Genomic DNA, 97,719 nt, shown 5'->3' with positions numbered 1-97,719 from the left:
GTTGCCCGCCCGGCAGCCACTAGATGTCACGATCCGGCACTCGAACATCCCGAGGAACAACCGCTCTCTCGGAACGCCCTTAGCAAGGGATTAGGTGGATCCAGTGCTCGGCCGGGAAGTCGTAGAACGCTAGCAGCTCTTCCCGGTCTTCGGTGATCTTCGCGCCGGCCTTGGGGAACTTGGCTCCGTAGGTCTTCGCGAACGCCTCGATCGCCTTCTCGGCGTAGCCGCGGTCCTCGGCGTTGTAGATCTCGTGCATCGCCTTCGTCGCGCCCGGCTGTGCGGACTTCGGCAGGGCGTTCGTGACATTCCGGGCCTTGTGGACCCAGCACCGCTGATGCCGGGCATCCGGGAACACCTCCGCCAGCGCTTTCCACAGGCCCATCGCGCCGTCGCCGACGACCAGCTCGGGATCGCGCATGCCGCGCCTGCGGGCAGTCGCGCAGCAGGTCGGCCCACGACTCGGTCGACTCACGCAGCCCCTCGGCCAGCGCGATCAGCTCCTTGGTGCCGTCCAGGCGCACACCCATCAGCACCGAGGACGCAGGAGTGCGCCTGCCCGAGCCGGACCTTGGGGTGCACCCCGTCGCCCCGCACGTACACGTAGTCGGACTCGGCGAGGTCGCGCTGCTGGAACGGCGTGGTCGTCCTGCCACTGCTTCGCCAGCCGGGTCACGGTCGCCGGCGACAGCCCGGCCGCCGAGCCGAGGAACTGCTCCAGCGCGGGCACGAAGTCCCCCGACGACAACCCGTGCAGGTACAGCAGCGGCAGCACCTCACTGACCTTGGGCGACTTGCGGCACCAGGGCGGCAGGATCTTCGAGGAGAACCGCATCCGCTCGCCGGTGGCCGCGTCCAGGCGCTTGTCGTTCACGCGCGGGGCCGTGACCTCGACGGGACCTGCGGCGGTGGTCCACGGTGCGGGGCCGGTGGTGACCGTTGCGGACCACCAGGCGGCGCCCGGCCTCGTCCGTCGCAACGGCCAACTCGGCTATGTACTGGTTGACTTCGGCCTCCAACGCGACGGCGAGCATCCGCCGGGCGCCCTCACGGACGATCTCGTCGATCAGGGAGCCGGACTCGGTGGAGCCGTCGGCGTTCACTACGCTGAGCACGGGCGTGCCTTCCCGACCCGCGCTGCGAACGCGGGCCTACTCGGTGACCATCACAGGATCATTCGGGGAAGTACGCTCTCCGCGTCCAACCCGAGGCCGATCCACAGGTCTTGAGCATTGCTCCGGTCTGTGAGCAGGCGCCGACCATTGCCCGACGGCGATTCGCTCTGTCGGCCCAAGTGGGAGCGACGCAGGATCAGCCGCCGGGCACACCACAGTGCCGGGCCGCCTCAGCAGTCAAGGTTCGGAGCGGAGGCCAGCCCGTGCAACCCCTACCGCCGGGCTTGAATCAGAGCGTGGGTACCGCTGGTGCGCCACGCCTGACCGGACCGCTCAAGGGCGCTCAGCGTCTGTTCGTCCAGCCCGACGATGACATCGGACTTCAGGGTGCGGAGTGCGGCGACGGCTCCAGGGAAGTACGACGTGAGGTCTGTGAACGGCGTCGTCGCAACCCATAGCCGGTCACCGACGAGGCGGCGATAGTTGAGGTCACCCTTGAAGATCGTCAACGTGGCAGCCTCGAACTCCTTCCGCAGGTCCTCGGGCATCTCCTCATACGGCAGCGGCGCACAGAAGAACGGGTGAGTGCGTACCTCCAGGCGCCCGGATCCCATGGCTTCCCAGAGGCGCTTTCCGATCTTGCCTGCCTGGCCGGGCGCCTGGACGAGACGGCGGAGACCATCGATGACGTCCGTGGTCGTCGCGTCGGAGACGTAGTACGGGTAGGGCTTTACGTGGAGTACGACGCGGTGCGCATGACCGCGGTCAAGGAGGTGGTCGACGAGGATCAGGTCGGGGATCAATTCCCGCCCGGCATTGTCCGCCACCATCGCGACGGTGGCCGGCGCTCCCACCGGAAGGAGCGACCACAACAGAGCACTGTCATCGGCAACCAGGCTCGAACTCGTATCGACGTGTGCGGGCTCTCCCGCCGTGACGCGGAAGCCGAGGTCGGCGCGGTTCCCCCAGAGCGATGCGTGCAGGAGCGCAGCGGCCCGCTCTTCGATACGCATATCAGCAAGTCCGTCGAGGGCCTGGAGTTCCTCGTCCACTGCCGCGCTGCGTAGCTCCGCATGCTTGAAGGGTGCGAAGGGGTCGACTCCCTGCCACGGGCCGTTCCCGAAGTACTCGATGGCTGCAAGGAGCTTGCGGTAGAAGTAGCTCTCGGCCCACAGAAACGGGACATCGAACCACGATCGTCCCAAGTGTTCGCGCCCCCAAGCCGACCAGAGGTCGTGGTCGTGTTCCGAGGCATCGAGGGGTTCAAGGACCCCGTGGGTGATCTCCTCCTGCAGCGCCTCAAGAGCCTGACGCTGTCGCGGCCCGTAAGGGAAAGCGTCGCGGACCTGTTGGATCAAAGCTGGATGACGCTTGTCCAGAACACCCCAGGCGAATGTGCCTGGCTCATTGCTCAGGATCACCGGAGCCGTGGAATCGGATGTCTGCCTGGGCCTCGGACCCGTCTGGCCGTCTGAGGCGCGGGGGGTATTCGCTGTCATGGCGTCTGAGCCCTTCGCATATCGCCCGTTCATCCCATGATGTCCAGGCCACAACGCCTGCCGCACTGCCGATCGCACGGCAGGTCGCCGCTGTGGTCAGGGCGAGAACGGTTCCGCCTTCGGATCAGTTGCTCTGGACGGTGACAGAGGGTGCTTCTGTCTTCTTGGCGTCGGCGAAGAGGAGGGTGGGTTCTGCCAGGATGTCGCGGTCGGCCTCGCTCTTGTAGATCTCGTCGACGCTACCGAAGCGGGCTTCGGCGTAGTCGAGGTCGAGGAGGGAGGCTGCCTGGCGGACCGATGCCTCGTCGGGTCCTTCGATCTCGACGAACGTGGGGAGGTCGGGCCAGGTGTCGAAGTCGAAGGCGACCTCGCCCAGGCGCCACTCCTCGCGGTAGTTCTCCTGGTAGCGGACCTCGCGCAGACCGAGCCGGCGCAGGATGTCGGCCATGGCGTGCAGGTCGGTGACCTCGGTCTCGATCTCGGTGGTGCCGTCGATCGTGGTGGAGTCGGTGACCTGCTTGAGCGTAAGGGTGGAGCGTGTGCCTTCGTCGCGGAGGCGGACCCACTGGCCGTTGTCGAGGGCGTCGTTCTCGAAGATCTTGCGGGTGAGGAGGGTGCGGGGGAATGCCTGCGTGGCACCGAGGGCGGTCAGCTTGGCCCGGAGGTCGGCCACGTCGACGGACAGGAACTTGGCCTCGTACTCGTGCTTCATGATCCTCTTCTTCGGTTGCTGTTCTCTGCTACTTGACGGTGCGGGCTGCAAGGAGCAGGCCCATGCGGTGGGTGTGGTCCTGGAGCCGGCCGACGTGGGCTCGCTCGGTGAACTCGTTCGTTCGCAGCGTGAGCAGGACCTTCCAGCCGGTGGCGAAGTGGCTGCCGAGCTCCTCGGGCGAGGTGTAGTGCTCGATCAGGTAGTGGCGTCCCTCAACAGGCATCATGAACTCGGCGCCAAGCAGGCCGCCGACGCGTACCAGGGATTGCATGCGGGCGACGAAGTCGGCGAGCGGGCGATGGTGATTGGCACTGTAGTGCCAGGAGCAGCTCGTCCAGACGGCATCGCAGCGCGCCGCCGGGGGTTCGGACTGAAGGAAGTCCTTCTCGACGACCTGGACTCTGTCGTAGAGCCCTTCGAGTTTGAGCCGGTCGATCAGACCCACCGCGTGGGCGTTGGTGTCACCCGGAAGTTGGACTTCGCCACCGTGGAGAGCGAACGGGTCGCGTTCGACGGCGATGACGCGGTAGCCGGCGGCGGCGAGCGGGAGGACGAACTTGCCGTCGCTCGCGCCGATGACGGCGACCGCGGCGTCAGGGGAGACGTGCTCCTTCAGCGCGGCGAGGAACTGAGGGAAGAACGTGAGGGTGTGCTCCCACAGGCTCCGGGTCTCCACGGCCTGCTCCTTTCGTGGCGGTGACGAGGATGGCTTGCACGACCTGGTCCGGGCTGAGGCCCGTGGTATCGACCCGGTGCATCGGGAACTGGGCGTAGGCATCCGTGATCCGGCCCGTGGCCTCCTCGCCGAGCGCGTCCCAGCGGGATACGGGCTTGATCCGTCCCGCGAGGCGGCGCCGACGCTCGTCCTCCGTACAGACCAGCTGGTACGTGACGGGCTGCCGCAGATCGGGCGGCAGCGTGACGCCGAGCCGTGCGCCAAAGGCGCGGTGGGTGGCGAGGCAGCGTGCGAAGTAGCTCTCCACGACCACCGGGATGCCAACGGCGAGGTAGCGGTGGATCTCGTCAGCCGCGGTGAACAGGGCGGAGAGGTAGAAGCACATGCGGGCCTCGACGTTCTCCCGCAGGTCGACCTGACGCCGAAGCGGCTGGTAGAAGAGCGGCACCGTGGGGACCAATACGGCCCCCCGGGCCGCCGCGAGCATCGGCGCGATGGTCGACTTGCCCGTTCCCCGTAAGCCTTCGAGGCTCTCAAAGCGCGGTCGGTCAGGCACGGGCGTACACCACGTCGGGCACCGAGAGGGTGAGCTCGTCCGTGGCAGTCGGCCGGTGGACGATGCGGTCTGCGGCCTTCTCGTACCAAAAGGCGTGCGAGTCCTTGCCAACGGCCTTGCAAGACATGGTGAGCGCGCCTCGCGGGTCCGCCTCGATCCGCTCGACCTCCCGCAGGCCGCTGGTCGGGGCGCAGGTCTCGGGAGCGCCGTCCTCGGACAGGTCCTCGTCAACGATCACCTCGATGGACAGCTCGGCTTCGTGGAGCTGCTCGCGGAGGCGGACGTAGGCGGCAGGGTCGGTGACCAGGAGCTCAGGGTGAGTGGCGGCGTTGCCGACTGGCCGCAGGCAGTGCAGCTTCAGCTGGCATGCGCCGTATTCCTGCAGGGTGCGGGCCAGTGGCAGTACCTGGTCGATGTTCCGCGAGGTGACCGTCATCGTGGCACCCGTCCTGACCCCAATTTCCCGTGCGCGGCTGAGGGCGTTCAGTGCGCTCTGGTAGCTGCCCTGCTTTCGGATGTAATCGTTGGTGGCCCCGGTGCCCTCCAGCGAGATCCTCAGCAGGTCCAGGTACGGGGCGATCTCGGTGAGGCGGCGCTCGATCCGGTAGCCGTTGGTGCAGATCTCGACCTGCAAGCCAAGTTCCTGCTTGGCGTACCGGATGACCTGCGGAAGGTCCTTGTAGACGAACGGCTCGCCGCCGAGCAGGGTGACGGTCTCGGTGCCGTACTGGTCGCGCATGAGCCGGATAAGGTTGACCGCCTCTTCGGCGGTGAAGGCGTCGGCGTACTTGAGCCGTTCGCCGTGGAAGCAGTGCAGGCACTCGAAGTTGCAGCGGTACAGAAGCTGCAGATACAGCATCCGGATCCTGCGGATGCCGGTGGCTTCCCTGATCACAAGGGCCTCCAGGGCCAGTTGTCTGGTTGGAGACCCGATAGTGGCCAAGCGGGCGAGGATCTCATCACCGCGTACGCGGACGGTCCCGGGACGTCCTGGGACGTTCTCAGCGCGCGGAGAACCCCTCCAGGATCCGGAGGAGGTCAGCTGTGTCGGAGAGATCTGGCAGCACGCGAGAGGCGCCGGCAGCAGTCAACTCTTCCCGGCTGTGGATGCCCGAGGCGACCGCGATGATCCCGGTACCCGTCGTGAGTGCCGCCTCAACGTCTCGGGGCGTGTCTCCCACGAGCACGACGGGCACGTCATACCGCAGACCACGCATGCGCTGGGCTCGCTCCCGGGCTACGGCTACCAGCTCGGGCCTCTGCAGAGCGTCGGCCCCGTAGGCGCCAACAGACAGATCAAGGAGCGGGTCGAGGTCGAAGGCCGACAGCTTCACGCGGGCGTTGGCCGCGATGTTGCCGGTGAGAATCGACGACACCCAACCGTCCTGCGCCGAGACTGCCTTAAGGGCATCGCGCACTCCGGGAAGCACCGTTCCCCGCCTGCGGAGGTCCTCGAAGCGCTCCGCGCCACCCCGGGCGAGGGCAGCCTCGATGTCAGGCCAGTCCGGCTCGGGCAAGCCGTGACGCACGAACATGTCGCGCATGATCAGGCGATCCGTACGCCCCTCAGTACGCGCTGGCTCAGTCGGCTGGATCCCGGCCAATGCTGCGAACGCAGCGGCATAGGTCTCCTTGCTCACCCCTGCGTTGTCGATGAGCGTGTGGTCGATATCCCACAGAACGGTGAGCTGCATACCGCCAGCCTAAGCACCCCGCCACACCCGCCAGCCCTCGTCGGGACGTCCCCACAACGTCCTTGCTCGGCCGCGCCCGCCTCAGCTTGTATAGCTCCGTGAACGAGCGACTTCACTCCGTACTCGCCCAGCGCGGCGTCTCGCCCGAAGCGCTCGCCGAAGCCTGCGAGGTAGACCCCAAGACCGTCAGCCGCTGGCTCGGCGGCCGCGTGCCACACCCCCGGCACCGATTCCGCGCAGCCCAGCACCTGCGCGTGGAGGAGACGTTCCTCTGGCCGACCCCGGAAGGTCGAGCGGGTAAGCCCGGCCTGGCGTTAGGCACCGAGCTGGTTGGCACCTACCAGAACCGAGCCAGCGTCCCTCGCGACATGTGGCTCTCCCTGCTGCAAGGCGCACAGGAGCGGATCGACGTACTCGTCTTCTCCGGCACCTTCTTCGCCCAATCCAACCCGCACGTCGCGAAGATGCTTACCGAGCGCGCGGCTGCCGGCGTTCAGGTGCGCCTCTGCTTCGGCGACCCCAACGGTCAGGCCGCGGCCATCCGTGGCCTCGAAGAAGGCATCGGCGACACCCTCGCCGCCAAGATCCGTGCCTCCCTCACCTACTACCGCCTCCTGCTGACCGAGGCAGGCTGCGAGGTGCGGCTCCACGACACCACCCTCTACAACTCCCTCTTCCGCTACGACGACAACATGCTCGTCAACCCCCACGTCTGGGGCCAGCCCGCCAGCGCCAACCCCCTGCTCCACCTGCGGAGAGTGGATACCACCGGCTGGTTCGACAACTACGCTCAAAGCTTCGACGCAGTCTGGGCCGGCGCACGGCCCTGGATGCCCGACCGGGAAGGGACCGCCGCACATGGGCAGGACTGAGTTCTACAACGACCCCAACGCCCCCAAGGCCAACACCCTCATCCCCGCCAGCAACCTGCTCGTCGTCGACGACAACAGCGGCATCCTCCTCCAACGCCGCCGCGACACCGGCCAATGGGCCCTGCCCGGCGGCGCCCAGGACATCGGCGAGACAGCGGCTCAGTGCGCGGTTCGCGAGTGCCTGGAGGAGACCGGCATCGTCGCCGAGATCACCGGCTTCCTGGGCGTCTACACCAACCCGAACCACATCGTCGCCTACACCGACGGCGAGATCCGCCAGCAGTACGAGAACACCTACATCGGCCGCCCGGTTGGCGGCGAGCCCACCATCAACGACGAGGCCGACGGCGTCCGCTTCATCCAGCCAGCGGACCTCGACCAGTACGACATCCACCCCAGCATGCGCCAGCAGATCGGCGACTTCCTCGCTGGCACCTACCCCTACCTCGGCTGACCCCCCAGCGCCGCCTCCACCCGCCTCACGGCGGCGAAGACCTCCGGCGCAGCCCGACGAATGAACCGCCCCACCACGCTGTCGGCCCCGTAGCGGGCGACGATCTCGGCCACCCGCGCTTCGGCTGTCGTCCGGTCCCCGTCGGGCGTGGTGGTCATGTCGCAATACACGAGCGCATCCACCAGCAGCGGCTCCTCCGGCAATGGGAACTCCGTCTCCAGCACCTTCCGAAGCCCACGTTCCTCAGCCTCCAGCAGAGCGAACGAATGGTTTGCCACCAGCCGCGTCAGCCGTCCGTCGGCGCCATGGACATCGCGGAGGAACCTGGCACCGTCCAGCGGATGGAAGCCAGTCACAGCCAGCCGCGGCGCGTACCCGACGTCATGGAGCACGGCCGCGGCGATCAGCAGGTCCGCGTCCCTTCCCAAGACATGTCCAATCTCTGCCGCCTGAGCTGCAACCTCTTGCGAATGGGTCCATCGCCTCGGGAGGGCACCGCTGAGCTCGGCCTCGGCCAAACGCCGCGCCCACTCCACCGTCGAGTCATCCATGGACACGTACATGCCCCATCGCCAGGTCATTGACCCGATTGCAGCTGACAGTCCACTGGTACACGCCTGCCCAAGTCTCTCCGGAAAGCGAGCGGTGCACCCCCTGGACCTCGATTGTCTCCATGACTGTCAGCGCTCTTCAGCGTTGAGCTTGGCGATCTTCTCTGGCAGTTCCGCAAGCGAGTCGATGCGCATCGTCGTGATCGCATCCGTGTCCGGGTCGCGTTGCTGGATCGTGCCCCAGGGTCCACGCCGGATCAGGGCGGTCAGAAGCCCCGCCTGCGCCGCCGGGCGGATGTCGTTGTCGAGGCGGTCGCCGACGTAGAGAATCTCGCCCGGCTTGGCAGGCGTCGCCTCGATGACGCGCTCGAAGAACTTCACGTCCGGCTTCGACACCCCCCAGTCGTCACTGGTGGCGATCATGTCGGAAGGGAGGTCCAGCCCCCGCAGCAGACCGCCGGCCCGCACGGTCTGGTTCCCGGCGATGCCCACCCACAGCCCCGCCTCACGCAGGGAAACCAGCGTGGGGCGGACGTCCGGATACAGGTCCCTCTCACCGAACCACTCCGGCTGCCCGGCAGCCGCGCGCTTCTCTCGCTCCTCGGTCAGGTCGAACCGGGGCCGGAACTCCTGGAACGTCTCGCGGTAGTCGCGTCCCTGCGCGATGACCGCACCGAACATGGCCGAGAAGGTGTGCCGTGGCACCCCGAGCCAGTCGGCCCACGTCCCGTACTCCCGGGTCTCGTCAACAAGGCACTCACCGACATCGAACACCACAGCACGAATCATGCTCGGCAGGTTAGACGGTTCAACGAGACAGCAAAGGACGGATACGGTCAGGCGTCCTCGGCTGGATGCGCGGAACACGAGGGAGGCCGTCTCAGCCCGTGGCCGACCTGGCCCGCAGGCTCCGCATCGTCGTTGGCGGCTACAGTCCATCTCGTGAGCGAGAACGAGCACGAGGCGGAGATGGCCCGCCCGCGCATGGCGGCCGGTGCTCTCTTCTTCGACGACGCCGATCGAGTCCTGCTCGTCGAGCCGTCGTACAAGGACTACCGCGACATCCCTGGTGGATACGTCGAACAGGGCGAGTCGCCCCTGCAAGCCTGTGTGCGCGAAGTCCACGAGGAGCTGGGCATCAAACCACGCATCGGTCGCCTGCTCGTGGTGGACTGGGCGCCGAATCCAGGAGAGGGAGACAAGATCCTCTACCTCTTCGACGGCGGCCACCTCAGCGCGGACCAATGCCCACACATCGCACTGCAAGCGAACGAGCTCCGTAGTTACGCATTCCACGAGGCCGAACAGCTGCCAGAACTCACCATCCCCCGCCTCGTACGCCGAATCACCGCCGGCATCCAGGCCCGCGCCCACGGCGTGACCGCCTACCTGGAACACGGAACGGCGCCGGAAACAGCGCCGTAGTAGCCCGGGAACGCCGCCCGCTCTGTCAAGGGGGCCCGCATGACACACAGCAACACCCATCCGAGCCGGGCGCTTGCCGGCCGCCTCACCGCCCGTACCGTCCGATGAGAGCGCGGGCGGTACGGGTGCGAGCGGATACGGTCAGGCGTCCTCGGCGCCGCCGAAGCGCGTGCGGTAGGACTCCAGGTCCTCCTCCGTGATCTTCGCGAAGAGCACCGGCGGGACGGTGAATGCAGTCCCGGCCGGCACCGTGTCCAGGGCCTTGGCCTGGTCGGGGGTCACCCAGGTCGCGGTGTCGTCCTGGAGCGCGAAGGCGCCGCGCATCGCGGCGGCCGAGGACGGGATGAAGGGTTCGGAGACGACCGCGTACAGGTGGATCAGGTTCATCGCCGTGCGCAGGGTCAGCGCGGCGCCGTCCGGGGCGGTCTTGATCTCCAGCCAGGGGGCCTTCTCCTCGAGGTAGGAGTTGCCTGCGGACCACAGGGCACGCAGAGCGGACGCGGCCTTGCGGAACTGGAGGGCCTCCATCTGCTCTTCGTACTCGGCGAGCAGCCGGGCGATCTCCTCGCCCAGTTTCGCCTCCGCCTCGCCGGCAGCGTGGCCCGCCGGGACCTCGTCGCCGAAGCGCTTCCGGGAGAAGGACAGCACGCGGTTGACGAAGTTGCCGAGGGTGTCGGCCAGGTCCTTGTTGACGGTGGCGGTGAAGTGCTCCCAGGTGAAGGACGAGTCGTCGGACTCGGGAGCGTTGGCGATCAGGAAGTAGCGCCAGTAGTCGCCGGGCAGGATCTCCAGGGCCGCGTCCGTGAAGACGCCGCGCTTCTGGGACGTGGAGAACTTGCCGCCGTAGTACGTCAGCCAGTTGAAGCCCTTGACGAAGTCGACCTTCTTCCACGGCTCGCGCACGCCGAGCTCGGTGGCGGGGAACATCACCGTGTGGAAGGGCACGTTGTCCTTCGCCATGAACTGGGTGTAGCGGACGGTGTCGTCGGCCTCGTACCACCACGACTTCCAGTCGCGCGTCTCGCCGTCCGTGGCTGCGTCCGCCCACTCCTTCGTCGCGCCGATGTACTCGATCGGGGCGTCGAACCAGACGTAGAAGACCTTGCCCTCGGCTGCGAGCTCCGGCCAGGTGTCGGCCGGGACCGGGACGCCCCAGTCCAGGTCGCGGGTGATGGCGCGGTCGTGCAGGCCTTCGGTCAGCCACTTGCGGGCGATGGCCGAGGACAGATGGGGCCACTCCTCGCCGACCGCGTCGATCCACGCTTCGACCTCGTGCTGGAGCTTGGACTGCAGCAGGAAGAGGTGCTTGGTCTCGCGGACCTCCAGCTCCGTGGAGCCGCTGATCGCCGAGCGCGGTTCGATCAGGTCGGTGGGGTCGAGGACGCGGGTGCAGTTCTCGCACTGGTCGCCGCGGGCCTTGTCGTAGCCGCAGTGGGGGCAGGTGCCCTCGACGTACCGGTCCGGCAGGAAGCGGCCGTCGGCGGGCGAGTACACCTGGCGGATCGCGCGCTCCTCGATGAAGCCGTTCTCGTTCAGCTTGCGCGCGAAGTGCTGGGTGATCTCGACGTTCTGCTGCGAGGAGCTGCGTCCGAAGTAGTCGAAGGCCAGCTCGAACCCGTCGTAGACGGCCTTCTGCGCGTCATGGGCCTGGGCGCAGAATTCCGCGACCGACAGCCCTGCCTCCTTGGCGGCGAGCTCGGCCGGCGTCCCGTGCTCGTCGGTGGCGCAGATGTAGAGGACGTCGTGACCGCGCAGGCGGAGGTACCGGGAGTACACATCCGCCGGAAGCATCGACCCGACCATGTTGCCCAGGTGCTTGATCCCGTTGATGTAGGGAAGCGCGCTGGTGACCAGGTGTCGAGCCATCCTGGGATGCTCCATTTCGTGCGTACGGCGCCGGGGACAGTGCCGGTGACGGTGACGGGTGCCGCGGCGGGGCCCATGTCGGGAGGCTGCAGCCGACGCGACCACTCGGATCGCACGCATACGTCACACACGGTAACGGGCCGGGTCGGCAAGCCACCGTTATCGTATCGAACCGGGGGTTTGCCCTTCCCGCGGTTTTTGGGCCCGCCCGGCGGAGCGACCGCAATACCACAGATCGGCACACATCGCCCGCGCCCGACATGCCTCGTTGCGGGCAGTGAGCAGTCGTGACGACCCCGTCCACGGCGCGAAGGCCACGTGCTCCACAGAGAGTTGGCGTTGCCCGGTATGGATCACGGCCTGATGCCGAGCCGACGATTACGTTCATGTATGCGCTGCTTTGTGAAGCTGTTACCTGCGCAGGTGGTGAGTCCCCGGGCGCGGTCGTAGCGTCGATACAGGAGCAACCGGTGGGAGGAGGTCGGCGGCGCCCGTCCGGCACGCGTTCCCGGGTGCGGATTTTGCAGGGCGCAGCGAGGCAAGGTGTACGCGGAGGGCCACGTGGGCTCGGAGAGACGCTGGGGAGCAGACATGCAGAGACACAAGCTGATGACAGCGGTCCTGGTTGCCGCTACGTCGCTCGCGGCAGCACTTGTACCGGCATCCGCGTCCGTTTCCGCAGGGTCACAGCCGAGCGAAAACGTGGTGGTCATCGACTGCTTCTCGAATCCGCAGGTACGTCCCGGCGAGTACCTGATCGCCTGCGGGGACGGCAACAACGGCCTCACCGCACTCAAGTGGTCGGAGTGGGGACGGAGCTCCGCCAAGGGCAGTGGGCTCAACTACGTGAACGACTGCATCCCCTACTGTGCTGCAGGCAAGTTCCACTCCTACCCCGTGGAAGTCACGCTCCAGCGCCCGGAGCCGTGGAAGAAGGATCCTGGGCAACTGAGGTTCACTCAGCTGCACATCAAATTCACCACCGACAGCAAGCCGGCGCACACGCCGCAAGAGGTGACGTACAAGCTCTGGCCCTGAGGCAGGCTGACGGCGAACGAGCAGGCGGGACAGCCCCGAGGCTCGCGTCGCGCCGCCCGGCCGGAGGCCCCCGCGGCTCGTACGATCCGGAGTCATGGTGCGGAAGCGCGTGGTCGTGACCGGTCGGGTCCAGGGCGTGTTCTACAGGGACACGTGCAGGCGTGTGGCCCAGGAGTACGGGGTCTCCGGGTGGGTGCGAAACCTGGAGGACGGGAGTGTGATGGCGGTGTTCGAGGGGGAACCGGACGCCGTCGAGACCCTCGTGCGGTGGGCGCGGCAGGGGCCGCCGGCCGCGGTGGTGGACGGTGTGGAGGTGTCGGAGGAGCAGCCCGAAGGGCTCGAAGGGTTCGAGGTGCGGAGTACGTGGGCGTGAGGACGCCAAGGGCGCTGAGGACGCGTGAGGAAGACGTGGAAGACGTGAGGAAGGGGCCGGGCGTGGACGCCCGGCCCCTGGTGGTGTCGTAGTCGGTCACATGGCGATGTCGGCCGGCCTGTGGGTGTGGCTCTCCACGTCCTGCGCCGCGCGGCCCACGAGCTCGTGGGCCAGTTCGGAGCAGGCGCGGGCGGCGGCGAGTTCCTCGCCGATCTTGGCGTCCGGGGTGTCGCCCGGGCTCCGCCTAGCTATCCCCTTGCCCTCGACGCCGGGGGCATTGGGGCCCTGGAGGGAAGCCGTGCAGGCGGTGCGGGTCCCGTCTTCCTCGAACGACAAATCGATGTTCCAGTGCTGCGTCATGACGGATCACCTTCGCCGTGCGGTTCCGTCAGCCCCGGCGCGCGGGGCCTGGGTGGGGTGGATGGTCACCTGGTGGGGTGTGCCTTTTTTTCCACCAGGTCCTTGAACTGGTGGAGATCCTCCCGGACGGTCCGTTCGATGGCGGACGACTGGGCGAATCCCTTGGGGCCCCCGAAGGCGTCGTGCGCCTCGGCAGGGTCGTACTCCATGCGTACCTGCACCCGCGTGTGGGTCGCGTCGATCGGGAGCAGCGAAACGGAGCCGCTCAGGTGCGGTGCCTCCGTGGTCTTCCAGGTCATGGTCTCGTTGGGTCTGAGGTCCTTGGTGTCGGCGTCGATTCCCTCGGCCGTACCGCGGGTCTCCAGATCCATATGTACGCCCGACGCACCCTCGCGCCGGGCATCTCGGACTCCACCGACGAAGCGTGGATAGTCCTCGACCTGATGCAGGTGGTCCCAGACCACGTCACCAGGCGCCGTGATGTCGATCTGTTCCTCGAGATTGGGCATATTGGACTCCCGTCTCCACCCCTCCAGGGTGCGTTCCGCGGCCCGCCACCGCAACCAGGTCCGGGGCAGGAGAACAGAGGCATTCCCGGTGGTCGTCCGCCGCGGGGGAATTGGGCGGAGCGACCACCGGGAATGGGGGGCTGCGGCGGGCGGGGGAGCTGAATTCCGGCCGCCGCAGGTTCATGGGTGCGGGCGAGGATTCCCGATCAACGGGTGAGGATTTCCTGATCAACGAGCAAGCAGGGATTCCCGATCATCCCGATCGAATGGAGTGGTGAATTCCAGGTGACGTCAGGGTGCCTTTTTGATCAGCTTGCCGTCCGCTCCGATCACGAACCACTCGCCGTCGAGACCCTGCCCGTTGACGTCGCCGGGCGTCGCGTCGCCGACGTAGTAGTAGAGCGGCCAGTCCCCGTACGTGGCCTGCTCGGCGCCCTCGGCCAGCTTGATCTCCTTCAGCAGGGACGCGTCGGTGCCGCTGCCCGCCGTGACGTCCTTGGCGGAGGTGAGGGCCGGCCAGACCGCGATGCAGTCGGTGTCGCAGGCGCTCCCGGCGCCGGGCTTGTCCTTGGCGAATCCGTACAGCGTGCGGCCCGAATCGTCGACCAGGATCCGACCGAAGGGCGAGTCGGCGATCTTGATGGAGGCGGCCGCCGTGGCGGGCTTGGACGGCGAGCCCGCAGGTCCGCCGTCCGCCGGCTCGGAGGAGCCGCCGCAGGCGCTCAGCGTGAGCAGAGCGAGAGCGGCCGCGGGCGCCGTGATGAGCGTCGTTCTCGTGCGTGTCCTGCGCATGTTGATCCCCCGGTGTGATGTAAGTGAGTACACCAGGTAGTACGCCTGCAACTGACCGGCGGTTCAATCGAATTCGAGGAATTCTCCGTTGAACGAGCCCGAGTCCGCATGCGTACTCCCCGGCGAACCCGGCTCCACACGGGCCGGGCCCAACGGGAGGACAAGAACAATGCAGAAGCGAATTCTTGCTGTGGTGGCCACGGCAATTGTGGCCGGTGTTGCGGGTGTTGCTCCGGCGATGGCCCATGACTCCGGCTCGCACGGCAGCCACGGTTCGGGTGGCGGCGGTACGAAGGCGGGCAACGCCACTACGTTCACCAAGCCGGCCACCGGCAAGGCGGTCTCCTTCACGGCCGAGCTCTCCGGGGCCGACGAGGTCCCGGTCCAGGGCGGCCCCGCCGTGAACGACCCGGACGGCAAGGCCGTCGCCCTGGTGAAGGTGAAGGGCGACCGGGTCACGTTCGCGCTCCGGTGGAAGGGCCTCGTACCGAGCCTCGGCCACATCCACGAGGGCGCGGCGGGCAAGAACGGCGCCGTGAAGGTGCCGCTGTTCAGCAGCGCGATGCCCGACACCGTGCACTCCGCGGCCGGGCAGGTCGCGATCACCGACGCCGAGCTCGCCGAGAGCATCGTCACGAACCCGTCCGGTTTCTACGTCAACCTCCACAGCGCGGAGTTCCCGGGCGGGGCGGTCCGCGGCCAGCTCAAGCCGCTGAAGCACAGCGTCAACCCGCTCGGCATCATCAAGGGCGGCAAGCTGCGGGCGCTCTCCAACGGCGACCAGGAGGTGCCGAAGAACGACGCGTCGAAGGTCGGGGACCCGGACGGGCACGCGGTGACGTTCCTGCACCCGAAGGGCACGGCCGTCGACTACTCCTTCGCCTGGGTCAACATCCAGAGCCCGTCGAAGGGGCACCTCCACCAGGGCGGCTTCGGCAAGAACGGTGACGTGGTCTTCGACTTCTTCAACCGGCCTGTGCCCGACGGGATCTTCGCCGTCTCCGGACGGCTCGATGGGCAGAACCCGGACGTCGTGAAGCGGGTCCGCGACAATCCGCGCAACTACTACTCCAACATCCACACCGCGGAGTTCCCCGACGGGGCCGTGCGCGGGCAGCTCTTCCGCTGAGTGCGGCTCCTCCCCTGGCCGACAGTCGGCGAAACCGCTCGTTTAGGCTCGAAACCCCACGCGAAGAGCCGATGAGAACCGATGAGAGCCGACGAAGGGCAGCACACCATGGCCAGGATTCCGGCAGGCGCAGTCGCGGCGAGCGGCCTCATAGGAGGCTACGGAATCGCCCGCTGGACCAGGAAGCGCCCGCTCGGCGGGGTCGCACTGGCCGCCGCGGGTGCAGTCGCGGCCCGTCAGTGGCAGCAGGAGGCCGGCGCGAAGGCCGCGGCCGGGCTGAGCGCGGCGTACGTCGCCGCCTTCGCCGGGTCGCATCCGCTGGCCAAGAAGGTGGGGGCGTGGCCCGCGGTGTTCGCCGTGGCGGGTGGCGTGGCGCTCGCGTCATGGGCCGTCACGCGCGGGGAGCGCTGACCCGCGCGGGGAGCGCTGACCCCCGGGAGCGCGCCCGGGTCGGCGGGCCCACCGAAAGAAACCGGGACCGCGTTGAACGGCCGCGGCACCCCGTACGTACATAAGGGCACTCCCCACGGTGGCTGGGCGCGTGACCGGACGACAGGGTCCGGTTACGCGCCCGGCATGTGTCGGGCGACCGGATCAGCCGTCACGACCCGGCCGTCAGTCCCCGGCCGTCAGGGCCCGGCCGAGAGTCCCCGGCCGTCAGGCGCCCAGCGCATGGGCCACCGTGTAGATGACCAGGCCCGCCAGCGCGCCGACGACCGTGCCGTTGATGCGGATGAACTGCAGGTCACGGCCGATGTGCGCCTCGATCTTGCGGGACGTGTGCTCGGCGTCCCAGCCGGCGACGGTGTCACTGATCAGGGACGTGATCTCCGTGCGGTACGTGGTCACGACGTACGCCGCGGTCTCCTCGACCCAGCCCTCCAGCTTCTGCTGCAGCCGGCCGTCCGTCGCCAGGCGCGAGCCGAAGGACATCAGGGACGCGCGGGCGCGCAGCCGCAGCTCGCTGCGCTCGTCCTCCGCCGCCGAGATGATCATGGCGCGTACGGAGGACCAGGCGGAGGCGATGATGTCCTGCACCTCAGGTCGGGCCAGCAGGTCCGACTTCATGCGCTCCACCCGCGCCCGGGTGTCCGTGTCGGCCTGGAGGTCGGCGGCGAAGTCGGCGAGGAAGCGGTCGAGCGCGCCGCGCGCGGGGTGCGAGGGGGAATCGCGCATCTCGGTGACGAAGCGGAGCAGCTCCTTGTAGACCCGCTCGCCGACCTTGCGGTCCACGAAGCGCGGGGTCCAGCCGGGGGCCCCGCCCTGGACCGCGTCCATGACCGAGTCGCCGTGCTCTATCAGCCAGTGCTGGGCGCGGGCGCAGATCAGGTCGACGGCGCGGTGGTGGGCGCCGTCGGCGACGACCTTGTCGAGGGTCTTACCGATGCCGGGGGCGATCTCGGCGGCCTCGGCGCGGCGCGTTATGGCCTCGCCGACGACCGCCTGGACGTCGGAGTCGCGCAGGACGGCGAGGGCGCCGCGCAGCGCGGTGGACAGCTCGGCGGTGACACGGTCGGCGTGCGCGGGCTCGGCGAGCCAGGCGCCGAGGCGGCCGCCGAGGGAGAGGGCGTGGAGACGGGCCCGTACGACGTCGCCGGACAGGAAGTTCTCGCCGACGAAGGAGCCGAGCGAGGCGCCGAACTGGTCCTTCTTGGTGGGGATGATCGCGGTGTGCGGGATGGGGATGCCGAGGGGGTGTTTGAACAGTGCTGTGACCGCGAACCAGTCGGCCAGCGCACCGACCATGCCGGCCTCGGCGGCGGCGGCGACATAGCCGGGCCAGCCGTCGATGCCGGAGTTCTTCGCCCAGGTCGCGAGCACGAAGATCAGCGCGACGAGGAGGAGCAGGCCGGTGGCCGTGAGCTTCATTCGGCGTACGCCGCGGCGCTTCTCCTCGTCGGCGGCGGTGTACGCGAAGGAGGCGAGGGGGGCGGTGCGGCTGCGGGCCACGGCGGCACCGGCAACGGTGCCACGGTCACGGCCGCCACCTGCGCCAGCACCTGTCCCGGCGCCGGTTCGGGCTGCGGCTTCGGTCCCCGGTCCGGGTTCTGGCGCCGAGTCCGGTTTTGAGAGGTCAGTGCGTTCCATCCGCTCCACCCGTCCCTGTACGTATCGTCCCTTCCTTACCTGAGGTACTCCCGGGACGCACGTCGAGTTCCCCTCACTCCAGCTCGCGCTTGCGGGCCTCCTTCAGTCGCTGCTTGTCGGCCTTGCGGAGCTTGCGCTCGACGCCCACGCCGCCCATCAGGGCGAAGCCGGTGATCGTCACGCGGGGCGAGCCCGGCGCGATACCGGCGGGGTCGACCGACCCCGCCTCGCCGAAGCCGCCCATGAAGCCGAAGCCCTTGACGTCGACGTCCAGGTCCGGGGGGACCGTGATCTGGATCCCGCCCATGATCGTGAAGCAGCGGATCACGATCTCCCGGTCCTCGAAGTTCGCGTCGCGCAGATCGATCTCGCCGCCCGCCTGGAACACGGCGGCGGTGAAGCTGCGGGCGATCGTCCAGGTGCCCTTGCGCCCGAATCCGCCCCAGAAGGCGAACGCCCCCTTCGAGGTCGCCGGCTTTCCGATACGGCTCGACCAGGTCGACAGGCCGCCCGCGGGGGCCGTGGCCGCGAGCCGGGCCGAGCTCCCGCCCGGATCGCCGATCCCGCCCAACCCGTCCGGTACCGGGAGGTCCCGTACGAGCGGCACCAGTTCCCCGTGCGTACGCGCCTTGTACGCCGCGTCCAGCCGTTCCCCGAACTCCTCCATGTCGAGCCTGCCCTCGGCCACCGCTTCGCGCAGGCGCTCGGCAATCCGCTCCCGCTCGGCATCGGAGGCACGCATCTCCGGAAGATCGCTCGTCATACGAGAAGCGTAATCACGGGGGTGGCGCACCGCCCGGGTCTCGCGCCGTCCCGCTTCGACGAATTCGCCGCAGACGTCCGCGCTCACAGCGACGCCGACCGTTCCGCGTACATCTTGGCGATCACCGCCTCGATGTCCGGCTCCCGTACCGACAGGTCCACCAGCGGATACTCCGCCGCGATCGCCGCCACGATCGGCGCCGCCGACTCCGACGCCGGGAACGACAGCCACTGCCGCGGCCCCTCCACCCGTACCGGACGTGCCCCCGCCACCTCGATCGGCGGCAGCTCCCGCTCCAGGTCCACCACCAGCGTCCGCTCGCTCGCTCCCACCTCGTGGAGCCCGGCGAGCGCGCCGTCGTACATCAGCCGGCCGTGGTCGATCACCATCACCCGCTTGCAGAGCTGCTCGATGTCGGTCAGATCGTGCGTCGTGAGCAGCACGGTCGTCGCCCGCTCGGCGTTCAGGTCCCGCAGGAACTCGCGCACCTTGGCCTTCGACACGACATCGAGACCGATCGTCGGCTCGTCGAGATAGAGCACCTCCGGGTCGTGCAGCAGCGCCGCCGCGATGTCGCCGCGCATGCGCTGCCCGAGCGACAGCTGCCGTACGGGCACGTTCAGCAGCTCGCCGAGGTCCAGCAGCTCCACACACCGGTCGAGGTTCTCGCGGTAGCGCGCGTCGGGGATCCGGTACATGCGGTGGACCAGGCGGTACGAGTCGATGAGCGGCAGGTCCCACCAGAGCGTGGTGCGCTGGCCGAAGACGACGCCGATGCGCTGTGCCAGCCGCGTCCGCTCGCGCGACGGGTCGATCCCGGCGACGCGCAGCCGCCCGCCGCTCGGCGTCAGAATGCCCGTCAGCATCTTGATGGTGGTGGACTTTCCAGCGCCGTTCGGGCCGATGTAGCCGACCATCTCGCCACGCGCCACACGGAAGCTGATCCCGTCCACCGCCCGCACCTGTGTCCTCTCGCGGCGCAGCAGACCGGTCCTGCGGCGTACGTCGAAGACCTTCTCGACGCCGTCCAGCTCAATGAAGTCATCAGTGAAGTCGTCAGTGAGGTCATCAGTGAGGTCATCGATGAGGTCCATGACGTCTCAGCTCCCCGTGCTCCGGTACGAACGAAGGCCCACCCGCCACGCCAGCCCGGCGAGCGCACAGCACACCGCCGCGACGAGCGGCGACGCGAAGGCCGCCCACTGCGGCAGGTCCAGCGGATAGGGCCGCCCCAGGACGTACAACGAGGGCAGCCAGTTGACGAAGGCCAGCGGTACGACGAACGTCACGCCCCGCACCAGGTCCTTCGCAAAGATCGTCGGCGGGTACTGGAGGAGCGTGTTCCCGCCGTACGTGAAGGAGTTCTGCACCTCCGCGGCGTCCTGGGCGACGAACTGGAACGCCGCGCCCGCCACGAACAGCGACGCGAAGATCGCCGCCCCGCTCAGCACCATCATCGGGACCATCGCGACCCGCAGCGGCGTCCACGCGATGTCCAGGGCGGACAGCGCGTAGCCGAGGACGAACAGCCCCTGCGTGATCCGGCCGAGGCGGCGCAGCGCGAAACGGTCCGCCGCCACCTGGGCGAGGACCGGGACCGGACGCACCAGCAGGGTGTCCAGGGTGCCGTCGCGCACCCGTCGCCCCAGCTTCTCCATCGACCCCATCAGCAGATCGGTCAGGCCGAAGGCGGTGCCCGACACCCCGTACAGCAGCGCGATCTCGGGCAGGCTGTACCCGCCGAGCGCTTCCGTGTGCGCGAACATCAGCAGGATCACGACGAAGTCGGCCGCCGTCCCGGCGAAGTTCCCGAACGCGGTGATGGCGAAGGACGCCCGGTACGTCATCGTCGAGCGCATCCACATCATGGCGATGAGCCCGTACGCGCGCAGCCCGTCAACCACCCTGCACCACCACCCTCCTGGTCGCGACCGACTGCAGCAACCGCCCGGCGCCCAGCAGTGCCACGGCCCATCCGGCCTGGAAGGCGTATGCCTCGACCAGCCCCCATCCCGTGTGCTTGCCCAGGAAGATGTCCGCCGGCACCTGGAGCAGTGATGACCACGGCAGGACGAGTGCCAGCTCACCGAGCAGGCCGGGGAAGAGGGTGAGCGGAAGCAGCATCCCGGAGAAGAAGAGCCCGGCCAGCATGCTGACCTGCTGGGCGCCCGCCCCGTCCAGCAGCCAGAACGCGGACAGCGCCACCAGATAGCGGATCGCGAAGCTCACGACGGTCCCGAGTGCGACCGCGAGCAGGAAGGCCAGCCACGTCAGCGCGTCGCGCGGCAGCGCGAGGTCGAAGGCGAGCGCGCCGAACAGCATCGGCACGATGCCACGGCCGAGCAGATGGAAAACCGCGCGCCCCAAGTCGGCCGAGAGCCACCACAGTTGGAGGTCGGCGGGGCGGTAGAGATCGATGGCGATGTCGCCCGTACGGATCCGCTCGGCGAGCTCGTCCTCGAACCCGCCGCCCATCATGGCGCACGCCATCAGCAGGGCCTGGCCGAGCCACACATAGGTCAGCGCCTGGGAGAGGTCGTAGCCACCGAGCTGCGGACGTTCATCCCACAGGGCGATATAGGTGTACGCCACGATGAAGCCGAAGACGGTGTTGGTGAACACCCCTGCCGCCGTTGACACCCGGTACGTCGCATAGCGCCGGAACCCACCGGCCAGGACCACCGCGTAGAGCCGCACCCCAGCCTCCTTCCGCGATCGCCACCGTCGGCACCCGTTGACGACCAGCGGCACCCGTCCGCGCCCATCGACACCCGTCAGCACCCGTCAGCACCCGTCAGCACCCGCCAGCACCCGCCAGCACCCGCCAGCACCGAAGCGCACGACCTTAGTCCAGCCGGATCGGCCACGCGACCGTATTCCTCCCGGGGGTCCGGGGGTTAGAAGGGCGAGAAGTGCAGTATGGGCACACCAAGCCAATCGCCCGATATGACAGCGTCTGTGACGACGGGGCCGAGGAGTCTCCACCGACATGAGCGACGAGCAGCCACAGCAGCCACCGCAGCCAGGCTGGGAACCCCGGGACCTGACGATCGCCGGGCCCCCGCCCTACGGCAGGGCCGACGAGGGACACGGGGGCCGCCAGGGCTACAGGGGCGACGAGGGCTACCGGGACCACAAGGGCGGCAACCGTACGGCGGACGGGGACACGGCCGGGGAAGACCGCGGACCCCACGGACCCCACGGATCCCTCCCCCGCCCCCGGCGCCGCGGCCTGAGGCGCCTCGTCCCCACGTGGCGGACGCTGCTCGGTACGTTCCTGATCGTCGCGCTCGTCCTCATGGGCGGCTTCGTCGCGGGCTACATGCTCGTCCATATCCCGCCGGCCAACGCCACCGCCACCGCCCAGTCCAACGTCTACTTCTACAAGGACGGCACCCAGATCGTCAGCGACGGCGAGGTCAACCGCGAGAACGTCGATCTCGCGCAGGTCCCGAGCACCGTCCAGCACGCCGTACTCGCCGCCGAGGACCGGGACTTCTACTCCGAGCGGGCCGTCGACCCCCTGGCGATGGTCCGCGCCGGCTGGAACACCCTCACCGGCAAGGGCAAGCAGTCCGGCTCCACGATCACCCAGCAGTACGTCAAGAACTACTACCTGGTCCAGGAGCAGACCGTCACCCGCAAGGTGAAGGAGTTCTTCATCGCGATCAAGCTCGACCGTGAGGCGAGCAAGAGCGAGATCCTGGAGGGCTACCTCAACACCAGTTACTTCGGGCGCAACGCGTACGGCATCCAGGCTGCGGCGCTCGCCTACTACGGCAAGGACGTCGGAGAGCTCAGCACGGCCGAGGGCGCTTACCTCGCCTCGCTGCTCAACGCCCCCAGCGCGTACGACGTCACCACGCACCCCGAGAACACGGGCGCCGCGCTCGCCCGCTGGAACTACGTACTCGACGGGATGGTCGAGCGGCAGTGGCTCGACGCCACGGAACGCGCCAGGACGGCCTTCCCGATGCCGCAGACCGCACGACCCGCGACCGGCCTCTCCGGCCAGCGCGGCTACATCGTCCAGGCCGTCGAGGACTACCTCACCGGCAACGGCGTCATCGACGACAACACCTTGGCGCGCGGCGGCTACCGCATCACCACCACGCTGGAGAAGCCGAAGCAGGAGGCCTTCGTCGAGGCCGTCGACGACCATGTCATGTCCAAGCGCGACACGAGCCGGCACCAGGACCGCAACGTCCGCGTCGGCGGCGCGGCGATCGACCCGGCCACCGGCAAGGTCGTCGCGATGTACGGCGGCATCGACTACACCAAACAGTTCGTCAACAACGCCACGCGGCGCGACTACCAGGTCGGCTCCACCTTCAAGCCGTTCGTCTTCGCCGCCGCCGTCGAGAACGGCTCGCACACCCAGGACGGCCGCCGCATCACCCCCCGTACCGTCTACGACGGCACCGACCAGCGTGAGGTGTACGGCGCGTACGGACCCACCGGTTACGCCCCCGAGAACGAGGACAACCGCTCGTACGGCCCCATCACCGTCCGCAACGCCACCGACTACTCGGTCAACGCCGTGTACGCGCAGATGGCGCAGGACGTCGGCCCGGGGAAGGTCAAGGAGACCGCCGTCGCCCTCGGCATCCCCGCGAACACCCCCGACCTGAACGCGTCCCCGTCCATCGCGCTCGGTGTGGCCACCGCGAGCGTCCTCGACATGACGAAGGCGTACGCGACCCTCGCCAACCACGGCAGGCGCGGCACGTACACGCTCGTCGAGAGCATCACCAGGGGCAGCGAGGAGATCGACCTGCCCGCCGAGCCGACCCGGCAGGCGGTCAGCCGGGAGGCGGCCGACACGACGACGTCGATGCTGCGGAGCGTGGTCGAGGGGGGTACGGGCACCGCGGCGCAGTCCGCGGGCCGGCCCGCGGCCGGGAAGACGGGCACGGCGGAGGAGGACAAGGCGGCCTGGTTCGCGGGCTACACACCCGAACTGGCGACGGTCGTCGCGGTGATGGGCCAGGACCCGGACACGGCGGAGCAGAAGTCGCTGTACGGGGCGCTCGGGGATGCCCGGATCAACGGGGGCGGTCGGCCGGCGGCGATCTGGGGACAGTTCACGGCGGCGGCGCTGAAGGGGGGCGAAACGAAGGAGTTCGACCTGGAGCTGGAGGAGGGCACGGACGGGCAACTGCCTCCGGCGCGCGACTCGTCGCCGGACGAGTTGGAGGCGCCCGGCGACGAGGACGAGGACGCAGGTCCGGCGGGCGCCGTGGGGCGTACGGACGAGCCGACGCCGAGCCCCTCGGGCTCCGGTCCGGCGGCCGGGCTGCCGACGGGCGGACCGGTCAGGGGTGGACCCGAGAAGGGCGACCCCTGGCGGTTCGGTCCCGACAGGGGAGGACCCGGCGCCACGGACCCGGCCCCCACCCACCCGCGCGGCGCGGACGACGACGACCTGAGCGTGTTCCCGCGGCGCCTGTGACGGGTTTTCGTCCTCGATCGCCGGACGGGCTCGAGGTGCGCCTGGTGGCCGTCGATCAGGCTCGGGCTCGGCCAGCGCTAGTGCCCCGACGTCGCCTTCAGGCCCACCACGGCGACCAGCAGCAGCACCACGAAGAAGATCCGCGCCGCGGTCGCCGGTTCGTTCAGGGCCACCATGCCGACCACCGCCGCACCGGCCGCGCCGATGCCGACCCACACCCCGTACGCGGTGCCGATCGGCAGCGACTTCGCGGCATAGGACAGCAGGAGCATGCTCGCGACGATCCCGGCGCCGGTGAAGACACTGGGCCACAGCCGGGTGAATCCGTCGGTGAACTTCATCCCGATCGACCAGCCGACCTCGAGCAGACCGGCGACGACAAGCAGAACCCAGGCCATGGACAGGCACCTCCGAGACGCGGACTTCGTGCGGGGTGCGTCGTCTTTGCGATGCCCGGTACGGCGCGTCTCGTCGGGTTTCCTCAAACGTAGCAAACAGGATATGAAAAGGCCCGATGACCCCGGTCATCAGGCCTTTCTCACCGTCTCACGCCGCTGCGCACGCCGCGCGCACGGCTACAGATACAGCCCCGTCGTGTCCTCGCCGCCCTCGAACCGGTCGGCGGCCACGGCGTGCAGGTCGCGCTCGCGCATCAGGATGTACGCGACGCCGCGCACCTCGACCTCGGCGCGGTCCTCGGGGTCGTACAGCACCCGGTCCCCCGGCTCCACCGTGCGGACGTTCTGCCCGACGGCGACCACCTCGGCCCAGGCGAGGCGGCGGCCGACCGCCGCGGTGGCCGGAATCAGGATGCCGCCGCCGGAGCGCCGCTCGCCCTCCGGGGCGTCGGACCGGACCAGTACCCGGTCGTGCAGCATCTTGATCGGCAGCTTGTCGTGCGTGTTCTCGCTCACGACCACGAACCTACCTGGCCGGAACCGTCCCGCACCCCTCAGGGGTCACGCCTTCCGCTTCCTGGCCGACAGCGCCAGCAGCCCGACGATCCCGACGACGACGATGGCCACCGGCACCACACGCTCCAGCCGGGGCGCGCCGTCTTCGTGCACGAACCGGACCTTCACGTCCGTCACCACCCTGTTCGCGGCGATGAACGCCCGCCCGGCGGTCTGATCCACGGTCGAGGCGACCTTGGCCTTCGCATCCCCGATGATCGTCTTCGGGTGCATCCGCACCCCGATCTCGTCGAGTGTCTCGGCGAGCCGCTCACGCCGGCGGACGATGTCCGCCTCGATCTGCGCAGGGGTCCTGGAATCCGACACTGCGCCGCCTCCGTGGTCGTATCCGGTACTTCGTCAACTGCTACGTCATCGACAGTCTGTCAGCTCGACGCCCGCCACACCCCACGGCACCCCTATTACGCTCGGTGCCGTACGCCCGTACCCCATGAGGAGAACCGAGAATGAGCGAGCGACTCCAGCCCGGCGACACGGCCCCGGCCTTCACCCTGCCCGACGCGGACGGCAACGAGATCTCGCTCGCCGACCACAAGGGCCGCAAGGTCATCGTCTACTTCTACCCCGCGGCCATGACGCCCGGCTGCACCAAGCAGGCGTGCGACTTCACCGACAACCTGGACGTCCTGGCGGAGGCCGGCTTCGACGTCATCGGCGTCTCGCCGGACAAGCCGGAGAAGCTCGCGAAGTTCCGCGACAAGGAGAACCTCAAGGTCACGCTGGTCGGCGACCCGTCGAAGTCCGTCCTGGAGGCGTACGGCGCCTTCGGCGAGAAGAAGCTCTACGGAAAGACGGTGACGGGCGTGATCCGCTCGACGGTCGTCGTCGACGAGGACGGCAAGGTCGAGCGTGCGCTGTACAACGTGAAGGCCACGGGCCACGTCGCGAAGATCATCAAGGACCTGGGCGTCTGAGCCCGCACGCCCGGCCAGTAGCATGGCCGGGCACACGCGGCCGTGGTGGAATTGGCAGTCACGCTGGGTTTAGGTCCCAGTGGGGTAACACCCGTGAGGGTTCGAGTCCCTCCGGCCGCACCACTTCACTTCAGCACCGTTCTTCTCCCCGTCACTTCAGCACCGCTTTTTTCCGCGTCACTTCAGCAGTTCGCGGACCACGGGGACCAGTGCCCGGAACGCCTTGCCCCGGTGGCTGATCGCGTTCTTCTGCTCCGGGGTCAGCTGCGCGCACGTCACGTCGTAGCCCTCCGGCTGGAGGATCGGGTCGTAGCCGAAGCCGTTGGTGCCGACCGGGGCGTGGCGCAGGACGCCCGTCAGCCGGCCCTCGACGACGCGCTCCGTGCCGTCCGGCAGGGCGAGCGCGGCCGCGCAGGCGAAGTGGGCTCCCCTGTGTGCGTCGTCGATGTCGGCGAGCTGGGCGAGGAGCAGATCGAGGTTGGCGCGGTCGTCGCCGTGGGCGCCGGACCAGCGGGCGGAGAAGATGCCGGGAGCGCCGCCGAGGACCTCGACACAGAGGCCGGAGTCGTCGGCGACGGCCGGGAGGCCGGTGGCCCTGGCCAGGGCGTGGGCCTTGAGCAGGGCGTTCTCGGCGAAGGTGACGCCGGTTTCCTTGACGTCGGGGATGTCGGGGTAGGCGTCCGCGCCGACGAGTTCGTGGCCGAGGCCTGCGTCGGCGAGGATCGCACGGAGTTCGGTGATCTTCCCGGCGTTGCGGGTGGCGAGGATCAGGCGGGTCATGTGCCCAGTATCTACGGGGGACCCACCGGGGTTACGAGGTGCAGACCTTGCCGATCTCGGCGGCCGCGTCGGTGACCGGCGTGATGTCCGGGGTGGTGTCGCCGCTCTCGACGGCCGCGCGGACGTTCTCGACGCCCTTGCCGAGGTCGTCGACGGCCTTGGACAGATCGGCGTTGTCGGTCGTGTCCTTGAGGTTGCCGAGTTCCCTGTCGATGTCGTTCAGGGCGTCGTTCAGCTGAGTGGGGTCGTCGGTCGCGGTGCTGACGGCCTGGGAGAGCTTGTCGACGCTGGTGGCTATGGCGTCGGCGGTCTTGACGCAGTCCAGGGCCTTGTCGACGGCACTGCAGCCGACGGCCCCGGTGAGCGCGACGGCGGTGACGACGGCGAGTGCGATACGGCGACTGCGCATGGAAGGGTCCCTCCCCAGGGTTCATGGACGGGCGTACGGTTCGGCCCGTACGCCCGTGCCATCGGAGACGCCGACAGTAGCGTCCTTGGTTGCTTCTTTACTTTCCGAGCTGCTTCTGGAGCTTCTTCTCGAGCTGCTTCTGGAGCCCCTTCTCGAGCTACTTCTCGAGGGTGCGGGCGAGTGCCTCGGTCTGGAGCGCGGCGAGGTCGGCGCAGCCGCCGGTGGCCAGGTCGAGGAGGGCGTTGAGCTCCTTGCGGTCGAAGGGCTCGGCCTCGGCGGTGCCCTGGACCTCGACGAAGCGGCCGTCGCCGGTGCAGACGACGTTCATGTCGGTCTCGGCGCGCACGTCCTCCTCGTAACAGAGGTCGAGGAGCGGCGTGCCGTCGACGATGCCGACGGAGACGGCGGCGACAGTGCCGGTCAGGGGCTTGCGGCCGGCCTTGACGAGCTTCTTGGCCTGCGCCCAGGAGACGGCGTCGGCGAGGGCGACGTACGCGCCGGTGATGGCGGCGGTGCGGGTGCCGCCGTCGGCCTGGAGAACGTCGCAGTCGAGGACGATCGTGTTCTCGCCGAGGGCCTTGTAGTCGATGACGGCGCGCAGGGAACGGCCGATGAGGCGGGAGATCTCGTGCGTACGGCCGCCGATCTTGCCGCGTACGGATTCACGGTCGCCGCGGGTGTTGGTCGAGCGCGGCAGCATCGAGTACTCGGCGGTGACCCAGCCTTCGCCGCTGCCCTTGCGCCAGCGCGGGACGCCTTCGGTGACGGAGGCGGTGCAGAAGACTCGGGTGTCGCCGAAGGAGATGAGGACGGAGCCCTCGGCGTGCTTGCTCCATCCGCGTTCGATGGTGACCGGGCGGAGCTGTTCGGGGGTACGGCCGTCGATGCGAGACATGTGATGAGCCTATCCGGCCATGCGCGAGGGGCCCGTTCCGGTGTTGGAACGGGCCCCTCACGGGTGAGCAGGGAGAGGGCTCACATCATGTCTTCGATGTCGGCGGCGATGGGGTCGGCGTCGGTGCCGATGACGACCTGGATCGCGGTGCCCATCTTCACGACGCCGTGGGCGCCGGCGGCCTTCAGCGCGGCTTCGTCGACCTTGCTCGGGTCCACGACCTCGGTGCGGAGGCGGGTGATGCAGCCCTCGACCTCTTCGATGTTGTCGATACCGCCGAGCCCGGCGACGATCTTCTCAGCCTTGCTGGCCATGTGCTTCTCCCTAAGTGCAGTCGGCCGGGGCCGTGGGCCGCTAATCCGTTTTGTCACGTTAACTCACGGTTGGCCCAACGTCGCGAGCGAGTTGCGGTCCCGTACCGAATGATGATGATCACCCGCGCCCTGCCCGCGGTCCACGGCCGGGCACTGGCGAGCGTACCGCAACTGGTCTACACCAGTGTGCACCGAGGGAGGATGCCGATGAGCGCGGAGAGCGCGGCCGCACCACCGCAGCGGAGGTGGTGGAACGGACTCCTCCAGGGACTCCAGAAGATCGGCCGGAGCCTCCAGCTCCCCGTCGCGGTCCTCCCGGCGGCCGGCCTGCTGGTCAGCCTCGGCAACCTCTTCGGCGCCTATCTGCACGGCCCGTTCTGGGAGAAGGTGTCCGAGGTCCTGGTCAAGGGCGGCGGTGGCATCCTCGAAGGCAGCCTCGGGCTGCCACTGCTCTTCTGCATCGGGGTGGCGATCGGCTTCGCGAAGAAGGCCGACGGCTCGACCGCGCTCGCCGCCGTCGCCGGCTTCCTGGTCTACTACAACGTCCTCAGGGCGTTTCCGGTCCCGGGCTCGGTGACCAAGGCCATGCCGGACGGCGTCCCACAGAACCCGGGAGTGCTGGGCGGCATCCTGATCGGCCTGCTGACGGCCACCGTCTGGCAGCGGTACCACCGCACCAGACTCGTCGACTGGCTCGGCTTCTTCAACGGCCGCCGCCTCGTCCCGATCATCATGGCGTTCATCTGCTGTGCCCTCGGGGTGGTGTTCGGGCTGCTCTGGGAGCCGGTGGGCGCGGCCATCGAGTGGTTCAGCAAGCAGCTGATCGACCTCGGCGCCTGGGGCGCGGGCATCTTCGGCGTGGCCAACCGGCTGCTGATCCCCATCGGGATGCACCAGTTCCTGAACGTCTTCTTCTGGTTCCAGGCGGGCGACTACACCACACCGGACGGCAAGGTGATCCACGGCGATCTCACCCGCTTCTTCGCCGAGGACCCGTCCGCCGGCCAGTTCATGTCGGGCTTCTTCCCGATCATGATGTTCGGCCTGCCCGCCGCAGCCCTCGCGATCACGCACTGCGCCCGCCCCGAGCATCGCAAGCGGGTGGGGGGCCTGATGTTCTCGGTCGCTCTGACGTCCTTCGTCACGGGCGTGACCGAGCCGATCGAGTTCTCCTTCATGTTCGCGGCGCCGCTGCTGTACGGGCTGCACGCCCTGCTCACCGGCGCCTCGATGGCGATCACCTGGGGGCTCGGCGTCCACGCGGGCTTCGCCTTCTCGGCCGGGCTCATCGACTACGTCGTCAACTGGCACCTGGACACCAAGCCCTGGCTGATCATCCCGATCGGCGCATGCTTCGCGGTGGTCTACTACGTGCTCTTCCGGGTGCTCATCACAGCCTTCGACATCCCGACACCGGGGCGGGAACCGGAGGAGATCGAGCAGGAGCTGGAGAAGGACGCGACCAAGGCGTAGGCGGGGCGGCGCCCATGACTTTGTCGGCTATTGCGAGGTATGGGCCAGGCCACAAAAATCGAAGGTTCCTCATCCCGGCCTCACCGTGCTACAACAGGTCTACACCTCTGACTGGTGTAGACCACGCGGTCCAGTCCACCGCGTTCCCCCCTGAGACGCCGCCGTCCCCCTCTTCCCCTGGTTCCGGGCGGCGCCTTGCCCACTGGAGGAAGTTGTGACCACGGCTAGCGCCGCCCCCGCGGCCGACAAGAAGAAGGGCGCCGGCGCGATGGCTGTCATGCAGCGCATCGGCCGCAGCCTGATGCTGCCGGTCGCGGTGCTGCCCGCTGCCGCACTGCTGGTGCGCTTCGGGCAGCCCGACATGCTCGGCAGGGAGTCGTTCCCGACCTTCGTCACCAAGCTCGCCGGCTACATGTCGGCCGGCGGCGACGCGATCCTCGCCAACATGGCGCTGCTCTTCGCCGTCGGCATCGCGATCGGTTTCGCCAAGAAGTCGGACGGCTCGACCGCCCTGGCGGCAGTGACCGGCTACCTGGTCTTCCAGAAGGTCCTGGCCACCTTCACCGACCCCAACCTGCCGCAGGTCGAGGTCGTCAAGGACCACAAGGTCGTCCTGGTCGACGCCCCGGTGGACGCCAAGGTCCTCGGCGGCGTGGTCATGGGCATAGTCGTCGCCCTGCTGTACCAGAAGTTCTACCGGACCAAGCTGCCGGACTGGGCGGGCTTCTTCGGCGGCCGCCGTCTCGTCCCGATCGTCTCCGCCTTCGCGGGCCTGGTCATCGGCATCGTCTTCGGCCTGATCTGGCCGGTCCTCGGCACGGGTCTGCACAACTTCGGAGAGTGGCTGGTCGGCTCCGGCGCGGCCGGCGCAGGCATCTTCGGTGTCGCCAACCGTGCGCTGATCCCGATCGGCATGCACCACCTGCTGAACTCCTTCCCGTGGTTCCAGGCCGGTACGTACGAGGGCAAGAGCGGCGACATCGCCCGCTTCCTCGCCGGTGACCCGTCCGCCGGACAGTTCATGACCGGCTTCTTCCCGATCATGATGTTCGCCCTCCCTGCGGCCTGCCTCGCGATCGTCCACTGCGCCCGCCCGGAGCGCCGCAAGGTCGTCGGCGGCATGATGTTCTCCCTCGCGCTCACCTCCTTCGTCACCGGTGTGACCGAGCCGATCGAGTTCACGTTCATGTTCATCGCCCCGGTGCTGTACGCACTCCACGCGGTGCTGACCGGTGTCTCCATGGCGCTGACCTGGGCGCTCGGTATGCGGGACGGCTTCGGCTTCTCGGCCGGCGCGGTGGACTTCGCCCTGAACCTGGGCATCGCGTCCAACCCGTGGGGCCTGGCCCTGGTCGGCCTCTGCTTCGCGGCGGTCTACTACGTGGTCTTCCGCTTCGCGATCACCAAGTTCAACCTCCCCACGCCGGGCCGCGAGTCCGACGAGGAGCTGGCCGAGCTGGAGAAGGCCGAGGCCAAGTAGCACGGCTCGTAAGCGCGCCCGAGCCCCCGTCCTCCCCGTGGAGGCCGGGGGCTCCGGTCACCCCGCGGCCGGTACGCACAGCACCGGCACCGTCGACAGATGCAGCAGCTTGTGCGTGGTCGAGCCCAGCAGGGCGCCGCGCATCGGGCTCTCGCCGTAGCTGCCGACGATGATCACCCGCGCGTCGTGGCGGGCGGCCGCGTCCAGCAGCGCCTGCGCCGGGCGCTCGTCCAGCACCTCGACGGCCGTCGGTACACCCGCCTCGTCGGCCGCCTCGACCGCGCGGGCCAGCGCGGAGCTGCCCGCCTGGCGGATGGCCTCTTGGTGGGCCCGGTACTCCTCGCCCGCCGCTCCCGGGGCCGCGGCGCCGAAGACCAGGACGAGCGGTTCGCCGAAGGCCGCCGACACCTCGATGGCGACGTCCAGCGCCCTTGCCGCGCCCGGAGACTCGTCGTATCCGAGGACCACGGACATCCCAGGCCTCCTTCAGATCCTCAGAGCGGTTCCGGTTTCCTGCCGTGCACCAGGTCGGGGTCGGCCACACCGGGACGCTCGCGCCAGAACGCGCCGGTCGCCAGGCGCCGCGCGGCCATGATGACCAGCCCCACGATCACGATGACGATGCCGATGACGAGCGGCGGGCCGACACCGAACCACGAGGCGCCGCTGTAGGAGTTCGCGGGATCGGACATGTCGATGACCGACTCGACGAGCAGCCAGGTGAGCAGCGCGGCGCCGATCAGCGGGCCGACGCCGATGAGCAGGAAGTTGCGGACGCTCTCGGTCAGATGGCGGCGGTAGTAGACGGCGCAGGCGACGCCGGTGAGCGCGTAGTAGAACGCGATGAGCAGCGACAGTGCCGTGAGGGAGTCGAAGAGGGCGTTCTCGCTGATCCGGCTGACGGCCAGGTACCAGGCGGTGGCGACGACGGCGACGCCCCACGTACTCACATGGGGAGTGCGGAACCGCGGGTGGATACGGGCGAACACCGACGGCAGCGCGTGGCGCCGGGCCATCGACAGGGCCGTGCGCGACGACGGGATGATCGTCGTCTGCGTCGAGGCCAGCGCGGACGTCGAGACCGCGAACAGCACGACCCAGTCCCAGCCGCCCATCACCTCACCGGCGAGGAGGGCGAAGACGAACTCCTCCTCGCCCGCGTTCTCGGCCAGGTACGTCGGTCCCGCGTAGGCCACGACCGCGATCGTGACCGACAGGTACGTCACGAGCAGCACGATCGTCGACCAGATGCCGGCCCGGCCGGGGGCGCTCTCGGAGTGCTTGACCTCCTCGGTCAGATTGACCGCGGACTCCCAGCCCCAGTACATGAACACGCCCAGCAGCAGGCCCCCGGTCAGCGCCGCGCCGCCGGCCCCGAGCGGGTCGAGCCAGGTGATCTCGGGTCTGATCGGGTCCAGCGTGCCCGTGCCGGAGTAGACGCGGTAGATCGCCACGACGGCGAAGGCGAGCAGACAGGCGACCTGGGCCAGGATGAGGACGTTCTGGACGTGGGCCGAGGCCTCGGTGCCGATGACGCAGATGGCCGTCATCACGAGGATGACGGCCACCGTGAGCGACTGACGGATGAGAGCGCTGTCGGCCCAGCTGTCGAGGCCGACGGCGAGCAGTCCGAAGCCGACGGCGACGTCGGCGAGCGATCCGACCACCAGCACGCCGGTCATCATGATCGCCCAGCCGCCGAGCCAGCCGGCCCAGGGCCCCATGGCCCGGGTGACCCACGAGAAGGTCGTGCCGCAGTCCTGGTCGACCCTGTTGAGGTAGAAGAACGCCGACGCGATCAGCAGCATCGGCACGAAGGACATGAGGACCACGCCGGGGGCGTAGATGCTCACGAGGGCCACGACCGGGCCGATGACCGCGGCCAGGGAGTAGGCGGGGGAGGTGGAGTTGATGCCGATGACGAGCGCGTCGACGAAGCCGATCGCGTTGTGCTTCAGCTCCCCGGGCCCCTCCTCGTGGCTGTGCGCGCTGGGTGGGGGCGGGCGAGTGTCCGCGACGTCATCGGCCATGTCTCCTCGCAGATCAGGACGATGTGTCGGCCTTATATGCCTATGCGAGTTTACCGGCGGAGGCCACGGACGGCCTGGGGAGTGGATCTCGTGCCGCGAGCCGGATCTCGTGGGCCCTGGGCCTCGTAGGCCCTGGATCTCGTGGGCCCTGTGCCGCGTGGGCCCTGGACCTCGTAGGCCCTGGATCCCTGGATCGCGTGGACCCTAGATCTCGTAGACCGCGCCCGGGACCGCCAGCTCCGCCGGGCCCCCGTACACCGCGCGCGCGTCCGCCAGGTTCCGCTCGGCGTCCGTCCACGGCGGGATGTGCGTGAGGAGGAGACGGCGTACCCCGGCGCGGGCGGCGTGGGCGCCGGCCTCGCGGCCGTTGAGGTGGAGGCCCGGGATGTCCTCCTTGCCGTGGGTGAAGGCGGCCTCGCAGAGGAAGAGGTCGGTTCCTTCGGCGAGTTCGACGAGGGGGTCGCAGACGCCGGTGTCGCCGGAGTACGTGAGCGAGGTGCCGCCGTGCTCGACGCGGATGGCGAAGGTGTCCACGGGGTGCGCGACCTTCTCCGTGCGGATGGAGAAGGGGCCGATGTCGAAGGAGCCCGCCTTGAGGGTGTGGAAGTCGAAGACCTCGCTCATCGACTTGTCGGAGGGGGTGTCCGCGTAGGCGGTGGTGAGGCGCTGCTCGGCGCCCTCCGGCGCGTAGACCGGGATCGCGTCGCAGCGGCCGCCGTCGTGGCGGTAGTAGCGGGCGACGAAGTACCCGCACATGTCGATGCAGTGGTCCGCGTGCAGATGACTGAGAAAGATGGCGTCGAGGTCGTAGAGACCGATGTGGCGCTGCAGCTCGCCGAGGGCACCGTTGCCCATGTCGAGGAGCAGCCGGAAGCCGTCGGCCTCTACGAGGTAGCTCGAGCAGGCCGATTCCGCGGACGGGAACGACCCCGAGCAGCCGACGACGGTGAGCTTCATGGAGCTTGGACCTCCGTGGACGGTCGTCCGTGGACGGGGAACGGGGAGGGCTGGGAGCTGCGCGGGGGGAGCTCGTGCGGTTTGTTGAGCGTAAGGCGCGAAAGGGTCGCCCGCTCCTTCGCGGCTGCCCGTTGTGGGGGAACTCACCTGCCCTGTCACCGGATAGGGCGAGGTGCGCGGAGCTTGTGCGGGGCGCGTGCGGGGCGTGTGCGCGGGGCGGGCGGCCGGCGGTACGCGCCGGGTACCGTCTGGGTATGGACACGTCCTGGTGGCTCGCGCTCGGCGCGGTGGTGGTGATCGCGCTGGTGGCCGCGGTGGGGCGGGTACGGCCGCCGGGCAGGCCGCGTCCGCGTGTGGAGCGGGCCCCTGGTCGGGCCCCGGGCCGGGCCGCGGCCGGGCCGACGCGGCGGCCGCAGCCGGGCGAGATCTGGTGGGCGGACGTCCCCTACGAGGACGGGCCCGGCTCCAAGGACCGGCCCTGCCTCGTCCTCCACGTCCATGGTGGGGCGGCCCGCGTCGCCAAGATCACCAGCAAGTACCACGACGAACGTCCTGCTGTGATCGCGCTGCCGCCGGGGGCGGTGGGGGACACGCACGGGCGCCCGAGCTTTCTGGAGACGGACGAGCTGCGGGAGGTCCGGGTGCGGGACTTCCGTCGCCGGGTGGGTGTGGTGGACCCGCTCCTGTGGGACCAGGTGCGACACCTGTCCCACTGAGGGCCCTCGGCCGTGTCCTCGATCGCCGGACGGGCTCCTTCAGAGCCCGTCCGGCGGTTGAGGACGAACACCCGGGCCAACCGCGGCACCCGCAAGCTCCCGGCACGGAAGCGGGCGGGCGTCAGGCCCAGAGCTGGCCGTGGAGGGTTTCGATCGCGGCTTCGGTCGTCGGGGCCGTGTAGACGCCCGTCGAGAGGTACTTCCAGCCGCCGTCGGCGACGATGAAGACGATGTCGGCCGATTCGCCGGCCTTGAGGGCCTTCTTGCCGACGCCGATCGCGGCGTGGAGGGCCGCGCCCGTGGAGACGCCGGCGAAGATGCCCTCCTGCTGCAGGAGCTCGCGGGTGCGGGTGACCGCGTCGGCCGAGCCGACCGAGAAGCGGGCGGTGAGGACGGAGGCGTCGTACAGCTCGGGTACGAAGCCCTCGTCGAGGTTGCGCAGGCCGTAGACCAGGTCGTCGTACCGCGGCTCCGCGGCGACGATCTTCACGTCCGGCTTGTGCTCACGCAGGAAGCGGCCCACGCCCATCAGCGTGCCCGTCGTGCCGAGGCCCGCCACGAAGTGCGTGATGGACGGCAGGTCGGCGAGGATCTCCGGGCCCGTGGTGGCGTAGTGCGCGCCCGCGTTGTCCGGGTTCCCGTACTGGTAGAGCATCACCCAGGACGGGTTCTGCTCGGCGAGCTCCTTGGCGACGCGCACCGCCGTGTTGGAGCCGCCCGCCGCGGGGCTGGAGATGATCTCGGCGCCCCACATCGCAAGGAGCTGGCGGCGCTCCTCGCTCGTGTTCTCGGGCATCACGCACACGATGCGGTAGCCCTTCAGCTTGGCCGCCATCGCGAGCGAGATCCCGGTGTTGCCGCTGGTCGGCTCCAGGATCGTGCAGCCGGGCGTGAGCCGGCCGTCCTTCTCCGCCTGCTCGACCATGTGGAGCGCGGGGCGGTCCTTGACCGAGCCGGTCGGATTGCGGTCCTCCAGCTTGGCCCAGATCCGGACCTCCTCCGACAGGGAGAGCCGGGGCAGCCGGACGAGCGGCGTGTTGCCGACCGCGGCGAGCGGGGAGTCGTAGCGCATCAGGGATCAGACCATGCCGCCGGCGACGGCCGGCAGGATCGTGACGCTGTCTCCGTCGCTCAGCTTGGTGGTGATGCCGTCCAGGAAGCGGACGTCCTCGTCGTTCAGGTAGACGTTCACGAAGCGGCGCAGCTGGTCGCCGTCGACGATGCGCGCCTGGATGCCGGCGTGCCGGGTCTCGAGGTCGGCGAAGAGGTCGGCGAGGGTGTCCCCGCTGCCCTCGACGGTCTTGGCGCCGTCGGTGTAGGTGCGGAGGATGGTCGGGATGCGGACCTCGATGGCCATGGCGTGGGCTCCTGTCGGGAGAACGTAAGTGCGTTACGTGAGTGACGTAAGGGGCGCGCGGATCGGCCCCCGCGCGGGGGTCGGTGCAGGGGATGGTGCGCTCGGGGCCGTGGCTCAGGCCGGACGGCAGTCCGCGCAGCGCGTACACATGGCGCTGGCGAGGCGGCACAGGTCGACGTGCAGCCGCGCCACGAGCAGCAGCATGCCCGGCGTCTTCTCGCTCACGTCGTTCGGAACCATGCGGTCATCGTAACGATTCCCGGTCCGGCTCCCGGCATGTGATCTCGCATCGCGGACGCGATCTGTTCGCCAGGCGGGACGCCCTGCCCTCAGCAGGCCCCTCGGTACGCCCCTCAGTACGCCTCGACGATCTTGACGTCCTCCTCGGTGACCTCGCCCTCGACGATCCGGAACGACCGGAACTGGAACGGGCCCGCGTCGTCCGTGTCCGCCGTGGACACCAGGACGTAGTGCGCACCGGGCTCGTTGGCGTACGAGATGTCGGTGCGCGACGGGTACGCCTCGGTCGCCGTGTGGGAGTGGTAGATGATCACCGGCTCCTCGTCGCGGTCGTCCATCTCGCGGTAGAGCTTGAGCAGATCCGCCGAGTCGAACTCGTAGAACGTGGGCGAGCGCGCGGCGTTGAGCATCGGGATGAAGCGCTCGGGGCGTCCCTCACCCACGGGTCCCGCGACCACGCCGCAGGCCTCGTCGGGGTGGTCCTGGCGGGCGTGGGCGACGATCTGGTCGTGCAGGGCCTGGGTGATGGTCAGCATGGTGACGAGAATAGGCGGACGGCTCCCGGATCTGAGATCCGGGGACCAATGAGTGAGATCACGTCCGCGGCTCGGGGTCGCGGGGCTCGGCGTCGGGGCTGGCCTCCGGCCGGTCGTCCGTCCGCTCGTCCGGCTCGCAGTCCGGCCCGGCGTCCGGGCGGTCGGTCACGGCGAGCAGCGCGTGCACCGTCGTCTCCATCGCGCGGCGGGCCGCCTCCGGGTCCAGGCCGCTGCTGCGCCAGTGGTACCAGGCGCCCCATGTGGTCACCGCGTCCAACCCGTTGAGCAGGTCGGCCCTGCGCTCCTCCGGGAGCCGGCCGAGCTCCACGGCGAAGATCTCGGTCAGCCTCTGCCGGGCGAAGTGCATGACCTGCCGGGTGGCCTCGTCGACGCGCTCGGAGAGCTGGTCCATGCGCATCATCGTCAGCCGCGCCGGCGTGATCCACTCCAGGATCCGGGCGCGCTGCTCGGTGAGCGCCGCCACCCGCGCCTCCCGCGGTCCGTCCGTCGGCAGTGGCTTGATCTGTGCGGCGAGCTGGTCCAGGCGCCGGGCGATGGCGGTGTCCGCGAGCTGCGCCATGTCCGCGAAGTGGTGGAACACCAGGCGCCGGGACACCCCGGCGCGCTCGGCGACGCGGTCCGCCGGGAACTGCGTCTCGCCCTCGTCGAGCAGGGAGAGCATCGCGTCGGCGATCTTCTCGCGGCTCTGCCGCCCGCGTTCGGTGCGGCCGTCCGGCGCACCGCCCCGCGCCCGTTCACGAGCACCGTCCGGCGCCTTCGGGTGCGCATGCTTCACGTCGACTCCTCCCGTCCCTGCGTTGACATTGTTGCACTCTCGATGCAACCGTGCCGATTGCACGCCGAGTGCAATAACTTCCGCTGGAGGGGGACGGCTTCCCGATGCTCTTGTCCGTAGGGCGCTGGTGCGCCCGCAGACCGAGGCGGACCGTGGCCGCCTGGCTGCTGCTGCTCACCGCCCTGGCCGCCGCCGTGGGGACGTATGGGACGGTCACCACCGAGGCCGTGACCATCCCCGGCAGCGACAGTCAGGCGGCACACGACGCGGCCGACGCCTTCTCCGACTCGGCCTCCGGAAGGCAGCCCGTCGTCCTGTACGCGCCGCCGGGCGCCGCACCCCTCACCGCGGCCGGGCAACGGGAGGCCGTCGAGGAGGCCGCGCGGGCCATCGAGGACGTGGAACACGTCGTGGCCGTCACCACGCCCTACGGGCCCGCGGACCGCGGCGCCCTGAGTGCCGACGGCCGGACTGGTCGGCTCGCGGTCGAACTCGACGTCAGCGGCCGGGACATCACCCCTGGAACCACCCGGAGCATCACGGATGCGGCCGCCCCGGCCACCCGCGCCGGAATCGAAGTGACCCCCGGCGGCGATCTCGCCGCCGCCGCGGACAAGGGGTCCACCGGACACAGCGAGATCATCGGGCTCGCGGCCGCCTTCGTCGTCCTCGCCGTGGGCTTCGGCAGCCTGGTGGCGGCCGGGGTTCCGCTGCTCATGGGGACGATCGGCCTGGCCGTCTCGCTGTGCGTGATCGGCCTCGCGGGCCACCTGATGGACATGCCGTCGTCGGGCACGACCATCGCGGCGATGATCGGCCTCGGCGTGGGCATCGACTACACGCTCTTCTGTCTGACCAGGTTCCGTGAGCTGCGGGCGGCCGGCCTCGGCGTCGAGGACGCGGCCGCGCGCACCACGGCCGGCTCCGGCAGGGCGGTCCTGTTTGCGGGCAGCGCGGTCATCGTCGCGCTGGCCGGGCTCGCGCTCGGCGGCCTGCCCCTGCTGCACGCGCTGGCGCTCGCGCCGGGCATCGCCGTCCTGGTGTCCGTGGCGGCCACGCTCACGCTGCTGCCCGCCCTGTTCTCGCTCCTCGGGCGGTGGCTCACACCCAAGGCGCGCGCGACGGAAGCATCGGACGAAGACGGCGCGGCGCTCCCCGAGACCGGCCGGGAGCACCCCGGTGGCTGGGGCCGCATCGCCGCGTTCGTCGCCTCGCGCCCGTGGCGCTGTCTGCTGGCCGCGCTCGTCCTGACCGGTGTGCTCGCCGCTCCCGCCGCACAGTTGACCTTCGGTCAGCTCGACGCGGGCGACAAGGCCGCCGGGACGGTGAGCCGCACGGCGTACGACCGGCTGGCCGATGCCTTCGGCCCCGGCGCCAACGGTCCCCTGCAGGTCGTGTCCACGCTGCCCACCCCGGCGGCGGGACCGGGCGACACCCGGATCACGGACATCACCGCCGCCCTCCACGCGACGAGCGGAGTCGCGGCCGTCGGGCCCGCGCAGACTGCCGCCGACGGCACTCATGTGCGCTGGCAGGTCACCCCCACCACCGCGCCCGGTGACCCGGCCACCGCCGAACTCGTACGCCTGCTCAGGAACGAGACCCTGCCCGAGGCCACCGCGGGCACCGGCCAAGTGACCCATGTGGGCGGGGCCACGGCCGCACAGGCCGATCTGAACGAACGCCTGACCCGGCGGATGCCGCTGGTCGTCGGCTTCGTCCTCGCCGTCGCCGCGCTGCTCCTGCTGGCGGCCTTCCGTTCCCCGGTCGTCGCGGTGAAGGCCGCGCTGATGAACCTGGTCTCGGTCGCCGCCTCGTACGGTGTGATCACCGCGGTCTTCCAGTGGGGCTGGGGCGCGCCCCTGATCGGGCTCGAAGGACCCGTACCGATCCCGGGATACGTCCCGCTGCTGATGTTCGCCGTGCTGTTCGGACTCTCCATGGACTACGAGGTCTTCCTGCTCAGCGCGGTCCGCGCGGCCTATCTGCGCGACGGGGACAACCGGCGGGCCGTGATCAAGGGGCTCGCCGGGACCGGGCGGATCATCACGTCCGCCGCGCTGATCATGGTCAGCGTCTTCCTCGGCTATCTGCTGTCCGACGACCCCGTGGTGAAGATGTTCGGCATCGGCCTGGCCACGGCGGTCGCGCTGGACGCCACCGTCGTCCGCGGCGTTCTCGTACCGTCCACGATGGTCCTGCTCGGCCGCACCAACTGGTGGCTGCCCAGCCGGCTGGACCGGCTGCTGCCGCACATGGCCGTCGAGGACGACGGCCACGAACCGGTCCCGGCCGCTCCCCCGGCCGGCAGCACCCCTCCGACGAGCAGCACCCCTGTGACCAGCAGCCCCGGAGGCACGTCATGATCCGGGTCCTGGCCCACGGCCGCAGGCGGCTGCTGTGGACGTCGCTCGCGCTGAGCGCCGTGCTCGCCGCGCTGCCCGTCTCCGACCGCCTCGCCGCCGCGGCCGCAGAGAAGAGGCTCGCCGAGCGGATCGCGGGGCGGCAGAGCGCCGTGGTCGGCACCCCTCGGGTCAGCATCGACGCCTTCCCCTTCCTGCTGAGTGCCGCGGAGGGGACCTTCTCCCGGGTGACGGTACGGGCCGACGCCGTGACCGGGGAGGGGCAGCCCGTGCAGGCGTCGGTGGAGCTGCGCGGAGTCGCCGAGAAGGCCGGTGCCTACACGGCCGCCACCGCCGACGCCCGGTTCACCGTGCCCTTCGGTTCCTTCGGTTCCTTCGGTGGCGGCCTCGGCGAGGGTGCTTCGCTCTCCGCGGACGCGGACGGACGCCTGCGCATCCGGCGTGAGGTCCTCGGTCTGCCGCTGACCGTCGTCGCCGAGCTGCGGCTCGCCGGGCGCACCGTCACCGCGGTGCCCGTCGCCGCGTCGTTCGCGGGCCGTCCGGTCGACCCGGCGGGCCCTCGTATCGCCGGGGCCTTCGCCGGCCGGGAGCGCGCCGTGCCGGAGCTGCCCGCCGGCCTCGTCCCGACCGGTGTCTCGGCAGGCGACGCCGGCGTGACGCTGCACGCCCGCGCGGAGGGCGTCCGGCTCGCGTGAATCCGGGCGCATGGCCGGGGCCGGACACGGGCATCGGGCCATGCCGGGCGAGCGGGGCCCGGCATGGCCCGATGTGTGGTGCGAAGGAGCGTGCGAGCGTGCGCTACTTGGCGAACGCCGCTCCCTGCGGGTTCCGCGCCTTCAGCACCAGGTACGAGACCGCCATGATCAGGCCCCACACCGGGGCGCCCGGCCACAGCGCGACGCGCGAGTCCTCGTCGATGCCCATCATCACGATGACCATGCCGATGAAGGCGAGCGCGAAGATGCTGGCCCAGATCCCACCGGGGGCCTTGAAGGTCGACTGCTGCAGCTCACCGCGGTCGGCCTTGAGGCGGTAGCGGATCTGGCAGATCAGGATGACGATCCAGGCCCACATGCCGGAGATGGTCGCGAAGGAGACGACGTAGTTGAACGCGTCGCCCGGCCACTGGTAGTTGACCCAGACGCCCACCGTCATCAGCGCGGCGGAGACCGTCGTGCCGACCAGCGGGGTGCCGTTCTTCGTCAGCTTGGTGAAGAACTTCGGGCCCTGACCGTTGAGCGCCAGGTCGCGCAGCATGCGGCCGGTGGAGTACATGCCGGAGTTGCAGGAGGACAGCGCCGCGGTCAGCACCACGAAGTTGACGATGGCGGCGCCGACGCCGAGACCCATCTTCTCGAAGGCGGCGACGAACGGCGAGACGCCCGGCTGGAACTCGGTCCACGGCACGACCGACAGGATCATGATCAGCGCGCCGACGTAGAAGACGGCGATGCGCCACGGCACGGTGTTGATCGCCTTGGGCAGGACGGTCTTCGGGTCCTTGGACTCGCCCGCGGTGACGCCGACCAGTTCGACGGCGAGGAAGGCGAACATGACCATCTGCAGGGTCATCAGGGTGCTGCCGATGCCGTGCGGGAAGAACCCGCCGTCGCTCCACAGGTGGGTGACGGAGGCGGTGTCGCCCGCGTCGGAGAAGCCGAGCGTGAGGATGCCGGCGCAGATCAGGATCATGCCGACGATGGCGGTGACCTTGACCATCGAGAACCAGAACTCGAGCTCACCGAAGAGCTTCACGGAGATCAGGTTCGCGCCGTACAGGATGATCGTGAAGACGAGGGCCGAGAGCCACTGGGGGATGTCCCACCAGTACGTCATGTAGGTGGCCGCCGCGGTCACCTCGGTGATGCCGGTGACGACCCAGAAGAGCCAGTACGTCCAGCCGGTGACGAAGCCCGCGAAGGGGCCGATGAACTCCCGCGCGTACTCCGAGAAGGAGCCCGACACGGGGCGGTACATGAGGAGCTCGCCGAGCGCCCGCATGATGAAGAAGATCACGAGGCCGGCGATCGCGTACGCCAGGATCAGGCTGGGCCCCGCCTTGGAGATGCCCTTGCCCGCGCCGAGGAAGAGTCCGGTGCCGATGGCGCCGCCGATCGCGATCATCTGGATCTGACGTGCGCCGAGAGCGCGGTGGTAACCCTCGCCCGATGCGGATTCCGCGGCCTCAATGCCGTCGTGCTGCTTGTCGACCTGCAGTGAGGTCATGGTGATGCGCCTTTCTCCATGCTGACCCGCGCCGACTGCCTACGGCTGCGGACCAGGTCCTGATCCCCCCGGATGTGGATGGAGTTGCTACCGGCGATCAGCCGGCCCAAGCGCCCCCGGGAACATGGGTGGCGTCCCCGGGCGGTCGTGAAGATTTATCACGGTCGCAACATTGATCCACGGGGCCGGATGTGGCGTACCGCACATGAAGAAGCGGACAAATGCCCTAGGCGACAGCAAGGCGGAGCGGTCGGGTGACGCGATCGTTATCCGGATTTGAGCGTCCGTTGAGCGAACACCGGTAGGGCAAACGCATGCCTGTGCCGTGCCTGTACTACGGCATCAGCGTCTCGACGAGCGTCTCCTGGAGCGCACCGAGCCACAGGTACGCCATCACCATCGGCTTGCGCGGATCGGAGTCCGGCAGCCGGTACAGATCGCCGCCCTCGTCCTCGTCGGTGACCTCCAGGCGGGTGCCGATGGTCAGCCGCAGGTCGTTGAGGGCGCCCAGCCAGTGCACGGCGTCGTCGGCGGTCAGCTTGAGGACCGCGCCGCCCTCGCCCGTCGCGGTGAGCGCGTCGAGGTTGCGGACGACCCTGAGGGCGTCGTCGCGCTTGCGGGTGCGCAGGTCGTTCTCCGTGTAGCGCCTGAACTCCGCGGAGAACTCGCGCAGTTCATCGTTCTCCTCGCCCTCGGGGCCGCCGTACGCGTCCGGGAAGAGGCGCGCGAGCGCCGGGTCGGACGGCGGCTCGCTCGGGCCCTGCGCGAAGAGCGCGGCGAGCGGGTCCTCGCCCTTGGCGGGCTCGTCGCCCGGGCCGATGAGCTCGAGGAGCTGGACGGCCAGCGAGCGCAGGATGGAGATCTCGACCTCGTCGAGCGCGACAGCGGCGCCGCCACCGGGCAGCGCCTCGAAGTGGCCGGCCATCACATGCGGTCCTGGGAGAGCGTCGCCCACAGTCCGTAACCGTGCATCGCCTGCACGTCCCGCTCCATCTCCTCGCGACTGCCGCTGGAGACGACAGCGCGGCCCTTGTGGTGGACGTCGAGCATCAGCTTGTGGGCCTTGTCCTTGGGGTAGCCGAAGTAGGCCTGGAAGACGTACGTCACGTAGCTCATCAGATTGACCGGATCGTTGTGGACGATCGTCACCCACGGAACATCGGGCTCGGGTACGGCGAAGGCCTCCTCCGCCGACTGGGGGCGTTCGATCTCTACGGGCGCAGTCACCCCACCCATGCTGCCACCCGAGGGGCCTCGTCGCACAAACGGCCCCGGCCGAATCGCCGACATCTCGTCACTCTGACGAAATGTGCGCTAGCATCGCTCATATGAACACTGCGGATCTGGGTCTGCCGGTGGACGTGCCGTCGACCGCGCTCTTCACCGACCAGTACGAGTTCACGATGCTCCAGGCGGCGCTGAAGGCCGGCACGGCCGACCGCCGCTCGGTCTTCGAGGTCTTCACCCGCCGGCTGCCCGAAGGCCGCCGCTACGGCGTGGTGGCGGGCATCGGGCGCGTCCTGGACGCCGTGGAGAACTTCCGCTTCGACCCGGGCGTCCTCGGCTTCCTCCGGGACCGGAGCATCATCGACGGGCCCACGCTCGAGTGGCTGTCCGGCTACCGCTTCAGCGGCGACATCTGGGGCTACCCGGAGGGCGAGGTGTACTTCCCCGGCTCGCCGATCGTCCGCGTCGAGGGCTCCTTCGCCGAGTGCGTCCTGCTGGAGACCGTGATCCTGTCGATCCTCAACCACGACTCGGCGATCGCGGCCGCCGCCTCCCGGATGTCGTCCGCCGCGGGCGGGCGCCGGCTCATCGAGATGGGCGCCCGGCGCACGCACGAGCTCGCCGCCGTCGCCTCCGCGCGCGCCGCGTACGTCGGGGGCTTCCACTCCACCTCGGACCTCGCCGCGGGCTTCCGCTACGGCATCCCGACCGTCGGCACCAGCGCCCACGCCTTCACCCTGCTGCACGACACCGAGCGGGACGCGTTCCGGGCGCAGGTGGACTCACTCGGACGAGGGACGACCCTGCTCGTCGACACGTACGACGTCGCCGAGGCCGTCCGTACCGCCGTGGAGGTCGCGGGGACGGAGCTCGGGGCCGTACGGATCGACTCCGGGGACCTGCTGCTGGTCGCCCACCGGGTACGCCAGCAGCTGGACGAGCTGGGGGCGCGCGACACGAAGATCGTCGTCACGTCGGACCTGGACGAGTACGCGATCGCTTCGCTCGCCGCGGCGCCCGTGGACGCGTACGGCGTCGGAACGCAGCTGGTCACGGGCAGCGGGCACCCGACCTGCTCCATGGTCTACAAGCTGGTCGCCCGCGCCGAGTCGGCCGATCCGGGGGCGCCGCTGACTCCGGTGGCGAAGAAGTCGCTGGGCGGGAAACTGTCCGTGGGAGGCCGCAAGTGGGCCGCCCGCCGGGTCGACGAGCAGGGCGTCGCCGAGGCCGAGGTGCTCGGCACCGGCCCGGTGCCGGAGGAGCTCGAGGACCGGCAGCTGCTGGTGGAACTGGTCAAGGGCGGCGAGATCGTCGCCCGCGAGCCGCTGGACGCGGCGCGGGAGCGGCATATCGCGGCGCTTGCGGGGCTGCCGATGTCGGCGATACAGCTGTCGCGTGGTGAGCCCGTGATCCCGACGGACTACTTGTGAGACGTATGAGCAGCAGTACGAGTGAGACGTATGAACAGCAGATGGCCTGAGAGGCAACGGCAGCGCCGTTAGCAGGCAAATGCCCCCTCCCGCAAGGCGGTTGGAGTCTCTACCCTCAGAACATTGCCTCCCGACCGTCGCCGCTCCGCCCCTTCCCCCACCGCCCTCCACCGAAGGACACCCGCCATGCACCGCGCATTGATCGTCGTGGACGTTCAGAACGACTTCTGCGAGGGGGGCAGCCTCGCGGTGGCGGGGGGCGCGGATGTCGCCGCCGCCATCACCGACCTCATCGGTGAGGCCCAGCCCGGCTACCGCCATGTGGTGGCCACCCGTGACCACCACATCGATCCGGGCGACCACTTCTCGGAGCACCCCGACTACGTCGGCACATGGCCGCCGCACTGTGTCGCGGGGACGGAGGGGGTGGGCTTCCACCCGAACTTCGCCCCGGCGGTCGCCAGCGGGGCGGTCGACGCGGTCTTCGACAAGGGCGCGCACGCGGCGGCGTACAGCGGTTTCGAGGGCACCGACGAGAACGGCTCCACGCTGGCCGAGTGGCTGCGGGCCCGCGATGTCACCGAGGTCGACGTCGTCGGCATCGCCACGGACCACTGCGTGCGCGCGACGGCCCTGGACGCGGTCCGCGAGGGCTTCCGCACGCACGTGCTGCTCGACCTCACGGCGGGCGTCGCCGAGGACACGACGGACCGGGCGCTGGAGGAGCTGCGGGGGGCGGGGGTGGAGCTGTCGGGTAAGCCGGTGGTGTGACGCTGCGCAACACCCCCGCCCCCGAGCCCCCGAGCCCCCGAGCCCCCGGAGGGCCTACGCCCCGCCCGCGGGGTGGAGCAGCGCCCGTATCGGGTGCCAGAGCTCCTGGGTCGAGAGGCCCTCGTGGGTGCGCCACACCAGGCCGTCAGGGTGGTGCAGCACCGCCGTGATCTCGTCCGGCGTCGGCGGCTCCGCGTTGCCGCGCAGGTACACCGCCCGCAACCCCAGATTCCGCAGCCGCGTCAGCGCCCGCGCACGGTTCGCCGCGTGCACCAGGACGCGCACCGTACTGCCGTCGCCGACCGGACTCGGCAGGCCTATCGCGACCACGACACTGCCGCCTGGCAGCTTGCAGAAACCTCCGCCGGGCATGCCGCATCACTCCCCCGTGAGCTCGCTGTCAATAAGAACTTCGTCAGACGCACCTAAACACGATCGGCCGCCGCCCGCTAGAGGGCGACGGCCGATCACGCTCTGACCTGCGACGATGTCGACTACTTCGTCGAGGGACCAACCTTCACGGTGATCGTCTGCCCGTTCTTCGGCTCGTTGACGATCGCTATCCGAGTGTTGGTGTCAGTTACCTTGACACCGGCGGTCGGGTTCTCCTCGTACCAGTAGACGCCCTTGCGGTCGTCGAAGACCGGGATGCCCTTGTGCGCACCGATCCGCAGCGGCTCGTCCGCCTTGTGGAGGGTGAAGGCGTCCGTCGTGTAGCGGCTGAAGGCCGAGTCGTAGGCCTGGATCCGGTTGCGGAGCAGCGTGCCGTCCGCCCACTTCATCGGCTTGGCGTTGGCGTCGACCGGCAGGATCAGGCCCTGGCCCGGGTGCTTGCTGGTGTTGTTGTCCTTCTGGGAGGTGTCCCAGAGCCAGACCAGCAGGCCGTTCTGGTACGGGTAGTGCTCGACCCAGCCGTCCTTCGGCGCCTTGAAGCCGAAGTTGTACGGGCCGACCTTCAGCGTCGCGTCGTACGAGACGTACTGCCGGTTCTCGGCGAGGTAGTACTGCTCGTACTCCTTGGTGAAGGACTCGCCGATGCGGGAGAAGCCCTTGGCGGTCCAGCCGTTGTCGTCGCCCTCGGCGTTGTCCGAGAACAGCGGGGCGCCGTCGGCGGTGACGGTGATCGCGTCGGCCGCGAAGCCCTTGCCGCCCGCGCCGCCGTCCGTCTGGTAGCGGAAGCGGACGTCGACCTTCTTGCCGGCGTACGCGTCCAGGGCGTACGCGAGCTTCTTGTACGCGCCCGACTCACCGGTCAGCGCCGGGGCGCCGCTCGCGTCGCGGGTGATGGCCGCGCCGTCGGCGGTGCCGTCGACGGCGGTCCAGTTGGCGCCGCCGTCGGTCGACACCTCGGCGTACAGGTAGTCGTAGTCGGCCTCGATGTCCCACCAGCCCGAAAGCTCCAGGGACGCCTTGGACTTGCCGGTGAGATCGACCGTGCGGGTGAGGGTGTTCTTGAGGTCGTCACCCATGTCGCTCCACCACTGCTTGGAGCCCTCGGCGGGCTTCACGACGGTGGTGGTGACGGCCTTCTTCGGCAGCTCGACAACGAGGGCCTGCGGGTTCTTGGTGTTGTACTCCGCCACACCCAGCTTGTGGGTGGACTTCGTCGCCGCCTTGGCCTTGCTGTAGTTGAGCCAGCCGAGCTGCAGCTTGTCCCAGGCGGTCATGTCGCCGGGGAGGTCGCCGATGGACTCCTTGCCGGTGCCCAGCCAGGAGCCGGACGACATCAGGGACCAGTAGCCGGTGGAGTTCTCGCCCTTGCCCGAGGTGTCGTACAGGTCGGGCAGGCCCAGGTCGTGACCGTACTCGTGGGCGAAGACGCCGAGTCCGCCGTTCTCGGGCTGCATGGTGTAGTCGCCGACCCAGATGCCGGTGTTGCCGATCTGGGTGCCGCCGGACTTGTTGCCCGCCGGGCCGGTCTTGCCGGCGTCGGTGCCGTACGCGTACCAGCGGTGGGCCCACAGGGCGTCGCCGCCCTGGACGCCGCCGCCCGCCGACTCGTCCTCGCCCGCGTGGACGATCTGGAAGTGGTCGATGTAGCCGTCGGCCTCGTTGAAGTTGCCGTCGGCGTCGAAGTCGTAGCGGTCCCACTGGTCGTACTGGGCCAGGTCCGCCTTGATCTGGGCGTCGGTCCTGCCCTTGGCCTTCTGGTCGGCGGCCCAGGCGTTGACGCCGTCCTTCACCGCGTCCCAGACGTTGGCGCAGTTCTTGTCACCGCAGTAGTTGGAGCCGTAGCGGGCCTCGTTGTACTCGACCTTGACCCAGTCGGAGACCGTGCCGTCGACCGAGTAGCGGCCGGACGAGGTGCGCTCGTAGTAGGTCTTCAGCGAGTGCTTGGGGCTGCCGTCCTTGTTCTTGCCCTTGCCGAAGTACAGGTCCTGGAAGTGCGCCTGGTTGAAGTCCTTCTGCCAGGCGGTCGAGTTGTCGACCTTGCGGTCGGGCTCGGCGATCACGTTGTGGAGCGGGCCGGGCGTGCCGCCGTACTTCTTGACGGGCGGCTGCGGGCCGTCGCCGTCCGGGTCGACCATGGTGGTGTCGTCGACCTTGTTGCCGAACTCCACGAGGATCGTGAAGATCTTGTCGGTCTTCTCGCGGCCGAGCTCGACGTACTTCTTGTCGTCGAGCTTCACGACGGTGGACGCGCCGCGCTTCTGCACGGTCGCGTCCCCGGATATGACCTGCTCCAGCGCCGCCTGGCGCTGCTGCTCCTGCTGCTTGCTGAACGGGCCCTCGAGATCGTGGTCGACATGGCCCTGGTCGTGGGCCTTGTCGTTGCCCGCACCCGGCGCCGGGTCATGGCGCTCGATGCCGGCCGTCGTGCTGTGGTTGTCCGCCTGGGCCATGGTGTAGGCCGAGGCCGTCGCACCGGTGGCGGCGAGCACCACGAACACCGCGGACGTTCTGATCGCCCGTCGTCTGCTGGTCACTTGAAAGTGTCCTCCCCCGCGCCCGCGTCACCGCGGAACCAAGGATGTGGGGTGGATCCGCGCGCGGCTGCGCGTCACAAGTGACGACATTCGACCGGAGTTAAGGAAGAAAAGACAGACCTTGACTTGCGCAGGCCAACTGCACTATGCGGGAGCGCAGTTCTGGAATCCGGACGGGGGGACGCGCACACGCAAGGGAAAACCCTATTGCCCCACGCACACCGCAGCAGGCGCATCGAACCGTCCAGTCCGCGGAACGGGTGACTCCATGCGCCCCCCATGCACCGGTACCGTGGGTTAGGTCACGCTTACTACCGGTTCCTCTCGGGCATCCACCGTCGTAGAGTCGCTGACAGTGCGACCCGTTGCGACACCACCGAAATGATGCTTCGAGGGACGGATACCGTCATGCCGCGTCCTACTGCCGCACAGCTCGCCTACGGTTCGGCCACTGTCGTCGTCTCGACCGTCGCCATGCTTCTGCTCTCCCGCACCACCACGGGCATCGGCGTCGCCGTGATCGGGATCGCCGCGCTCGCGCTGGGACTGCTGGTCGCCGTGACCGTGCCGCTGCCGGCCAGGGCAAAGGCGAAGGCGGCGCACACGGTCCCTGCGAACCATGCCGCCGCCGTCCGCGAGGAGGCTCCGGCCGCCGCGGCAACCACGGTCGCCGTGGATCCCGCCACCCGGGTGCACGTCGCCCACGCGCGCACGGGGGCCGAGTCGCGGGTGGGCTAGGCCCTGTCCGGCCGATCTTGCCGGGCTCGCGTGCCCTGGCACTCACTGCACCGTTGACACCACCACCGTCTTGGCGGCCTTGTCGTGCAGCCCCTGCTTGTAGGGCTTGTCCACCAGGATCATGATCGCCAGGATCAGCGGCCAGACGCAGGGGCAGCAGATCAGCTGCGGCAGCCAGAGCACCACGGCCCGCACGAGCGACGAGCTCGTGTCGGGAGTGCTCCCGTCGTTGAGCATCGCGACACGCATCTTCATCAGCTTCATGCCGAGGGTCTGGCCGCTCTGCCGGACCATCAGGGTGTCGTAGCCGACGAACGCCACGATCGAGATGAGCTGGAACACCCACTGCCCGCCGGTGTTCGAACTGGCGACGAAGTCGTCGAAGTCCTCCGCCGACTCCCCGATACCGCGGTAGATCCCGAACGGGATGCCGATGAGCGCGAGCGGAATGGTGACGATCAGCCAGTCGACGAAGCGCTGGAAGTAGCGCTTGGCCGGGTCGGCGAGCGGGGGCATTCCGTGGAGCGGATCGGTGCCGCCGTAGGGGTCGCCCCCATAGGCGCCGGGGTCGTACGGCGGCGGGGGTGCGCCGCCGTCCCCGCCGTAGGGAGGGCCGTACGGGGATCCGCCGCCCGGAGGCGGAGGCGCGCCGTACGGAGAGCCCGCGCCCGGCGGAGGCCCACCGGGGGGCGGGGTGGGCTCCTGCGGTTGCTGCGGCTCCTGCGGCTTCTTGCGGAACGGGTCTTCCTCGGGCGGCTGGCCGGGCGGCTGGTCGTTGCTCATGGGGGCAGTGCACCCCGCCCGGCCAGGCCCCGCAACGGCTCACGTGCCGTTCGGGGGACTCTCGGGGCCAGAGGGCTGACAGGGCGTCAGCAGGTCCGGACGGTCCGGCCGGTCAGCCGGCCACGAACGTGTGCGCCACCTTGTCGTGCCAGCACTGCCGCCACGGGCGGTCGAACAGACACCACAGCACATTGACCACGCCGATGAGCAGCACACCCAGCACGCCGTGCACCAGCCAGCGACGCACCGCGGCCCCGAACGCCGGGGGCTCGTGCGACTCGATGTCGCGCACCTCGAGACCCAGCAGCTTCTTGCCGAGCGTGCGGCCCCACTTGGCGGTCGGCAGCGCCTCGTACAGCACGCCGAGCAGGAGCAGCACGGCGAGCGCGATGCCGAACTGGATGGTCGTCGTCCCGTCAAGCAGCCAGACGGTGACCGTCTCGCCCGACATCTTCGCCGCCTCGATCTTACCGTCGATGTGTGTCAGTGCCTTGGAGACGAACGGGAAGGAGACGGCCCCGGCGACCGCACCCAGCACGACGGTGTCGATCAGCCGGGCCACGAGCCGCTTGCCGAGCGCGGCGGGCCTGGACGCGGCCTGGGCCTGGGCGGCCTGCAGGAACGGATCGTTGACCGGCGGCTTCCACGGCACGACCGGCTGCTGCTCGGGGGCCTGCGCCTGTGCGAGCTGATGCACCTGCTGCGCCCACGACGCGGCGCCGCCCCCGGCCCCGGCGCTCACCGGCGCCTGCTGCTGGGCGGCGGCCTGCTGCTGAGCGGGCACCTGGGGCTGCGCCTGCGCAGCCGGCTGCTGGGGCTGCTGCTGGGGCTGCTGCGGCTGAGGTTGCTGCGGCTGCTGCCAGGACTGCGGCTGAGGCTGCGGCTGAGGCTGAGGCGCGAGCGAACGCATCGTCATCGTGCCCTCGGCGGGCGCGCTGTCGGCCTTCGGGCGCTGAGCACGGATGGTGACGGTGCCGTCGGTGACCGGCTTCGGCTCGTCGGCGCCCACACTCCGCACCCCGGGCAGCGCACCGCCGGTGGGGTCCGCCGGGGTGGTCCCGCCGGAAGCGGACCGTGGGTCGTCGGCCGACGGGCCGGCCGCACGGTCGAACCGGACGCCGGAGGAGCCGCCCGAACGCGGGTCCGCGCCGGAGGCGGCGCGGGGGTCCGGGCGCCCGAGCGCGTCACCGGTACGCGGGTCCCGGGACGTCGCGCCCCACGAGACACGGTTGTCGCGGTCGCCGCCGAAGCCCGACTGGTGAGAGGTGTCCGCGTGCCATGCCGAGGCGGGCTCGGGGCGGGCGGCGTCCGAGGGCTCCGGCTCCTCGTCCAGGAAGACGGGGCCGGTCTCCTCCACCGAGGGCACGGACGGAGCCGCGGGCGTCACCGGCGCGGCCGACGCCGTGGACGCTGCCGACGCGGCGGCCGGCGGCGTCGGCAGCGACTCGCCGTCCCTGGGCGCAGGCCTGCTCGTACCCGGCACCCACGCCGTGCCGTTCCAGTACCGGACATATCCGGGGATGGACGGATCTGGATAGAAGCCGGCCGCGGGGCTGCCGTCGCCGGTCGCCGGGGTTGGGGCGCTCATCACCGTGGTCCCGTATCTCCTGGAGGGCCTGGGGGGCATCGATTCAAGGGTCCACATCTATCAGACCGCCGCTCCGCCCTGGGCCGGTCCGGCCGTAAGCACCACTTTCCGGTATCGCTGTGCCCCACCACTGCAACCGTTTCCGAAGTCACTGAGAAGTTGTTGGCGGAAGTCGCGTAATAGTCGGCGGGGAAGGCGCTCTCTCCCTGCGTGGCCCGCTCCCGGGCCTCGTACCAGGAAAGGAAGTCGCACTCTCATGCACACCGTGGTGGAACGCGAGCTGGAACTCAAGCTGGTGCTGTCGCCGGAGAGCAGCATCACCGTACCGGCCCGTCTGACCTACCGCACGGCCGATCCGTACGCCGTGCACATCACCTTTCACATCGGCTCCGAGCACCCCGTGAACTGGACCTTCGCCCGTGAGCTGCTGGTCGAGGGGATCTTCCGGCCGTGCGGGCACGGGGACGTCCGCATCTGGCCGACCAAGGTCGAGGGGTGCAGCGTCATCCTCGTCGCACTGACCTCGCCGGACGGGGACGCCCTGCTGGAGGCGTCGGCGGCGCAGGTCTCCGCGTGGCTGGAGCGGACGCTGCGCGCGGTGCCCCCGGGGACCGAGTCGGAGCAGCTCAGGATCGACGAGGCGCTGGCCGAGCTGCTGGCGCCCACCCCGGCGGACGATCTGTATCTGCGGGACCCATGGCCGTCGGACGAGTCGAAGGACGGTGAGGCGTAGGCCGCCCGGCCCCGGGGGTCAGACGTAGGTATGGGTGATGAACTCGATGGAATGGCCGTCGGGGTCGTCGACGTACACCCCGCGGCCACCGAAGTGGTGATTGATCTGCTGCGGCTCGGCGTGCATCGGGTCGGCCCAGTAGGGCAGCTCACGCTCCTTGATCCGGCCGAGGATCTCGTCGAACTCCTCGTCGGAGACGAGGAACGCCAGATGCTGCGAGACGATCTCGGACTCCACCCGCTCGTCGAGGTAGTCGAGGGTGACTCCGTTGGCGAGCGGGACGCTGGCGAAGGGCCCGAACGGTTTCGGCTCCGGGGCGTCGATCAGCTCGGTGAGGAAGCGGGCGGCGGCGAACCGGTCGCGGCAGTGGACGATGGTGTGGTCAAGACGTGCGGGCACGGCTCCTCCTTCGTCACCGGATGTCGGTACCTCCGCGCTGGGCGTCGGCACCTCCACGCTGGGCGTCTGTACCTCCACGCTGGGCGTCTGTACCTCTGCACTGGGCGTGGGTGCCTGCTGGGCGTCGGCACTTCCACGCTAGGCGGGAGCCGTGCAGCGGGCCATCGGGCATGGGGCCTAGGGCTGTGGCCCCATGGACGCCGATGTGGTCTCCCGGAGGGCTCAGAAGATCTTGCCGGGATTGAGGATGCCGAGCGGGTCGAAGGTCTGCTTGATCCCGCGCTGCAGCTCGACGCCGACCGGACCGAGTTCGCGGGCGAGCCACTCTTTCTTCAGTACGCCCACGCCGTGTTCACCGGTGATCGTGCCGCCGAGTTCCAGGCCGAGGGCCATGATCTCGTCGAACGACTCACGCGCGCGCCGTGACTCGTCGGGGTCGGTGTGGTCGAAGCACACGACGGGGTGGGTGTTGCCGTCGCCCGCGTGGGCGCAGACGCCGATGGTGAGGTCGTACTTCTCCGCGATCGCCGCCGTGCCGTCGAGCATCGCGGCGAGCTGGGAACGGGGCACGCACACATCGTCGATCATCGTCGCGGACTTGACGGTCTCCAGCGCGGTGAGCGACATCCTGCGGGCCTGGAGCAGCAACTCGGACTCGGCGGCGTCCTCGGCGGGGACGACCTGGGTGGCTCCGGCGGCGGTGCACAGCTCACCGACGGCGGCCAGATCGGGGGCCGGGTCGGGGGTGTCGAAGGCGGCGAGCAGCAGCGCCTCGGTGGTGTCGGGGAGGCCCATCTGCGCCATCCTGTTGACGGCGTGGATGGTCGTACGGTCCATGAGTTCGAGGAGCGACGGAGTGTGGCCGCGCTCCATGATCGCGCAGACGGCGTCGCAGGCGGCGGCCGCCGAGGGGAACTCGGCGGCGAGGACGAGCTGCTGGGGCGGCTGGGGCTTGAGTGCGAGGACCGCTTTGACAACGATGCCGAGGCTGCCCTCGGAGCCCACGAAGAGCCGCGTGAGGTCGTACCCGGCGACGCCCTTGGCGGTGCGCCTGCCGGTGCTGAGGAGGCGGCCGTCGGCGAGGACGACGTCGAGGCCCAGGACGTACTCGGCGGTGACTCCGTACTTGACGCAGCACAGTCCGCCGGACGCGGTGCCGATGTTGCCGCCGATGGTGCACATCTCCCAGCTGGAGGGGTCCGGCGGGTAGTAGAGCCCGTGCTCGCCGACCGCGCGGCTGAGGGTGGCGTTGATGACGCCGGGCTCGACGACGGCGATCCGGTCGACGGGACTGATCTCCAGGATGCGGTCCATCTTGACGAGCGAGAGGACGATGCAGCCGTCGGAGGCGTTGGCGGCGCCTGACAGTCCGGTGCGGGCGCCCTGCGGGACGACCGGGACGCGCAGCGCGGTCGCGGTGCGCATGACGTGCTGGACCTGCTCGACGGTGCGGGGCAGTACGACGACGGCGGGAGTGCCCGCGTCGCAGAAGCTCGCCATGTCGTTCGCGTACGAGGCCGTGATGTCCGGGTCGATGATCAGGGCTTCGTCCGGAAGGCCTGTACGCAGCTCCGGAACGAGCCGGGAGAGGAGATCGTCCATGATCCCAGCCTGGCACCGGGGGCCATCGGTGTGAACCCGTCTGCGATCCCGTTCGCTGCACCGGGTGTGCTCTTCGTATCAGGTGGCCGGTACCGCACAGTGTTCGCCATGAAGACGCGATACGCACCGAACATCAGGAATGCCGCGATCGGCACGCTGGTCGCCGGTGGCCTGGTCGCCGGCTTTCTGGTCTTCGGCCCCGGGAAGGGCGGGCCGCCGCCCGCGTCGGGACCAGCGGCCCGGGCGATGCTCGCCGTGGGCGCCGGGGCTCCGGCGTCACTGAACGACCTGTCGGCGCTGATCGTGGACCGGGAGAGGTGGCTGCGGTCGCGCCCGGGCGACGAGGCGTCGTGGGCGGTGCTCGGCTCGGCGTACGTGGAGCTGGGGTCGCTGGTCGGCGAGTGGTCGTACTACCCGAGGGCGGAGTCGGCGCTGAAACGTTCGCTCTCGGTGCTGCCGGCCGCAAAGGGCAACACGGACGCGCAGCTCGGGATGGCGGCGCTGGCGAACGCGCGCCGGGACTACGTGGCGGCGAAGCGGTGGGGCGAGAGGGTGCGGGCGCGGGCACCGAAGCGGTGGACCGCGTACCCGGTGCTGATCGACGCGTACAACGGTCTCGGCGACTACAAGTCCGCCGCGAAGGCCGCCGAGAGGCTCCAGGCCCTGCACCCGGGCGCCGCGTCGACCCTCGGACGGACGGCGCTGGTGCACGCCGGCCACGGCCGGCCGGAGGACGCGGCGGCGACGGCGTACGAGGCCCTGACCCACGCGAGGACCCGGGCGGAGCGGGCGGCGGCCCGGTTCCGGCTGGGCGAGCTGGCGTGGAACCGGGGCGAGCCCGCGGAGGCCGTCGGGCACTACGACATGGCCCTGCGGATCGATGCCGGACACCATCCGTCGCTGGCGGGGCGGGGACGGGCGCTGGCGGCGCTGGGGCGCAAGGACGAGGCGATGCGGGACTACATGGCGGCCGTGGAGAAGCGGCCGCTGCCGGAGTACGCGCTGGAGGCCGGCGAGCTGTACGAGTCGCTGGGTCTGGACGGGGACGCCCGTACGCAGTACAGGGTGGTGCGCACCCGGGCGGCGGGGGCGCGGGGGCACGGGGTGAACGTGGAGCTGGTGCTCGGGCGGTACGAGGCGGACCACGGGAACGCGCGCTCCGCGGTGCGCCGGCTGACGAAGGAGTGGGAGCGCGGCCGTCGGAGCCTGGAGATGGCGGACGCGCTCGGGTGGGCGCTGTACCGGGCGGGGCGGGCGGATGAGGGGCTGAGATACGCGAAGCAGGCGACGGAACCGAACACGCGGAACGCGCTTTTCTCGTACCACCGCGGCGAGATCGAACGCGCGGAGGGCCTGCACGGCCCGGCCCGGCGCCATCTGACCGAGGCGCTGCGGATCAACCCGAACTTCTCCCCGCTCCTGGTGCCGCGCGCCAAGTCCGCGCTCGCCAAGCTGGGTGAGCCCCCGGCGGGTGGGCCGGAGGACGTCTGGGGCGAGGCCGGGCCGCCGGACCCGTCGCGGACCGAATCGGAGTCGGAGTCGGAGTCCGACTCGGAGTCCGAGTCCGAGTCGGATGCGAGCAGTGAAGACAGGGCCGACGACGAGGACGCCCAGCCGACGACGGGCCCGTCGGAATCGGAGCGACCGAGGTCAGGCAGGCCGGGGCCGGACCGATCGGCGTCGGGCCGGCCGGAATCGGGTCCGTCCGGGCCGAGCCCGTCGCAGTCGGTCCGGTCGGACCCGAGCCCGTCGGGCGAATGAGCAACGGGCGGGGGCAGGCTCGCCGCCCGCCCCCGCCCGGTTTCCGCGCTACAGCTTCCCGCGCTACGGGTTGGCGCGTTACAGGTTGCCGCGCTTGGCCTGCTCGCGCTCGATCGCCTCGAACAGGGCCTTGAAGTTGCCCTTGCCGAAGCCCATCGAGCCGTGGCGCTCGATGAGTTCGAAGAAGACCGTCGGGCGGTCCTGCACCGGCTTGGTGAAGATCTGCAGCAGGTAGCCGTCCTCGTCGCGGTCGGCGAGGATCTTCAGCTCGCGCAGGGTCTCGATCGGCACGCGGGTGTCGCCCACCCACTCGCCGAGGGTGTCGTAGTACGAGTCGGGCGTGTCCAGGAACTGGACGCCGGCCGCGCGCATCGTGCGGACCGTCGCCACGATGTCGTTCGTGGCGAGCGCGATGTGCTGCACGCCGGCCCCGCCGTAGAACTCCAGGTACTCGTCGATCTGCGACTTCTTCTTCGCGATCGCGGGCTCGTTGATCGGGAACTTCACCTTGAGCGTCCCGTCGGCGACGACCTTCGACATCAGCGCCGAGTACTCGGTGGCGATGTCGTCGCCCACGAACTCCTTCATGTTCGTGAAGCCCATGACCTTGTTGTAGAAGGCCACCCACTCGTTCATCTTGCCGAGTTCGACGTTGCCGACGCAGTGGTCGATGGCCTGGAAGGTCCGCTTCGCCGGCGGCTCGACGATCGGGTCGGCGGCAGCGAAGCCGGGCAGGTACGGGCCGTCGTAACCGGACCGGTCGACGAGGGTGTGGCGCGTGCTGCCGTACGTCGCGATCGCCGCGAGCACCACGGTCCCGTGCTCGTCCTTGACCTCGTACGGCTCCTCGATCCCACGTGCCCCGTGCTCGACGGCGTACGCGTACGCCGCCCGCGCGTCCGGCACCTCGATAGCGAGGTCGATGACGCCGTCGCCGTGCTCGGCGACGTGGTCGGCGAGGAAGCGGCCCCAGTCCGTGGCCGGCTTGATGACGGAGGTGAGCACGAAGCGCGCGGCGCCGTTCGTCAGGACGTACGACGCGGTCTCGCGGCTGCCGGTCTCCGGTCCGGAGTACGCGACGAGCTTCATGCCGAAGGCCGTGGAGTAGTAGTGCGCGGCCTGCTTGGCGTTGCCGACGGCGAAGACGACCGCGTCCATTCCCTTCACCGGGAAGGGGTCGGCCTGCCGGGCGGAGTGAGGGGTGTGATCCAGGGTCTCAGTCATGGCGGCAGACTCCCTCCGATCCACAAGCTGCGCAATAGTTTGTGTATCGCCTGGGCAACCTGCTCAGTCGCTGCCCGATTTGTTCGGGCGATCTGTACAGGATGACCACCAGGAGGCCGCTCGTGGCGATCGATCATCTGGACGGCCGGCTCATCGTGCTCCTCGCGCGCGAGCCGCGCATCGGCGTACTGGAGGCGTCGCGCCGTCTCGGCGTGGCGCGCGGCACGGTCCAGGCGCGGCTCGACCGGCTCCAGTCGGCCGGGGTCATCCGCGGATTCGGGCCGGACGTCGACCCGGCGGCGCTCGGGTACCCGGTCACGGCGTTCGCGACGCTGGAGATCAAACAGGGCCAGGGTGCGGACGTACGGGCCCATTTGGCGACGGTGCCCGAGGTGCTGGAGCTGCACACGACCACGGGACACGGCGACATGCTGTGCCGGCTCGTCGCCCGGTCGAACGCGGACCTGCAGCGGGTGATCGACCGGGTCGTCGGCTTCGAGGGGATCGTGCGGGCGTCGACGGCGATCGTGATGGAGAACCCGGTACCGCTGCGGATCATCCCGCTGGTGGAGCAGGCGGCGGAGGACGCCTCCGGGGGCTGACGCCCCCACACCCGTTCGGCGCGGCACGGCGCGAGGCATGCAGAGAGACCGCTGCAAAGAGAGTCTTGCAAAGAAATACTTGCAACACCTTCTTTGCAGCTCTAGGCTTGAGCCATGCCCGAGCACGAGAAGTCCCCGGCGGCGCCCCCGTCCTCGCCCCCGTCCCCGTCCCGCACGCTTGACCCGCGCTCCCTGCGCGGGCTCGCCCATCCCCTGCGGATGCAGCTGCTGAGGGCCCTGCGCCAGTACGGCCCAGCCACCGCCTCCCAGCTCGCCGACCGGCTCGGCGAGTCGAGCGGCGCCACCAGTTACCACCTGCGCCAGCTCGCCGCGCACGGCTTCGTGGAGGACGACCCGGAGCGCGGGAAGGGCCGGGAGCGCTGGTGGAAGGCCGCCCAGCAGAGCCTGTTCTTCGACGAATCGCTGTACGGCGACCCCGATCCGGAGACGCGAGGAGCTGTGAACGTCTACATGCACGAGGTCGCCACGATCCATGCCCAGGAGCTCTCCACCTGGCTGGGCACGATGCGCGACTGGTCCGACGCGTGGCCGAAGAGCGCGGACATGAGCGACTTCACGCTCCGCCTCTCCCCCGTCCAGCTGCGGGAGTTGAACGAGAAGGCCCACGCGCTCATCGAGAGCTACCGAGAGGTCGAGCCCGGCGAGGGCTCGGAGAAGGTCCGGATCCATCTGCACGCGTTCCCCCAGCAAACCGACTGAAGGGACCGACGAGGTCATGCACGCCGACATTCATCTGCGCCTGCACGAACTGCGCGCCGCGGAACTGCACCGGGAGGCGGCCGCCGGCCGGCATCGGCCGGCCGTGGCGCACCGGCCTCGCTCACCACGCGGGGCCCTGCGTGCCCAACTGGGCTGGACGCTGGTCGAACTCGGCCTGCGCATGGTCGCGGCGCGTACGACGACCACCCCTGCCGCTGCGGCCTGAGCGGGCTGCGCGGCTGCGCGGCTCAGGACCTCAGCAGGTCGGGACCTTGGCGGCGTCCCCGTCCAGGGCGCGGAGCGCGTCCACCGCTTCCTTCAGGGTCGTGACGGGGATCAGCCGCATCGAGTCGGGGAGTTCGGCGTGGGCGTCCGAGCACTCGGCCTTGGGCACGAGGAAGACGGTCGCCCCGTCACGGGCCGCCGCCTGCGTCTTCAGGGACACCCCGCCGACCGCGCCGACCTTGCCGTCCGGGGTGATCGTTCCCGTACCGGCGATGTTTCGGCCGCCGGTGAGATCTCCGCCCGAGCCGTTGCCGTCCAGCTTGTCGACGATGCCGAGCGAGAAGAGCAGCCCGGCGCTGGGGCCGCCGACGTCGGCGAGGTTCAGGGTGACCTTCACGGTCGCCGGGTCCTCGTCGAGATAGTCCAGAGCGGCCTGCACGGCACTGTGCTGGGACTTCTTCATCTCGGCGACGTTGTGCTTCTCGACCTCCTCGTCGGACTGCCCGGACGGATAGACCGCGTCGTGCGGCAGCACCGCACTGTCCGTACGGAACCAGGCGTCGACGACGTCACCGAGGCCCACGTCCACGGACGGCCCGGTCGCCACGATGGTCGTCATCCGCAGCGCGCCCTCCGTCTTCCGTGTGGGCGCCCCGGAGATCGTGATCACCGGCTTCCCCTGGTCCGACCCCAGCACGTTCGTGGTCTGCCCCGGCTGCGCCAAGGCGAACGGCAGCGGCGCGAGCCCGGCGACCACGAGCAGTGCGACGACGGGGAGGGCGCACACGACGAGAGCCCGGGGGCGCGAGAGGCGAGAGAGGAGCACGGTGTCAATCTAGCGGTCCGCCCGGCGTGCCTCGGCGCCGAGGGCACCCGGCGAGCAGCAGCCGCCCGGCCCACCGCGCTCGGCGGCCCCGCACACCGCAGGCCGCCTCACTTTGGCGCGTCCGTCGCAGCGGGCGGCGTCACCGCAGTGCGTCCGCCACCTCGCGGGCCGCGTCACCGCAGTGCGTCCGCCACCTCGCGGGCCGCGTCCACGACGCGAGGGCCCACCCGCTCCGGTACGGAGTCGGCGAGCATGACGACGCCCACGCTGCCCTCTATGCCCGTCACACCGATCAGCGGTGCGGCGGCGCCGCTGGCACCTGCCTCCAGTTCGCCGTGGGTGAGCGTGCACGAGGGCTCGGTCAGGCCGCCCTGGCGGGCGGCGAGGATCGCCTTGCCTGCGGCGCCGCGGTCGAGGGGATGCCGGAAGCCGGCCCTGTACGCCACGTGGTAGTCCGTCCAGGTCGGCTCGACGACCGCGACCGCGAGCGCCTCCGCCCCGTCGACCAGGGTCAGATGTGCGGTGGCTCCGATGTCCTCGGCGAGGGAGCGCAGCGCGGGCAGCGCCGCCTCCCGCACCAGCGGGTGCACCTGACGGCCGAGCCGCAGCACGCCGAGCCCCACCCGGGCGCGGCCGCCCAGGTCGCGGCGGACCAGGGCGTGCTGCTCCAGGGTGGCGAGAAGCCGGTAGACGACGGTCCTGTTGACGCCGAGCCGGTTGGACAGCTCGGTGACGGTCAGTCCGTGGTCGGTGTCGGCGAGCAGCTTGAGGACGCGTAGTCCTCGGTCGAGCGTCTGGGAGGTTTCCGCTGTCACGACGCCCTCTCCTTCGGAGTCAGTAACGGCGGCACTCTCGCGGGCTTGGCAGCGGCACCGGTCCACGGAGCGACCGCACGCACGGGAGAGGCCGCCGGAGGCCCTGGCACACCGGCTGCGCTCCGCGGCGGCGCTGCCACGGGGCGTTGTCGATGCGGGGAATGTAGCGATCGGCTCCGCTCAGCGGAAGACCTCGTCCAGAATCCGGGCGCGGAAGCCATGTGGTGCACCTCCCTGCGCGCTTGGGAACCGGACGCGATCGCAAACAACATTTCGGCGTCCGATTACCGTCCCGGTCGCGGCACGGGCGACCGGCGCCGGCGTCCCAGGGACCGGGGCCAGGGCCGCATGCCCGGGCCCAACACGGCGGCCGGTACCGGGGAACGGGACAAGGCCGACCGGGAGCAGGCCCGCGCACGGCGGCAGGGCCACGGGCCCCACGCGCGGCGCCGGACGGACCCGGTGTGCCCGGGACCGGGCCGGGGCCGCGCACGGCGGCCGGGGCGGGGGAGCGGGACCGGGCCGACATGCCCGGGACCACGGGCCGGGACCGGAAACGCGCGGGGCCGGACCCGTCACACACCCCTCAGCGGAGCGTCAGCGCATCCGCGTCGCCCACTCCTGCACCTTCTTGATCCGCTCCCGGATCTGCCCGGCCGTTGCCTCCGCGCTCGGCGGTCCGCCGCACACTCGCCGCAGCTCGGTGTGGATCACGCCGTGCGGCTTGCCGCTCTGGTGGACGTAGGCGCCCACCATCGTGTTCAGCTGCTTCCGCAGCTCCAGCAGCTCCTTGTGCGAGACCACCGGCCGCCGCTCCGCCGGCAGCTCCAGCAGATCCGCCTCCGCGTCCGGCTTCTTCCGGCTGTGCGCGATCTGCCGTGCCTGCCGCTTCTGGAGCAGCAACTGCACCTGGTCCGGCTCGAGGAGACCGGGGATGCCGAGGTAGTCCTGCTCCTCCTCGCTGCCCGGATGGGCCTGCATGCCGAACTCGGCGCCGTTGTACATGACCCGGTCGAAGACCGCGTCGGACTCCAGCGCCTCGAAGGGCAGCATGTCCTGTTCGCCGGTGTCCTCGTCCTGCTGCTTGTTGGCCTCGTCCATCTCCTTCTCGGACTCGGCGTACGGGTCTTCGTCCTCCCCGTCCTTCTTCGGCCGGTCGAGTACGTGGTCGCGTTCGACCTCCATCTCGTTGGCGAAGCCGAGCAGCATGGGGATGGTGGGCAGGAAGACCGACGCGGTCTCGCCGCGCCGCCGCGACCGTACGAAACGGCCGACGGCCTGCGCGAAGAAGAGCGGCGTCGAGATCGTCGTCGCGTACACCCCCACCGAGAGCCGGGGCACGTCGACGCCTTCGGACACCATCCGGACGGCGACCATCCACCGGTCGTCGTTGTCGCTGAACTCGTCGATCCGCTTGGACGCGCCCGCGTCGTCGGACAGCACGACGGTCGCCTTCGTGCCCGTGATCTCGCGGATGAGCTTGGCGTACGCGCGCGCCGAGTCCTGGTCGGAGGCGATGACGAGGCCGCCCGCGTCCGGGATCGACTTCCGCACCTCGGTCAGCCGCTGGTCGGCGGCGCGCAGGACGTTGGGCATCCACTCGCCGCGCGGGTCCAGGGCGGTGCGCCAGGCCTGCGAGATCGCGTCCTTGGTCATCGGCTCACCGAGCCGCGCGGCGATCTCGTCGCCGGCCTTGGTGCGCCAGCGCATGTTGCCGCTGTAACTCAGGAAGATGACCGGCCGGACGACGCCGTCGGCGAGCGCGTTCCCGTAGCCGTACGTGTAGTCCGCGGCCGAACGCCGGATCCCGTCGTTGCCCTCCTCGTACGCGACGAAGGGGATGGGATTCGTGTCCGACCGGAAGGGCGTACCGGTGAGCGCGAGTCGCCGCGTCGCCGGCTCGAACGCCTCGAGGCACGCCTCGCCCCACGACTTGGAGTCACCGGCGTGGTGGATCTCGTCGAGGATGACGAGGGTCTTGCGCTGCTCGCTGCGGTTGCGGTGCAGCATCGGGCGCACCCCGACACCGGCATACGTCACGGCGACGCCGTCGTACTCCTTGCTCAGCGGGCCCGCGCTGTACTCCGGGTCCAGCTTGATACCTATCCGCGCGGCGGCGGCGGCCCACTGCTTCTTCAGATGCTCGGTCGGCGCGACGACGGTGATCTGCTGCACGACATGGTGGTGCAGCAGCCAGGACGCGAGGGTGAGCGCGAAGGTCGTCTTACCGGCGCCGGGGGTCGCCACCGCGAGGAAGTCGCGGGGCTGCTCCTGGATGTACCGCTCCATCGCGCCCTGCTGCCAGGCACGCAGCTTTCCGGCCGTGCCCCAGGGGGCGCGGCCGGGGAAGGCGGGTGAGAGGTGGTGGGAGTGCGAGGCGGTGGTAGTCACGGTCTCCGGTTGCGGGGCTCGGGTAGTTGCGGGGCTCGGGTACACGGGATGTCCGTACGACAACCGGGCCACCCTACCGGTGCAACCACGGCGTGCCGGGCCGAACGAGGCCGTGACGCGCGCAGGTGCGGCAAGCGTCACAGGGCCGGGGATCTACGTGCCGGGCGTTGCCCTGAGCCGCGTCGCGACCCATGCCCCCACCAGCGCCACCGCCGCCATCGGCAGGAAGACGACGGCGAAGGCGACCGGATGCGAGCCCCCGGCGCCCCCCGCGTCGGAGACGGCATGGCCGCCCACCGCGCCGCCGCCGAGGGCCGCGAACGCCGCGCCGCCCATCGCCAGCAGCAGGACGTTGGACAGCGCGTCGGAGATCTGCAGGGCGGCGGAGTTCGCACCCGCCTCCTCCGGCGCCGAGAGCTGGAGCAGCAGCACGCTCGACGAGGCGATCACCAGCCCCATCCCGAAGCAGCCCCAGCCCCAGGCGACCCCCACGATCCACACCGGCACGGACTCGATCAGCACGCTCGGCGCGGCCGCGATCGCCGTCGCGACCAGGATCATTCCGCCGACCATGAGGCGTTCGCGGTACGGCTCCACGCGCGGCCGGGACTGCACGTACGACCCCAGCGCCCAGGTCGCACCGCCCACCGCGAGCGACAGCCCGGCGAGCGTCGGCGACAACCCGCGCTGGGTGACCAGCATCAGCGGTACGAACGACTCCGCGGCGATGAAGGACCCCGCAGCCACGCCGCGCAGCAGCACGACCGACGGCAGCCCGCGCGCGGCCCGGTACGTACCGCGCGGCAGCAGCCCCAGCACGGCCGGCACGAGCAGCGCCGCGCCCGCCACGGCCGGCACCAGCGACAGCCAAGCCAGGTCCTGGCCGGCGTACTGCAGCAGCCCGGCCCCCAGCGAGATCGCGAGCGCAAGCCGGGTGCGGCGCGTGTCGAAGCGCGGGACGGGCGCGGTCGGGTCGACGGGCCCTGACGCCATGCGCCGGATCGCGGGCAGCGCGAGGGCCAGCGGTACGACGACGAGGACCGGTATGCCGATGAACACCCAGCGCCAGCCGAGCCGTTCGGTGACCGTCCCGGAGATGAGCGGCCCGATCACGGACGGGACCACCCAGCTCGCGGCGAACGCGGCCATGATCGTCGGCCGCAGCCGTTCCGGGTAGGCGCGCCCGACGACGACGTACAACGCGACGATCACCAGCCCGCCGCCGAGCCCCTGGACGGCCCGGCCGCCGATGAACTGCCACATCGTCGATGCCGTCCCGGCGAGCAGCAGCCCGGCGGCGAACGACGCGATCCCGGAGGCCAGCGCCCCCAGCGGCCCCCTCCTGTCGGCCCACTGCCCGGCCACCACCATCCCGAAGAGGCTGGTCGTGAAGTACGCCGAGAACGCAAACGCGTACAGCTCCACCCCGCGCAGCTCGCGCGCGGCCACCGGCATGGCCGTCCCGACGGCGGTCGCCTCGAACGCGATCAGCAGGACGACGGAGACGATGCCGAAGCTGAGGGCGCGGTGCTCACGGCCGAGGACGCCGCCGAGGGGTCTGTCGGCTGTGACGCCGGCGTCTGTGTCGGCGTTCGTGCCGACGCCGTGCTGTTCGAGAGCGGTCATGAGCACCAGAGTAAGTGGCATACCCTCGCGTCGCCCCTGTCGCGAGACGGGGCCGTCCTCAGCCCTTGGCCCTACGACCACGGCCGGGCCATGAACCCCTGTGAACGGCGCATGTCAGTCGTATGGCAGCGCACGCCGGATCCTTGAGCCCCGCCGTCACCCGCCCCTACGGTCAATGCGTACGACAGACACGGCCGTGTGCCCGAGTGGCTCAGGGAATCGCCTGCAAAGCGATTTACGCCGGTTCGATTCCGGTCACGGCCTCGAGGATGGAGGGGTGCACTTCATAGAAGTGCACCCCTAATCTCTCGTATCTCGCCGCAGCGCAGCCCAGGCGCTCTTATCCACCATCGCCGACCGATCGCAGCAGGTCAGCAGGCAACGCCCCCGTGCGGCTCGCCTCGTAGCGCCGCTCTGGCGGTTGCCGCGCCGCGCACTGCGGCCAAAGCCCCGGCGGCCGGCGGCCGGGCTGCAGTCGCCGCTTCTGCTGCCTCGGCTCGGGCTTGGCGGCACTCGGGACACAGGTCTTCGCCCGCCACGGGCCGGAAGAGGCGGGCCTGGGTGTGCGAGCCCACGCATTCCCGCATCAGGGCGACGCGGGGCGGCTCCGGGGGCGCCTCCGGCGCCTCGGGCGCCTCGGGCGGAGGTACGTCGCGCAGGAGGTACCGGACCAGCCCGCCGGGCCGGTGGATGGTCTCCCCCGCGGCGGGCAGACCGCGCGCGATCGCGGCGCGTACGCCGTCGACCGTGTGCCCCAGGTGCAACCACTGCGTGGCGAGGGCGGCGAGCTCGGCGAGCATGCCGCGCGGGACGCGCAGCCGTGGGTCCAGATCCCGCAGCTGCTCGACGAGTTGGCGGGCGCCGTCGTCAGGAGGGTTGGAGGTGTTCTCCTGGGGACCTTCTTCTGGATGGCGACCGACGGACGGGCCCTGCGGCTCACCGACGACCCGTTTCACGGGGGTCGGCACCTCCACCCGCAGCTGGGCGACATCCTCGGCAGTGAGCACGACATTGGAGACCAGCTGACGGGTCCGCCAGAACCCGCCCGGCCCCTGCTCCTTCCACTCGTGGAAGTACCCCTCGTCCTTCAGCTGTTGCTTCGCCCGCTGGAAGGCCCTGGGCTTGATCCCGGCACGCTCGGCAGTCGTGGACAGCGACTCGTGCCGGTCGGCGGGGAGGGACAGCTGCCAGGTCAGGAGGCGGAACGCGTCGGAGTTCAGGCGCGGATGGCGGATGAGGTCGTTCGGTACCTGCGAGTAGAAACGGGCAGGCGGGATAACATGGCGAAGCATTTCGGGTGCTCCTAAGGTCAGCACTCGCGGTGAAGGCCCTCGCTGCTGGCTGCAACCAGCGCGGGGGCCGCTTTGCGCTCACCGTACAGCCAACACCCGTACACACACAGTCACTTCACTCGAACGTGCGACCTCACCACGGCCCGCCGACACCCGTGCCCGTATGCGCGACGAAGACCTCGGCTAGGAGCCACTCCGGGGCCGCCGCTCCAGCACAACAGTCACCCGACTATCTTGACGAACATGCAGCCACAGCAGCCCCACTCCGCCCTGGTTCCGCCGACATCGCCTACTCCGCCGCCTCGTCGCCCCTGGGGCACCATGGTCGGCGCGCTGATGATCGGGCTGCTGATCGGCGGCGGGGCCGTGGGCGCGGCCTGGACACTCAGCGACGAGTCCGGTGGCAACACCAACGCTGCTGCATCCGGACCGGCAGGCGACGCACGCGCCGCGTGTGGTGCGCTCGACGGCTTCGAGGAGTCCGAGTACGCCGCCAAGGGCCCGGAGGGTGATGTGGCGCTCAACCGCTGGGCCGCGGCGGGCGCACTCTCCGCGTCCGCGGCCGCCGGGGACACGAAGTACGAGCCGCTCGCGAAGGCCATAAGGCAGTCGCAGACCCGCCACGCCCAGGTCTTCGAGTTCGACGCGAAAGTGAAGAAAGACCTGGCCGAGGCACGCCGGATCTGCAAGGACCTCTGAACCGTGACCACCGCGCCATGACGCCTTGCCCCGGCTTGCTCTTGCGGCCGTGAGACCGCGCGCACGAAGAAGACGACGATGACGACGACGGCGCACACAGGGCCTTTAGTGATCGGGCGCTGGGGTCGGCACCCCGCTCACCAGCTTGGTGTCGTTCTGGCATCCGAGATCGGCGGCGATCTTGCGAGCGGCGGCGTTGGCCAACGTAATCTGATGCGCTCTGATGTCCTTCTGCGGGAGGTCGATATTGTCCGACCGGCTGAGCTCCGCGGCGATGACGATCTCGTGGGCGGGGGCCTTCATGCGGCACTTGAAGAAGACCTTTGCTCCCATGTCGGACGATGATGCCCTCTCGCCCGAGGAGAAGTAAGTGACGGTCTCGGCAAGCCGGGCATCTCGCTCCGGAACGCCCAAAGCCTCACGAACGTTGATGCGGAGGCCGCTCTTTCCGTCCTTGGTCGGCAGTAGCCAGCAGAATTCGACGCCCTGTATTTGCTGTTGTTTCACGCTCTGTTCTACGAGGGCGGCTTCGCGGAGGGCCTTGAGCGCCTCGTCCGGCTCAGAAAGATCACTCGTGAAATTCCCGTCACCGGCGATCGCCTTGAGCGCGGCGGATGACGGAGCGTCCTTCGCGAAGCCTCGGCAGACCTGCTCGGCGGGCATGCCCTGATCTTCCTCCTGACCACCACTGTCAGAGGAACAGCCTGCCGTCGCCGCCAGAACGACGACTGCGACAGGGGCCATGAGCACTCTCAGCGTGGTTCGCATGTCACTTCTTCTCGTACGCGTCTGGGAGGTTGTTGTCCCTGGACTGTGCGAGTGCGTTCCTGGCGTCGTTGACCACTTGCTCGTCAAGGTAGTTGCGGTCCCTCTCACTCCAGCCTGGGGCGTTGGCGTAGGCAATGCCAGGCCTCAGAGAATTCTCCTTGCCCGTGTTCAGCGCCTCCTCCTTGAGGTCATCGGACTTCTTCTTGAGAAGCTCGTCCTTCTCGTACTTCTCCGCGATGTCATCGGCTTCCATGCCGATGTACGTCGTCACGGCGCCGCCCACGGTCTCCGCGGCCAGCGGTACGAGCACACCGCCCGCGCCGCCAGTCAGCGCCACGACACCGCCGGCGGCCACAGCGCCCACACCGAACTTGACCCACTCCGTGGTCCTGCCGACTGCCTTCTTGTGCTCCTCGGAGTCCTTCGCATAGTCCGCGTCGATCTGCGCCATGCGCGACTGGTCCATGATGCCCTGCGCCTCACCGCCGATCCGAAGCGTGGTTCGCGCATCGGTGAGGTCTCTCTCGTCGAACGAGGAGCCAGGCTTCGGTCCTACTTCGTCCAGGACGCTGGACGTGTACAACATCTGGGCTGCGGACAGCGTGCCGTGGCCAGTCTCGCTCTGCGACACGATGCCCATGAAGTTGACCGCGTCGCCCCGGTTCCACAGCAACTCGGTGTCGAACTTGCCGCCGAACCTCGACGTGCCGTCCTTGTTGTTGTACCCGAAGGGGGAGTTCGACTTCTCTTCCATGATGGTGTCGCTGTCCTGCTCCAAGGAGCGGTCAAGCTCGTCGATGTACGCGGCGCCCATCTTGGCCAGACTGTCGTCGATGCCCGGCTGTTCATGCATGTACTTCGGGTCGCTGCCGTAGCGCTCGACGACCTTCTGCATGATCTCGGCGTTCTCGACCGTTCGTACGTCCTTCAGGCCCTCGGTCGGGGCGTCGTACGGATGACCCGTGGTAGCCGACTCGAGCGCGTGCCCCAGCGCGTCATAGCCGGGTTCCTTGGACATCTTGCCCTTGTCGTTCAACTCCTCGGGCCAGTCACGGTCCTTGGAGAAGTAGTCGAAAAGGCTCTTCTTGTCGTCCTTGCCGTTGTCCGGCGTGAGGTCGAGCTCGCTGTTGAAGAATTCGGTCGACGCCTTGGGGTTGTGGCCGAGCGCCTCCATGTAGCCGACCATCGGGTCCTGGCCGACACCGCCGCCCTGCCAGTTGAGATGGTTCTGCATGCCTCCCGGCTGGAACCAGGCCTGGCCAGGTGGCAGCGAACCACTGTACGTCAACTTCGCCTCGGTCTCGACGAGCGCGTTCCCGTAGTTGCGCAGGAACTTGTCGTCGTAATCCCCGACACGCATGAGGTTGCTCATGACCTGGAAGCCGTACGGCGAGGTTCCGCGCGTCTGGATCGGCTCGCTGCCCGCCTTGATGACATCGGCCTTCCACTGCTCCATCTCGGGGCTCATGGAGTGGGTCGCGGCGGCAAGCGTCAGGCTCCAGTTCTTCTGGAGTTCCTTCAGCTTGTCCCGGTGGTCGACGCTGAGGCGCGAACCATCGCTCGGGTCGCCCATGTCGGCCCAGTACTCCATCGAACCCTTCGGGCCGACCTCAAGCGCGAACCTCTCGGCGAAGTACGGGTCCCCCGCGTTGTCCTTGAAGATCTTGTTGAGCTTGTCGATCTCCTCCGGGGTCGCATCGTCGCCCTTCTTGTAGAGGTCGCGAGCGATCTTCGCGTCTTCCGCGTCCTGCGCCTTCGATGCCTGCTTCAGAGAGTCGAAGCTGGTTCCGGGGAAGTTGTTCTTGTCCTTGCCGACGATCATGCGCAGGGCCCGGGCGGCGACGTCATCCGCGTCGTTCGCCTTGTCGACAGCCTTCTTGATGGCGGACCGCATCGCGTCGAAGTCCGCCTCCTGCGGCTTGGGCCCGTCGTAATCCTTGCTCCGGCGGTCCGGGTGGATCAGATAGCCGACCACACCGTCCGGACCGATCCGGATCCCCTTGCCGGGAGCTTCTTCGACGAGCTTCTCCAGCTCGCTTTTCGCGGCCTGGAATTCGGTGTGGGCGTCCCGGAGGATGTTCCGAATACCCGTCGCTTCCCTGAGCGCATCGCCGAACTCCTTGGCCGTCTTCTTGACGAACTCCTGAGTCACGCCGGCGTTCTCGCCTGCCCAGTCGGCCTTCTCGGCCTTGCTGCGCAGACCGTTCTGCGCCTTCTCCTCGGCCTTCTCCAGCTTCGTGATCGTCTCCGACCAGCTCGTGACGGCTTCCTTCAGGCTGCCGAGGCCGGCGTGGAGTACCTGCTCGAACTTCAGCATCTACGCCGTCTCCTCAGTTGAAGTGCTGGCTGATCTTGGACATGGAGAAGTTGGTGACGAGCTCCTCCTCGTGATTCGTGTGCGTGACGATCGTGTCTTCGAGGTGGTTGTGGATGTGCGCGCAGGCGCTCAGCAGCGTCTCGCACTGCGTACGCCAGGTGTCCCAAATCGTCCAGAGCGCCGATCCGGTCTGGAACCCGTCTTCGTGGAGGCTGTTGGCCGCCGTGTCGGTCTGCGCACCGGCGTGGAAGGCATCGGCCTCGAACCAGTGGAAGAGCTCCTGCGCCTCGTTGCCGATGGCCCGCAGATCGGGGGACGTGACCTTGTAGTCCGCGGCCCCTCCGCCACCGCCGGACCCGCCGTCGGCCTGGTTCAGCCGCATGCTGACACTCGTTGTGGCGGCGGTGCGGGCTGACGCCCACTCTTCATCGAACGACATGGTTTTCCCCGTTACGGAGCGGTGTGTTGGCGTGGCTGCTGATCGGTTCGGCTCAGCCTGACTGGCCCGGACCGGTCGGGCCGTACGGCGGGTACTGGGGCGGATACGGGCCGGGGGCGGCGGCGGGTGCGGCGGCGCGGCGACGGGCGCGGACGGCTGGGACGGCGATGGCGGTGCCGATGAGCGCGGCGGCGGCGACGCCTAGGCCGATCCAGAGGCCGGTGTTGCTGTCGCTGTCGTTGGAAGCGGGCGCGGCGGCGGCAGGCTTCTCGGCACCGGCCGCTTGCGTCGGCGTGCCGGTGGGCGTCTTCGGCTCAGCGGCGGGGAGGTCAGGCAGCGGATAGACATCGGCGGGGCCGGGGTCGCCGGGGGTCTTGAGGGCGCGGAGGGGGCGGATGGCGCCGTAGCCGATGTAGTCGTTGCGCTTCTCGCCGGAGGTGGGGCCGCTGATGGTGTTCAGCATGACCTTCAGGACCTGGTTGTTGGTCCATTCTGGGTGCTTGGACCAGATGAGGGCGGCGGCCGCGGAGGCGAGGGCGGTGGCGTCGCTGGTTCCACCCGTCTCGCACAGGCCGGTCTTGCCTCCACAGGCGTGGATCATCTTGTCGCCGGGAGCCACCATGTCGACCTGAGGGCCGTACTGCGACATCTTGATGCGAGTCAGCTTCTTGTCGATGGCTCCGACGCCGACTACACCGGGGGTAGCAGCTGGGTACTCAAGTTCGTTTCCCTCTTCGGCACCGTTGCCCACTGCCCCGAAGATCAGAGATCCCTTGTCCAAGGCGTACTTCACGGCATCGGTGAGCTGCTGCGAGCCTTCATCGACGCCCATAGAGATATTGATGACCTTGGCGCCGGAGTCGGCCGCATGGCGAATCGCGGCGGGAACGAACCTGTTGAACTCGCGGTTCGCATCCTTCTGGCTTCCCGTCCCCAGGTCCGCGCCGGGCACACGGATTGGGAGGATCTTGGCTCCCGGGGCAAGGCCAAATGCGCCGTCTCCCCCAGCCCTCTCTCCGGTTCCAGCGATGAGTCCAGACATGCCTGTTCCATGCCCCGTGTAATCCGTATGCTCGTCGCCCGACTTGTCAGGCGCGAGATCCTTGCCGTCGAGCACCTGCCCAATTAGGTCCGGGTTGGTCTTATTGACGCCGCTGTCGATGACGGCAACGGTGACACCCTGGCCTGTGCTGATCTTCCAGATCTTTTCGGCGCCCATCGTGTCCAAGTGCCACTGCTGGGAGCGGATCGACTCCGCATGCGCCGGGACGGATGCAATGCCCATCAGCAGCATCCCCAGAGCGGTCGAGGTAACGACCCGACCACGACCGCATCGAATACTGCTGATACGCATCTGCTTCCTCTTACTACTCAGTCGATGACGGGCGGCGCGACGCGACGGCTGCCCTGCTGCCAGGTCTCCTCGTCCTCGACGAGGTAGTCCGGGCGCTCTCCACGGTTACTCTCGCGGTGTGAGTCCGTTCCGCTCGTGTTCGCCGGCACAGCGCCGCCACGCCCGATCTGTCCGGCCCCCCCGCGGCCCGCGTCACCTGATGCACCGCCGCGTACCAGACCCGATCCGCCCGGTGTAAACGGGCGGGCGCTTACCGCACCAGGCTGCTGGCGACGACCGCCAACGATGCCACCGGTCTCCATCGCGAGACGACGACCTCCACTGATGCCGCTTTGACCCCCGCTCATACCGCCACCGGCACCGTGCGCCATGGGCGCACGGCCCGTGCCACCCTCAGTACCGATCACAGTGCCACGTGGGATGCCCGCTACCGGCCGACTCGCGCTCGGCGGGACCGGACGGCCGCCGGTGATACCACCGTCGCGAGGCATTGCTCCCCGCGGACCATTGACACCGAGACCGCTACGACCGCTGGACGGCAGCGGAGAACGCGGACCGACTGACGTACCGCCACCTACGGGGATTTCGCGGGCCGTTGGACGGACAACTCCGGGGGTGAGTCCAATCGGCTGCATCAGCCCACCGTCCGGCTTGCCGACAGGAGGCTGAGAGACCGGCGACACCGGTGGGGTCGTCGTCGGCGAGGGCAACGTGCCAACGCTGTCGATCCCCAGGCCCACGGGCCGCTCGGGGTTAGCCACACCGGCCGGACTGGTCCTGTCCACACCCGCCGTCGACCTGCTGCCCTGGGAGGGGGTGGTTGCCGCGCCGGAGTCAGCAACCGACCGGCTGTCACTGCCGGTTGAAGATGAGATATCGCGAGAGTAGCCGTCAAACTGACCGTTGTCCTCTGGCACAAACGCACCCGGCGGCGGCGGCAGAACCGGCACCTCCACACGTTCCATCTGCGCCTTGGACTGCTGGTAAGCCTGCGACAGCTTCACCATCTCGTCCACCGCCGCCTGACGGTTCGCTTCCTCCTTCAACGCGATGGCTTTCTCGTCCTCAGACGGTGCCATGGATGCCCGGGCGCTCTGTGCCACACGCCCCGCATCCGGGTCGTTGTGGTACTTGTGGGCGGCTTCCAGGTTCTCCTTGGCCTGCGCGTGGGACGTGTAGCGCGGGATCGCGCTCTGGGCGACGGCAATCGCGTCGGATGCCTGGCTCATCCACGTCGACGCGTTCTCGCTGTAGTCCGCGAGGCGATACGTCGCGCTGGCCAGGCCGGCACCCCAGTCCTTGAACTCCTGGAAGGCTTCGCCCTTCCACTCCACCCGCTCGGGACGGAACTGCAACTGCTGCGCGATTTCCCGCAACTCGCCGGCGGCCATGGTCAGCTTGTCGGCAGCCTCCTGAACGTAGAAACTGCTGGCTTCGTCGACCCACGCCAGCATCTCCTCGTGAGACATTCCGCTGAAGTCGGTCACGCCGCCCCGCCCCCGCCGCTGTCCTGGTGCTCCATCTTTCGCCTCTTCTATCCCCGTAGGCCCCGTGGTGCCCGAAGCCGTCGTCCGTCGAACCGCTACTCGAGAGTGTCGTTGCCGCCAGCCGTTTCGCTGGGCTGAGGCTGCGGCTGCCCGGTCTCGTGCGCCCGGCCCTGCCGCTCGGCCTCCTTCTCCGCCGCACGCTTCGCTTCGCTCGTACGCTCGTTGATGGCGATCATTCTCCGGCGGATGTCTTCATCCACCGCCTCGATGCCGTCCTTGGACGCGACGACCGCGATCCCCATGCCCGCCAGACAGTCCGCGAGCAGCCCCGAGAGCTTCTTCAGCTCAGCGATCACGTTCCCGTACGCGGTGAACAGGCCCGACGCCTCGACCCACGCTGCCCCGCCGCCGCCGAACTGGGTGCGCCCCACAGGGTCCGCCCCCACTTTCTGGGCTCCTGCCGGTGACTCGTTGAGCTTGACGATCAGGTCGTCGACGCGGTTCTTGAAGTCCCTCATGGACTCGGGGTCGTACAGCGCCGAAGCCATCGCCGGATTGACCGCTCTCAGTGAGCGCTCCGAGCCCGACATCGCATCCCAGTCAGTCGCCATGCGAAACGACCCCTCCCCGTTCAACACACAAAGCTTCGGAGATCACTGTAGTCACCACCAGTGACACCGCGCACCTCGGCATTGCACGTGCAACGAGGATCACACACTCACGAAAGGGGCCCAGATACTCACGAGTTGGGCACAGCCACCGCCGCCTGCGGCCTGATCGGGAGGCGGTTGACCGGGCGGCCCGTGGCCGCGCGGACCGCCGAGGCGACCGCCGCCGGGGAGGTGACGACCGGGACCGCGCTCGCGGCCTTCGCGCCGAAGGGGGCCACCACGTCGCGTTCCTCGATGAGTTTGACGATGCGGATGTCCGGGGCGTCGAGGGAGGTCGGGAGGGCGTAGCCCGTGAGGTCGGGGTGGCGGACGAGGCCGCGGGCGGTGCGGAGGTTTTCGGTGAGGGCCGCGCCGACGCCCTGGGTGATGCCGGCCTCGATGCGGGCGGTCAGCTGGGCCGGGTTGAGGACGCGGCCGACGTCCTGGGCGACGGCGACCTCGACGACACGTACGGAGCCGAGTTCGATGTCGACGTCGACGACCGCGCGGATGGCGCAGAAGGCGAGGCCGACGAAGGCGTCGCCCTGGCCGTGGTCGTCGAGGGGTTCGGTGGGGTGGGGGCGGCACTGGGCGGTGGCCCACAGTTCCTTGCCGTCCATGGCCTCGGTGACCGTGGTCGACAGGACGCCGTCGTACGACGTGATCTTGCCGTCGGTGATCTGGAGCAGCTCGGTGGACATGCCGAACTTGTGGGCCAGGGGCTGCAGCAGCTGCGTACGGACCATCTTGGCCGCGCGTTCGACGGCGCCGCCCGAGACCCAGGTGTGGCGGCCGTGCGTGGCCGGGCCCGCCGGGGGCTGGTCGGTGTCGACGGAGGCGACGTGGACCTCGTCGATGCCGAGCGTCTCCTGGACGATCTGGCGGGCCAGGGTGGAGAAGCCCTGGCCGGTTTCCACGGCCGCGCAGATGACGGTCGCGACACCGTCCTGGACCTTGACCGTCGCCGTGGAGACCTCGTCCGTGCCCTCGGCGCCGAGCATGTGGACCATGCCGAGTGCGTAGCCGACGCCGCGGCGCACCGCGCCCGGTTCGCCCGCGCCCTCGGGGCCGCCGGGGAGGAGCCAGGCCTCTTCCGGGGTGTCCATGGGGAGCTGGGGAAGGGGGAAGTCGCGTACGGCCTGCAGCAGTTCGGCGACCGGGGCCGGGCAGGTGACCGTCTGGCCGGTGGGGAGGATGTCGCCGGTCGCGAGGACATTGCGGAGGCGGATCTCGGTGGGGTCCAGGCCCAGCTTCGCGGCCAGCTTGTCCATCTGGGCCTCGTACGCGGCGCACACCTGCATCGCGCCCTCGCCGCGCACATGGCCGGAGGGCGGGTTGTTGGTGCGTACGGCCCAGCCCTCGATGAAGGCGTGCGGGACCACGTACGGGCCGCAGGCGAAGGCCACGGCGGCGGCCAGCGACTCCGACGAGGCGTCGGCGTAGGCGCCCGCGTCGAGCAGGATCTGGGCCTCGACCTTCACGAGCTTGCCCTCGGCGTCCGCGTGGTGGCGGTAGCGGAGCAGGGTGGGGTGGCGGTGGGCGTGGCCGAGGAAGGACTCCTCGCGGGTGGCCGTCAGCTTGACCGGGCAGCCGGTCTTCAGGGCCAGCAGGCCGAGCGGGATCTGGAAGCCCGGGTCCTCGCGGTCACCGGTCGCGCCCGGAACGCCCGTCACGACAAGCTTCACCTGCTCCGGCGGCAGTCCGAAGCAGGCCGCCGCCAGGTCGCGGTCCGTGTGGGGGTCGGTGGACGCGGTGTAGAGCTCGACGCCGCCGTCGGGGCGCGGCACGGCGAGGCCCGCCTCGGCGCCGATGGGGGCGGGGTCCTGGCGGCCGATCCGGTACAGGCCCTCGACGATCGTCTCTCCGGTCGCCTCGGGGTCGCCGAAGCTGAGCGGGATGTGGCGGATCAGGTTGCCGTCGGGGTGGAGGGGGTCGGCGGCGAAGGCCTTCTCGGGGTCGGTGACGGGTTCGAGGATCTCGTACTCGACCGTGATCGCCGCGGCGGCGAGACGGGCCGTGTCGGGGTGGTCGGCCGCGACGGCGGCGATCGCCTCGCCGTGGTGGCGGACTGTCTCGGAGGCGAAGACGGGCCGGTCCGCGATCCGGCGGCCGTACGCCGCGTCGCCGGGGACGTCGGCGTGCGTGATCACCGCACGTACGCCCGGCATGTCGGCCGCGGCGGCGGTGTCGATCGCGGTGATACGGGCATGGGGGTGCGGGGAGCGCAGGATCGCGGCCCACAGCAGACCCTCGGCCCACAGATCGGAGGCGTACGGGAACGTGCCCTCGGTCTTGGCGCGCGCGTCGGCCTGCGGGAGCGAGGCACCGAGGCCGTGGGCGGGCGGCTCCTGCTCGGGGCCGTCGACCCCTTGGGGAGTCGTCGTCACGGTGGTGGCCGCATCGTTGCTCACGCCATGCCTCCGTCGTGCGGGTGGGGCTGCACACTACCGGCCCCGGGGGGCGCCTGGTGCGGGATGCGGGCGGCTTCGTCGGCGGGCTGAGCGCGCTCGGGCTCGGCGGTGGCCGCGGCGGCGGCACTCGCCTCGCGCTCCGCGACGACTTCGCGTACGGCGTCGAGGACACCTCGGTAGCCCGAGCAGCGGCAGAGGTTGCCGCACAGCGCCTGGCGGGTCTCCAGCTCCGTGGGGGCGTGGTTGCCCTCCAGCAGGTCGTGGACGGTCATGGCCATGCCCGGAATGCAGAAGCCGCACTGGACGGCGCCGCACTTGGCGAGGGCGCGCTGGACGTCGGACGGTTCGCCGTCGACGGCGAGGCCCTCGACCGTACGGACCTCGGAGCCCGCCGCCGTGGCCGCGGGAACGAGACAGGAGGCGACCAGCCGGCCGTCGACCTGGACGTTGCACGCGCCGCACTCGCCCTGCGAGCAGCCGTCCTTGGCGCCGGCGAGGCCGAGGCGCTCGCGCAGCACGTAGAGCAGGGATTCGCCGACCCAGGCGTCCGTGACGGGCCGGTCGGCGCCGTTCACGCGCAGGACGTACGAGGTGTGGGGGTGCTCGTCGCTGCCGAGGGTGCCGGTGGGCGGGAACTCCGCCTGGGCGTCCGAGTGAGGGTCCGCCTGGGGATCTGGCTGGGAATCCGCCTGGGGATCCGGCTGGGCATCCGCCTGAGCAGCTGCCCGGACCTCTGCCGGTACGTCCTGGGACGTCGGCTCCGGACGCTGTTCCGGCTCCGGCTGCGGTTCCGCTTCCCGGGCTGCCGGTACGTCCGCCGTCGGCTCGTCCGGCGTCGGTACGTCCGGCGTCGGTACGGGTACGGGCCCCCCGGGCTCGGCGACCGCCTCGGCCGGCTCCTGCGAGGTCGTCGCCCAGGGCGCGGTGGCCCCGCCCGGCAGCGTCGCCGGGTACGGTGCCTGTGTCGCGGGCCCTTCGGCCGCGGGGTGCGTCTCGGTCGCCCAGGGCGCGGGCGCGCCGCCCGGCAGCGTGGCCGGAGGCGTGCCACCGCCCCACTGGGACGCCAGCATCGACGTCGTGAACTCGCCCGACTCATCCGGAAGGTCCCCCTGTGCGACGGGGATCATCCACTGGCCGGTGAGCTCGGTCGGCCCTCCGGCGACGGGCTCGGCCTGCGCCTCCGGGAAGGTCCACTGGCCGGTCGCGTGCGGGTCCTGATGCTGCGCGGCAGGCTCGGCCTGCGGCGGCACCATCCATGTGCCCGTCGCCGCCGGGTCCGTGCCGGGCGCCGGGGTCAGCGGGGTGATCTGCGGGGGCACATAGCCGTGCCCGGGCGCCGCGAGCGGCGTGTCCAGCAGGCCCTCGGGCGGCAGCTGGACGAAGGCGGTCGCGTCGGAGTCGTACTCGCCCTGCGGGATGGGCTGCCAGCCACCACCTTCCCGCTGCTGCGGCTGCTGCGGCTGCCCCGAAGCGTTCTCGTCCGTGCTCACGACAGCGCCCTCCCCAATGCTCGTCGGGCCAGCGCGGCGACCGTGCGCCGCAGGTGCAGGAGCGCGGGCGGCATCTGTTCGTCGCCCTGCGGGTCCGGGATGCAGGCCGCTGCCACGTACTCCCCGAAGGCCGCCAGCGCCTCGGGCGCCAGCCCCCGCTCGCCGTCCCAGTCGATCAGGGACGCGATCCAGCGCTCGGCCTCCAGCGGACGCAGCGGCATCGGTGCGATCGCGCCGACCGCGCAGCGCACGCCGCGCCGCGCCGGGTCGAGGACGACGGCGACGGACGCCGACGCACGGCCGGGGCCGGTGCGCGCTGTGGCCTTGAGGAACACCTGCGGAGCATGCAGCAGCGGTACGCGTACGAAGCCGATCAGCTCGGCCGGGCCGAGCATCTCCCGGCCCGCCAGCAGATGGGAGACCGGGATCTCGCGGTGGGCGCCGCCCGGGCCCGCGATGACCAGGTCCGCCTCCAGGGCGGCGAGGACGGGCAGGGTGTCACCGGTCGGGGCCGCGGTGGCGATGTTGCCGCCGAGCGTGCCCGCGTTGCGGATCTGCGGCGGGCCCGCGGCGCGCGCGGAGGCGGCGAGCGCGGGGATGAGCGCGGCGAAGTCGGGCCGGCCCATCCGGGCATGGGTGAGGCCGGCGCCGAGCAGCGCGTGGCCGTCCTGGTACTGCCAGCCGCGGATCTCGTTGATGCGGCCGAGACCGACGAGGCCCGCGGGCCGCAGCCGGCCCTTGTTGACGGCCGCCATCAGATCCGTACCGCCTGCGACCGGCACGGCGGCGGGCATGGCGGTGAGCGCCGCCACGGCCTCGTCGAGCGAGGCCGGCAGCGTCACGGACTGCGCCGCCTGCGGTGCGTGCGTGGTCAACCCAGCTGCCCCTTCCCGGTGTCCCGGCTGTCCGCCTGTGTTGCCGTACCGTACGTGCTCACAGCCCGGACTTGGCAACTCTGGCACATCTTCCGAGCGGTCCGACGCGAGGGTCCACGAAGGGCGCATCCGTCCCCGAAATCCCGAAGACGGCTGTTCGTCCGTTTTGGTACGACATTGCCGCACCAGGCGGATTGCCGGTCATCGGCGTTCCTTGTACGACTTTTCCGTGCGGCCCTCCACGGTCCCAGGGACCGCGGCCCGGGGCATCATCTTGTGGCCTGGCTCACACGATTGGGGGCGCCCCCTCGATCGGGCGTCCGAGCACACCTGGGCGCTTCTGCCACGGCAACGGGCCACCGGGCGGCCGGTAGTCGACGCCGAGCGCGTCAAGGCGCCTGTAGTGGGCCGACATTCGCCGCTCGAAATCCGCGAAGTCACGGTCGGCGGGGGCGGGGAGGGCGGACCAGGCGACCTCGGCGAAGGCGGCGAGGCGCGGGAAGACCTGGTAGTCGACGCGGGAGCGGTCCTGCATGACCTCGGTCCAGACGTTGGCCTGGGCGCCGAGGACGTGGGCGGCCTGCGCGGTACCGGCCAGCTCCGGCGGGACGGGCTCGAAGCGGTAGACGTCCTCCAGGGTGCGTACGTACCCGATGGGCATCGGCTCATCGTCGCCCGGCGCCTGCCGGTAGTCGAGATAGACCTGCTGCTCGGGGCACATGACGACGTCGTGGCCCGCGCGGGCGGCGGCGATGCCGCCGGCGTATCCACGCCACGACGAAACGGCGGCGCCGGGAGCCAGGCCGCCTTCCAGGATCTCGTCCCAGCCGATGAGGCGGCGACCACGGGCGGTCAGCCAAGTGTCGAAGTGCCGGATGAACCAGGACTGCAGCTCGTCCTCGTCGGCGAGGCCGAGTTCCTTGATACGGGCCTGGGCGGCAGGGGACGCCTTCCACTGACCCCTGGGGCACTCGTCGCCGCCGATGTGGATGAACGGGGAGCCCGCGGCCGGGAAGAGGTCGAGGACCTCCTCAAGCACCCCTTCGTAGAAGCGGAGGGTGGTGTCGGTGGGGGCGAGTACGTTCGGACTGACGCCCCAGTTGTCCCAGACGGAAAGGGTGGTCGTGTCGATGACGTCGGTGTTGCCCAGTTCCGGGTACGCGGCGATGGCGGCCTGCGAGTGGCCCGGGATGTCGATTTCCGGGACGACGGAGATATGCCGCTCGGCGGCGTACGCGACGATTTCGCGGATGTCGTCCTGTGTGTAGTAACCGCCGTGCGGTTTCTGGTCCCAGAGGTCGGACGCCCGGTGCCCCCATTTCGTACGGGACCGCCATGCGCCGACCTCGGTGAGGCGCGGGTAGCGCTTGATCTCGATGCGCCAGCCCTGGTCGTCGGTGAGATGGAAGTGGAAGACGTTGAGCTTGTGGGCGGCGAGGAGGTCGAGGTAGCGGAGGACGTCGTCCTTGGGGAGGAAGTGACGGGCGACGTCGAGCATGAGGCCGCGCCAGCGGAAGCGGGGGGCGTCCTCGATGATCTGGTGCGGGATGCCCACGGTCACCTCACGCGGCACGGGTGCCCGGCGGAACGCGTCAGGTCCGAGCAGTTGACGCAGCGTCTGGGCGCCCCAGAAGACGCCGACGGGGCTGCCGCCCCGGATCTCGACGCCCCAGGTCGTCATGGCGCTGAGCCGGTATGCCTCGGGATCCAGGGTGTCGTCCAGGAGCAGTGAAACGGCGTTCCGCGCGCCCTTCTCGCCGGGCCTCAGCGGCAGACCGAGCGCCGCACCGAGGTTGGAGCGCAGCCAGCGCTCGGTCGTCTCCGTGCCCGGAGCTGCCCACAGTGTGGTGCCGGTGTCGAGCAGGACTCCGCAGCGGGTCGGTCCCTCGACACTCCTGGGCGCCGGGATCAGGTCCGTGAAGGTCTCGTCGGCAGTCATCACGTCAGTCCTTCACCGCGGCGCCCGGCCCGGAAACCAGACGCCGCTGTACGAGTACGAGCTCCACGGCCGGCGTCGGTGCGAACTGCTCTTCATTACGCCGATGTTGTTGCCGCCCGCGAAGGCGGGAGCGATCGAACCGGCCGTGACACCCGGCAGCGGGACGACCGTGTACTTGCCCTTCAACGCGCCCGCCTCGACCGCCGCATGGCTGAAGTCGCCGCCGATCGCCATCGCCGCCCTGCCGGAGGCGAACGCGGTCACCGTCGCGATGCCGCCCACCGACGCGCACTTCGCGGCCGGGCAGTTGTCGTCGCCGAAGAGCGATGTGTAGGACTCGATGCCCTTGTGCGCGGCCGGGCTGTTGATCGCGGACTTGTACGATTCGTGCTGCTTTTCGGTGAGTTCGCCGCCGTTCGCTGACCTCCTGGAAGAGCCAGACGCGGAGCGTGCCGCTCTTCTCGTCGGTCTTCGCGCTGTTGTCGGAGGTCTGCGGGGCGCACGCGGTGGCGGTGAGACCGGCGAGGGCAAGTGCGGTGACCGGGGCGGCGATCCGGGCAGAGAGCTCCCCTGAGGTCCTCCCCCACTCTTACGTTGCAACACGCGCAACGCCCGTTTCGTACTGCACAACACGCAAGAGGTTAGGGCGGCCCCAACATGCAACGACAGACGGCCCCCGGGGCGCGCCTCAGAGCGCCCCGGGGGCCGTCGGAAAACGGGAAGGACCGGAAGGACCGGACCGGTGACCGACTACGGACCGGCTACGGACCGGACCGGACCGGTGACCGGCTACTTGTCCTTGCCGCCCTTGTCCTTGTCGCCGCCAGAGCCCATGGACTCGTAGATCTCCTTGCACATGGGACAGACCGGGTACTTCTTGGGATCGCGCCCCGGCACCCAGACCTTTCCGCACAGTGCCACCACGGGAGTGCCATCGAGGGCGCTCGCCATGATCTTGTCCTTCTGGACGTAATGGGCGAAGCGCTCGTGGTCGCCGTCGCCGTGCGACACCTGCGGTGTCGGCTCTACGAGGGTGCCCGTACCTGCCCCGCGCTCGGGCTCGAGAGTGCTCATAAGTGCCAAGGGTACTGAAGGGCGGCGGATTCAGTTGAGCGAAGGGTCGTCCGGGTACGTCGCGACCATCGCGAGCTCGTTCCGCTGGCGGCGCAGGACCGACCGCCACAGGTTCTCGGGGCTGGGCGACGACACATCGCCGGGCTCCGACTCGACGACGTACCAGGCACCCTCGGTGAGCTCTTCCTCCAGCTGGCCGGGACCCCAGCCCGCGTACCCCGCGAAGATCCGCAGCGAGCCGAGGGCGGACGCGAGCAGTTCGGGCGGGGTCTCCAGGTCGACGAGGCCGATCGCGCCGTACACGCGCCGCCAGCCGAGCGGGCCCTCGTCGCCGGGGATGACGGCGAGGCCGAGCGCGGCGTCGAGGGATACGGGGCCGCCCTGGAAGACCACGCCGGGCTCGCCGGCCAGGTCCGCCCAGGACTCCAGGATGTCGCCGACGCCGACCGGCGTGGGCCGGTTGAGGACCACACCGAGTGAGCCCTCCTCGTCGTGGTCGAGCAGGAGCACCACCGCGCGGTCGAAGTTCGGGTCCGCGAGGGCCGGAGTGGCGACGAGCAGCCGCCCTGTGAGGGAGGACACCTCGGTCATGCGACACATAATCCCGCATCTTTGCCCTCCGCGGGGGCCGAGCGGCGGAGTGTGATCCGACGCAGCTCAGGGCGCACCGCGGCAACGGGAGGGCGCGGACGCGCTCCGCAAGCGGATGGTGACCCTCCGCACGTGGCCCCGAACAGAGCGTGCTGTGTCGAATTCATAACGTGAACGAGGCGCCCTTGGCCTTACAGAACAGGGGTAGGGGGGCCTTAACCTTTTCCCTGGCCCCTGCCCGACCTCCCCCTGGCTCCGCCGGGGGGACCCCCTCCGGAACGCGAGATTCATGACCGGCACAGACGATGTACTGCTTGTCCACGGTGGAACCCCGCTGGAGGGCGAGATCCGCGTCCGCGGCGCCAAGAACCTGGTGCCGAAGGCTATGGTCGCCGCGCTGCTCGGCAGCGAGCCGAGCCGGCTGCGCAACGTGCCCGACATCCGCGACGTGCGGGTGGTGCGAGGGCTGCTGCAGCTGCACGGTGTGACGGTGCGCCCCGGCGACGAGCCCGGCGAGCTGGTGCTCGACCCGACGCACGTCGAGAGCGCGAACGTCGCTGACATCGATGCCCACGCGGGGTCCTCTCGGATCCCGATCCTCTTCTGCGGCCCGCTGCTGCACCGGCTCGGCCATGCCTTCATCCCCGGTCTCGGCGGCTGCGACATCGGCGGCCGGCCGATCGACTTCCACTTCGACGTGCTGCGACAGTTCGGCGCCAAGATCGAGAAGCGGGCGGACGGACAGTACCTGGAGGCTCCGCACAGGCTTCGCGGGTGCAAGATCCGGCTGCCGTACCCGTCGGTCGGTTCGACGGAGCAGGTGCTGCTGACGGCGGTGCTGGCGGAGGGCGTCACGGAGCTGTCGAACGCGGCGGTGGAGCCGGAGATCGAGGACCTCATCTGCGTACTGCAGAAAATGGGCGCGATCATTTCGGTGGACACCGACCGGACGATCCGGATCACCGGCGTCGACCGCCTCGGCGGATACACCCACCGGGCGCTCCCGGACCGCCTGGAGGCGGCGTCCTGGGCGTCGGCGGCGCTGGCGACCGAGGGCAACATCTACGTGCGCGGCGCGCAGCAGCGCTCGATGATGACGTTCCTGAACACGTACCGGAAGGTCGGCGGCGCCTTCGAGATCGACGACGAGGGCATTCGCTTCTGGCACCCGGGCGGCTCGCTGAACGCGATCGCCCTGGAGACGGACGTGCACCCCGGTTTCCAGACCGACTGGCAGCAGCCGCTGGTGGTGGCGCTGACGCAGGCGGCGGGGCTGTCGATCGTCCACGAGACGGTGTACGAGTCGCGGCTGGGCTTCACGTCCGCGCTGAACCAGATGGGCGCGCACATCCAGCTCTACCGGGAGTGCCTGGGCGGCTCGGACTGCCGCTTCGGGCAGCGGAACTTCCTGCACTCGGCGGTCGTGTCCGGCCCGACGAAGCTCCAGGGCGCGGATCTGGTCATCCCCGACCTGCGGGGTGGGTTCTCGTACCTGATCGCAGCGCTGGCGGCGCAGGGGACGTCGCGGGTGCACGGGATCGACCTGATCAACCGTGGCTACGAGAACTTCATGGAGAAGCTGGTGGAGCTCGGCGCGAAGGTCGAGCTGCCGCGTACGGCTGCGGTCTGATCCCGGGGGCGCTGCCCCCGGGCCCCCGTACCCCCCGAGCGTCGGCCGGGCTGCTTCCAGCCTGTCCGGCGCTCGACGCGATTGTGGTGCCTGTGCACGGGCGGGCCGCTGCGCGGAGGCCCCGCGGCGGAGCCGCATATCGGACACTGCCCCACCCCTCCCCTGCCCGAACCGGGGCTCCGCCCCAGACCCGGGCGGGGCTCCGCCCCGGGCCTCTGGCTCATTCGGAGCCCGTCCGACGCCTGAGGACGGACACACCGGCCCACTCCGCGGCACGGGGCACATGCCGGGCCTGCCGCCCCGGGAAGGGTCTGGGGGCGCGGGGCGCGGGGGCCGCAGGGGCCCTGGAGAACAGCAAGGGCGGCCACCCCGTCCCGGGGTGGCCGCCCTTTCGCGTCCAGGCTTACTTGCCCTTGGCGGCTTCCTTGAGCTTCGAGCCCGCGGAGACCTTCACGCTGTAGCCGGCCGGGATCTGGATCGGGTCGCCGGTCTGCGGGTTACGAGCGGTGCGAGCGGCACGGTGGGTGCGCTCGAAGGTCAGGAAGCCGGGGATGGTGACCTTCTCGTCGCCCTTGGCGACGACCTCGCCGATGGTCTCGGCGAGAGCGGCCAGCACGGCGTCGGCGTCCTTGCGGGTCACCTCGGCGCGGTCGGCCAGCGCGGCCACCAGCTCACTGCGGTTCATGTTGTTACTCCCGTGTTCTTCTTGCCTGTGAGGCGTGAGATCGAAGCCGATGCTGCCAGGGCCCTCGGACAGTCCCCGGACCCGGGTCTGCCGTCAGACCCTCGCGCCCAATGAGGCATCCTGCCCCCACCAGCGGCGGGAAAGCCAATCCGGCACCCTCCGGAGTCACACGAAAAGCGCCACAGGCCTGTCGTGGTGACGTTCCGTCGACTTGATGGAGACTCCACGGAGCCATCGGGCCGGTCGCGGGCTCATATGACCGCCACCCTAGAGGGGCATTCCTGAGCCCGCGACTTGCGACGCGCCGAGGTCAGACCGACGTGTTCGCCGTCACGCCCGCGCCGGCCGCTTTCGCGGCGTCGCGCACGGCGCCCGCAACAGCGCCCGCGACCTTGTCGTTGAAGACGGACGGAACGATGTAGTTCGGGTTCAGTTCGTCCTCGGTGACGACGTCCGCGAGGGCCTTGGCCGCCGCGAGCATCATCTCCGTGTTCACCGTGCGGGACTGGGCGTCCAGGAGCCCGCGGAAGACGCCGGGGAAGACCAGCACGTTGTTGATCTGGTTCGGGAAGTCGGAGCGCCCGGTGGCCACAACTGCCGCCGTCTGACGGGCGATTGCCGGGTCCACCTCGGGGTCCGGGTTCGCGAGCGCGAACACGATGGCGTCGTCGGCCATGGCCGCGACGTCCTCCGCGCCCAGCACGTTCGGCGCGGAGACACCGATGAAGACGTCGGAGCCCGCGACGGCCTGCTTCAGGGTGCCGGTCACGCCTTCGGGGTTGGTGTTGTCGGCGATCCAGCGCAGCGGCGATTCGGGCGCGGCATCCACGAGGTCCTCGCGGCCGGCGTGCACGACGCCGTGGATGTCGGCGACGACGGCGTGCTTGACGCCCGCCGCGATGAGCAGCTTCAGGATGGCCGTACCGGCCGCTCCGGCGCCGGACATGACGACCCGTACGTCCCCAACTGCCTTGCCCACCACGCGAAGTGCGTTGGTCAGGGCGGCCAGCACGACGATCGCGGTGCCGTGCTGGTCGTCGTGGAAGACGGGGATGTCGAGGGCCTCGCGGAGCCGTGCCTCGATCTCGAAGCAGCGGGGCGCGGAGATGTCCTCGAGGTTGATGCCGGCGAAGCCGGGGGCGATCGCCTTGACGATCTCGACGATCGCGTCGGTGTCCTGGGTGTCCAGGCAGAGGGGCCAGGCGTCGATGCCGGCGAAGCGCTTGAAGAGGGCGGCCTTGCCCTCCATGACGGGCAGTGCGGCCTTCGGCCCGATGTTGCCGAGACCGAGCACGGCGGAGCCGTCCGTCACGACTGCGACGGAGTTGCGCTTGATGGTGAGGCGGCGGGCGTCCTCGGGGTTCTCGGCGATCGCCATGCAGACACGGGCCACACCGGGCGTGTAGATCATGGAGAGATCGTCACGGTTGCGGATGGGGTGCTTGGACTGCATCTCGATCTTGCCGCCGAGGTGCATCAGGAACGTACGGTCGGAGACCTTGCCGAGGACGACGCCCTCGATCGAGTTGAGCTTCTCGACGATCTCGTCCGCGTGCGTCGTGGACGTGGCCGCGATCGTGACGTCGATGCGCAGCTTCTCGTGGCCGGACGCGGTGACGTCGAGGCCGGAGACCGAACCGCCGGAGGACTCGACTGCCGTGGTGAGCTGGGACACCGCGGTTCCGCTCGCGGGCACCTCCAGTCGGACCGTCATCGAGTACGAGACGCTGGGCGCCGTTGCCATGGCCGAGTTCCTCTGCTTTCCCTAGCTTCGTTGCTGCATCGCCCGGGGGTGGCCGGACGGGGCCATCCGATGGTCGCACCTACCTGCGAGTAGCAGGTAATAGTGGTCGTTTTGGTTTCGGAAAACTCTTTCCACCATACGAGAAGTGATCAGGAAACAGAAGAGGTCCGCGCCACCCAGGGGGTGACGCGGACCTCTCCTTGCACAAACTCAGTGACACCGACCCGCCATGCTCGCCTCGCGGCAAGTGGTCCCTCTAAGGGACGAAGGTTGGGCCCGGGGGCTTGGATCGAGCCGGTGCCACAGCCAAGGCTAACAAAGAGTCCCGGAAGGTGATTCCCCGCCCGGAGAGTTGACCCCGAACGGCCCTCCCCCGGCCCGGGGGCCGCTCGTACCCAGGACGCCCCTAGGGCGTGAGCAGGTCCGGGACCCCGTCGGCGTCCGGCTCGTCCGCCTTGCCCGACACCACCGAGAGCTGCTGCGTCGCCCTGGTCAGCGCCACGTACAGCACCCGCAGTCCGGCCGAGCTCTCGTCCGCGATCTCCGCCGGCGACACGACGACCGTCGCGTCGTACTCCAGGCCCTTCGCCTCCAGCGAACCCAGCGCCACCACCCGGTCGCCGAGGTCCGCCAGCCAGCGTGCCGCCTCGGCCCGCCGGTTCATGGCCACCACCACGCCGACCGTGCCGTCGACCCGGTCCAGCAGGCGCCGGGCCTCCTCCCGCACCGTCCGCTCCAGATCGTCGCGTACGACGGTGAAGCGCGGCGTGACGCCCGTGGAGCGCACCGCGCGCGGGGACTGCATCCCCGGCATCGCCAGCGCAAGGACCCGGGCGGCGAGCTCGGCGATCTCGGAGGGGTTGCGGTAGTTCACGGTCAGCTCGAAGCGGCGGCGCGGGCGGGTGCCCAGCGCCTCGTCGCGGGCCTCGGCCGCCTCGTCCGGGTCCGGCCAGGAGGACTGGGCCGGGTCGCCCACGACCGTCCACGTCGCGTGGCGGCCGCGACGGCCGACCATGCGCCACTGCATGGGCGTGAGGTCCTGGGCCTCGTCGACGATGACATGGGCGTACTCGACACGCTCCGCCGCCAGCCGCTCGGCCCGCTCGCGCTGGGTCTCCTCGCGCTGCGGCATCAGCTCCTCCAGCCCCGTGAGCTGGTCCAGCGGGTCGAGCTCGCGCTTCCTCTTCGGGCGGGCCGGGGTGCCGAGCAGCGTCTGCAGTTCGTCGAGGATCGCCACGTCGTGCACGGAGAGGCCGTCGCGCCTCAGGCTGCGCGCGAGCCGGCGCACCTCACCGGGGTTGAGGATCCGCCGCGCCCACCGGCCGAGCCGCCGCTCGTCGGCCATCGCGTCGAGGACGCCCCGCGGGGTGAGCTCGGGCCACCAGGCGTCCAGGAACGCGATGAACGGGTCCTCGGACGTGACGTCCTCGTCGAAGGACGAGCGCAGCTCGGCCGCGAGCTCCGGGTCCGTGTGCCGGGTCGCGGCGCCGGACTTCGCGTACAGCGCGTCCAGCAGCAGCCTGCGGGCCCGCGGCCGCAGCAGGTTCACGGGCGTGGTGCCACCCAGCACGTTGTGGCGGATCCGCCGGAGCTCCTCACCCTCCAGCTCCAGGCGCCGCCCGAAGGCCACGACCCGCAGCCGCTCCGGGGCCTCCCGCTGCTCCAGCGCGCCGCGTGCCGCCTTGCGCAGCACCTTCAGCATCCGCGACGAGCCCTTGATCCGGGCCACCGCCGGATCGTCGTACGTCGTCGCCTCCGCGCCGTCCACCAGGGAGCCGACCGCGCGGATCGCGACCTGGCCCTCCTCGCCCAGCGAGGGCAGCACGCCCTCGGTGTACGCGACGAGGAGCGGGGTCGGCGAGACGACCAGGATGCCGCCCGCGTACCGCCGCCGGTCCTGGTAGAGCAGATACGCGGCGCGGTGCAGCGCCACCGCCGTCTTCCCGGTGCCCGGGCCGCCCTCGACATAGGTCACCGAGGCGGCGGGGGCGCGGATCACCAGGTCCTGCTCGGCCTGGATGGAGGCGACGATGTCCCGCATGGTGTGGCTGCGGGCCTGGCCGAGGGCCGCCATCAGCGCGCCGTCGCCGATGACGGGCAGCTCGGCGCCGCCCAGACGCGCGGTCAGCTCGGGGCGCATCAGGTCGTCCTCGACGCCGAGGACCTTGCGGCCCTTGGAGCGGATGACCCGGCGGCGTACCACGCGACCGGGATCGACCGGGGTCGAGCGGTAGAAGGGCGCGGCGGCCGGGGCTCGCCAGTCGATGACCAGCGGCGCGTAGTCGGAGCCGAGGACGCCGATGCGGCCGATGTGGAGGGTCTCGGCGATCTCGGCCGTGTTGTCGTCCCGTACGGCGTCGTCGGCCGGCTCGACCGAGGTGTACGCGCCGTCCGGGCCCTTCTTGCCGTCCTTGCCGCGGAGCAGGTCGATCCGGCCGAAGAGGAAGTCCTCGTACTCGTTGTTGAGCCGGTTGAGATGGATCCCCGCCCGGAACACCTGGGCATCGCGCTCGGCGAGCGCGCCGGGCGTGCCGACATGGCCGCGCTTGGCGGCATCGTGCATCAGGAACTCCGCCTCGTGGATCTTCTCCTCGAGGCGTCGGTACACCTGGTCCAGATGTTCCTGTTCGACACCGATCTCACGGTCACGGACCGTGTCGACCGTGGTACCAGCGGCTTCCTGCGCGGCCACCGAGGCCCCCTTCTGACGTGCACTGGGCAGCCGTCAACCGTACGCGAAGGGGGCCGCTCTGTCAGGCGGCAGTGGCCGGGGGTCTGCTAGGCGTCGACCTCCACCAGGCGTTTGCCGTCGAACGTACGGACCTCGAAGTGATCGATGTCGTTGCGCTCCATGGCCGCGCCGCCGTGGACGTACAGCGGGTTCTTCGCCGCCTCGTGCGTGCTGTCCGGGATGCCGTAGCCCCACTTCGGGACCGCCCAGGAGGTCACGACCTCCTCCTCGCCGGTCTTGGAGACGGCGATCAGGTTGCACTTGAGCGGGCCCTGGACGTTCTTGAGCTCCAGAACGGTGTGGGTGCCCCAGCCCTTCTTCTCCATGCCGACGGTCGCGCTGACCTTGGTGATCGCGTCCGTGGCCTGGACCTTCTCCTCCATGTGGTTGAAGAAGGCGTCCTCGGCGGGGCTGGTCGGGTGCGGTTCTGCGGCGACGTTGCCCGCTTTGGCGTCGTCCTGTGTGACGACCACCGCGACGGCCGGACCGCCGATGATCAGCACCGCCGATGCAGCGATCATGTACATGCTGCGCCGTCGCTTGCGGGCGCGCCTGACCGCGACCTCGTCGACCAGCCGGTCCAGCATCTGGGGAGTGGCTGCGGTCGGAATCGACGCGACCGGCTGCGGAGGCGGCTCCATGATCCGGCTGTCGAACGGCAGAGCGCTCCGCTCCGGCGGGGCCTGCCGTCCCCCAGGGGACTCTGCAAGCATCGCCAGCATCGGCTCCATCCCCGCGAACTCCTCGAGGTGGGCGGCGCAGATGTCGCAGCCTGCCAGATGCGCCTCGAAGGCGGTGGCTTCCACGTCGTCCAGGATGCCGAGGACGTACGCCCCGACGGTTTCATGGATCGAGCCCTGCTCGGACTGTCCTGACTGCCCGTACGGTCCGTACGGATCCTGCCTGTTCATGCCGTGACCCCCCTCTCCTCCAGAGCGAGCTTCATGGAACGCAATGCGTAGAAAACGCGGGACCGCACGGTCCCGCTCGGTATGCCGAGCGTCTCGGCCGCCTCGTTGACCGTACGCCCCTTGAAGTACGTCTCGACGAGTACTTCCCTGTGCGCCGGGGTCAAATCATCGAGCGCATCCGAGAGCGTCATCAGCCACAACGCCTTGTCGATCTCGTCCTCCGCGGGCATGACCTCCAGCGGCGACGGATCGACCTCCTGCGGCCGGGCCTGCCGGCTGCGGTGACCGTCGATGACGATGCGGCGAGCGACCGTCACCAGCCAGGGTCGGACAGAGCCGGTGGCCCGGTTGAGCTGACCGGCGTTCTTCCAGGCACGGATGAGCGTCTCCTGCACCACGTCCTCGGCCCGCTGGCGGTCACCGGCGACGAGACGCAGCACATAGGCGAGGAGGGGTCCGGCATGTTCGCGGTACAGAGCCCGCATCAGCTCCTCGTCGGGGACGGGGGCGCCGGTGCGGGGTGCCTCACTTCGATGTCGGGCCCGACCTGGACGGTCATCGGCCACGGCGGCATCCTTGCGCACCTGGAACCTCCCGGTCGAGCCCTTGTCCGACTGCTTGTCCTCCTTCTCTACGCAGGCGGTCGGGATTCTTCTCAACGGAGGCCGGAATTTTTTTGCGGGCCGGGGTTGTTGGCCTCTCGGACCGGCTCAGGCGCGTGCCACGGAGGCCGCCCTGCGGCGGTGGCGGGCCACCCGCTCCCGGTTGCCGCACACTTCGCTGGAGCACCAGCGGCGGCGGCGCCCGCGGGACGTATCGACGTACACGCGGCGGCAGTTGTCGCCCTCGCAGCGGCGCAGCCGGGCGCGGGCGACGGGGTCGGTGAGCAGCTCCAGGGCGTCGCGCGCGACGGCGGCGAGCAGCGCGGCACACTCGGGACGGGCGAGCGGGGCGCGCACGAGGGCGCCGTCGTCGCCGCGTACGGCTCTGACGGCGGGCGGGGCGGCGTCCGCGGCGAACGCGTTGAGTGTGGCGAGCGTCACGTCGTCGGTCCCGCCGTCGATCTGAGCGTGCACCAGACGCGCCACGCAGTCCCGGAGTTCGAGGAAGGACCGGACCCAGTGCGCGGTCACGGCCTCCGGCGGCGTCCCCGGTGGCAGCAGCCCGGCGGTCAACAGCCAGCGGGCGAGCCGCTCGGGACCCTCCGGCCCCACTGCCACGAGATCCATCGCCGCGAGATCCAGACAGACGCGCCCGGAGTCGAACCGCCACTCGTACGAGCCGATGCCCATGCCTTCAGGGTGCCCGTGGCGGCACGCCACCGGAACCCCCTATACCGGAGGCGGATCGTTGTGCAGGACGCGCTGGAAGAGCCGGTGGTCGCGCCACTCCCCGTCGATGTGGAGATAGCGGGGGGCGATGCCGATCTCCTCGAACCCGGCCTTCGCGAGGACGCGTTGGGAGGCGGCGTTGGTGAGCACGGTCCCGGCCTCGATGCGATGCAGCCCGAGCTCGTCGCGGGCGGCGCGGCACACCTCCTCGACAAGCCGTGTCGCCAGTCCCCGTCCCGCGTACTCGGCATCGACCCAGTATCCGAGAGACGCGCTCCGGAACGGCCCCAGCGCGATCCCCGACAGGGTGGCCTGGCCGACGACCCGCTCACCGTCGACGAGCTGCCACCGCCGCGTGCCGGGCTCGGCGAATCGAGCGGCCTGGACCTCCGCCGTGTAGTACGACTCGGAGCGCCGCGGCTCCCAGGGCTTCATGTACGCCCTGTTGCGCGCGAGCGCCTCCGCGACTGCGGGAGCGACGGCGGGGATGTCGGCCGGTGTGACAGCACGGATCTCGATCACGCCCGTACGGTACCCGCGGGTGCGGGTGCGGGTGCGTGCCTGCGACGGCCGGCGGTACCCACGGCCCGGACACCCCCTAGGCGTCCGCGTACTTCTCGTCCGCCGCCGGGTCCAGCGCCAGCCGGTAGCCCCGCTTCACCACCGTCTGGATGAGGTTGGGCGCGCCGAGTGCCGTACGGAGCCTGGCCATCGCCGTCTCGACGGCGTGCTCGTCGCGGCCCGCTCCCGGGAGCGCGCGGAGCAGGTCGGCGCGCGAGACGACCCAGCCGGGGCGGCGGGCCAGGGTGTTGAGGAGGGACATCCCGGCGGGCGGGACCGGTCGGAGGTCGTCGTCGACCAGGACCGCCTGGCCGCGGATCTCGACCCGGCGGCCGGCGAGCGGCAGGGTCCGGGCGCGTGAGGGGAGTTCGAGGCAGAGCAGTTGGACCAGCGGGCCGAGGCGGAAGCGCTCCGGCTGGACCGTGTCGAGGCCGCGCGCCTGGAGCGGCAGCGCGGTGACGGGCCCGACGCAGGCCGGCAGGACGTCGTGTGCGAGGGCGTCCAGCAGCCGCGGGAGCAGCCCCCGCGCCTCGGCGCGGGAGAAAAGCGACGCCGCCGCCGGCGCACTGGTGAAGGTCAGCGCATCCAGCGACCGCGACACGGTGGCGTCCAGCAGCCGGTCCAGCGGAGCCACGTCCTCCGGCGGCATCCAGCGGTACACCGGTACGACGATGACGTCCGCGCCCCCTGCCCGGAGCGCCTCCACGAAGCCCGGCAGCGGCTCCCCGTGCAGCTGCAGGGCGATCCGCCGCCCGTCGACTCCCTCCGCGAGGAGCCGGTCGAGCACCTCGGCCATCGACTCGGAGGTCGGCGACCACTCCTCGGTCAGCCCGGCCGCCCTGATCGCGCCCTTCACTTTCGGCCCGCGTGCGAGGAGTTCGACGCCGCGCAGGCAGGCGAGGAGCTCCTCGCCGCAGCCCCAGCCGTCCGCCGCCTCCACCCAGCCGCGGAAGCCGATCGCGGTGGTGGCGACCGCGACGTCCGGGGCGTGGGCGATGAGTTCCTTGGTGGCGGCGAGGAGTTCGCCGTCGTCCGCGAGCGGGACGATCCGCAGCGCCGGGGCGTGCTGCACGGCGGCGCCGCGGCGCTGCAGCAGCGCGCCCAGTTCATCGGCGCGGCGGGCCGCCGTGACCCCGACCGTGAAGCCCGCGAGGGGCCCCACGGCGGGAGTGGTGTCGCGCTGTTCGTCGTACATGCCGACCGAGCCTGGCAAGGATGCGTGACAGTCCCGGTTCGGCTGCGTTTCCCCGTGGTTACGAGGCACTCCGGGTCACACCTCGGCGTAGCTGAGCTGCGGCTTCGCTTCGGCTGTGGCCGTCGGCACAGGCGCGGGGGCCGGCCGGCGAAGGTATACCGCCCAGGTGACCAGGAAGCACACGCCGTAGCAGGCGAGGAAGGCGACGAACGCTCCCGTGCCCGTGCCCGCCGTCAGGAACGACTGCCGGAAGGCCAGGTTGATGCCGAGCCCGCCGAGCGCGCCCACCGCACCGATCAGCCCCATCGAGGCCCCGGACAGCCTGCGCCCGTACGCCTCGGCCGCCTCGCCCGTCATGCCCTTGGCCAGCGCCTTGGCCTGGAAGATGCCGGGGATCATCTTGTACGTGGAGCCGTTGCCGAGCCCGCTGAGGATGAACAGGGCGGTGAAGCCGACGAGGAAGACCGGCAGCGACTTGGCCATGGAGGCGTAGACGACGACACCAGTGGCCACGGCCATCCCGGCGAAGTTCCACAGCGTGATCCTGGCGCCGCCGAAGCGGTCCGCGAGCGAGCCGCCCACCGGCCTGATGAGCGAGCCGAGCAGCGGCCCGATGAAGGTGAGCGACGCGGCCTGCAGCGGGGTGCGTCCGAACTGGGTCTGCAGCACGAGCCCGAAGGCGAAGCTGTAGCCGATGAAGGATCCGAACGTCCCGATGTAGAGGAACGACATGATCCAGGTGTGGGGGTCGCGCACGGCTTCCTTCGCCGCACCGGTGTCGTTCTTCACGGGCGCGAGGTTGTCCATGAACAGCGCGGCGCACAGCGCGGCGATCGCGATCAGCGGGATGTAGATCCCGAGCACGATCCTCGGGTGCGTGGCGCCCGCCGTACCGATCACCAGCAGCCCGACAAGCTGCACGACCGGAACACCGATGTTGCCGCCGCCCGCGTTGAGCCCGAGCGCCCAGCCCTTCTTCCGCAGCGGGAAGAACGAGTTGATGTTGGTCATGGACGAGGCGAAGTTCCCGCCGCCGACCCCGGTGAGCGCCGCGACGGCCAGGAAGGTCCCGTACGACGTCCCGGGCTCCATCACCAGGTACGCGGCCCCGGTCGGCAGCAGCAGCATCAGCGCGCTGATGATGGTCCAGTTACGCCCGCCGAAGCGCGCCACCGCGAAGGTGTAGGGCACCCGGATGACGGCCCCGACCAGGGTCGCGGTCGCGATCAGGAAGAACTTCCCGGCCGGGTCGACTCCGTACTGCGGTCCCATGAACAGGACCATCACCGACCACAGGGTCCAGATGGAGAACCCTATGTGCTCGGAGAGCACGGAGAAGACCAGATTCCTCCGGGCGATCCGCTCCCCCTTCTCCTTCCAGAAGGTCTCGTCCTCCGGGTCCCACTGCTCGATCCACCTGCCGCCGCTGCTGCCGGCCATGGCGCGCCTCCACACATCCGTGTCGGGTAGTGGAGTAGACGCTAGGGACGACGGATTTCAGCCCCGTGCCGCGAGGTGACCGATGTGGAACCTTGCTCTCACCCGGGGCTCAGGCCTGGTGTGAGCGCCGCTTCCGGCGGGGTGCGCCGTTCGGCCAGAGGCGGGGGCGGCGCTTGGCGGCCAGGTCCTCCGCCCATCCGAAGGCCACGATGCAGGCGGCGATCAGCGCCCAGGCGAAGATCAGGACCGGCACCCAGCTGTCCAGCAGCCACCCGAAGCGGTCCGCCAGCACGTCGAAGCCCCACAGCTCGTCCCACATCGTCGCGGCGGCGAGGATGCACACGTTGTGCCAGAGATAGATCGTGACCGCCCGTGAGTTGAGCAGCGTGATCGCGCTGTCCCACTGGCGCAGCCTGTCCGGCCACTCGGACCAGGAAGGGCTGATGTGCAGCAGCAGGAGCACCGCACCGAAGGACCAGAGCGCCTGCGCCAACGGGATGCTGTCGAGGTCGTAACCGGTTCGGAAGCCCTCGTGCAGGGCCCACCACAGGCCGACGCCCATGATCGCGGGTGCGATGGACGGGACGATGTAGCGCGGCAGCCGGCGCAGGATGCCTTCCTGGTGAGCCATGCCGAGGATCCAGCAGGCGCCGAAGGTGCTGAAGTCGGTGAGGGCCGAGTCGATGCGCTCGGGGAGGGGGAGTGTCCCGAAGGCGAGGGCTGCGGAAAGCACGATCGGTGCCGAAACGGTGACCCAGGGCAGCCTCCGCAGCGCCCACAGCAGCAGCGGCGACAGCATCACGTACCAGAGGTACGCCCTGATGTACCAGAGCGGGCCCGCGAGGTCCTCGGCCCATGACTCCCCGAGGAAGCCCGGGACTCCCGCGACCTCCCCGGCGAACGGCGGGTCGCTGACGGGAACGATCCAGAACAGCAGATGCGTCCACCACCAGCCCGGGTGCCCCTCGGAGTCCGGCCCCCAGCCCTGGAGCACCATGCCGGTCACGCCGACCGCGCCCAGCACCCACAGCGGGGGCAGCAGACGGCGCATGCGGCCGCGGATGACCTGGACGGCGGGGCGCTTGAGGGAGCGCGCCATCAGATTGCCCGCGAGGGCGAACATGACGCCCATGGAGGGGAAGAGCAGCGGCAGCCAGGCCCAGCCGACCAGGTGGTAGAGCACCACCCGGAACAGCGCGAGGGCGCGCAGCAGGTCGAAGTAGCGGTCGCGGCCCGGCGCGGGGGCTGCAGGAGCCGCGGCAGGGTCCTGCTTCCGGTGGCGGGCCGGGTTGAACTCGGTCGTTCCGGTCGTCACGCGACGGGCCTCCGGTCTTCGCTGCCGCGCCTCGGACTCGGTATCGAGCCGGGCGCCTCCACCACTCCCGTCCGCCGGAGCTTCTGCCAGCGAAGCCGGCCGCCGGTGAGTGCGGTGATCCAGGACTGCAGCAGCACCACGTACATGAGCTGCCGGTAGAGGATCTGCTGGAGGGGCAGCGAGATCAGATGCACCATGCGTTCCTTGTCGAGCCGGAACGCGTACGCGGCGCAGACGACCTGGACGGCGAGGACGCCGAGCCAGGCGGCGATGGTCTTCTGGGTGGGGCCGAAGACCAGTCCGTACAGCAGGAAGACGTCGATGAGCGGGGCGAGGAGCGGGAAGAGCACCATGAAGAGCGAGACCAGCGGCAGTCCGACCCGGCCGAAGCGGCCGGAAGGGCCGCTCTCGATCAGGGCCCCGCGGTGCTTCCAGATGGCCTGCATCGTGCCGTACGACCAGCGGTAGCGCTGGGACCACAGCTGCTGCACGGACTCCGGCGCCTCGGTCCAGGCGCGCGCCCGCTCGGCGTAGACGACGCGCCAGCCGTCGCGGTGCATCGCCATGGTGATGTCGGTGTCCTCGGCGAGAGTGTCCTCGCTCATGCCGCCGACCCGCTCGAGGGCCTCGCGGCGGAAGGCGCCGACCGCGCCCGGGATGGTGGGCATGCAGCTGAGCATGTCGTACATGCGGCGGTCGAGGTTGAAGCCCATCACGTACTCGATGTGCTGCCAGGCGCCGATGAGGGTGTCGCGGTTGCCGACCTTGGCGTTGCCCGCGACCGCGCCGACGCTCGGGTCGCCGAAGGGCTGGACCAGCTCGCGGACGGTGGACGGCTCGAAGACCGTGTCGCCGTCCATCATCACGATGATGTCGTAGCGGGCGTTGCGGATGCCGTTGTTGAGGGCTGCGGGTTTGCCGGCGTTGGCCTGCCGGACCACCCGTACGTTGGGCAGCCACATGTCGTCGACGATGTCGGCGGTGTCGTCCGACGAGCCGTCGTCGATGACGATGACCTCGATCGGATGGTCGCTCTCCATCAGCGAGCGCACCGTGTTCTCGATGCACTCCTTCTCGTTGTACGCCGGGACGAGCACCGTCACCGGTTCGGTGACCGCCGGACCCCAGCGGAAGCGGCGGCGGCGCACCTTGCGGGCGTGCCCGAAGGAGAGCAGCAGCATCAGCCCGAAGCGGGCGAGGACGAGCGCGCCGATGATGGCGAGGCCGACGGTCAGGACGCCGGTGGTCCCCTCCGACACGGCGACGGCCGCGACCCAGGCCTTGCCCTTCCACAGCTCCGGTCCGGTGACCTGGGTGTGGGCGCTGGGGGCGCCGAGGGCCTCGGTGAGATTGGCGAACCGGTAGCCCCGCTTCTGCATGTCGGGCAGGAAGCGGTCCAGCGCGGCCACGGTCTGCGAGCGGTCGCCGCCGGAGTCGTGCATCAGCACGATGGAGCCCTTGGTGCCCTCCGGGGTCGCGCGCTTGATGATCGCGTCGACGCCGGGGCGCTTCCAGTCCTCGCTGTCCGTGTCGTTGAACGCGGTGATGTAGCCGCGGCTGCCGATGTACTCGGTGACCGGCCAGGACTTGTTGTCCAGGGAGGCCGAGAACGACGAGTACGGCGGGCGGAAGAGGGAGCTCCTGATGCCGGCGGCGCCGGCGATCGCCAGCTGGTTCTGCGACAGCTCCCAGTCGATACGGCCCTGCGTCTGGAACGCCAGATCGGGGTGGTTGAAGGTGTGCAGCCCGATCTCGTGGCCCTCCGCGACCATCCGCTCCACCAGATCGGGGTGGCGGGAGGCCATGGTGCCGGTCACGAAGAAGACGGCGTGCGCGTCGAATTCCTTCAGCTTGTCGAGGACCTTCGGCGTCCACACCGGGTCCGGGCCGTCGTCGAAGGTCAGCACGAGGTTCTTGTCGGGCACGCTGAGTGCCTTGGGTGCGCCTGGGATACGCGCGTCGATGACCGGGCCGCCGTTGAGGATGCGCTCGGGGACCTGGTCGCTGGCGGCCGGGGG

At 69.9% G+C, this 97,719-nt stretch carries 94 protein-coding genes, 2 tRNA genes, 2 pseudogenes and 1 riboswitch (1 of these 99 cut by a window edge); of the genes and pseudogenes, 26 read left to right on the top strand and 72 right to left on the bottom strand.

The window, feature by feature from the left end:
- Positions 1–91: 91 nt before the first annotated feature.
- The 7 genes and pseudogenes from ACWCXB_RS21395 to ACWCXB_RS21365 all read right to left on the bottom strand — a co-directional run.
- Positions 92–1,115: pseudogene (locus tag ACWCXB_RS21395) on the bottom strand (IS256 family transposase); the annotation flags it as partial.
- Positions 1,116–1,387: 272 nt separating this feature from the next.
- A complete protein-coding gene (locus ACWCXB_RS21390; protein ID WP_450725032.1) occupies positions 1,388–2,614 on the bottom strand; it encodes a damage-control phosphatase ARMT1 family protein in 1,227 nt (408 codons plus the stop codon).
- A gap of 124 nt (positions 2,615–2,738) precedes the next feature.
- The gene (locus tag ACWCXB_RS21385; RefSeq protein WP_450725031.1) at positions 2,739–3,326 is read right to left on the bottom strand and encodes a class IV adenylate cyclase; all 588 of its coding nucleotides are present in this window, start codon (positions 3,324–3,326) and stop codon (positions 2,739–2,741) included.
- Between the two features lie 28 nt (positions 3,327–3,354).
- On the bottom strand, positions 3,355–4,002 hold the full coding sequence (locus ACWCXB_RS21380; RefSeq protein ID WP_450725030.1) for a class I SAM-dependent methyltransferase: 648 nt from the start codon (positions 4,000–4,002) through the stop codon (positions 3,355–3,357).
- Positions 3,920–4,558 (bottom strand): hypothetical protein, encoded by a 639-nt coding sequence (locus ACWCXB_RS21375; protein ID WP_450725029.1) that lies wholly within the window; start codon positions 4,556–4,558, stop codon positions 3,920–3,922. The genes ACWCXB_RS21380 and ACWCXB_RS21375 overlap by 83 nt, the downstream gene beginning before the upstream one ends.
- Positions 4,551–5,453: a radical SAM protein gene (locus ACWCXB_RS21370; RefSeq protein ID WP_450725028.1), complete on the bottom strand. Its 903-nt coding sequence runs from the start codon at positions 5,451–5,453 to the stop codon at positions 4,551–4,553. Before ACWCXB_RS21370 ends, ACWCXB_RS21375 begins: the two co-directional genes overlap by 8 nt.
- A gap of 106 nt (positions 5,454–5,559) precedes the next feature.
- Positions 5,560–6,252, bottom strand: coding sequence for an HAD family hydrolase (locus ACWCXB_RS21365; protein WP_450725027.1), 693 nt, complete (start codon positions 6,250–6,252; stop codon positions 5,560–5,562).
- Positions 6,253–6,350: 98 nt separating this feature from the next.
- Between ACWCXB_RS21365 and ACWCXB_RS21360 the strand changes: the two genes are divergently transcribed.
- Together ACWCXB_RS21360 and ACWCXB_RS21355 are read left to right on the top strand one after the other, a co-directional pair.
- Positions 6,351–7,124 carry an XRE family transcriptional regulator gene (locus ACWCXB_RS21360; protein WP_450725026.1) on the top strand — a complete coding sequence of 258 codons (774 nt, stop codon included), beginning with the start codon at positions 6,351–6,353 and terminating at the stop codon, positions 7,122–7,124.
- Positions 7,111–7,578, top strand: a complete 468-nt coding sequence (locus ACWCXB_RS21355) for an NUDIX hydrolase (RefSeq protein WP_450725025.1) — start codon at positions 7,111–7,113, stop codon at positions 7,576–7,578. The genes ACWCXB_RS21360 and ACWCXB_RS21355 overlap by 14 nt, the downstream gene beginning before the upstream one ends.
- On the opposite strand, the gene ACWCXB_RS21350 is transcribed toward ACWCXB_RS21355, so the two are convergent.
- Both ACWCXB_RS21350 and ACWCXB_RS21345 read right to left on the bottom strand, forming a co-directional pair.
- A complete protein-coding gene (locus tag ACWCXB_RS21350) occupies positions 7,566–8,159 on the bottom strand; it encodes an HD domain-containing protein (RefSeq protein WP_450725024.1) in 594 nt (197 codons plus the stop codon). The two genes, ACWCXB_RS21355 and ACWCXB_RS21350, sit on opposite strands and share 13 nt — an antisense overlap.
- 99 nt (positions 8,160–8,258) lie before the next feature.
- Complete coding sequence (locus ACWCXB_RS21345) at positions 8,259–8,918, bottom strand: HAD family hydrolase (RefSeq protein ID WP_450725023.1); 660 nt, start codon at positions 8,916–8,918, stop codon at positions 8,259–8,261.
- A gap of 153 nt (positions 8,919–9,071) precedes the next feature.
- Between ACWCXB_RS21345 and ACWCXB_RS21340 the strand changes: the two genes are divergently transcribed.
- Positions 9,072–9,554 carry an NUDIX domain-containing protein gene (locus ACWCXB_RS21340; RefSeq protein ID WP_450725022.1) on the top strand — a complete coding sequence of 161 codons (483 nt, stop codon included), beginning with the start codon at positions 9,072–9,074 and terminating at the stop codon, positions 9,552–9,554.
- Positions 9,555–9,695: 141 nt separating this feature from the next.
- Here the strand turns inward: ACWCXB_RS21340 and metG are convergent, their stop codons facing one another.
- Positions 9,696–11,420, bottom strand: a complete 1,725-nt coding sequence (gene metG, locus ACWCXB_RS21335) for a methionine--tRNA ligase (protein WP_450725021.1) — start codon at positions 11,418–11,420, stop codon at positions 9,696–9,698.
- A 591-nt stretch (positions 11,421–12,011) separates the two neighbouring features.
- On the opposite strand from metG, the gene ACWCXB_RS21330 reads away from it, so the two are divergent.
- Both ACWCXB_RS21330 and ACWCXB_RS21325 read left to right on the top strand, forming a co-directional pair.
- A complete protein-coding gene (locus tag ACWCXB_RS21330; RefSeq protein WP_450725020.1) occupies positions 12,012–12,458 on the top strand; it encodes a hypothetical protein in 447 nt (148 codons plus the stop codon).
- A gap of 94 nt (positions 12,459–12,552) precedes the next feature.
- Positions 12,553–12,831, top strand: coding sequence for an acylphosphatase (locus tag ACWCXB_RS21325; protein ID WP_450725019.1), 279 nt, complete (start codon positions 12,553–12,555; stop codon positions 12,829–12,831).
- Between the two features lie 96 nt (positions 12,832–12,927).
- On the opposite strand, the gene ACWCXB_RS21320 is transcribed toward ACWCXB_RS21325, so the two are convergent.
- The 3 genes from ACWCXB_RS21320 to ACWCXB_RS21310 form a co-directional block, all read right to left on the bottom strand.
- On the bottom strand, positions 12,928–13,191 hold the full coding sequence (locus tag ACWCXB_RS21320) for a DUF1876 domain-containing protein (protein WP_450725018.1): 264 nt from the start codon (positions 13,189–13,191) through the stop codon (positions 12,928–12,930).
- 65 nt (positions 13,192–13,256) lie between these two features.
- A complete protein-coding gene (locus tag ACWCXB_RS21315; RefSeq protein ID WP_450725017.1) occupies positions 13,257–13,700 on the bottom strand; it encodes an SRPBCC family protein in 444 nt (147 codons plus the stop codon).
- 291 nt (positions 13,701–13,991) lie between these two features.
- Complete coding sequence (locus ACWCXB_RS21310; protein ID WP_450725016.1) at positions 13,992–14,492, bottom strand: COG4315 family predicted lipoprotein; 501 nt, start codon at positions 14,490–14,492, stop codon at positions 13,992–13,994.
- Positions 14,493–14,661: 169 nt separating this feature from the next.
- On the opposite strand from ACWCXB_RS21310, the gene ACWCXB_RS21305 reads away from it, so the two are divergent.
- Complete coding sequence (locus ACWCXB_RS21305) at positions 14,662–15,621, top strand: CHRD domain-containing protein (RefSeq protein ID WP_450725015.1); 960 nt, start codon at positions 14,662–14,664, stop codon at positions 15,619–15,621.
- Between the two features lie 108 nt (positions 15,622–15,729).
- Positions 15,730–16,032: a hypothetical protein gene (locus ACWCXB_RS21300; protein WP_450725038.1), complete on the top strand. Its 303-nt coding sequence runs from the start codon at positions 15,730–15,732 to the stop codon at positions 16,030–16,032.
- A gap of 246 nt (positions 16,033–16,278) precedes the next feature.
- Here the strand turns inward: ACWCXB_RS21300 and ACWCXB_RS21295 are convergent, their stop codons facing one another.
- The 5 genes from ACWCXB_RS21295 to ACWCXB_RS21275 form a co-directional block, all read right to left on the bottom strand.
- Positions 16,279–17,709 (bottom strand): DUF445 domain-containing protein, encoded by a 1,431-nt coding sequence (locus ACWCXB_RS21295; RefSeq protein WP_450725014.1) that lies wholly within the window; start codon positions 17,707–17,709, stop codon positions 16,279–16,281.
- A 73-nt stretch (positions 17,710–17,782) separates the two neighbouring features.
- Positions 17,783–18,472, bottom strand: a complete 690-nt coding sequence (locus ACWCXB_RS21290; RefSeq protein WP_450725013.1) for a DUF1707 SHOCT-like domain-containing protein — start codon at positions 18,470–18,472, stop codon at positions 17,783–17,785.
- 83 nt (positions 18,473–18,555) lie between these two features.
- Entirely contained in the window at positions 18,556–19,566 is a 1,011-nt protein-coding gene (locus tag ACWCXB_RS21285; protein WP_450725012.1) for an ABC transporter ATP-binding protein, read from the bottom strand.
- A gap of 6 nt (positions 19,567–19,572) precedes the next feature.
- Complete coding sequence (locus tag ACWCXB_RS21280) at positions 19,573–20,340, bottom strand: ABC transporter permease (protein WP_450725037.1); 768 nt, start codon at positions 20,338–20,340, stop codon at positions 19,573–19,575.
- Positions 20,341–20,368: 28 nt separating this feature from the next.
- Positions 20,369–21,169, bottom strand: a complete 801-nt coding sequence (locus tag ACWCXB_RS21275; protein WP_450725011.1) for an ABC transporter permease — start codon at positions 21,167–21,169, stop codon at positions 20,369–20,371.
- A 292-nt stretch (positions 21,170–21,461) separates the two neighbouring features.
- Here ACWCXB_RS21275 and ACWCXB_RS21270 point away from each other — a divergent pair, with 292 nt between their 5' ends.
- Positions 21,462–23,924 carry a transglycosylase domain-containing protein gene (locus ACWCXB_RS21270; RefSeq protein ID WP_450725010.1) on the top strand — a complete coding sequence of 821 codons (2,463 nt, stop codon included), beginning with the start codon at positions 21,462–21,464 and terminating at the stop codon, positions 23,922–23,924.
- A 77-nt stretch (positions 23,925–24,001) separates the two neighbouring features.
- Here ACWCXB_RS21270 and ACWCXB_RS21265 read toward each other — a convergent pair whose 3' ends face one another.
- From ACWCXB_RS21265 to ACWCXB_RS21255, 3 genes are all read right to left on the bottom strand, one after another.
- Positions 24,002–24,322 (bottom strand): DMT family transporter, encoded by a 321-nt coding sequence (locus ACWCXB_RS21265; RefSeq protein ID WP_242337002.1) that lies wholly within the window; start codon positions 24,320–24,322, stop codon positions 24,002–24,004.
- Between the two features lie 34 nt (positions 24,323–24,356).
- Positions 24,357–24,421: riboswitch (guanidine-III (ykkC-III) riboswitch) on the bottom strand.
- 78 nt (positions 24,422–24,499) lie between these two features.
- Positions 24,500–24,838 (bottom strand): GroES family chaperonin, encoded by a 339-nt coding sequence (locus ACWCXB_RS21260; protein ID WP_385420646.1) that lies wholly within the window; start codon positions 24,836–24,838, stop codon positions 24,500–24,502.
- Between the two features lie 45 nt (positions 24,839–24,883).
- Entirely contained in the window at positions 24,884–25,204 is a 321-nt protein-coding gene (locus ACWCXB_RS21255; RefSeq protein WP_450725009.1) for a DUF3618 domain-containing protein, read from the bottom strand.
- A 140-nt stretch (positions 25,205–25,344) separates the two neighbouring features.
- Here ACWCXB_RS21255 and bcp point away from each other — a divergent pair, with 140 nt between their 5' ends.
- Together bcp and ACWCXB_RS21245 are read left to right on the top strand one after the other, a co-directional pair.
- Positions 25,345–25,812, top strand: coding sequence for a thioredoxin-dependent thiol peroxidase (gene bcp / locus ACWCXB_RS21250; RefSeq protein ID WP_450725008.1), 468 nt, complete (start codon positions 25,345–25,347; stop codon positions 25,810–25,812).
- Positions 25,813–25,848: 36 nt separating this feature from the next.
- Positions 25,849–25,935: transfer RNA gene (locus ACWCXB_RS21245), tRNA-Leu, on the top strand.
- 54 nt (positions 25,936–25,989) lie between these two features.
- Here the strand turns inward: ACWCXB_RS21245 and rdgB are convergent.
- The 4 genes from rdgB to ACWCXB_RS21225 all read right to left on the bottom strand — a co-directional run bounded on the left by rdgB (position 25,990) and on the right by ACWCXB_RS21225 (position 28,255).
- Entirely contained in the window at positions 25,990–26,592 is a 603-nt protein-coding gene (rdgB, locus tag ACWCXB_RS21240; RefSeq protein WP_450725007.1) for an RdgB/HAM1 family non-canonical purine NTP pyrophosphatase, read from the bottom strand.
- Between the two features lie 31 nt (positions 26,593–26,623).
- Entirely contained in the window at positions 26,624–27,001 is a 378-nt protein-coding gene (locus ACWCXB_RS21235) for a hypothetical protein (RefSeq protein WP_450725006.1), read from the bottom strand.
- 157 nt (positions 27,002–27,158) lie between these two features.
- Positions 27,159–27,896, bottom strand: a complete 738-nt coding sequence (gene rph / locus ACWCXB_RS21230; protein WP_450725005.1) for a ribonuclease PH — start codon at positions 27,894–27,896, stop codon at positions 27,159–27,161.
- An 80-nt stretch (positions 27,897–27,976) separates the two neighbouring features.
- Positions 27,977–28,255 (bottom strand): glucose PTS transporter subunit EIIB, encoded by a 279-nt coding sequence (locus ACWCXB_RS21225; protein ID WP_450725036.1) that lies wholly within the window; start codon positions 28,253–28,255, stop codon positions 27,977–27,979.
- A 162-nt stretch (positions 28,256–28,417) separates the two neighbouring features.
- Here ACWCXB_RS21225 and ACWCXB_RS21220 point away from each other — a divergent pair, with 162 nt between their 5' ends.
- Both ACWCXB_RS21220 and ACWCXB_RS21215 read left to right on the top strand, forming a co-directional pair.
- Positions 28,418–29,683, top strand: a complete 1,266-nt coding sequence (locus tag ACWCXB_RS21220; RefSeq protein ID WP_450725004.1) for a PTS transporter subunit EIIC — start codon at positions 28,418–28,420, stop codon at positions 29,681–29,683.
- Between the two features lie 214 nt (positions 29,684–29,897).
- The gene (locus tag ACWCXB_RS21215) at positions 29,898–31,163 is read left to right on the top strand and encodes a PTS transporter subunit EIIC (RefSeq protein WP_450725003.1); all 1,266 of its coding nucleotides are present in this window, start codon (positions 29,898–29,900) and stop codon (positions 31,161–31,163) included.
- 57 nt (positions 31,164–31,220) lie between these two features.
- Here the strand turns inward: ACWCXB_RS21215 and ACWCXB_RS21210 are convergent, their stop codons facing one another.
- The 3 genes from ACWCXB_RS21210 to ACWCXB_RS21200 form a co-directional block, all read right to left on the bottom strand.
- Positions 31,221–31,637, bottom strand: coding sequence for a universal stress protein (locus tag ACWCXB_RS21210; protein ID WP_450725002.1), 417 nt, complete (start codon positions 31,635–31,637; stop codon positions 31,221–31,223).
- Between the two features lie 20 nt (positions 31,638–31,657).
- A complete protein-coding gene (locus tag ACWCXB_RS21205) occupies positions 31,658–33,193 on the bottom strand; it encodes an APC family permease (RefSeq protein ID WP_450725001.1) in 1,536 nt (511 codons plus the stop codon).
- Between the two features lie 204 nt (positions 33,194–33,397).
- Positions 33,398–34,150, bottom strand: a complete 753-nt coding sequence (locus ACWCXB_RS21200; protein ID WP_450725000.1) for an MBL fold metallo-hydrolase — start codon at positions 34,148–34,150, stop codon at positions 33,398–33,400.
- Between the two features lie 254 nt (positions 34,151–34,404).
- Between ACWCXB_RS21200 and ACWCXB_RS21195 the strand changes: the two genes are divergently transcribed.
- Positions 34,405–34,866: a type II toxin-antitoxin system PemK/MazF family toxin gene (locus tag ACWCXB_RS21195; protein WP_450724999.1), complete on the top strand. Its 462-nt coding sequence runs from the start codon at positions 34,405–34,407 to the stop codon at positions 34,864–34,866.
- Between the two features lie 121 nt (positions 34,867–34,987).
- Here ACWCXB_RS21195 and ACWCXB_RS21190 read toward each other — a convergent pair whose 3' ends face one another.
- The 5 genes from ACWCXB_RS21190 to ACWCXB_RS21170 all read right to left on the bottom strand — a co-directional run bounded on the left by ACWCXB_RS21190 (position 34,988) and on the right by ACWCXB_RS21170 (position 37,795).
- A complete protein-coding gene (locus ACWCXB_RS21190) occupies positions 34,988–35,938 on the bottom strand; it encodes a PLP-dependent cysteine synthase family protein (RefSeq protein WP_450724998.1) in 951 nt (316 codons plus the stop codon).
- 6 nt (positions 35,939–35,944) lie between these two features.
- Positions 35,945–36,223 (bottom strand): MoaD/ThiS family protein, encoded by a 279-nt coding sequence (locus ACWCXB_RS21185; RefSeq protein ID WP_450724997.1) that lies wholly within the window; start codon positions 36,221–36,223, stop codon positions 35,945–35,947.
- Positions 36,224–36,337: 114 nt separating this feature from the next.
- Positions 36,338–36,463: a putative leader peptide gene (locus ACWCXB_RS21180; protein ID WP_450724996.1), complete on the bottom strand. Its 126-nt coding sequence runs from the start codon at positions 36,461–36,463 to the stop codon at positions 36,338–36,340.
- Between the two features lie 113 nt (positions 36,464–36,576).
- A complete protein-coding gene (locus tag ACWCXB_RS21175; RefSeq protein ID WP_450724995.1) occupies positions 36,577–36,999 on the bottom strand; it encodes a Mov34/MPN/PAD-1 family protein in 423 nt (140 codons plus the stop codon).
- Positions 37,000–37,057: 58 nt separating this feature from the next.
- Positions 37,058–37,795 (bottom strand): TetR/AcrR family transcriptional regulator, encoded by a 738-nt coding sequence (locus ACWCXB_RS21170; RefSeq protein WP_450724994.1) that lies wholly within the window; start codon positions 37,793–37,795, stop codon positions 37,058–37,060.
- A gap of 152 nt (positions 37,796–37,947) precedes the next feature.
- Between ACWCXB_RS21170 and ACWCXB_RS21165 the strand changes: the two genes are divergently transcribed.
- Together ACWCXB_RS21165 and ACWCXB_RS21160 are read left to right on the top strand one after the other, a co-directional pair.
- Positions 37,948–40,161, top strand: coding sequence for an MMPL family transporter (locus ACWCXB_RS21165; RefSeq protein ID WP_450724993.1), 2,214 nt, complete (start codon positions 37,948–37,950; stop codon positions 40,159–40,161).
- Positions 40,158–40,853, top strand: coding sequence for an LmeA family phospholipid-binding protein (locus ACWCXB_RS21160; RefSeq protein ID WP_450724992.1), 696 nt, complete (start codon positions 40,158–40,160; stop codon positions 40,851–40,853). Before ACWCXB_RS21165 ends, ACWCXB_RS21160 begins: the two co-directional genes overlap by 4 nt.
- Before the next feature lie 103 nt (positions 40,854–40,956).
- Here ACWCXB_RS21160 and ACWCXB_RS21155 read toward each other — a convergent pair whose 3' ends face one another.
- From ACWCXB_RS21155 to clpS, 3 genes are all read right to left on the bottom strand, one after another.
- Positions 40,957–42,384, bottom strand: coding sequence for an amino acid permease (locus tag ACWCXB_RS21155; RefSeq protein WP_450724991.1), 1,428 nt, complete (start codon positions 42,382–42,384; stop codon positions 40,957–40,959).
- A 334-nt stretch (positions 42,385–42,718) separates the two neighbouring features.
- Positions 42,719–43,309, bottom strand: coding sequence for a DUF2017 domain-containing protein (locus ACWCXB_RS21150; protein WP_450724990.1), 591 nt, complete (start codon positions 43,307–43,309; stop codon positions 42,719–42,721).
- Positions 43,309–43,620 carry an ATP-dependent Clp protease adapter ClpS gene (gene clpS / locus ACWCXB_RS21145; protein ID WP_450724989.1) on the bottom strand — a complete coding sequence of 104 codons (312 nt, stop codon included), beginning with the start codon at positions 43,618–43,620 and terminating at the stop codon, positions 43,309–43,311. The genes ACWCXB_RS21150 and clpS overlap by 1 nt, the downstream gene beginning before the upstream one ends.
- Before the next feature lie 92 nt (positions 43,621–43,712).
- On the opposite strand from clpS, the gene ACWCXB_RS21140 reads away from it, so the two are divergent.
- Both ACWCXB_RS21140 and ACWCXB_RS21135 read left to right on the top strand, forming a co-directional pair.
- Positions 43,713–45,041, top strand: a complete 1,329-nt coding sequence (locus tag ACWCXB_RS21140; RefSeq protein WP_450724988.1) for a nicotinate phosphoribosyltransferase — start codon at positions 43,713–43,715, stop codon at positions 45,039–45,041.
- A gap of 186 nt (positions 45,042–45,227) precedes the next feature.
- Complete coding sequence (locus ACWCXB_RS21135) at positions 45,228–45,812, top strand: isochorismatase family protein (protein WP_450724987.1); 585 nt, start codon at positions 45,228–45,230, stop codon at positions 45,810–45,812.
- A gap of 54 nt (positions 45,813–45,866) precedes the next feature.
- Here the strand turns inward: ACWCXB_RS21135 and ACWCXB_RS21130 are convergent, their stop codons facing one another.
- Positions 45,867–46,184 (bottom strand): hypothetical protein, encoded by a 318-nt coding sequence (locus tag ACWCXB_RS21130; protein WP_450724986.1) that lies wholly within the window; start codon positions 46,182–46,184, stop codon positions 45,867–45,869.
- A 122-nt stretch (positions 46,185–46,306) separates the two neighbouring features.
- On the bottom strand, positions 46,307–48,739 hold the full coding sequence (locus tag ACWCXB_RS21125) for an immune inhibitor A domain-containing protein (protein WP_450724985.1): 2,433 nt from the start codon (positions 48,737–48,739) through the stop codon (positions 46,307–46,309).
- A gap of 408 nt (positions 48,740–49,147) precedes the next feature.
- On the opposite strand from ACWCXB_RS21125, the gene ACWCXB_RS21120 reads away from it, so the two are divergent.
- Entirely contained in the window at positions 49,148–49,477 is a 330-nt protein-coding gene (locus ACWCXB_RS21120; protein ID WP_450724984.1) for a hypothetical protein, read from the top strand.
- A 42-nt stretch (positions 49,478–49,519) separates the two neighbouring features.
- On the opposite strand, the gene ACWCXB_RS21115 is transcribed toward ACWCXB_RS21120, so the two are convergent.
- Together ACWCXB_RS21115 and ACWCXB_RS21110 are read right to left on the bottom strand one after the other, a co-directional pair.
- Positions 49,520–50,260 (bottom strand): RDD family protein, encoded by a 741-nt coding sequence (locus tag ACWCXB_RS21115; protein WP_450724983.1) that lies wholly within the window; start codon positions 50,258–50,260, stop codon positions 49,520–49,522.
- A gap of 112 nt (positions 50,261–50,372) precedes the next feature.
- Positions 50,373–51,848 (bottom strand): RDD family protein, encoded by a 1,476-nt coding sequence (locus ACWCXB_RS21110; RefSeq protein WP_450724982.1) that lies wholly within the window; start codon positions 51,846–51,848, stop codon positions 50,373–50,375.
- A 256-nt stretch (positions 51,849–52,104) separates the two neighbouring features.
- On the opposite strand from ACWCXB_RS21110, the gene ACWCXB_RS21105 reads away from it, so the two are divergent.
- Positions 52,105–52,581 carry an SsgA family sporulation/cell division regulator gene (locus ACWCXB_RS21105; RefSeq protein WP_450724981.1) on the top strand — a complete coding sequence of 159 codons (477 nt, stop codon included), beginning with the start codon at positions 52,105–52,107 and terminating at the stop codon, positions 52,579–52,581.
- 18 nt (positions 52,582–52,599) lie between these two features.
- Here the strand turns inward: ACWCXB_RS21105 and ACWCXB_RS21100 are convergent, their stop codons facing one another.
- Positions 52,600–52,980, bottom strand: coding sequence for a VOC family protein (locus tag ACWCXB_RS21100; RefSeq protein WP_450724980.1), 381 nt, complete (start codon positions 52,978–52,980; stop codon positions 52,600–52,602).
- A 222-nt stretch (positions 52,981–53,202) separates the two neighbouring features.
- The gene (locus ACWCXB_RS21095; RefSeq protein ID WP_450724979.1) at positions 53,203–54,582 is read right to left on the bottom strand and encodes an FAD-binding oxidoreductase; all 1,380 of its coding nucleotides are present in this window, start codon (positions 54,580–54,582) and stop codon (positions 53,203–53,205) included.
- 108 nt (positions 54,583–54,690) lie between these two features.
- Here ACWCXB_RS21095 and ACWCXB_RS21090 point away from each other — a divergent pair, with 108 nt between their 5' ends.
- Positions 54,691–56,343 carry a tetratricopeptide repeat protein gene (locus tag ACWCXB_RS21090; RefSeq protein ID WP_450724978.1) on the top strand — a complete coding sequence of 551 codons (1,653 nt, stop codon included), beginning with the start codon at positions 54,691–54,693 and terminating at the stop codon, positions 56,341–56,343.
- Between the two features lie 78 nt (positions 56,344–56,421).
- Here the strand turns inward: ACWCXB_RS21090 and hppD are convergent, their stop codons facing one another.
- A complete protein-coding gene (hppD, locus tag ACWCXB_RS21085; RefSeq protein ID WP_450724977.1) occupies positions 56,422–57,567 on the bottom strand; it encodes a 4-hydroxyphenylpyruvate dioxygenase in 1,146 nt (381 codons plus the stop codon).
- Positions 57,568–57,689: 122 nt separating this feature from the next.
- On the opposite strand from hppD, the gene ACWCXB_RS21080 reads away from it, so the two are divergent.
- The 3 genes from ACWCXB_RS21080 to ACWCXB_RS21070 all read left to right on the top strand — a co-directional run bounded on the left by ACWCXB_RS21080 (position 57,690) and on the right by ACWCXB_RS21070 (position 59,115).
- Positions 57,690–58,169 (top strand): Lrp/AsnC family transcriptional regulator, encoded by a 480-nt coding sequence (locus tag ACWCXB_RS21080; RefSeq protein ID WP_450724976.1) that lies wholly within the window; start codon positions 57,690–57,692, stop codon positions 58,167–58,169.
- A gap of 114 nt (positions 58,170–58,283) precedes the next feature.
- The gene (locus ACWCXB_RS21075) at positions 58,284–58,889 is read left to right on the top strand and encodes an ArsR/SmtB family transcription factor (protein WP_450724975.1); all 606 of its coding nucleotides are present in this window, start codon (positions 58,284–58,286) and stop codon (positions 58,887–58,889) included.
- Positions 58,890–58,905: 16 nt separating this feature from the next.
- Complete coding sequence (locus ACWCXB_RS21070) at positions 58,906–59,115, top strand: hypothetical protein (protein WP_450724974.1); 210 nt, start codon at positions 58,906–58,908, stop codon at positions 59,113–59,115.
- A 30-nt stretch (positions 59,116–59,145) separates the two neighbouring features.
- Here the strand turns inward: ACWCXB_RS21070 and ACWCXB_RS21065 are convergent, their stop codons facing one another.
- From ACWCXB_RS21065 to ACWCXB_RS21050, 4 genes are all read right to left on the bottom strand, one after another.
- Positions 59,146–59,940, bottom strand: a complete 795-nt coding sequence (locus ACWCXB_RS21065) for a YlbL family protein (protein ID WP_450724973.1) — start codon at positions 59,938–59,940, stop codon at positions 59,146–59,148.
- Between the two features lie 173 nt (positions 59,941–60,113).
- The gene (locus tag ACWCXB_RS21060) at positions 60,114–60,755 is read right to left on the bottom strand and encodes an IclR family transcriptional regulator (protein ID WP_450724972.1); all 642 of its coding nucleotides are present in this window, start codon (positions 60,753–60,755) and stop codon (positions 60,114–60,116) included.
- Positions 60,756–61,352: 597 nt separating this feature from the next.
- A complete protein-coding gene (locus ACWCXB_RS21055) occupies positions 61,353–63,146 on the bottom strand; it encodes a DEAD/DEAH box helicase (RefSeq protein WP_450724971.1) in 1,794 nt (597 codons plus the stop codon).
- A gap of 153 nt (positions 63,147–63,299) precedes the next feature.
- Complete coding sequence (locus ACWCXB_RS21050; protein WP_450724970.1) at positions 63,300–64,772, bottom strand: MFS transporter; 1,473 nt, start codon at positions 64,770–64,772, stop codon at positions 63,300–63,302.
- A 192-nt stretch (positions 64,773–64,964) separates the two neighbouring features.
- On the opposite strand from ACWCXB_RS21050, the gene ACWCXB_RS21045 reads away from it, so the two are divergent.
- Positions 64,965–65,036, top strand: a tRNA-Cys gene (locus ACWCXB_RS21045).
- A 107-nt stretch (positions 65,037–65,143) separates the two neighbouring features.
- On the opposite strand, the gene ACWCXB_RS21040 is transcribed toward ACWCXB_RS21045, so the two are convergent.
- The gene (locus tag ACWCXB_RS21040; protein WP_450724969.1) at positions 65,144–66,064 is read right to left on the bottom strand and encodes a hypothetical protein; all 921 of its coding nucleotides are present in this window, start codon (positions 66,062–66,064) and stop codon (positions 65,144–65,146) included.
- A gap of 243 nt (positions 66,065–66,307) precedes the next feature.
- Between ACWCXB_RS21040 and ACWCXB_RS21035 the strand changes: the two genes are divergently transcribed.
- The gene (locus ACWCXB_RS21035; RefSeq protein ID WP_450724968.1) at positions 66,308–66,763 is read left to right on the top strand and encodes a hypothetical protein; all 456 of its coding nucleotides are present in this window, start codon (positions 66,308–66,310) and stop codon (positions 66,761–66,763) included.
- Between the two features lie 105 nt (positions 66,764–66,868).
- On the opposite strand, the gene ACWCXB_RS21030 is transcribed toward ACWCXB_RS21035, so the two are convergent.
- The 13 genes and pseudogenes from ACWCXB_RS21030 to ACWCXB_RS20970 form a co-directional block, all read right to left on the bottom strand.
- A complete protein-coding gene (locus tag ACWCXB_RS21030; protein ID WP_450724967.1) occupies positions 66,869–67,531 on the bottom strand; it encodes a hypothetical protein in 663 nt (220 codons plus the stop codon).
- Between the two features lies 1 nt (position 67,532).
- On the bottom strand, positions 67,533–69,848 hold the full coding sequence (locus ACWCXB_RS21025) for a hypothetical protein (RefSeq protein ID WP_450724966.1): 2,316 nt from the start codon (positions 69,846–69,848) through the stop codon (positions 67,533–67,535).
- 13 nt (positions 69,849–69,861) lie between these two features.
- A complete protein-coding gene (locus ACWCXB_RS21020; RefSeq protein ID WP_450724965.1) occupies positions 69,862–70,230 on the bottom strand; it encodes a hypothetical protein in 369 nt (122 codons plus the stop codon).
- Positions 70,231–70,339: 109 nt separating this feature from the next.
- Complete coding sequence (mycP, locus tag ACWCXB_RS21015) at positions 70,340–71,641, bottom strand: type VII secretion-associated serine protease mycosin (RefSeq protein WP_450724964.1); 1,302 nt, start codon at positions 71,639–71,641, stop codon at positions 70,340–70,342.
- Positions 71,642–71,658: 17 nt separating this feature from the next.
- On the bottom strand, positions 71,659–73,128 hold the full coding sequence (locus ACWCXB_RS21010) for a WXG100 family type VII secretion target (RefSeq protein ID WP_450724963.1): 1,470 nt from the start codon (positions 73,126–73,128) through the stop codon (positions 71,659–71,661).
- A gap of 95 nt (positions 73,129–73,223) precedes the next feature.
- Entirely contained in the window at positions 73,224–73,739 is a 516-nt protein-coding gene (locus ACWCXB_RS21005; RefSeq protein WP_450724962.1) for a hypothetical protein, read from the bottom strand.
- A gap of 128 nt (positions 73,740–73,867) precedes the next feature.
- Positions 73,868–76,189: a xanthine dehydrogenase family protein molybdopterin-binding subunit gene (locus ACWCXB_RS21000; protein ID WP_450724961.1), complete on the bottom strand. Its 2,322-nt coding sequence runs from the start codon at positions 76,187–76,189 to the stop codon at positions 73,868–73,870.
- On the bottom strand, positions 76,186–77,679 hold the full coding sequence (locus tag ACWCXB_RS20995) for a 2Fe-2S iron-sulfur cluster-binding protein (RefSeq protein ID WP_450724960.1): 1,494 nt from the start codon (positions 77,677–77,679) through the stop codon (positions 76,186–76,188). The genes ACWCXB_RS21000 and ACWCXB_RS20995 overlap by 4 nt, the downstream gene beginning before the upstream one ends.
- Entirely contained in the window at positions 77,676–78,554 is an 879-nt protein-coding gene (locus ACWCXB_RS20990) for an FAD binding domain-containing protein (RefSeq protein ID WP_450724959.1), read from the bottom strand. The genes ACWCXB_RS20995 and ACWCXB_RS20990 overlap by 4 nt, the downstream gene beginning before the upstream one ends.
- Positions 78,555–78,840: 286 nt before the next feature.
- Positions 78,841–80,493: a beta-N-acetylhexosaminidase gene (locus tag ACWCXB_RS20985; protein ID WP_450724958.1), complete on the bottom strand. Its 1,653-nt coding sequence runs from the start codon at positions 80,491–80,493 to the stop codon at positions 78,841–78,843.
- A 75-nt stretch (positions 80,494–80,568) separates the two neighbouring features.
- Positions 80,569–81,046: pseudogene (locus ACWCXB_RS20980) on the bottom strand (hypothetical protein); the annotation flags it as partial.
- A gap of 236 nt (positions 81,047–81,282) precedes the next feature.
- A complete protein-coding gene (locus tag ACWCXB_RS20975) occupies positions 81,283–81,567 on the bottom strand; it encodes a DUF3039 domain-containing protein (protein ID WP_384236264.1) in 285 nt (94 codons plus the stop codon).
- 30 nt (positions 81,568–81,597) lie between these two features.
- The gene (locus ACWCXB_RS20970; RefSeq protein ID WP_450724957.1) at positions 81,598–82,158 is read right to left on the bottom strand and encodes a YqgE/AlgH family protein; all 561 of its coding nucleotides are present in this window, start codon (positions 82,156–82,158) and stop codon (positions 81,598–81,600) included.
- A gap of 289 nt (positions 82,159–82,447) precedes the next feature.
- Here ACWCXB_RS20970 and murA point away from each other — a divergent pair, with 289 nt between their 5' ends.
- Complete coding sequence (gene murA, locus ACWCXB_RS20965) at positions 82,448–83,788, top strand: UDP-N-acetylglucosamine 1-carboxyvinyltransferase (protein WP_450724956.1); 1,341 nt, start codon at positions 82,448–82,450, stop codon at positions 83,786–83,788.
- 403 nt (positions 83,789–84,191) lie between these two features.
- Here the strand turns inward: murA and ACWCXB_RS20960 are convergent, their stop codons facing one another.
- The 11 genes from ACWCXB_RS20960 to ACWCXB_RS20910 form a co-directional block, all read right to left on the bottom strand.
- A complete protein-coding gene (locus tag ACWCXB_RS20960; protein ID WP_103834809.1) occupies positions 84,192–84,473 on the bottom strand; it encodes an HU family DNA-binding protein in 282 nt (93 codons plus the stop codon).
- 310 nt (positions 84,474–84,783) lie between these two features.
- Positions 84,784–86,217, bottom strand: coding sequence for a malic enzyme-like NAD(P)-binding protein (locus tag ACWCXB_RS20955; RefSeq protein WP_450724955.1), 1,434 nt, complete (start codon positions 86,215–86,217; stop codon positions 84,784–84,786).
- 406 nt (positions 86,218–86,623) lie between these two features.
- Entirely contained in the window at positions 86,624–88,909 is a 2,286-nt protein-coding gene (locus tag ACWCXB_RS20950; RefSeq protein ID WP_450724954.1) for a HelD family protein, read from the bottom strand.
- A gap of 86 nt (positions 88,910–88,995) precedes the next feature.
- The gene (locus ACWCXB_RS20945; RefSeq protein ID WP_450724953.1) at positions 88,996–89,859 is read right to left on the bottom strand and encodes an anti-sigma factor family protein; all 864 of its coding nucleotides are present in this window, start codon (positions 89,857–89,859) and stop codon (positions 88,996–88,998) included.
- A complete protein-coding gene (locus ACWCXB_RS20940) occupies positions 89,856–90,443 on the bottom strand; it encodes a sigma-70 family RNA polymerase sigma factor (protein ID WP_450725035.1) in 588 nt (195 codons plus the stop codon). The genes ACWCXB_RS20945 and ACWCXB_RS20940 overlap by 4 nt, the downstream gene beginning before the upstream one ends.
- A gap of 126 nt (positions 90,444–90,569) precedes the next feature.
- Positions 90,570–91,151, bottom strand: coding sequence for a CGNR zinc finger domain-containing protein (locus ACWCXB_RS20935; protein WP_450724952.1), 582 nt, complete (start codon positions 91,149–91,151; stop codon positions 90,570–90,572).
- A gap of 39 nt (positions 91,152–91,190) precedes the next feature.
- Entirely contained in the window at positions 91,191–91,712 is a 522-nt protein-coding gene (locus ACWCXB_RS20930) for a GNAT family N-acetyltransferase (protein WP_450724951.1), read from the bottom strand.
- Between the two features lie 76 nt (positions 91,713–91,788).
- The gene (locus ACWCXB_RS20925) at positions 91,789–92,946 is read right to left on the bottom strand and encodes a uroporphyrinogen-III synthase (RefSeq protein WP_450724950.1); all 1,158 of its coding nucleotides are present in this window, start codon (positions 92,944–92,946) and stop codon (positions 91,789–91,791) included.
- Positions 92,947–93,021: 75 nt separating this feature from the next.
- Positions 93,022–94,386, bottom strand: a complete 1,365-nt coding sequence (locus tag ACWCXB_RS20920) for a nitrate/nitrite transporter (RefSeq protein WP_450724949.1) — start codon at positions 94,384–94,386, stop codon at positions 93,022–93,024.
- A 109-nt stretch (positions 94,387–94,495) separates the two neighbouring features.
- On the bottom strand, positions 94,496–95,701 hold the full coding sequence (locus ACWCXB_RS20915; protein WP_450724948.1) for an acyltransferase family protein: 1,206 nt from the start codon (positions 95,699–95,701) through the stop codon (positions 94,496–94,498).
- Positions 95,698–97,719: the 3' portion of a bifunctional polysaccharide deacetylase/glycosyltransferase family 2 protein gene (locus ACWCXB_RS20910; protein ID WP_450724947.1), read on the bottom strand. The gene runs 168 nt beyond the window's last position; only the last 2,022 of its 2,190 coding nucleotides appear in the window; its start codon lies beyond the right edge, outside the window; it ends in the stop codon at positions 95,698–95,700. The genes ACWCXB_RS20915 and ACWCXB_RS20910 overlap by 4 nt, the downstream gene beginning before the upstream one ends.

Source organism: Streptomyces sp. NPDC001514, from assembly GCF_053597075.1.
This window is presented reverse-complemented; position numbering and strand designations above follow the sequence as displayed.

Excerpts from the sequence above, each read along its gene's own strand:
- ACWCXB_RS21390 (WP_450725032.1), bottom strand. The coding sequence starts at position 2,614 with ATGACAGCGAATACCCCCCGCGCCTCAGACGGCCAGACGGGTCCGAGG.
- ACWCXB_RS21385 (WP_450725031.1), bottom strand. The coding sequence starts at position 3,326 with ATGAAGCACGAGTACGAGGCCAAGTTCCTGTCCGTCGACGTGGCCGAC.
- ACWCXB_RS21365 (WP_450725027.1), bottom strand. The coding sequence starts at position 6,252 with ATGCAGCTCACCGTTCTGTGGGATATCGACCACACGCTCATCGACAAC.
- ACWCXB_RS21355 (WP_450725025.1), top strand. The coding sequence starts at position 7,111 with ATGGGCAGGACTGAGTTCTACAACGACCCCAACGCCCCCAAGGCCAAC.
- ACWCXB_RS21350 (WP_450725024.1), bottom strand. The coding sequence starts at position 8,159 with ATGACCTGGCGATGGGGCATGTACGTGTCCATGGATGACTCGACGGTG.
- ACWCXB_RS21345 (WP_450725023.1), bottom strand. The coding sequence starts at position 8,918 with ATGATTCGTGCTGTGGTGTTCGATGTCGGTGAGTGCCTTGTTGACGAG.
- metG (WP_450725021.1), bottom strand. The coding sequence starts at position 11,420 with ATGGCTCGACACCTGGTCACCAGCGCGCTTCCCTACATCAACGGGATC.
- ACWCXB_RS21330 (WP_450725020.1), top strand. The coding sequence starts at position 12,012 with ATGCAGAGACACAAGCTGATGACAGCGGTCCTGGTTGCCGCTACGTCG.
- ACWCXB_RS21325 (WP_450725019.1), top strand. The coding sequence starts at position 12,553 with ATGGTGCGGAAGCGCGTGGTCGTGACCGGTCGGGTCCAGGGCGTGTTC.
- ACWCXB_RS21320 (WP_450725018.1), bottom strand. The coding sequence starts at position 13,191 with ATGACGCAGCACTGGAACATCGATTTGTCGTTCGAGGAAGACGGGACC.
- ACWCXB_RS21315 (WP_450725017.1), bottom strand. The coding sequence starts at position 13,700 with ATGCCCAATCTCGAGGAACAGATCGACATCACGGCGCCTGGTGACGTG.
- ACWCXB_RS21310 (WP_450725016.1), bottom strand. The coding sequence starts at position 14,492 with ATGCGCAGGACACGCACGAGAACGACGCTCATCACGGCGCCCGCGGCC.
- ACWCXB_RS21305 (WP_450725015.1), top strand. The coding sequence starts at position 14,662 with ATGCAGAAGCGAATTCTTGCTGTGGTGGCCACGGCAATTGTGGCCGGT.
- ACWCXB_RS21300 (WP_450725038.1), top strand. The coding sequence starts at position 15,730 with ATGGCCAGGATTCCGGCAGGCGCAGTCGCGGCGAGCGGCCTCATAGGA.
- ACWCXB_RS21295 (WP_450725014.1), bottom strand. The coding sequence starts at position 17,709 with ATGGAACGCACTGACCTCTCAAAACCGGACTCGGCGCCAGAACCCGGA.
- ACWCXB_RS21290 (WP_450725013.1), bottom strand. The coding sequence starts at position 18,472 with ATGACGAGCGATCTTCCGGAGATGCGTGCCTCCGATGCCGAGCGGGAG.
- ACWCXB_RS21285 (WP_450725012.1), bottom strand. The coding sequence starts at position 19,566 with ATGGACCTCATCGATGACCTCACTGATGACCTCACTGACGACTTCACT.
- ACWCXB_RS21280 (WP_450725037.1), bottom strand. The coding sequence starts at position 20,340 with ATGATGTGGATGCGCTCGACGATGACGTACCGGGCGTCCTTCGCCATC.
- ACWCXB_RS21270 (WP_450725010.1), top strand. The coding sequence starts at position 21,462 with ATGAGCGACGAGCAGCCACAGCAGCCACCGCAGCCAGGCTGGGAACCC.
- ACWCXB_RS21265 (WP_242337002.1), bottom strand. The coding sequence starts at position 24,322 with ATGGCCTGGGTTCTGCTTGTCGTCGCCGGTCTGCTCGAGGTCGGCTGG.
- bcp (WP_450725008.1), top strand. The coding sequence starts at position 25,345 with ATGAGCGAGCGACTCCAGCCCGGCGACACGGCCCCGGCCTTCACCCTG.
- rdgB (WP_450725007.1), bottom strand. The coding sequence starts at position 26,592 with ATGACCCGCCTGATCCTCGCCACCCGCAACGCCGGGAAGATCACCGAA.
- ACWCXB_RS21235 (WP_450725006.1), bottom strand. The coding sequence starts at position 27,001 with ATGCGCAGTCGCCGTATCGCACTCGCCGTCGTCACCGCCGTCGCGCTC.
- rph (WP_450725005.1), bottom strand. The coding sequence starts at position 27,896 with ATGTCTCGCATCGACGGCCGTACCCCCGAACAGCTCCGCCCGGTCACC.
- ACWCXB_RS21220 (WP_450725004.1), top strand. The coding sequence starts at position 28,418 with ATGAGCGCGGAGAGCGCGGCCGCACCACCGCAGCGGAGGTGGTGGAAC.
- ACWCXB_RS21210 (WP_450725002.1), bottom strand. The coding sequence starts at position 31,637 with ATGTCCGTGGTCCTCGGATACGACGAGTCTCCGGGCGCGGCAAGGGCG.
- ACWCXB_RS21205 (WP_450725001.1), bottom strand. The coding sequence starts at position 33,193 with ATGGCCGATGACGTCGCGGACACTCGCCCGCCCCCACCCAGCGCGCAC.
- ACWCXB_RS21200 (WP_450725000.1), bottom strand. The coding sequence starts at position 34,150 with ATGAAGCTCACCGTCGTCGGCTGCTCGGGGTCGTTCCCGTCCGCGGAA.
- ACWCXB_RS21195 (WP_450724999.1), top strand. The coding sequence starts at position 34,405 with ATGGACACGTCCTGGTGGCTCGCGCTCGGCGCGGTGGTGGTGATCGCG.
- ACWCXB_RS21190 (WP_450724998.1), bottom strand. The coding sequence starts at position 35,938 with ATGCGCTACGACTCCCCGCTCGCCGCGGTCGGCAACACGCCGCTCGTC.
- ACWCXB_RS21185 (WP_450724997.1), bottom strand. The coding sequence starts at position 36,223 with ATGGCCATCGAGGTCCGCATCCCGACCATCCTCCGCACCTACACCGAC.
- ACWCXB_RS21180 (WP_450724996.1), bottom strand. The coding sequence starts at position 36,463 with ATGGTTCCGAACGACGTGAGCGAGAAGACGCCGGGCATGCTGCTGCTC.
- ACWCXB_RS21175 (WP_450724995.1), bottom strand. The coding sequence starts at position 36,999 with ATGCTGACCATCACCCAGGCCCTGCACGACCAGATCGTCGCCCACGCC.
- ACWCXB_RS21160 (WP_450724992.1), top strand. The coding sequence starts at position 40,158 with ATGATCCGGGTCCTGGCCCACGGCCGCAGGCGGCTGCTGTGGACGTCG.
- ACWCXB_RS21155 (WP_450724991.1), bottom strand. The coding sequence starts at position 42,384 with ATGACCTCACTGCAGGTCGACAAGCAGCACGACGGCATTGAGGCCGCG.
- ACWCXB_RS21150 (WP_450724990.1), bottom strand. The coding sequence starts at position 43,309 with ATGGCCGGCCACTTCGAGGCGCTGCCCGGTGGCGGCGCCGCTGTCGCG.
- clpS (WP_450724989.1), bottom strand. The coding sequence starts at position 43,620 with ATGGGTGGGGTGACTGCGCCCGTAGAGATCGAACGCCCCCAGTCGGCG.
- ACWCXB_RS21140 (WP_450724988.1), top strand. The coding sequence starts at position 43,713 with ATGAACACTGCGGATCTGGGTCTGCCGGTGGACGTGCCGTCGACCGCG.
- ACWCXB_RS21135 (WP_450724987.1), top strand. The coding sequence starts at position 45,228 with ATGCACCGCGCATTGATCGTCGTGGACGTTCAGAACGACTTCTGCGAG.
- ACWCXB_RS21130 (WP_450724986.1), bottom strand. The coding sequence starts at position 46,184 with ATGCCCGGCGGAGGTTTCTGCAAGCTGCCAGGCGGCAGTGTCGTGGTC.
- ACWCXB_RS21120 (WP_450724984.1), top strand. The coding sequence starts at position 49,148 with ATGCCGCGTCCTACTGCCGCACAGCTCGCCTACGGTTCGGCCACTGTC.
- ACWCXB_RS21115 (WP_450724983.1), bottom strand. The coding sequence starts at position 50,260 with ATGAGCAACGACCAGCCGCCCGGCCAGCCGCCCGAGGAAGACCCGTTC.
- ACWCXB_RS21110 (WP_450724982.1), bottom strand. The coding sequence starts at position 51,848 with ATGAGCGCCCCAACCCCGGCGACCGGCGACGGCAGCCCCGCGGCCGGC.
- ACWCXB_RS21105 (WP_450724981.1), top strand. The coding sequence starts at position 52,105 with ATGCACACCGTGGTGGAACGCGAGCTGGAACTCAAGCTGGTGCTGTCG.
- ACWCXB_RS21095 (WP_450724979.1), bottom strand. The coding sequence starts at position 54,582 with ATGGACGATCTCCTCTCCCGGCTCGTTCCGGAGCTGCGTACAGGCCTT.
- ACWCXB_RS21090 (WP_450724978.1), top strand. The coding sequence starts at position 54,691 with ATGAAGACGCGATACGCACCGAACATCAGGAATGCCGCGATCGGCACG.
- hppD (WP_450724977.1), bottom strand. The coding sequence starts at position 57,567 with ATGACTGAGACCCTGGATCACACCCCTCACTCCGCCCGGCAGGCCGAC.
- ACWCXB_RS21075 (WP_450724975.1), top strand. The coding sequence starts at position 58,284 with ATGCCCGAGCACGAGAAGTCCCCGGCGGCGCCCCCGTCCTCGCCCCCG.
- ACWCXB_RS21070 (WP_450724974.1), top strand. The coding sequence starts at position 58,906 with ATGCACGCCGACATTCATCTGCGCCTGCACGAACTGCGCGCCGCGGAA.
- ACWCXB_RS21050 (WP_450724970.1), bottom strand. The coding sequence starts at position 64,772 with ATGACCGCTCTCGAACAGCACGGCGTCGGCACGAACGCCGACACAGAC.
- ACWCXB_RS21040 (WP_450724969.1), bottom strand. The coding sequence starts at position 66,064 with ATGCTTCGCCATGTTATCCCGCCTGCCCGTTTCTACTCGCAGGTACCG.
- ACWCXB_RS21035 (WP_450724968.1), top strand. The coding sequence starts at position 66,308 with ATGCAGCCACAGCAGCCCCACTCCGCCCTGGTTCCGCCGACATCGCCT.
- ACWCXB_RS21030 (WP_450724967.1), bottom strand. The coding sequence starts at position 67,531 with ATGCGAACCACGCTGAGAGTGCTCATGGCCCCTGTCGCAGTCGTCGTT.
- ACWCXB_RS21025 (WP_450724966.1), bottom strand. The coding sequence starts at position 69,848 with ATGCTGAAGTTCGAGCAGGTACTCCACGCCGGCCTCGGCAGCCTGAAG.
- ACWCXB_RS21020 (WP_450724965.1), bottom strand. The coding sequence starts at position 70,230 with ATGCGGCTGAACCAGGCCGACGGCGGGTCCGGCGGTGGCGGAGGGGCC.
- mycP (WP_450724964.1), bottom strand. The coding sequence starts at position 71,641 with ATGCGTATCAGCAGTATTCGATGCGGTCGTGGTCGGGTCGTTACCTCG.
- ACWCXB_RS21005 (WP_450724962.1), bottom strand. The coding sequence starts at position 73,739 with ATGGCGACTGACTGGGATGCGATGTCGGGCTCGGAGCGCTCACTGAGA.
- ACWCXB_RS20985 (WP_450724958.1), bottom strand. The coding sequence starts at position 80,493 with ATGACTGCCGACGAGACCTTCACGGACCTGATCCCGGCGCCCAGGAGT.
- ACWCXB_RS20975 (WP_384236264.1), bottom strand. The coding sequence starts at position 81,567 with ATGAGCACTCTCGAGCCCGAGCGCGGGGCAGGTACGGGCACCCTCGTA.
- ACWCXB_RS20970 (WP_450724957.1), bottom strand. The coding sequence starts at position 82,158 with ATGACCGAGGTGTCCTCCCTCACAGGGCGGCTGCTCGTCGCCACTCCG.
- murA (WP_450724956.1), top strand. The coding sequence starts at position 82,448 with ATGACCGGCACAGACGATGTACTGCTTGTCCACGGTGGAACCCCGCTG.
- ACWCXB_RS20960 (WP_103834809.1), bottom strand. The coding sequence starts at position 84,473 with ATGAACCGCAGTGAGCTGGTGGCCGCGCTGGCCGACCGCGCCGAGGTG.
- ACWCXB_RS20955 (WP_450724955.1), bottom strand. The coding sequence starts at position 86,217 with ATGGCAACGGCGCCCAGCGTCTCGTACTCGATGACGGTCCGACTGGAG.
- ACWCXB_RS20945 (WP_450724953.1), bottom strand. The coding sequence starts at position 89,859 with ATGAACAGGCAGGATCCGTACGGACCGTACGGGCAGTCAGGACAGTCC.
- ACWCXB_RS20935 (WP_450724952.1), bottom strand. The coding sequence starts at position 91,151 with ATGGGCATCGGCTCGTACGAGTGGCGGTTCGACTCCGGGCGCGTCTGT.
- ACWCXB_RS20925 (WP_450724950.1), bottom strand. The coding sequence starts at position 92,946 with ATGTACGACGAACAGCGCGACACCACTCCCGCCGTGGGGCCCCTCGCG.
- ACWCXB_RS20920 (WP_450724949.1), bottom strand. The coding sequence starts at position 94,386 with ATGGCCGGCAGCAGCGGCGGCAGGTGGATCGAGCAGTGGGACCCGGAG.